At 66.7% G+C, this 111,635-nt stretch carries 111 protein-coding genes and 2 pseudogenes (1 of these 113 running past the window's edge); 57 read left to right on the top strand and 56 right to left on the bottom strand.

Annotated features, from left to right (window positions below):
- The 6 genes and pseudogenes from ABFX56_RS14615 to ABFX56_RS14590 form a co-directional block, all read right to left on the bottom strand.
- Window positions 1–330: the 5' portion of an SRPBCC family protein gene (locus tag ABFX56_RS14615; RefSeq protein WP_346234091.1), read on the bottom strand. Its footprint begins 132 nt before the window's first position; 330 of the gene's 462 nt are visible here — the first part of the coding sequence; it begins with the start codon at window positions 328–330; its stop codon lies off the left edge, out of view.
- Between the two features lie 192 nt (window positions 331–522).
- Window positions 523–987 carry a methyltransferase family protein gene (locus ABFX56_RS14610; protein WP_346234090.1) on the bottom strand — a complete coding sequence of 155 codons (465 nt, stop codon included), beginning with the start codon at window positions 985–987 and terminating at the stop codon, window positions 523–525.
- 71 nt (window positions 988–1,058) lie between these two features.
- Window positions 1,059–1,706, bottom strand: coding sequence for a response regulator (locus ABFX56_RS14605; RefSeq protein ID WP_346234089.1), 648 nt, complete (start codon window positions 1,704–1,706; stop codon window positions 1,059–1,061).
- Window positions 1,703–3,670: an ATP-binding protein gene (locus ABFX56_RS14600; RefSeq protein ID WP_346234088.1), complete on the bottom strand. Its 1,968-nt coding sequence runs from the start codon at window positions 3,668–3,670 to the stop codon at window positions 1,703–1,705. Before ABFX56_RS14600 ends, ABFX56_RS14605 begins: the two co-directional genes overlap by 4 nt.
- Before the next feature lie 16 nt (window positions 3,671–3,686).
- A complete protein-coding gene (locus ABFX56_RS14595) occupies window positions 3,687–4,478 on the bottom strand; it encodes a hypothetical protein (RefSeq protein WP_346234087.1) in 792 nt (263 codons plus the stop codon).
- A gap of 142 nt (window positions 4,479–4,620) precedes the next feature.
- Window positions 4,621–5,265: pseudogene (locus ABFX56_RS14590) on the bottom strand (NADPH-dependent F420 reductase); the annotation flags it as partial.
- A gap of 90 nt (window positions 5,266–5,355) precedes the next feature.
- Here ABFX56_RS14590 and ABFX56_RS14585 point away from each other — a divergent pair.
- Window positions 5,356–5,835 carry a MarR family winged helix-turn-helix transcriptional regulator gene (locus ABFX56_RS14585; RefSeq protein ID WP_346234086.1) on the top strand — a complete coding sequence of 160 codons (480 nt, stop codon included), beginning with the start codon at window positions 5,356–5,358 and terminating at the stop codon, window positions 5,833–5,835.
- A 62-nt stretch (window positions 5,836–5,897) separates the two neighbouring features.
- Here the strand turns inward: ABFX56_RS14585 and ABFX56_RS14580 are convergent, their stop codons facing one another.
- Complete coding sequence (locus ABFX56_RS14580) at window positions 5,898–6,374, bottom strand: RNA polymerase sigma factor sigma-70 region 4 domain-containing protein (protein WP_346234085.1); 477 nt, start codon at window positions 6,372–6,374, stop codon at window positions 5,898–5,900.
- Window positions 6,375–6,379: 5 nt separating this feature from the next.
- Complete coding sequence (locus ABFX56_RS14575; protein WP_346234084.1) at window positions 6,380–6,973, bottom strand: YdeI/OmpD-associated family protein; 594 nt, start codon at window positions 6,971–6,973, stop codon at window positions 6,380–6,382.
- A 347-nt stretch (window positions 6,974–7,320) separates the two neighbouring features.
- On the opposite strand from ABFX56_RS14575, the gene ABFX56_RS14570 reads away from it, so the two are divergent.
- The 7 genes from ABFX56_RS14570 to ABFX56_RS14540 all read left to right on the top strand — a co-directional run bounded on the left by ABFX56_RS14570 (window position 7,321) and on the right by ABFX56_RS14540 (window position 14,785).
- The gene (locus ABFX56_RS14570; RefSeq protein WP_346234083.1) at window positions 7,321–7,923 is read left to right on the top strand and encodes a nucleotidyltransferase family protein; all 603 of its coding nucleotides are present in this window, start codon (window positions 7,321–7,323) and stop codon (window positions 7,921–7,923) included.
- Window positions 7,920–8,798 (top strand): AAA family ATPase, encoded by an 879-nt coding sequence (locus ABFX56_RS14565; protein WP_346234082.1) that lies wholly within the window; start codon window positions 7,920–7,922, stop codon window positions 8,796–8,798. Before ABFX56_RS14570 ends, ABFX56_RS14565 begins: the two co-directional genes overlap by 4 nt.
- 2 nt (window positions 8,799–8,800) lie before the next feature.
- Entirely contained in the window at window positions 8,801–9,925 is a 1,125-nt protein-coding gene (locus ABFX56_RS14560; RefSeq protein WP_346234081.1) for a vWA domain-containing protein, read from the top strand.
- 321 nt (window positions 9,926–10,246) lie between these two features.
- Entirely contained in the window at window positions 10,247–10,750 is a 504-nt protein-coding gene (locus tag ABFX56_RS14555) for a (2Fe-2S)-binding protein (RefSeq protein WP_346234080.1), read from the top strand.
- Window positions 10,747–13,137: a xanthine dehydrogenase family protein molybdopterin-binding subunit gene (locus ABFX56_RS14550; protein WP_346234079.1), complete on the top strand. Its 2,391-nt coding sequence runs from the start codon at window positions 10,747–10,749 to the stop codon at window positions 13,135–13,137. Before ABFX56_RS14555 ends, ABFX56_RS14550 begins: the two co-directional genes overlap by 4 nt.
- Window positions 13,134–14,003 (top strand): FAD binding domain-containing protein, encoded by an 870-nt coding sequence (locus ABFX56_RS14545; RefSeq protein ID WP_346234078.1) that lies wholly within the window; start codon window positions 13,134–13,136, stop codon window positions 14,001–14,003. The genes ABFX56_RS14550 and ABFX56_RS14545 overlap by 4 nt, the downstream gene beginning before the upstream one ends.
- Window positions 14,003–14,785, top strand: coding sequence for an SRPBCC family protein (locus ABFX56_RS14540; protein ID WP_346234077.1), 783 nt, complete (start codon window positions 14,003–14,005; stop codon window positions 14,783–14,785). The genes ABFX56_RS14545 and ABFX56_RS14540 overlap by 1 nt, the downstream gene beginning before the upstream one ends.
- Window positions 14,786–14,952: 167 nt before the next feature.
- Here the strand turns inward: ABFX56_RS14540 and ABFX56_RS14535 are convergent, their stop codons facing one another.
- The gene (locus tag ABFX56_RS14535) at window positions 14,953–15,441 is read right to left on the bottom strand and encodes a MarR family winged helix-turn-helix transcriptional regulator (RefSeq protein ID WP_346234076.1); all 489 of its coding nucleotides are present in this window, start codon (window positions 15,439–15,441) and stop codon (window positions 14,953–14,955) included.
- A 90-nt stretch (window positions 15,442–15,531) separates the two neighbouring features.
- Between ABFX56_RS14535 and ABFX56_RS14530 the strand changes: the two genes are divergently transcribed.
- The gene (locus tag ABFX56_RS14530; protein ID WP_346234075.1) at window positions 15,532–17,688 is read left to right on the top strand and encodes an MMPL family transporter; all 2,157 of its coding nucleotides are present in this window, start codon (window positions 15,532–15,534) and stop codon (window positions 17,686–17,688) included.
- Between the two features lie 250 nt (window positions 17,689–17,938).
- Here the strand turns inward: ABFX56_RS14530 and ABFX56_RS14525 are convergent, their stop codons facing one another.
- From ABFX56_RS14525 to ABFX56_RS14495, 7 genes are all read right to left on the bottom strand, one after another.
- Complete coding sequence (locus ABFX56_RS14525) at window positions 17,939–18,385, bottom strand: nitroreductase family deazaflavin-dependent oxidoreductase (RefSeq protein ID WP_346234074.1); 447 nt, start codon at window positions 18,383–18,385, stop codon at window positions 17,939–17,941.
- Between the two features lie 127 nt (window positions 18,386–18,512).
- Window positions 18,513–19,922 carry an HNH endonuclease signature motif containing protein gene (locus tag ABFX56_RS14520; protein WP_346234073.1) on the bottom strand — a complete coding sequence of 470 codons (1,410 nt, stop codon included), beginning with the start codon at window positions 19,920–19,922 and terminating at the stop codon, window positions 18,513–18,515.
- Between the two features lie 183 nt (window positions 19,923–20,105).
- The gene (locus ABFX56_RS14515) at window positions 20,106–20,567 is read right to left on the bottom strand and encodes a hypothetical protein (RefSeq protein ID WP_346234072.1); all 462 of its coding nucleotides are present in this window, start codon (window positions 20,565–20,567) and stop codon (window positions 20,106–20,108) included.
- Window positions 20,564–23,071, bottom strand: coding sequence for a molybdopterin oxidoreductase family protein (locus ABFX56_RS14510; protein ID WP_346234071.1), 2,508 nt, complete (start codon window positions 23,069–23,071; stop codon window positions 20,564–20,566). The genes ABFX56_RS14515 and ABFX56_RS14510 overlap by 4 nt, the downstream gene beginning before the upstream one ends.
- Before the next feature lie 131 nt (window positions 23,072–23,202).
- On the bottom strand, window positions 23,203–23,802 hold the full coding sequence (locus ABFX56_RS14505) for a DUF7255 family protein (RefSeq protein WP_346234070.1): 600 nt from the start codon (window positions 23,800–23,802) through the stop codon (window positions 23,203–23,205).
- Window positions 23,803–24,040: 238 nt separating this feature from the next.
- Window positions 24,041–24,325: a DUF3892 domain-containing protein gene (locus ABFX56_RS14500; RefSeq protein ID WP_346234069.1), complete on the bottom strand. Its 285-nt coding sequence runs from the start codon at window positions 24,323–24,325 to the stop codon at window positions 24,041–24,043.
- A 116-nt stretch (window positions 24,326–24,441) separates the two neighbouring features.
- Window positions 24,442–25,107, bottom strand: coding sequence for a hypothetical protein (locus ABFX56_RS14495; protein ID WP_346234068.1), 666 nt, complete (start codon window positions 25,105–25,107; stop codon window positions 24,442–24,444).
- A 138-nt stretch (window positions 25,108–25,245) separates the two neighbouring features.
- Between ABFX56_RS14495 and ABFX56_RS14490 the strand changes: the two genes are divergently transcribed.
- Window positions 25,246–26,496 carry an exonuclease domain-containing protein gene (locus tag ABFX56_RS14490; protein ID WP_346234067.1) on the top strand — a complete coding sequence of 417 codons (1,251 nt, stop codon included), beginning with the start codon at window positions 25,246–25,248 and terminating at the stop codon, window positions 26,494–26,496.
- Between the two features lie 261 nt (window positions 26,497–26,757).
- On the opposite strand, the gene ABFX56_RS14485 is transcribed toward ABFX56_RS14490, so the two are convergent.
- Window positions 26,758–27,156, bottom strand: a complete 399-nt coding sequence (locus ABFX56_RS14485; protein ID WP_346234066.1) for a hypothetical protein — start codon at window positions 27,154–27,156, stop codon at window positions 26,758–26,760.
- A 136-nt stretch (window positions 27,157–27,292) separates the two neighbouring features.
- On the opposite strand from ABFX56_RS14485, the gene ABFX56_RS14480 reads away from it, so the two are divergent.
- The gene (locus tag ABFX56_RS14480) at window positions 27,293–28,432 is read left to right on the top strand and encodes an HNH endonuclease family protein (RefSeq protein ID WP_346234065.1); all 1,140 of its coding nucleotides are present in this window, start codon (window positions 27,293–27,295) and stop codon (window positions 28,430–28,432) included.
- Between the two features lie 420 nt (window positions 28,433–28,852).
- On the opposite strand, the gene ABFX56_RS14475 is transcribed toward ABFX56_RS14480, so the two are convergent.
- On the bottom strand, window positions 28,853–31,000 hold the full coding sequence (locus ABFX56_RS14475; RefSeq protein WP_346234064.1) for a metallophosphoesterase: 2,148 nt from the start codon (window positions 30,998–31,000) through the stop codon (window positions 28,853–28,855).
- Window positions 31,001–31,136: 136 nt separating this feature from the next.
- On the opposite strand from ABFX56_RS14475, the gene ABFX56_RS14470 reads away from it, so the two are divergent.
- The 7 genes from ABFX56_RS14470 (at window position 31,137) to ABFX56_RS14440 (ending at window position 36,900) form a co-directional block, all read left to right on the top strand.
- Window positions 31,137–32,678, top strand: a complete 1,542-nt coding sequence (locus ABFX56_RS14470; protein WP_346234063.1) for a thymidylate synthase — start codon at window positions 31,137–31,139, stop codon at window positions 32,676–32,678.
- An 82-nt stretch (window positions 32,679–32,760) separates the two neighbouring features.
- On the top strand, window positions 32,761–33,762 hold the full coding sequence (locus ABFX56_RS14465) for a nucleotide kinase domain-containing protein (RefSeq protein WP_346234062.1): 1,002 nt from the start codon (window positions 32,761–32,763) through the stop codon (window positions 33,760–33,762).
- Window positions 33,763–33,822: 60 nt separating this feature from the next.
- The gene (locus ABFX56_RS14460) at window positions 33,823–34,185 is read left to right on the top strand and encodes a hypothetical protein (protein WP_346234061.1); all 363 of its coding nucleotides are present in this window, start codon (window positions 33,823–33,825) and stop codon (window positions 34,183–34,185) included.
- The gene (locus ABFX56_RS14455) at window positions 34,182–35,051 is read left to right on the top strand and encodes a thymidylate synthase family protein (protein WP_346234060.1); all 870 of its coding nucleotides are present in this window, start codon (window positions 34,182–34,184) and stop codon (window positions 35,049–35,051) included. Before ABFX56_RS14460 ends, ABFX56_RS14455 begins: the two co-directional genes overlap by 4 nt.
- Entirely contained in the window at window positions 35,048–35,422 is a 375-nt protein-coding gene (locus ABFX56_RS14450) for a holo-ACP synthase (protein ID WP_346234059.1), read from the top strand. Before ABFX56_RS14455 ends, ABFX56_RS14450 begins: the two co-directional genes overlap by 4 nt.
- Entirely contained in the window at window positions 35,419–35,808 is a 390-nt protein-coding gene (locus tag ABFX56_RS14445) for a helix-turn-helix domain-containing protein (protein ID WP_346234058.1), read from the top strand. The genes ABFX56_RS14450 and ABFX56_RS14445 overlap by 4 nt, the downstream gene beginning before the upstream one ends.
- A 36-nt stretch (window positions 35,809–35,844) precedes the next feature.
- Entirely contained in the window at window positions 35,845–36,900 is a 1,056-nt protein-coding gene (locus ABFX56_RS14440) for an ImmA/IrrE family metallo-endopeptidase (RefSeq protein WP_346234057.1), read from the top strand.
- Here ABFX56_RS14440 and ABFX56_RS14435 read toward each other — a convergent pair.
- Window positions 36,819–37,076, bottom strand: coding sequence for a DUF4031 domain-containing protein (locus ABFX56_RS14435; protein WP_346234128.1), 258 nt, complete (start codon window positions 37,074–37,076; stop codon window positions 36,819–36,821). The two genes, ABFX56_RS14440 and ABFX56_RS14435, sit on opposite strands and share 82 nt — an antisense overlap.
- A gap of 756 nt (window positions 37,077–37,832) precedes the next feature.
- Window positions 37,833–38,720: an HNH endonuclease gene (locus ABFX56_RS14430; protein ID WP_346234056.1), complete on the bottom strand. Its 888-nt coding sequence runs from the start codon at window positions 38,718–38,720 to the stop codon at window positions 37,833–37,835.
- A gap of 160 nt (window positions 38,721–38,880) precedes the next feature.
- Between ABFX56_RS14430 and ABFX56_RS14425 the strand changes: the two genes are divergently transcribed.
- The 3 genes from ABFX56_RS14425 (at window position 38,881) to ABFX56_RS14415 (ending at window position 40,544) form a co-directional block, all read left to right on the top strand.
- Entirely contained in the window at window positions 38,881–39,219 is a 339-nt protein-coding gene (locus ABFX56_RS14425) for a hypothetical protein (RefSeq protein WP_346234055.1), read from the top strand.
- A gap of 42 nt (window positions 39,220–39,261) precedes the next feature.
- Entirely contained in the window at window positions 39,262–40,098 is an 837-nt protein-coding gene (locus ABFX56_RS14420; protein WP_346234054.1) for a nuclease-related domain-containing protein, read from the top strand.
- 194 nt (window positions 40,099–40,292) lie between these two features.
- Window positions 40,293–40,544, top strand: coding sequence for a hypothetical protein (locus ABFX56_RS14415; RefSeq protein WP_346234053.1), 252 nt, complete (start codon window positions 40,293–40,295; stop codon window positions 40,542–40,544).
- A gap of 37 nt (window positions 40,545–40,581) precedes the next feature.
- Here the strand turns inward: ABFX56_RS14415 and ABFX56_RS14410 are convergent, their stop codons facing one another.
- The 6 genes from ABFX56_RS14410 to ABFX56_RS14385 form a co-directional block, all read right to left on the bottom strand.
- Window positions 40,582–41,160, bottom strand: a complete 579-nt coding sequence (locus ABFX56_RS14410) for a hypothetical protein (RefSeq protein ID WP_346234052.1) — start codon at window positions 41,158–41,160, stop codon at window positions 40,582–40,584.
- Between the two features lie 20 nt (window positions 41,161–41,180).
- Window positions 41,181–41,636 carry an excisionase family DNA-binding protein gene (locus ABFX56_RS14405; RefSeq protein ID WP_346234051.1) on the bottom strand — a complete coding sequence of 152 codons (456 nt, stop codon included), beginning with the start codon at window positions 41,634–41,636 and terminating at the stop codon, window positions 41,181–41,183.
- 119 nt (window positions 41,637–41,755) lie between these two features.
- Entirely contained in the window at window positions 41,756–42,427 is a 672-nt protein-coding gene (locus tag ABFX56_RS14400) for a DUF1294 domain-containing protein (RefSeq protein WP_346234050.1), read from the bottom strand.
- Entirely contained in the window at window positions 42,424–42,768 is a 345-nt protein-coding gene (locus ABFX56_RS14395) for an MmcQ/YjbR family DNA-binding protein (RefSeq protein WP_346234049.1), read from the bottom strand. Before ABFX56_RS14395 ends, ABFX56_RS14400 begins: the two co-directional genes overlap by 4 nt.
- Before the next feature lie 49 nt (window positions 42,769–42,817).
- Window positions 42,818–43,297, bottom strand: coding sequence for a Clp protease N-terminal domain-containing protein (locus ABFX56_RS14390; RefSeq protein ID WP_346234048.1), 480 nt, complete (start codon window positions 43,295–43,297; stop codon window positions 42,818–42,820).
- Complete coding sequence (locus tag ABFX56_RS14385) at window positions 43,290–43,526, bottom strand: helix-turn-helix domain-containing protein (RefSeq protein WP_346234047.1); 237 nt, start codon at window positions 43,524–43,526, stop codon at window positions 43,290–43,292. The genes ABFX56_RS14390 and ABFX56_RS14385 overlap by 8 nt, the downstream gene beginning before the upstream one ends.
- A 155-nt stretch (window positions 43,527–43,681) precedes the next feature.
- Here ABFX56_RS14385 and ABFX56_RS14380 point away from each other — a divergent pair, with 155 nt between their 5' ends.
- Window positions 43,682–44,134 (top strand): hypothetical protein, encoded by a 453-nt coding sequence (locus tag ABFX56_RS14380; protein WP_346234046.1) that lies wholly within the window; start codon window positions 43,682–43,684, stop codon window positions 44,132–44,134.
- A gap of 90 nt (window positions 44,135–44,224) precedes the next feature.
- Here ABFX56_RS14380 and ABFX56_RS14375 read toward each other — a convergent pair whose 3' ends face one another.
- The gene (locus ABFX56_RS14375; RefSeq protein ID WP_346234045.1) at window positions 44,225–45,085 is read right to left on the bottom strand and encodes an MOSC domain-containing protein; all 861 of its coding nucleotides are present in this window, start codon (window positions 45,083–45,085) and stop codon (window positions 44,225–44,227) included.
- A gap of 123 nt (window positions 45,086–45,208) precedes the next feature.
- On the opposite strand from ABFX56_RS14375, the gene ABFX56_RS14370 reads away from it, so the two are divergent.
- Entirely contained in the window at window positions 45,209–45,841 is a 633-nt protein-coding gene (locus ABFX56_RS14370; protein WP_346234044.1) for a class I SAM-dependent methyltransferase, read from the top strand.
- Between the two features lie 191 nt (window positions 45,842–46,032).
- Here ABFX56_RS14370 and ABFX56_RS14365 read toward each other — a convergent pair whose 3' ends face one another.
- Complete coding sequence (locus ABFX56_RS14365; protein WP_346234043.1) at window positions 46,033–46,707, bottom strand: NUDIX hydrolase; 675 nt, start codon at window positions 46,705–46,707, stop codon at window positions 46,033–46,035.
- 294 nt (window positions 46,708–47,001) lie between these two features.
- Here ABFX56_RS14365 and ABFX56_RS14360 point away from each other — a divergent pair, with 294 nt between their 5' ends.
- On the top strand, window positions 47,002–47,400 hold the full coding sequence (locus tag ABFX56_RS14360) for a VOC family protein (RefSeq protein WP_346234042.1): 399 nt from the start codon (window positions 47,002–47,004) through the stop codon (window positions 47,398–47,400).
- 18 nt (window positions 47,401–47,418) lie between these two features.
- Here the strand turns inward: ABFX56_RS14360 and ABFX56_RS14355 are convergent, their stop codons facing one another.
- The 3 genes from ABFX56_RS14355 to ABFX56_RS14345 all read right to left on the bottom strand — a co-directional run bounded on the left by ABFX56_RS14355 (window position 47,419) and on the right by ABFX56_RS14345 (window position 50,176).
- Window positions 47,419–47,736, bottom strand: coding sequence for a hypothetical protein (locus ABFX56_RS14355; protein ID WP_346234041.1), 318 nt, complete (start codon window positions 47,734–47,736; stop codon window positions 47,419–47,421).
- Between the two features lie 158 nt (window positions 47,737–47,894).
- Window positions 47,895–48,659, bottom strand: a complete 765-nt coding sequence (locus tag ABFX56_RS14350; protein ID WP_346234040.1) for an MBL fold metallo-hydrolase — start codon at window positions 48,657–48,659, stop codon at window positions 47,895–47,897.
- Window positions 48,660–48,808: 149 nt separating this feature from the next.
- On the bottom strand, window positions 48,809–50,176 hold the full coding sequence (locus tag ABFX56_RS14345) for an NAD-dependent succinate-semialdehyde dehydrogenase (protein ID WP_346234039.1): 1,368 nt from the start codon (window positions 50,174–50,176) through the stop codon (window positions 48,809–48,811).
- A 281-nt stretch (window positions 50,177–50,457) separates the two neighbouring features.
- Between ABFX56_RS14345 and ABFX56_RS14340 the strand changes: the two genes are divergently transcribed.
- Window positions 50,458–51,351 carry an ABC transporter substrate-binding protein gene (locus tag ABFX56_RS14340; RefSeq protein WP_346234038.1) on the top strand — a complete coding sequence of 298 codons (894 nt, stop codon included), beginning with the start codon at window positions 50,458–50,460 and terminating at the stop codon, window positions 51,349–51,351.
- 24 nt (window positions 51,352–51,375) lie between these two features.
- Here the strand turns inward: ABFX56_RS14340 and ABFX56_RS14335 are convergent, their stop codons facing one another.
- Window positions 51,376–53,082 (bottom strand): PucR family transcriptional regulator, encoded by a 1,707-nt coding sequence (locus ABFX56_RS14335; protein ID WP_346234037.1) that lies wholly within the window; start codon window positions 53,080–53,082, stop codon window positions 51,376–51,378.
- A 61-nt stretch (window positions 53,083–53,143) separates the two neighbouring features.
- Here ABFX56_RS14335 and ABFX56_RS14330 point away from each other — a divergent pair, with 61 nt between their 5' ends.
- On the top strand, window positions 53,144–54,418 hold the full coding sequence (locus ABFX56_RS14330; protein ID WP_346234036.1) for an alpha-hydroxy acid oxidase: 1,275 nt from the start codon (window positions 53,144–53,146) through the stop codon (window positions 54,416–54,418).
- Between the two features lie 52 nt (window positions 54,419–54,470).
- Here ABFX56_RS14330 and ABFX56_RS14325 read toward each other — a convergent pair whose 3' ends face one another.
- Window positions 54,471–54,851: a VOC family protein gene (locus tag ABFX56_RS14325; RefSeq protein ID WP_346234035.1), complete on the bottom strand. Its 381-nt coding sequence runs from the start codon at window positions 54,849–54,851 to the stop codon at window positions 54,471–54,473.
- Between the two features lie 153 nt (window positions 54,852–55,004).
- Between ABFX56_RS14325 and ABFX56_RS14320 the strand changes: the two genes are divergently transcribed.
- The 4 genes and pseudogenes from ABFX56_RS14320 (at window position 55,005) to ABFX56_RS14305 (ending at window position 58,457) form a co-directional block, all read left to right on the top strand.
- Entirely contained in the window at window positions 55,005–55,514 is a 510-nt protein-coding gene (locus tag ABFX56_RS14320) for a MaoC family dehydratase (protein WP_346234034.1), read from the top strand.
- Window positions 55,511–55,696, top strand: a pseudogene (locus ABFX56_RS14315) (DUF2255 family protein); the annotation flags it as partial. The gene ABFX56_RS14320 and the pseudogene ABFX56_RS14315, both read left to right, overlap by 4 nt.
- A 221-nt stretch (window positions 55,697–55,917) precedes the next feature.
- The gene (locus ABFX56_RS14310) at window positions 55,918–56,538 is read left to right on the top strand and encodes a GNAT family N-acetyltransferase (RefSeq protein WP_346234033.1); all 621 of its coding nucleotides are present in this window, start codon (window positions 55,918–55,920) and stop codon (window positions 56,536–56,538) included.
- An 83-nt stretch (window positions 56,539–56,621) separates the two neighbouring features.
- Complete coding sequence (locus ABFX56_RS14305) at window positions 56,622–58,457, top strand: DEAD/DEAH box helicase (RefSeq protein WP_428834457.1); 1,836 nt, start codon at window positions 56,622–56,624, stop codon at window positions 58,455–58,457.
- A 126-nt stretch (window positions 58,458–58,583) separates the two neighbouring features.
- Here the strand turns inward: ABFX56_RS14305 and ABFX56_RS14300 are convergent, their stop codons facing one another.
- Window positions 58,584–59,483, bottom strand: coding sequence for an alpha/beta fold hydrolase (locus ABFX56_RS14300; protein WP_346234031.1), 900 nt, complete (start codon window positions 59,481–59,483; stop codon window positions 58,584–58,586).
- Here ABFX56_RS14300 and ABFX56_RS14295 point away from each other — a divergent pair, their 5' ends adjacent.
- The gene (locus tag ABFX56_RS14295) at window positions 59,484–60,038 is read left to right on the top strand and encodes a MarR family winged helix-turn-helix transcriptional regulator (RefSeq protein ID WP_346234030.1); all 555 of its coding nucleotides are present in this window, start codon (window positions 59,484–59,486) and stop codon (window positions 60,036–60,038) included. It begins immediately after the preceding gene.
- Window positions 60,039–60,062: 24 nt separating this feature from the next.
- Window positions 60,063–61,694 carry a cytochrome bc1 complex cytochrome b subunit gene (qcrB, locus tag ABFX56_RS14290; protein WP_346234029.1) on the top strand — a complete coding sequence of 544 codons (1,632 nt, stop codon included), beginning with the start codon at window positions 60,063–60,065 and terminating at the stop codon, window positions 61,692–61,694.
- Here the strand turns inward: qcrB and ABFX56_RS14285 are convergent.
- The 3 genes from ABFX56_RS14285 to ABFX56_RS14275 all read right to left on the bottom strand — a co-directional run bounded on the left by ABFX56_RS14285 (window position 61,680) and on the right by ABFX56_RS14275 (window position 64,845).
- Window positions 61,680–62,309: a TetR/AcrR family transcriptional regulator gene (locus ABFX56_RS14285; RefSeq protein WP_346234028.1), complete on the bottom strand. Its 630-nt coding sequence runs from the start codon at window positions 62,307–62,309 to the stop codon at window positions 61,680–61,682. The genes qcrB and ABFX56_RS14285 overlap by 15 nt on opposite strands.
- Window positions 62,310–62,334: 25 nt before the next feature.
- Window positions 62,335–63,288: an NAD-dependent epimerase/dehydratase family protein gene (locus ABFX56_RS14280; protein WP_346234027.1), complete on the bottom strand. Its 954-nt coding sequence runs from the start codon at window positions 63,286–63,288 to the stop codon at window positions 62,335–62,337.
- 120 nt (window positions 63,289–63,408) lie between these two features.
- Window positions 63,409–64,845 carry an HNH endonuclease signature motif containing protein gene (locus tag ABFX56_RS14275; RefSeq protein WP_346234026.1) on the bottom strand — a complete coding sequence of 479 codons (1,437 nt, stop codon included), beginning with the start codon at window positions 64,843–64,845 and terminating at the stop codon, window positions 63,409–63,411.
- Window positions 64,846–65,042: 197 nt separating this feature from the next.
- On the opposite strand from ABFX56_RS14275, the gene ABFX56_RS14270 reads away from it, so the two are divergent.
- The 3 genes from ABFX56_RS14270 to ABFX56_RS14260 all read left to right on the top strand — a co-directional run bounded on the left by ABFX56_RS14270 (window position 65,043) and on the right by ABFX56_RS14260 (window position 67,358).
- Complete coding sequence (locus ABFX56_RS14270; protein ID WP_346234025.1) at window positions 65,043–65,654, top strand: dihydrofolate reductase family protein; 612 nt, start codon at window positions 65,043–65,045, stop codon at window positions 65,652–65,654.
- Window positions 65,655–65,715: 61 nt separating this feature from the next.
- Window positions 65,716–66,546: an HAD family hydrolase gene (locus ABFX56_RS14265; RefSeq protein WP_346234024.1), complete on the top strand. Its 831-nt coding sequence runs from the start codon at window positions 65,716–65,718 to the stop codon at window positions 66,544–66,546.
- Between the two features lie 59 nt (window positions 66,547–66,605).
- The gene (locus tag ABFX56_RS14260) at window positions 66,606–67,358 is read left to right on the top strand and encodes a class I SAM-dependent methyltransferase (protein WP_346234023.1); all 753 of its coding nucleotides are present in this window, start codon (window positions 66,606–66,608) and stop codon (window positions 67,356–67,358) included.
- A 65-nt stretch (window positions 67,359–67,423) separates the two neighbouring features.
- On the opposite strand, the gene msrA is transcribed toward ABFX56_RS14260, so the two are convergent.
- Together msrA and ABFX56_RS14250 are read right to left on the bottom strand one after the other, a co-directional pair.
- On the bottom strand, window positions 67,424–67,945 hold the full coding sequence (gene msrA, locus ABFX56_RS14255; RefSeq protein ID WP_346234022.1) for a peptide-methionine (S)-S-oxide reductase MsrA: 522 nt from the start codon (window positions 67,943–67,945) through the stop codon (window positions 67,424–67,426).
- Between the two features lie 104 nt (window positions 67,946–68,049).
- Window positions 68,050–69,051: an SLAC1 family transporter gene (locus ABFX56_RS14250; protein ID WP_346234021.1), complete on the bottom strand. Its 1,002-nt coding sequence runs from the start codon at window positions 69,049–69,051 to the stop codon at window positions 68,050–68,052.
- 239 nt (window positions 69,052–69,290) lie between these two features.
- Here ABFX56_RS14250 and ABFX56_RS14245 point away from each other — a divergent pair, with 239 nt between their 5' ends.
- From ABFX56_RS14245 to ABFX56_RS14235, 3 genes are read left to right on the top strand one after another with little or no spacing between them, the layout of a single operon-like run.
- Window positions 69,291–69,593, top strand: a complete 303-nt coding sequence (locus tag ABFX56_RS14245) for a cysteine hydrolase family protein (protein WP_346234020.1) — start codon at window positions 69,291–69,293, stop codon at window positions 69,591–69,593.
- Window positions 69,594–69,606: 13 nt separating this feature from the next.
- A complete protein-coding gene (locus ABFX56_RS14240) occupies window positions 69,607–71,007 on the top strand; it encodes a sigma 54-interacting transcriptional regulator (RefSeq protein WP_346234019.1) in 1,401 nt (466 codons plus the stop codon).
- Window positions 71,000–73,021: a VWA domain-containing protein gene (locus ABFX56_RS14235; protein ID WP_346234018.1), complete on the top strand. Its 2,022-nt coding sequence runs from the start codon at window positions 71,000–71,002 to the stop codon at window positions 73,019–73,021. The genes ABFX56_RS14240 and ABFX56_RS14235 overlap by 8 nt, the downstream gene beginning before the upstream one ends.
- A 60-nt stretch (window positions 73,022–73,081) precedes the next feature.
- Here the strand turns inward: ABFX56_RS14235 and ABFX56_RS14230 are convergent, their stop codons facing one another.
- Complete coding sequence (locus ABFX56_RS14230; RefSeq protein WP_346234017.1) at window positions 73,082–73,519, bottom strand: hypothetical protein; 438 nt, start codon at window positions 73,517–73,519, stop codon at window positions 73,082–73,084.
- 371 nt (window positions 73,520–73,890) lie between these two features.
- Here ABFX56_RS14230 and ABFX56_RS14225 point away from each other — a divergent pair, with 371 nt between their 5' ends.
- Window positions 73,891–74,367, top strand: coding sequence for an SRPBCC domain-containing protein (locus ABFX56_RS14225; RefSeq protein WP_346234016.1), 477 nt, complete (start codon window positions 73,891–73,893; stop codon window positions 74,365–74,367).
- Window positions 74,368–74,386: 19 nt separating this feature from the next.
- A complete protein-coding gene (locus ABFX56_RS14220; protein WP_346234015.1) occupies window positions 74,387–75,202 on the top strand; it encodes an SDR family oxidoreductase in 816 nt (271 codons plus the stop codon).
- Window positions 75,203–75,220: 18 nt separating this feature from the next.
- Here the strand turns inward: ABFX56_RS14220 and ABFX56_RS14215 are convergent, their stop codons facing one another.
- From ABFX56_RS14215 to ABFX56_RS14165, 11 genes are all read right to left on the bottom strand, one after another.
- The gene (locus tag ABFX56_RS14215; RefSeq protein ID WP_346234127.1) at window positions 75,221–76,123 is read right to left on the bottom strand and encodes a cytochrome b/b6 domain-containing protein; all 903 of its coding nucleotides are present in this window, start codon (window positions 76,121–76,123) and stop codon (window positions 75,221–75,223) included.
- Window positions 76,124–76,162: 39 nt separating this feature from the next.
- Complete coding sequence (locus ABFX56_RS14210; RefSeq protein ID WP_346234014.1) at window positions 76,163–77,134, bottom strand: electron transfer flavoprotein subunit alpha/FixB family protein; 972 nt, start codon at window positions 77,132–77,134, stop codon at window positions 76,163–76,165.
- A gap of 12 nt (window positions 77,135–77,146) precedes the next feature.
- Window positions 77,147–77,926, bottom strand: coding sequence for an electron transfer flavoprotein subunit beta/FixA family protein (locus ABFX56_RS14205; RefSeq protein WP_346234013.1), 780 nt, complete (start codon window positions 77,924–77,926; stop codon window positions 77,147–77,149).
- 33 nt (window positions 77,927–77,959) lie between these two features.
- Entirely contained in the window at window positions 77,960–78,391 is a 432-nt protein-coding gene (locus ABFX56_RS14200; RefSeq protein WP_346234012.1) for a Zn-ribbon domain-containing OB-fold protein, read from the bottom strand.
- Window position 78,392: 1 nt separating this feature from the next.
- On the bottom strand, window positions 78,393–79,553 hold the full coding sequence (locus tag ABFX56_RS14195) for an acetyl-CoA acetyltransferase (RefSeq protein ID WP_346234011.1): 1,161 nt from the start codon (window positions 79,551–79,553) through the stop codon (window positions 78,393–78,395).
- A complete protein-coding gene (locus ABFX56_RS14190) occupies window positions 79,550–80,704 on the bottom strand; it encodes a mandelate racemase/muconate lactonizing enzyme family protein (RefSeq protein ID WP_346234010.1) in 1,155 nt (384 codons plus the stop codon). The genes ABFX56_RS14195 and ABFX56_RS14190 overlap by 4 nt, the downstream gene beginning before the upstream one ends.
- 74 nt (window positions 80,705–80,778) lie before the next feature.
- Complete coding sequence (locus ABFX56_RS14185; protein ID WP_346234009.1) at window positions 80,779–82,263, bottom strand: aldehyde dehydrogenase family protein; 1,485 nt, start codon at window positions 82,261–82,263, stop codon at window positions 80,779–80,781.
- Window positions 82,260–83,114, bottom strand: coding sequence for a FadR/GntR family transcriptional regulator (locus tag ABFX56_RS14180; protein ID WP_346234008.1), 855 nt, complete (start codon window positions 83,112–83,114; stop codon window positions 82,260–82,262). Before ABFX56_RS14180 ends, ABFX56_RS14185 begins: the two co-directional genes overlap by 4 nt.
- Before the next feature lie 67 nt (window positions 83,115–83,181).
- Window positions 83,182–84,237 carry an ABC transporter permease gene (locus ABFX56_RS14175; RefSeq protein ID WP_346234007.1) on the bottom strand — a complete coding sequence of 352 codons (1,056 nt, stop codon included), beginning with the start codon at window positions 84,235–84,237 and terminating at the stop codon, window positions 83,182–83,184.
- Window positions 84,237–85,757, bottom strand: a complete 1,521-nt coding sequence (locus ABFX56_RS14170) for a sugar ABC transporter ATP-binding protein (RefSeq protein ID WP_346234006.1) — start codon at window positions 85,755–85,757, stop codon at window positions 84,237–84,239. Before ABFX56_RS14170 ends, ABFX56_RS14175 begins: the two co-directional genes overlap by 1 nt.
- A 121-nt stretch (window positions 85,758–85,878) precedes the next feature.
- Entirely contained in the window at window positions 85,879–86,865 is a 987-nt protein-coding gene (locus ABFX56_RS14165; protein ID WP_346234005.1) for a sugar ABC transporter substrate-binding protein, read from the bottom strand.
- Window positions 86,866–87,326: 461 nt separating this feature from the next.
- Here ABFX56_RS14165 and ABFX56_RS14160 point away from each other — a divergent pair, with 461 nt between their 5' ends.
- From ABFX56_RS14160 to ABFX56_RS14125, 8 genes are read left to right on the top strand one after another with little or no spacing between them, the layout of a single operon-like run.
- Window positions 87,327–88,031, top strand: coding sequence for an enoyl-CoA hydratase/isomerase family protein (locus ABFX56_RS14160; protein WP_346234004.1), 705 nt, complete (start codon window positions 87,327–87,329; stop codon window positions 88,029–88,031).
- Entirely contained in the window at window positions 88,028–89,188 is a 1,161-nt protein-coding gene (locus ABFX56_RS14155) for an acyl-CoA dehydrogenase family protein (RefSeq protein ID WP_346234003.1), read from the top strand. The genes ABFX56_RS14160 and ABFX56_RS14155 overlap by 4 nt, the downstream gene beginning before the upstream one ends.
- Before the next feature lie 9 nt (window positions 89,189–89,197).
- Window positions 89,198–90,376: a CaiB/BaiF CoA transferase family protein gene (locus ABFX56_RS14150; protein ID WP_346234002.1), complete on the top strand. Its 1,179-nt coding sequence runs from the start codon at window positions 89,198–89,200 to the stop codon at window positions 90,374–90,376.
- The gene (locus ABFX56_RS14145) at window positions 90,373–92,010 is read left to right on the top strand and encodes an acetate--CoA ligase (protein ID WP_346234001.1); all 1,638 of its coding nucleotides are present in this window, start codon (window positions 90,373–90,375) and stop codon (window positions 92,008–92,010) included. Before ABFX56_RS14150 ends, ABFX56_RS14145 begins: the two co-directional genes overlap by 4 nt.
- Window positions 92,007–92,882: a 3-hydroxyacyl-CoA dehydrogenase family protein gene (locus tag ABFX56_RS14140; RefSeq protein WP_346234000.1), complete on the top strand. Its 876-nt coding sequence runs from the start codon at window positions 92,007–92,009 to the stop codon at window positions 92,880–92,882. The genes ABFX56_RS14145 and ABFX56_RS14140 overlap by 4 nt, the downstream gene beginning before the upstream one ends.
- Entirely contained in the window at window positions 92,879–93,658 is a 780-nt protein-coding gene (locus ABFX56_RS14135; protein WP_346233999.1) for an enoyl-CoA hydratase-related protein, read from the top strand. Before ABFX56_RS14140 ends, ABFX56_RS14135 begins: the two co-directional genes overlap by 4 nt.
- Window positions 93,655–94,161 (top strand): nuclear transport factor 2 family protein, encoded by a 507-nt coding sequence (locus ABFX56_RS14130; protein ID WP_346233998.1) that lies wholly within the window; start codon window positions 93,655–93,657, stop codon window positions 94,159–94,161. The genes ABFX56_RS14135 and ABFX56_RS14130 overlap by 4 nt, the downstream gene beginning before the upstream one ends.
- On the top strand, window positions 94,158–95,219 hold the full coding sequence (locus ABFX56_RS14125; RefSeq protein ID WP_346233997.1) for a tartrate dehydrogenase: 1,062 nt from the start codon (window positions 94,158–94,160) through the stop codon (window positions 95,217–95,219). The genes ABFX56_RS14130 and ABFX56_RS14125 overlap by 4 nt, the downstream gene beginning before the upstream one ends.
- On the opposite strand, the gene ABFX56_RS14120 is transcribed toward ABFX56_RS14125, so the two are convergent.
- Window positions 95,216–95,569: an iron chaperone gene (locus ABFX56_RS14120; RefSeq protein WP_346233996.1), complete on the bottom strand. Its 354-nt coding sequence runs from the start codon at window positions 95,567–95,569 to the stop codon at window positions 95,216–95,218. The two genes, ABFX56_RS14125 and ABFX56_RS14120, sit on opposite strands and share 4 nt — an antisense overlap.
- A gap of 86 nt (window positions 95,570–95,655) precedes the next feature.
- Between ABFX56_RS14120 and ABFX56_RS14115 the strand changes: the two genes are divergently transcribed.
- The 4 genes from ABFX56_RS14115 to ABFX56_RS14100 all read left to right on the top strand — a co-directional run bounded on the left by ABFX56_RS14115 (window position 95,656) and on the right by ABFX56_RS14100 (window position 99,673).
- Window positions 95,656–96,237: a dihydrofolate reductase family protein gene (locus ABFX56_RS14115; RefSeq protein ID WP_346233995.1), complete on the top strand. Its 582-nt coding sequence runs from the start codon at window positions 95,656–95,658 to the stop codon at window positions 96,235–96,237.
- Window positions 96,238–96,407: 170 nt separating this feature from the next.
- Window positions 96,408–98,132: a formate--tetrahydrofolate ligase gene (locus ABFX56_RS14110; protein ID WP_346234126.1), complete on the top strand. Its 1,725-nt coding sequence runs from the start codon at window positions 96,408–96,410 to the stop codon at window positions 98,130–98,132.
- Window positions 98,132–98,692 (top strand): cyclodeaminase/cyclohydrolase family protein, encoded by a 561-nt coding sequence (locus tag ABFX56_RS14105; RefSeq protein WP_346233994.1) that lies wholly within the window; start codon window positions 98,132–98,134, stop codon window positions 98,690–98,692. The genes ABFX56_RS14110 and ABFX56_RS14105 overlap by 1 nt, the downstream gene beginning before the upstream one ends.
- A gap of 90 nt (window positions 98,693–98,782) precedes the next feature.
- Complete coding sequence (locus ABFX56_RS14100; protein ID WP_346233993.1) at window positions 98,783–99,673, top strand: TIGR03560 family F420-dependent LLM class oxidoreductase; 891 nt, start codon at window positions 98,783–98,785, stop codon at window positions 99,671–99,673.
- Between the two features lie 22 nt (window positions 99,674–99,695).
- Here the strand turns inward: ABFX56_RS14100 and ABFX56_RS14095 are convergent, their stop codons facing one another.
- Window positions 99,696–100,973 (bottom strand): MFS transporter, encoded by a 1,278-nt coding sequence (locus ABFX56_RS14095; RefSeq protein ID WP_346233992.1) that lies wholly within the window; start codon window positions 100,971–100,973, stop codon window positions 99,696–99,698.
- Between the two features lie 85 nt (window positions 100,974–101,058).
- Here ABFX56_RS14095 and ABFX56_RS14090 point away from each other — a divergent pair, with 85 nt between their 5' ends.
- Window positions 101,059–102,030, top strand: a complete 972-nt coding sequence (locus ABFX56_RS14090; RefSeq protein ID WP_346233991.1) for an NAD(P)-dependent alcohol dehydrogenase — start codon at window positions 101,059–101,061, stop codon at window positions 102,028–102,030.
- Between the two features lie 346 nt (window positions 102,031–102,376).
- Window positions 102,377–103,099, top strand: a complete 723-nt coding sequence (locus ABFX56_RS14085; RefSeq protein ID WP_346233990.1) for a hypothetical protein — start codon at window positions 102,377–102,379, stop codon at window positions 103,097–103,099.
- A 73-nt stretch (window positions 103,100–103,172) separates the two neighbouring features.
- Here the strand turns inward: ABFX56_RS14085 and ABFX56_RS14080 are convergent, their stop codons facing one another.
- Window positions 103,173–103,946, bottom strand: coding sequence for a hypothetical protein (locus tag ABFX56_RS14080; RefSeq protein ID WP_346233989.1), 774 nt, complete (start codon window positions 103,944–103,946; stop codon window positions 103,173–103,175).
- A 124-nt stretch (window positions 103,947–104,070) separates the two neighbouring features.
- On the opposite strand from ABFX56_RS14080, the gene ABFX56_RS14075 reads away from it, so the two are divergent.
- Together ABFX56_RS14075 and ABFX56_RS14070 are read left to right on the top strand one after the other, a co-directional pair.
- Window positions 104,071–106,077, top strand: coding sequence for a DUF262 domain-containing protein (locus ABFX56_RS14075; protein WP_346233988.1), 2,007 nt, complete (start codon window positions 104,071–104,073; stop codon window positions 106,075–106,077).
- A gap of 1,034 nt (window positions 106,078–107,111) precedes the next feature.
- The gene (locus ABFX56_RS14070) at window positions 107,112–108,092 is read left to right on the top strand and encodes a VOC family protein (RefSeq protein WP_346233987.1); all 981 of its coding nucleotides are present in this window, start codon (window positions 107,112–107,114) and stop codon (window positions 108,090–108,092) included.
- Between the two features lie 60 nt (window positions 108,093–108,152).
- On the opposite strand, the gene ABFX56_RS14065 is transcribed toward ABFX56_RS14070, so the two are convergent.
- On the bottom strand, window positions 108,153–109,670 hold the full coding sequence (locus ABFX56_RS14065; protein WP_346233986.1) for an SDR family oxidoreductase: 1,518 nt from the start codon (window positions 109,668–109,670) through the stop codon (window positions 108,153–108,155).
- A gap of 340 nt (window positions 109,671–110,010) precedes the next feature.
- Here ABFX56_RS14065 and ABFX56_RS14060 point away from each other — a divergent pair, with 340 nt between their 5' ends.
- Window positions 110,011–111,237 carry an amidohydrolase gene (locus tag ABFX56_RS14060; RefSeq protein WP_346233985.1) on the top strand — a complete coding sequence of 409 codons (1,227 nt, stop codon included), beginning with the start codon at window positions 110,011–110,013 and terminating at the stop codon, window positions 111,235–111,237.
- 85 nt (window positions 111,238–111,322) lie between these two features.
- On the opposite strand, the gene ABFX56_RS14055 is transcribed toward ABFX56_RS14060, so the two are convergent.
- Complete coding sequence (locus ABFX56_RS14055) at window positions 111,323–111,547, bottom strand: HNH endonuclease signature motif containing protein (RefSeq protein WP_346233984.1); 225 nt, start codon at window positions 111,545–111,547, stop codon at window positions 111,323–111,325.
- Between the last annotated feature and the right edge of the window lie 88 nt (window positions 111,548–111,635).

Below are 111,635 nucleotides of genomic sequence, written 5' to 3'. Positions count from 1 at the left end.
CGGCAGGATCGCCCACGACTCGGTCAGCTCGGTACCGCCGGCGGCCGGGCTGAACGTGTAGCCCCAGCGGGTGCGGTCGCCGCCGACGACGAAGGCGAACTCACGTCCTGGCTCGTCGGCCACCACTTGGGAGCGGGTTTCCCAGGTCTTGGTGGGTGTCTCGTTGTGGCCGGTGAACCAGGCGCCGACGCCGCGACTGTCGTCGTCCCACCAGCCACCGGTGCACACCGGGCTCCACTGGCCCATCCGGGTCACATCCGAGACCATGGCGTACAGCTCCTCCGCCGGTCGGGACACGATGATCGACTCAGAAAAGTTCCAGTTACCCATGCCGGAAGTCTAGCGATCCCGCGCCAGCACACCCCGTCCCCTTCCATCATTCAGGAGCCGATGGGGCGGTTGAGGCTGGTGGTGACCGTGAGCACCGCACCCGTCGCATCCGGCCCACCGGTCACACGATGTCCTGAATGATGAAAGCCGGATGCTGGGCAGGTGCGCGGCCAGTCCGATGCGGTCAGCGGGTCAGTCCGGTCGACGCAGCCGGCCGACACCCGGTATGAAGCGCCCCACCCGCGCGGCGTACTGATCGAATTCCGGATGCTTGGCGCGCAGCATCCGTTCCTCCCATCGCGCCTTCCCGGCCAGCAACGACAGCAGTGCCAGCCAGGTGACGATGTGCCAGATGGAGGCGCCGAACACGACCAGGCCGAGCCCGGCGACCAGCAGCCCGGTGTAGATCGGGTTACGGACCACGCCGTAGATGCCGGTCGTGACCAGACCGGCGTGCTCCCGTGGAATCGGACTGGCGGTCAGGGCCGAGCCGAGCCCGGCCGCGCCGAGGACGGCCAGGGCCGCACCGGCCAGGACCAGCACCATGACGATGACCAACGCGGCGGCGGCCACCGGCCACAGCGTGCCGTGCGGAATCACCACCAGCGCCGCCAGAAGCAGCAGCTGAGCGGCGACCAGAGTGAACGCCCGATTCATGAATCGAGACTACGGCCGCTTCTGTCCGGCGAGAACAGATTCCCGTGCCGCACCCCGATGGTCGGGCCGGTTCAGCTCCCGAGTCCGGCGTCCCGCGCCCGGGCCACCGCCTCGGCCCGGCTGCCGACCTCCAACTTCGCGAAGACACCCGAGGCGTGGTTGCGCACCGTCTTCTCGGAAAGGAACAGCGTTCGGGCGATCCTGGCGTTGTCGTATCCGCGCGCGATCAGGTCGAGCACCTCCCGCTCCCGCGCGGTGAGCGCGGGGAACGCTCCGATGTGCACGGGCAGGCTCGACAGCGTCGTGGCGACCCGGTGCGCGACCTCCGCGCCGACCACGAGCTCGCCGGCGGCGACCGACCGGATGGCCGAGACGATCCGGTCCTGGTCGGCGCCCTTCACGAGGTAGCCGCGGGCGCCGACGCGCAGCGCCGCGTCGACGGTCTCATCGGCCGCGGACATCGTGAGCACGAGCACGGCGCACTCCGGGTGGCGCTCACGCAGCGCGCCGGTCGCGGCGATTCCGCCGATGCCGTCCATGTGCAGATCCATGAGTACGACGTCCACCCGGTCCAGGCGGTCCACCAGCGCGCACGCCTCCTCACCGCTGCCGGCCTCGCCGATCAGCCGGATGCCGGCATCGTCTGCAAGCGCGGCCGCGAGGCCCCTGCGATACACCGGATGGTCGTCGGCGATGATGACCCGGATCGGCTCGTTCATGCCCGCACCGGAATATGTGCGTGCACGCGGGTGCCGCCCCCGGGGACCGACTGGACACTGCAGTGCCCGCCGAGTTCCCGGGCGCGTTCGGCCATCGATCCGAGTCCGACGCCCGACCGAGTCGCCTCCCCGATGCCGCAGCCGTCGTCGGTGACCCGCACATCGAGCCCGTCCGCGAACCGCAGGCTCACCTGGCAGCGGCGGCCCTGCGAGTGGCGGGCCGCGTTGTTCATCGCCTCCCGCGCGACGAAGTACGCGGCCAGTTCGACCGCCGCCGGCAGCGCGGGGAGCTCGTCGACGCAGTCCACGGACACCAGGATGCGACCGGATGCCGTCAGCGAGGCCCCGTAGTCGCGCAGCGAGGCGACCAGGCCGATGTCATCCAGGGCCGCCGGTCGCAGTTCGGCCACGATCCGTTTGAGGTCGTCCAGTCCGTGGTGCACGTCGGCGTGGATCGCGTCCAGTCCCAGGCTCTCGCCCAGCCCGGCCCGTCCGGCGGCGCGGTGCGCGGCATCCAGCCCGAGGGCGACGCCGGCCAGCGTGGGCCCCAGTCCGTCGTGCAGGTCGCGACGGATGCGCCGCCGCTCCTCTTCCCGCGCGACGACGAGCCGTTCCCGCGAGCGCACCAGGTCGCGGTTCAGCAGCACGGCGCGCACCGAGGCCGCCGCCTGCGCGGCGACATCGCGCAGCAGCACCTCGTCGCCGGCATCGAGCACGCGTTGACCGGGGCGCACGCCGACCTCGAGGGTGCCCACCCGATCACCACCGTGCAGGAGCGGCAGCGCCTCGACGTGCTCGCCGCGTTCGCCGACCTGAGCGGCGGGCTCCGCATCCCCGGTGAGGGTGACCGCGGCGTAGGGCAGATGCAGAGAGCGGCTGACCGTGGTGACCAGGGCCGGCAGCACCTCCTCCGGCGACAGGGCGTCCTCCAGTCGCTGGCCGAGCCGGGACAGCGCGGCGTAGGGCTGCATCCGGTCGCCGTAGAACAGCCGATCGATGCCGCGGCGCGCCCACTGTTGCGCCGGGGCGAAACCGACCCCGACCACCACGGCGGCCAGCACCGCACCGGCCGGGCCGCCGGCGATCTGTGCGGCCAGGATGCCGACCGGCACCGCGACCACCGCCACCACGACGACGGCAGCGATGCCGTGGATGGCGGTGCGTCCCCGCCAGCGGTCGCCGTCGTACAGGCCGTACCGTAGCGTGGCCACGCCCAGGCCGATCGGGACGGCGAGGGAGCCGATCAGGTTCGGGATCGGGCCGAGCAGTCCGCCGACCAGGGTTACGGCGAACGCGCCGATCATCCACCACAGCGGCGCCCGGCGCTGCCGCGAGCCGCGCACGGTGCGGACGATGACGCCGACGAGCCCGGCGGCGAAGCAGGCCACGGCCAGTCCGATCAGCGTCGCGAAGATGGACAGCGACAGTGCCGGGTCGATGCCGGAGATGGTCAACGGATTGTGCAGCCCGGCATCCACCTCTTCCAGCGGCGGCCCGATCAGGATGTTGCCGAGGCTGCCCACCCCCACCACCGACCAGGCGACCCAGGCCACCGGGCGCCAGCGCCGGGACGGCAGCCGGCCGTCCGGGAAGTAGAGGGTGAGCGTGGCCGTTTCCAGCAGCAGTGCCGGCACCCACAGGTAGGCCGCGAGGACGACCGCGAGGGTGTGCGGCGCCAGCCCGCGTTCGGCCCAGATGCCGGACAGGGTGGCCGCGGCGGTGAGCTGGCCGAGGGCCACGAAGATCCAGCCCAGCACGTGTCGCGGGGCGCGCCGGATGATCAGGGCTCCGACGGCGGCGAACGGCACGGCGATGGCGGCGGTGGTGAGGCCGTTCTCGGTGGCCAGGGCGAGCCATTCGCCGGCATCCGCCCCGACCAGCACGACGAAGAACGCGACCTCGGTCGCTGCCAGAACGGACAGTGCCGTCGCGACAGCGGCCGGGGTGCCGCGCGAAATCTTCATCGGGCGGTCCCGAGCGTCATGGCTTGATGCTAGTGGCAGGGTCGCCGTCGCGGAATGGTGCCGTCGCGGTGAACAGCGAAACCGACATCAGCACTGCGGCGGCCAGGCCGAGGTAGTGGGCGTCGAACGGCAGGAGTCCGGCGATGTCGCCGGCGATGAACAGCACGAGCAGGATGACGCTGGCCCGCGAGACGGCGTGCGAGCGCCACAGCGCCCAGGCCGCGGCGAGGATGGTGAGCATCGACGCGTTGTTGTAGACGGTGAACAGCACGGCGGCGGGTGGACCGGCGTATCCGGACAGGGCGGCGGCGGCTGCGGTGGTGCCCAGGTGTGCGTCGGCCAGGGCGAACGCCGACACCGAGAAGCCCATCATCAGCGGCAGGCAGGTGAAGGCGAGCACTCCGCTGATCAGGGTGATCCAGGATGCGATGCGGCTGCGGGTGCGAGCCAGCCGGAACCAGATCAGCACGGAGCCCACCAGCAGTGCCGGTGCGAAGATGCCGGCGATGGCCGCTGTGTTGGCGGGGCCAGGATCGGTCGCTAGTTGGTGGAACAGGCTGGCATAGCCGTGGCTCATGTCGAGCAGCGACCGATTGACCAGCTGGGCGACGAACGCTCCGATCAGCACGGCGCTCGCGGCGACCTTCACGCCGATCGGCCAGCTTCCGGCGACCGACTCGAGGCGGCGGTGTCCGTGTCGTCGTTCAGTGGCGGTCTGAACGGGTTGGGCGGTGGTGACCATGATGTTCTCCTTCACGAGCTGCGGGTCTTCTGACCTCACAACCGTGCCGCCGGCGTTGTCCCGCACAAAAGGGAACCCGGTCCCGACTTTCGCCGGGACCGGGTGGTTTCTCCCACCGGTGGTTGGGGAGCGACCGAGGAACGAGGCCGTCCCTAGTGCACACCCGGTGGTTGAGGAGCGACCGAGGAACGAGGCCGCGTCTCGAAACCTACTTCTCGACCGCAAACCCCCCGGCCCAGCTGATCTTCTCGGATGCTGCCAGGGTGAGCTGCAGGAACCCGAGCGCCTCGAGCTCGCGGGCCCGCTTGAGCGCACCGGCATCCACCGCGGAGATGCCACCGGCTTCGAGCACGCCGGCCAGCGCCGCCTTGGCGTCGCCGTCGTCTCCGGCGATCAGTACGGTGGTCGGCTGTCCGCCGACCTGCCCGGAGGTGAGCGTGGCGGCCAGAGTGGTGTTGAACGCCTTGAGCACGGAGGCGCCGGGCACCCGGCTGGCGACCTCCTGCGCGGCGGAGGAATCGGCCGGCACGGTGAGGCTGTCGAAGGTGGCGAAGTCCAGCGGGTTGGTGATGTCGACGACGGTCTTGCCGTCCAGTTGTGCCGCGTACTGTCCCAGCACGTCGCTGAGCGCCGGGTAGGGAACGGCCAGCACGACGATGTCGCCGCTGGGGGCGTCGCCCACTGCGCCGGAGGTGACCGATGCGCCGGCCGCCTTCGCCGCCTCCGCGGCCTTCTCGGCATCCCGGGCCAGAACCTGCACGGGCGCTCCGCCCTTGGCCGCGATCCCGGCGATGGCCGATCCCATCTTGCCCGCTCCGATGATGGTGACGCTCGTCATGTCGTGCTCCTTTTCTCGCCTCTCGGCGACCGCTCAATTAGTTGTTGCTACAAATAAGTTACCTCGCTTCAGTTGTAGCGTCAAGTAATTTGCTAGACTGATTTCATGACCGAGGAGAAATGGCTGACCGCACCGCAACTGCACGCCTGGTTGCGCTTCGTCGCGGTCCTGGAACTGCTGCCCGGCGTGCTGGATTCACAGTTGCAACGCGACGCCGAGCTGAGCCACTTCGAGTACTTCGTGCTCGCCATGCTCTCCGAGGCGCCGGATCGCACGCTACGCATGACGGCGCTGTCCGATCACACCAACGCCACGCTCCCCCGGCTGTCCCACGTGGTGGCCCGGCTGGAGCGCCGCGGCTACGTGCAACGCACCCCCTGCCCAGAGGACCGCCGCGCCACCAACGCCAGCCTCACCGAGGCCGGCTGGCAGAAGGTCGTCGCCTCGGCGCCCGGGCACGTGCGCACGGTGCGCGAAAACGTGGTCGACCTGCTCACCGACGAGCAGATCGGGCAGCTGGAGGCCATCTCAGACACACTGCTGCGCAACCTGGACCCGGAACACCGGATGCTGTCCCGCGAGTAGATCTAACCTCACTTGCACATTGGTGTCCTTCCCGAGCACTCGGAAGCACACCTAGGCGCAACTCAGCGCATCCCGTCCGGGAACACCCGCTTGTAACTGCGCCCATCCGGCAAGTGCACCGTGGTGGCATCCAGGGAGCCGCGGCTGATGCGCAGGTAAATGGCCTGAACGCTCACGCCCAGGCGGCGGGCCGCCTCCGCCACCGACAGTCCAGGCAGGTCCGTCGGCACGTTGCTCGGCCGCGCCGACCGTTTGCGGCCGGCCTCGTGCCGGGACGCGATCTCGGCGTCGCTGCCCTGCCAGCGCCACTTCGCCGCCGCCGGCTTGAGGCCGGATGCCTCGGCCACCTGATCCCAACTCGCGCCGCTCGCCAGGGCGTCGCGCACCGCATCCAGGGTGGCGGCATCCTGCTCCAGCGCCGTGATCAGCGATCGGATGTCGCGCAGCCGGTCCAGCGGGCCCGGCATCACCTGCGCCCGGTCACCCTCAGCGAGGCGGGCCAGGGCGGCACGCGCGGAATCGGCGAGAAACGGCGGCATGGCCTCTAGTCTGGCAGCCGCTTCTGCGGGTACGGTGCCTCGTGCCGGGCCAGCATCTCGACGAAGCCGGCGATCTTGCGCCGGCGCGCGGCATCCGTCTTCAGCTGGCTGAGCCGGAACATCAGCGCGTACCGGTTCTGCGCAGTCAGCACGTCGTACATGGCCTGCGCGCTCGGATCGGCGGCGATCGCCGCCAGCAGGTCGGCCGGCGGCTCGGCGCGGGCCGGGCCGGCGTAGGCCAGTTCCCAGCGTCCGTCCGCCTTCGCCGCCTCGACTGCGGCGCGGCCGGCCGGGCGCATCCGGCCCTCGTTCTCGAGCCGAGCGATGTGGCCGACGTTGCGCAGCGACCAACTGCTGCGTGGACGGCGCGGGGTGAACCGCTGGAAGAAGCTCTCGTCGTCGCGGCTGAGGGACCGGCCGTCGATCCAACCGAAGCACAGCGCCTCGTCCAGGGCTCCGGCGTAGTCCAGCGCGGTGATGGTGCCGCCCTTACGGCCGAGGATCAGCCGCACCCCGGGCGAGTCCGCGTGGTGTTCTTCGAGCCAGGCCCGCCAGGCGGCGGCATCCGGCAGCAGCAGGTCGGGGTACTCGGTGGCCATCCGTCGAGTCTGGCCGCCCGCGCCTGGTCGCGCAACGCCCGCCCTACCAGGCCCGAGCGATACCTTTCCGGACAAGAAACCTCCTTGCTCCCACCGAGCGATACCTTTTCGGACGAGACGCCTGTCCGCGGACGCATCAGTGGTCCGGAATGCCATCTCTGAGCCGCCGATGCTGCCGCTCATCCCTGGGCGGGTCGATGCTAGCCGTGCCACCGCCGGGCGACCGATGCGGGGTGACGGAAGCGCAGGGCGAGCCGGTAAGGTACGAAAACGGGTATCGACCCGCCCGACCGCGGACGAGCAGGAGTCCACGGTGACGGTGCGGCCCGGTCGAGGAGTGCGCCGGAATGGCCGAGACGATCGGATTGCTGCTGGCCGCGGGTGCCGGCCGACGGATGGGGCGTCCCAAGGCGTTGCTGGAAGGCCGCGACGGTGTGCCCTGGGTGGTGTCCACGGCACGCACTCTGGCCGCCGGCGGATGCGTCGAGACGGTCGTGGTGGTCGGCGCGGCGGCGGAGACGGTCCGCGGCCTGCTCGCCGGCGAGCCGGTGACCATCATCGAGGCCGCCGACTGGGAGGCCGGCATGGGTGCCTCGCTGCGCGCGGGGCTGGATGCGATCGGCGCGGGGCTGGATGCGACCGGCATCGGACCGGAGGCCATCCTGGTGCAGCTCGTCGACCTGCCGGACGTCGGCCCGGCGGTGATCCGGCGGTTGCTCGCCCATTCGGCGCCGGATGCCCTGGCCCGCGCCGACTACGGCCACGGCCCGGGGCATCCGGTGCTCTTCGGCCGCGATCACTGGGCGCCGATCGCCGCCGAGTGCGCCGGCGATCGCGGTGCCCGCGCCTACCTGGCCCGCCATCCGGTGCTCGAGGTGGACTGCTCCGATCTGGCCACCGGCGCCGACATTGACGATTCCGAGCATTATGTTTCTATGCTGAGTAAATGATCACCGTCGATTCTGCCCAGGATGTGCGCGACCGACTGGGCTCGGTCGGTTATCTGGCGGACGACGGGCTGGCCATGGTGACCTATCTCGCCCTGGCGATGCAGCGTCCGCTGCTGCTGGAGGGCGAGCCGGGCACCGGCAAGACCGCACTGGCCGAGGCGCTGGCGCAGTGCCTGCAGATTCCGCTGATCCGGCTGCAGTGCTACGAGGGCATCGACGCCACGCAGGCGCTGTACGACTGGGACTTCACCCGGCAGATCCTGCACCTGCGCACCGTGGAGGCGGCCGGCGCGACCGGCGACACCGATGGGCTCGAGCAGTCCCTGTTCGACGAGCGGTTCCTGTTGGCGCGGCCCATCCTGCGCGCGCTGCGGGAGAGTCCGGCGGTGTTGCTGGTGGACGAGATCGACCGCGCCGATGACGAGTTCGAGGCGTTCCTGCTCGAGGTGCTCTCCACCAATCAGGTCACCATTCCGGAGTTGGGTACGATCACGGCCAGCACGCCGCCGATCGTGGTGCTCACCTCGAACCGCACCCGCGAGCTGCACGACGCGCTGAAGCGCCGCTGCCTCTACCACTGGATCGAGCATCCCGGCCTCGCCAGGGAGATCGAGATCCTGCGCACCCGCCTCCCCCAGGTGAGCCAGCTGCTCGCCGAACAGGTGGCCGCGGTTGTGCAGAACCTGCGCCTGGGCGGCGAGATGCTCAAGCCGCCCGGTGTCGCGGAAACCCTGGATTGGGCGCACGCGCTCAGTCAGCTCGGCCGCCTGGAACTCGACCTGGAATCCGCCGCCGCGACCATCGGCGCGGTGTGCAAATACCGCGAAGACACCGAGCGGGTGCGCCTGGCGCTCGACCGCATCCTGACGGCCTGACCGTGCCAACCCCGCTCGCACCGACGGATGCTCCGCTCGAGTCGACCGGGACGTTCGTCGGCTTCGCCCAGGCGCTGCGCAGCGCGGGACTGCCGGTCGGACCGGACCGCACCCAGGTGTTCCTGGATGCGGCGGTGCGGCTCGGCGTGGGCGACCGCCGCCACGTGTACTGGGCCGGGCGCGCCACGCTGTGCACCAGCCCGGAAGACATCGTCACCTTCGACAAGACCTTCGAGCGCTGGTTTTCCGCCGAACCGGCCGGCGTCGCGGCGCCGCGTTCGGCCCCGCAGTCGGTCGCGCAGGCCGACATCACCGGCGATGGCGCGGCCGATCAGCTCGGCGAGGAGCACCGCATCGCGGTCCTGGCCAGCGAGGAGGAGGCGCTGCGGCACCGGGATGTCGCCAGCCTGTCCGCGGTGGACCGGACACGACTGGCGCGGCTGTTCGCCGGCCTGAGCGTCACCGTGCCGCAGCGGCGCAGCCTGCGCCGGCATCCGCATCGCCGCGGCGACATCGACGCCGCCCGCACGGTGCGCGAACAGCTGCGGCGCGCGGGTGAGCCGGGTCCGCTGAGACACCGCCGGGCGCGGCCGAGGGCGCGGCGCATCGTGTTCCTGGTGGACGTGTCCGGCTCCATGCAGGCCTACGCCGACAGTCTGCTGCGCCTGGCGCACCGGGTCGTCATGGCCGCGCCCTACAGCACAGAGGTGTTCACGTTGGGCACCCGGCTCACACGGGTGACCACGGCACTGCGGTTGCGCGACCCGGAGCAAGCTCTGCAGGTCGCCGGCGCGGCCGTGCCGGACTGGTCCGGTGGGACTCGGCTCGGCGAGGTGCTGCGCGCCTTCGCCGACCGGTGGGGGCAGCGTTCGGTGGTGCGCGGCGCCGTCATCGTGATCGCCAGCGACGGCTGGGAGCGCGGCGACCCGACGCTGCTGGGCAGCCAGGTGTGCCGGCTGCAGCGGCTGGGCCGGGTGGTGCTGTGGTCGAACCCGCACCTGGGCAAGGCGGGCTACGCGCCCATCCAGGGCGGGATCGTCGCCGCGTTGCCGTACCTGGATGCGCTGGTCGCCGGCCATTCGCTGGCGGCGTTCGAGGAACTGTTGCAGCGGATCGCCGACGCGTGAGGCTCGGGCCGACCTTGCCGGCATCCGCCCGCCGCACCTGCCCCCTATCCGCCAGACATCCGCCCTCCCATCCCGTTTCAAGGACATTCTGTCTGCATGCCCGGTTTAGCCCGATGTTCCGGCAGCCGGAGGACAAAATCTCCGTGAAACGGGATGTAGACGGGCGGCGGGAGGGGGAAGGCAGAGCGGCCGGGAGGGCGACGGCGAAGGGGGCTGCGGGATGCCGCGGAGCGGCTGGCGCCACGCCGGGCGCTCTATCGTGAGCCGCTCTCGCGGGTGTATACAGAGAGGACACAATGACGTGAGCGAACGGAGCAAGACATGACGCGCAGCACCATCACCGTGACAGTCGACGGGGTGTCCTACACGGATGAAGTGGAACCTCGGATGCTGCTCGTAAGGTACTTACGAGAGACACTCGGCAAGACTGGCACACTGATCGGCTGCGACACCAGCAACTGCGGCGCCTGTACCGTGCACCTGGATGGGGTGAGCGTGAAGTCCTGCACCATGTTCGCGGTGCAGGCCGACGGCCACGAGGTGACCACCATCGAGGGGATCTCCCAGAACGGCGAGCTGCACCCGATGCAGGCCGCGTTCCACGAAAACCACGCCCTGCAGTGCGGCTTCTGCACCCCGGGCATGATCATGGAATCCATCGACCTGCTGCGCGAGCATCCGGATCCGGACGAGCAGACCATCCGCGAAGGACTGGAGGGCAACCTCTGCCGCTGCACCGGATACCACAACATCGTCAAGGCGGTGCAGGCCGCCTCCAAGGTCAATCTCGGCGCGACGATCCCGGTGGGGGTGCCGGCAGCATGACCACCACCGAAATCGGTGCCCCGCGCACCCGGAAGGAAGACCAGCGCCTCATCACCGGGCACTCCCGGTACACCGACAACATGGTGCTGCCCGGGATGCTGCACATCGCCCTGGTGCGCAGCCCGTTCGCGCACGCGAAGATCACCTCGATCAACGTGGAGGCCGCCAAGAAGGCGACCGGCGTGGTGATGGTGCTCACCGGCGCGGACGTCGCCGACGAGCAGGGCAGCCTGCCCTGCGTCTGGCCGGTGACCCCGGAGCAGAAGGCGCCGTCGTATCCGGCCATCGCCATCGACCGGGTCGCCTTCGCCGGCGAGATCGTGGCCTGCATCATCGGCAGGAGCGCCGCCGCGGCCCAGGATGCCCTCGACCTCGTCGACGTCGAATACGAAGAACTGCCCGTGGTCCTGGACCTCGAGGAGGCATACAACGACACCGTGCTCGCCCATCCCGACCTCGGCACCAACCTGTCCGCCAAGTGGATTCTGGATTCCGCCGCGGCCGGCACCGGCAAGGACGTCGCGGAGGCGCTGGCCACCAGCGACGTCGTGATCGAGCGCACCTACCGCCAGCAGCGGCTGATCCCGGCCTTCATGGAGCCGCGCTCCACCGTGGTCGACCCGACCAGCGAGCAGATCACCATGTGGTCGGCCACCCAGGTGCCGCACATCGTGCGCCTCGTGCTGGCGCTGACCCTGGGAGTGCCGGAGTCGAAGGTGCGCGTCGTCGCCCCGGATGTCGGCGGCGGCTTCGGCGGCAAGCTCGCGGTGACCCCGGAAGAGATCATCACCATGATCGCGGCGCACCGCACCGGCAAGCCGTGCAAGTACACCGAGACCCGCAGCGAGTCGCTGATCGCCGGCCACCACGGTCGCGCCCAGGTGCAGCGCCTCAAGCTGTCGGCCACCAAGGACGGCATCGTCACCGGACTGAGCGTGAACCTGCTCGCGGACATGGGCGCCTACCTGGGCATCATCACCTCCGGCATCCCGATCCTGGGCGCGTTCATGTACAACGCGATCTACAAGTTCCCCGCCTACAGGTTCGAATGCAACAACCTGTTCACCAACACCACTACGACCGGCGCATACCGCGGGGCCGGGCGGCCGGAGGCGACGTTCGCGATCGAGCGGCTGATGGACGACCTGGCCGCGGAGCTGAAGATGGATCCCATCGAGCTGCGTCGCAAGAACTGGATCAAGCACGAGGAGTTCCCGTTCACGACCGTCGCCGGGCTGGAGTACGACTCGGGCAACTACGAGGCCGCCACCGACAAGGCGCTGGAGTTGTTCGGCTACGACAAGCTGCGCGCCGAGCAGCAGGCCCGTCGCGCATCCGGCGACCGGGTGCAACTGGGCATCGGAGTCTCCACGTTCACCGAGATGTGCGGACTGGCCCCCTCGCGGGTGCTCGCCTCACTGGACTATGCCGCAGGCGGTTGGGAGCACGCGCAAGTGCGGGTGCTGGCCACCGGCGGCGTCGAGGTGGTCACCGGCATCAGCCCGCACGGTCAGGGCCACGAGACCTCGTTCAGCCAGATCGTGGCGGACCGACTCGGGGTGCCGTTCGACAACGTGGAAATTCTGCACGGCGACACCCAGGTGGCGCAGAAGGGCATGGACACCTACGGTTCGCGGTCTCTGGTGGTCGGCGGCATGGCCGTCGTCGCGGCGGCCGACAAGGTGATCGAGAAGGCCAAGACCGTCGCGGCGCACCTGCTGGAGGCGGACCGGGATGACATCGAGTTCACCGCGGGCCGGTTCGGGGTGAAGGGCACCGACCAGGGCATGACCTTGGCCGAGATCGCCTTCGCCGTGTTCTCCGGCCACAACATGCCCGACGGCTTCGAGCCCAGCCTGGACTCCGATGCCACCTTCGACCCGGTGAACTTCAACTTCCCGCACGGCACTCACCTGGCCGCGATGGAGGTGGACACCGAAACCGGTGAGGTCAGCCTACGCAGCTACGTCTGCGTGGACGACATCGGAAACGTGATCAACCCGCTGCTGGTCGACGGTCAGGTGCACGGCGGTCTGGCACAGGGCATCGCGCAGGCCCTCTACGAGGAAGCGGTCTACAACGAGTCCGGCACCCTGGTGACCGGGTCCTTTGTGGACTACCTCATCCCCTCCGCCGCCGACCTGCCGTCGTTCACCACGGCCAGGACGACGACCCCGGCCACCACCAATGCGCTGGGGGTCAAGGGCGTCGGCGAGGCCGGCACCATCGCATCCACGCCCGCGATCGTCAACGGCGTGCTGGATGCGATCCGCCAGTTCGGCGTCAGCGACATCGCGATGCCGTGCACGCCCAGCCGGGTGTGGACCGCGCTGCAGGAGGTGGCGCTGAACGATACCAGCAGCGAAACGACAGGAGCAGTGCGATGATCCCGGTGGCATTCGACTACGCGGCCCCGACCAGCGTCCAGGAAGCGCTTGAGCTGCTGGCGAAGGCCGGCGACGAGGGCAAGATCCTCGCCGGCGGGCAGAGCCTGATCCCGGTGCTCAAACTGCGGATGGCGGCGCCGGGCATCCTGATCGATCTGGGCAAGATCGACGAGCTGCGCGGCATCCGGGAGGAGGGCGACGCGCTCGTGATCGGGGCGATGACCCGGCACCACAAGGTGGCGAACGACCCGCTGGTCGCGCAGCACGCCTCGCTGCTGGCCAAGGCGACCCAGACCGTCGCCGACCGGCAGGTGCGGCATCGCGGCACCCTCGGCGGCGCGCTCAGCCACGCCGACCCGGCCGCGGACCTGCCGGCGCCGGCGCTCGCACTGGATGCCGAGTTCGTCATCGCCGGACCGCGCGGCACCCGCACCGTGCCGGCATCGGAGTTCTTCGTCGACCTGTTCACCACCGCGCTGCACGAGGATGAGATCCTCACCGCGGTGCGGATCCCCAAGCGCACCGGATGGTTCAGCAACTACCAGAAGTTCGTGCGGGTCGCCCAGCAATGGTCGATCGTGGGGGTGGCGGCGACCGTGCGGATGGACGGCGACACCATCGCCGAAGCACGGGTGGCACTGACCAACATGGGCTCGGTGCCGGTGCGGGTGCCGAGCGTGGAGCAGGCGCTGGTCGGCTGCCCGATCGAGGAAGAAGCGATCGCCCGGGCGACGGCCGGAGCCGGCGAGGGCACCACGCCGCCGAGCGACATCAACGGCGACGCGGACTACCGGCGGCACCTGGCGTCAGTGCTCACCAAACGCGCCATCCTCGGTGCGGTACCGCTGTCGCAGGCGGCGGCCTGATGCAGCTCGAGCACAAGTTCAGTCTGCCCGTCCCGTACGACACGGTCTGGGCGTCGTTCGACGACCTGGCCGGGCTGGTGCCCTGCGTTCCGGGTGCGACGCTGACGTCCCAGGACGGCGAGTCGTTCACCGGGTCGGTGAAGGTCAAGCTCGGACCAATCTCGATGACGTACAACGGCACCGGCACCTTCGTCGAACGCGACAAGGCGGCCGGGCGGATCGTCGTGGAGGCCAAGGGCAAGGACAAACGCGGCAACGGTACGGCCGGCGCGACGGTGCAGGCGCAGATCACCGCGGTCGGCGACAGCACGGCCGTCGAGGTCAACACCGACCTTGCGGTGACCGGTAAGCCGGCCCAGTTCGGCCGCGGCGTGATCCAGGAGGTGAGCGACAAGCTGCTCGGCCAGTTCGTCGACGCCTTCATTGCAAAGTTGAGTCCGGATGCCGCGGGCGTGGGCTCCGCAGAAGGCGGCCCGGAGGGCGGCAGCGGTGTCGGTGCTGCACGCGGTGCCGACATTGCGGGAGGCAACACGTCCGCGGCGTCGACTCCAGCCACCGCATCCACGCCAGCCGCATCCACGCCAGCCACGATATCGACACAGGCGTCGGCATCCATACCGCTTCCGGCGCCGTGGCTGCGGCTCAAACCCGCCCCCGGCTCGGAGCCGGCGGAACTCGATCTGCTGTCGACGGTGTTGCCGGTGCTGGTGCGCCGCTACGCGGTGCCGGCCGGGATCGCGCTGGTCGTGATGCTCGCCATCCGTCGCTGGCTGAAGCGGTAATCCACCGACCCCGAGCGAGCTTCTCCCGCCGAGCGACTTACTGCCCCCGCCTTACTGCCCCGCCGGCGATACCTTTTCGGACGAGCGATACGTCCGCGGACGCGTCTTTCGTCCGAAAAGGTACCCTTCGACGCGCAGGGGGCGCGTCGCGGATGCGGCGGGCGTAACTATTCGCCCGGCACCTCGCCCTGCAGCCCGCCGTGCACGGCGTCCTCCAGGATGCCGACGGTGCGGGCCAGGTAGTCGGTGATCGCCGCGCTTTCGTTCTCGTCGTAGCGGCCCATGAGGTCGTTGGTGTGCAGGATCATGGGCGCCAGGCTGGCCATCGCCCGCCGCACCGACGCCTCGCTGGGCACCACCAGCTGCCGGCGCCGGTCGGTCGGATGCGGCTCGCGCCGCACATGCCCGGCGCGCACCAGCCGGTCCACGGCGACGGTGGCCGCCGCCGTACTGATCCCCAGCCGCTGCGCCAGCGCACCGGGGCTGAGCGGTCCGCTCGCCATCAGGTGCTGCATGGCATCCAGGTCGGTCGGGTTGATGCCCAGGAGCTCGCCCAACTGCCGCTCCACCTCGCGATTAAGCGTGAGAATTCGGCGCAGCAGCACGGATGCCTCGTGCATCGCGGGCGCCCCCGCCGGCGTGATGATCTCGGCCACGGTCCCATCCTAGCCACTCGCTATACACCTTGATAGCTAAACAGTTTAGCTATACTATGGTGCGATTGATCGGCGACCAGAAAGAAGCCCGTGACCCCAGACATCCGTTCCCCCCGGCGGTGGCTGCGCATCGCCATTCCCGCCGTGCTCATCCTGCTCTGGCTGGGTGTGGCCAGTGTCGGCGGCCCGTACTTCGGCAAGGTCGACGAGGTCTCCAGCAACGACCGGACCAGTTACCTGCCGGCCAGCGCCGACGCGACCCGGGTGCAGTCCGTGCTGGCCGACTTCGCCGGCAGCGACGCCATCCCGGCCGTCGTGCTGTACGTGCGGGCCGGCGGGCTGACCCCCGCCGACCTGAGCGCGATCACGGATGCGACGGCGACCTTCGCCGACGTCGAGGGCGTCACCGGCGAGGTCTCCCCGCCGATCCCGTCCGCGGACGGCGCGGCCGCCGAGGTGTTCGTGCCGATCGCCTCGGATGGCGAGGTGGTCAACACGGTGCAGCACCTGCGACAGGACGTGGCGCGTAGCGCACCGTCTGGCGTGACCAGCTACGTCACCGGCCCGGCCGGGTACACCGCCGACCTCGTGGACGCGTTCGGCGGCATCGACGGCATCCTGCTCCTGGTGGCGCTGCTGGCGGTGTTCCTGATCCTCATCGTGGTCTACCGGTCGCCGCTGCTGCCGCTGATCGTGCTGGGCACCGCGATGTTCGCGCTGTGCGCCAGCATCCTCACCGTGTGGTGGTTGGCCAAGGCCGGGCTGGTGCAGCTGAACGGGCAGGTGCAGGGCATCCTGTTCATCCTGGTGATCGGCGCTGCGACCGACTATTCGCTGCTCTACGTGTCGCGCTACCGGGAGGCGCTGCGCGACAACGAGCGGCGTTGGACGGCGACCTGGACCGCGCTGAAGGGCGCGTGGGAGCCGATCCTGGCCTCCGGCGGCACGGTGATCGTTGGACTGCTCTGCCTGCTGCTCAGCGACCTGAACTCGAACAAGGCGCTCGGCCCGGTTGCCGCGATCGGCATCGGTTTCAGCCTGCTGGCGGCCCTGACGTTCCTGCCGTCGCTGCTGATGGCTGCCGGTCGGGTGGCGTTCTGGCCGGTCCGTCCGCGGTTCGGCTCCGCGCATCCGGTGCTCACCGGCGCGGAGGCCACCGGACTGTGGCCGCGCCTGGCCCGCGGCATCTCGAAGCGGCCCCGGCTGATCTGGGTGGTCTGCACGCTGGCGTTGCTGGCCGCCTCCGTCGGGGTGCTGCAGTTCCAGGCCAGCGGGGTGCCGCAGAGCGACCTGATCCTGTCCGCCTCGCAGGCGCGGGACGGGCAGGCGGCGCTTGGCGAGCACTACGCCGGCGGCTCCGGCAGCCCGGCGGTCATCCTGGGCCCGCAGTCGCGGCTGGACGACATCGCCCAGGTGGCGCTGGACAGCGACGGCATCAACTCACTGACGGTGCTGTCGAAGGATTCGCCGAGCGGCAGCCTGCCGGTGACGGATGCCGGCATCCAGCCGGTCGGCCCGCCCGGCACGCCGGCCGGCTCCCCCACGGTGGTGGACGGTGAGGTGATGCTGCAGGCGACGCTGACGGATGCCGCCGACTCGATGGCCGCCGAGCACACCGTGCGGAGCCTCCGCACCGCCCTGCACCAGGTCTCCGATTCGGTGCGGGTCGGCGGGGTGACCGCGACGGCGATCGACTCCAACGACGCGTCCATCCACGACCGCAACCTGATCATCCCGATCGTGCTGGCGGTGATCCTCGTGATCCTGATGCTGCTGCTGCGCTCGGTGCTCGCGCCGGTGCTGCTGGTGCTGTCGGTGGTGGTGTCGTTCGCCGCGTCGCTGGGGGTGGCCGCGTTCGTGTTCAACGGCATCTTCGACTTCCCCGGTGCCGACCCGGCGGTGCCGCTGTACGGCTTCGTGTTCCTGGTGGCCCTCGGCATCGACTACAACATCTTTTTGATGACTCGGGTGCGGGAGGAATCGCTGTTGCACGGCACCCGGCAGGGCATTCTGCGCGGGCTGGCGGTCACCGGCGGGGTGATCACCTCGGCCGGCCTGGTGCTGGCGGCCACGTTCGCGGCGCTGTCGGTGATCCCGATTCTGTTCCTGGTGCAGATCGCGTTCATCGTCGCGTTCGGCGTGCTGCTGGACACCCTGCTGGTGCGCTCGCTGTTGATCCCTGCGCTCAGCTACGACATCGGGCGCGCCATCTGGTGGCCGAGCCGCCTCTCCCGCTCCGGTGGTTGAGTAGCGAGCGCTCTCGCGCGAGCGTATCGAAACCGCGTCAGCGGGTTGAGTAGCGACCGAGGAACGAGGCCGCGTATCGAAACCGCGTCAGCCCGCGCTCCCCTACCCCGCCTCCACCGGCCCGCACTCCGGGCAGGACCACTCGCTCCCCGACCGGCACAGTGGTGTTCCGCAATCCGGGCACGTGCGCAGCTCATCCATGGCTCCATCCTGGCACCGGCGAGCCCACTCCAGCCAGTGGCCGCCGACGCTACCGCTCCCGCGCCGGCTGCAGCCGGAACAGCCACTGTGCCTCGATGCGGTGCCAGGCCTCCTCGCGGTCGTCGCCGGCGAGCGGCGTGGCGTGCACCGGCAGGTGGTGTCCGCGCACGGTGATGGCGGCATCCGGATGCGCCAGCAGGTTGTAGCTCCAGGCCGGATGCGCCGCGCGGCCGAAGCTCGTGCCGGCCACGATGGCGCGGCCGTGCCCGTCAGCGGTGTACATCAGCTCGGTGTCGCGGGTCTGCCCGGATTTGGCTCCGGTGCTGTGCAGCACCAGCGACGGTACGAGCAGGCCGCTCAGTTGCGTCCGGCCGCCGCTGGCCCGGTGTACCAGACGCTCCAGCGGCGGCATCCACACCGGGGCGCTGCGCCGGAACAACCGCGTTCGCGTGAGCGGCGCAATCGCCGAACGAACGAGACGAACGACGGATGTCATGCGCCCATTGTGGCTCATCGCCTATCGACGAAGCGAGTATCGATGAACCTCGCATCGACGCGTCACATCATGTGATATCTATCCGACGTTCGGTCTCGACACGCTCGACTCTCGCGAATTAGGTGATCTATATCAGCTGGTTTTGTCGTTGTCGTTTTCGGTTGGCTTTGGCTTGCCTGAGAGTGGCGGACCGCCCGGTCGGGTACCACTTCCCAGTGTTATCCAACCAGGGTGGGTACTTCACTTCGGGTAGTCCATTGACCATGCGAAACTCCCAGCCTGAGGTGTCCAGGGTGCGGTGGTGGAACCAGCACAGGATCATGCCGTTGTCGGTGTGGGTGGGTCCACCGTCGGCGGCTGCTTCCACGTGGTGGATTTCGGATAGGGCGCCGGGCATGTGGCAGCCGGGGGTGCAGCATTCCCCATCCCGCAGGATGATGGCCCGGCGTTGCTGGGCGGTGAAGATGCGTTCCGGGGAGCCCAGTTCCAGGATGCGGCCGTTGTGATCGAAAACGATCTTCTGTACTCCGCCGGTGCAGGTGAACTGGTTCACCGCCCGCATCGAGATGGGTACCTCGCCGATGTAACCACAGCCGGTACCGGTTTGGAGGTTGTCCAGGGTGACCGCCACCGCCACCACGGGGGCGGCACCACCCAGCTGCGGCATCTGAAGGGATCGGGCGGCAACATCCACTACTGCGGCGAACACGTCGTGACGTTGCTGGTCCCGGGTGCGGGGGTCGGCGTCGCGTCCGGCGGCCATGGCTTCCTCCACGGACAAGAACGCGGGGGCGGTTTTCGGGGACAGGCAGGCGTCCATGATGGTGGTGAGTTTCGCTGCGACATCCGGGAGCAGGGCGCCACGGATGCCGACCAGACCGTCGCGTTCCCGGGAGAGGTGCAGGAACCGTTGCCGCATCGCCTGCTCCTCCAGGGGCTGGGATCCGTCTTGGTCCAGGAACATCCGCCACACACCGGCTTGGCTACGGATGTCATCGGCGGTGCACGGTACCGGGGACAGTTCGGTGGCCCCGCAGGCGGCGGCCACCAGTTCGGTTTCCGCCGCCTGCAGCACGTCTTTACCCACCGGGTGGGTAAAGGCGGTCAGTCCCTGGATGATGGCGTGGGCACTGTCCACCCCGATCGTCCCGGCGACCAGGGCGCCGGCGACCACGGAGAACTCGGCAGGCAGCCGCTCCCCGGCAAGGGACAAGCGCCCGCGGATGGCTCGACCGGTCTTCATCCGTTTCCTGGCGGTGTCGCTGGAAACATGGGTGACCCGCTCCAACAGTTCGGTAGTATTACGGCACCCTTTTCTAGCGGCCAAGCCACTCTTACCTAGTTCGTTACGGGAGGCCTCCGCCACCTCTCCCGCGGCCAGCACCCGCAACGCGTCCACCCGCCGGCCGAGCCGCTCGGCCGCCGCGGTGAAAGCTAAAAGGTCGTCCTCGGACATACCGGCCAGCTCGCGCGGGTCCAGCACGGCGGCCACCTGCTCGGTGATCGTCTCCAACTCTGCGGTGGTGGGGTTACCCATATCAGTATTATGCCACAAGATCCACTGCGTGTCGAATCTTTTTACTATTCTATTCCAGTCCCTTTTGCCGTAGTTGCCCTACAGGTACTGCGAATAATGCTTCTTGAACGTCTTACGGTAGTTGTTGTCTTAGGGGCTACTACACTCGCACTTATTTTCGTACCTATTTTCGTACCTATCGGGTTACCCGTTCGCCATGATCAGTGCCTGCGGGGCGGCCTGCTTCATCCGGGTTTGCAGCCAGCCCAACTGCACCTTGGTCTGCCCCTCGCAGCGCTCGATCACGGCGAGCAGTTCGGTGTCGCGCAGCCCTTGCGCGGCCTGTTTGACCATGCTCCAGGTGATGTCGACCAGGCTCGCGAGTAGGTACAGGTCTTGCAGATCCCGCAGCATGCCCACCGGGCCGGTGCGGGTCGAGGTCAGCTCCTGGGTGTGCAGCCGCTCCGGCTCGTCGTCCGGCTGTTCGCCGTAACGCTCAATCACCGGGGCCAGGGCCGCCCGGTGGGCGTCACACTGGGTGGCCAGGGTATGGCAGAGGTGCAGGATGTCCGGTTCATCCCCGTGCCCGACTGCGACCTGTCGTAACGACGTGGCCAGAATCTCCTCGGAGCGCTCCAGCAATCCGAGATACACCGCCAGCATCATGACCGCACCTTCCCTGTCGAGCCCGTCGACCCTGACGCACCGGCCGAACCCGTTGCCCCGCCGACTGCGCCCAGGTGCTCCTGTGCCTCCGCATCCGCCCCGCCGACGGTGGGCGGCACCGTCTGCGGATCGGTGGGCCGGGACGCGGCGGTGGTGGGCGCCGGAGCGGGTTCGGCGGCGTCGGCGATCTTCTCCAGCCGCACCGCGGCGTTCTTGAACAGCGGCTGCTTGGACACCGGGTCCCATTCGGTGATGGTGAGCTCGTTGGCCGCGGTGGGCACCCCGCCAGGATCGGCGCCGCTGGAGTCCCAGTAGCCGTAGTGGAACGGGGCGAACACCGTGCCGTCCCGCACGTTCGAGACCCGGGCCGGGGCTACCAGTTCGCCACGCCGGGACCGCACCCGCACCAGGTCGCCCTCCGCGATGCCGAGCCCGGCGGCGACCCTCGGGGAGATCTCGACCCAGGCCGCCGGCGCCGCCCGGTTCAGCTGTCGGGCCCGCGCCGTCTTGGTGCGGGTGTGGAACTGGTAGACCGTGCGCCCGGTGGTGAACTGCAGCGGGTAGTCAAAGCTCGGCTCCTCGGCCGGCGGCGTGTACTCGGCGCTCTTGAACACCGCCCGGCCGTGGGTCTCCAGCGCCCGGAACGCCTGCTCCCCCACCGTGGCCCCGGTGAGCAGGTCGTGCCCGAAGGTCTCGCAGTAGTCCGGTTCTGTGGAGAAGGTGCCGTCGGTGTACAGCCGCACCGTGCCATCCGGATGCTCCTCGTTGCAGGGCCATTGGATGCCGGTGCCGGCGCGCAGCTTCGCGTAGCTGAGCCCGGAGTAGTCGCACGGCCGGCCCCGGCTGCACTCCTGCCAGGCCCGGAACGCGTCCTCCGGTCCGGTCCACTGCAGAAGCGGGGCGCCGGAGTTGGTGCGGAAGTCCATCCGCTTCGAGTAGTCCAGGAAGATGTCCAGGTCGCTGCGTGCCTGCCCGGGCGGGTCCACGGCCTTGTCGGAGAGGTGCACGGTGCGATCCGCGTTGGTGAAGGTGCCGGTCTTCTCGCCCCAGCCGGCCGCGGGCAGCACCACGTCGGCGAACCGGGCCGTCTCGGTGAGGTAGAGGTCCTGCACCACCAGGAACAGGCCCTCGGTGTCCAGGATGCGGCGGATCCGGCCGAGCTCGGGCAGCGAGACCGCCGGGTTCGTCGCCGAGATCCAGAGGAACTGGATGCTGCCCTGCTCCACGTAGCGGAAGATCTGCATGGCGTGCGTTGGCGGTGCCCAGTGCGGGATCACCGCCGGGTCCACGTCCCACAGCCGGGCCAGCTCGGCCACGTGCGCCGGGTTCTCCCAGTTGCGGAAACCCGGCAGGTCGCCGTCCGCGCCGCACTCGCGGTTGTTCTGCGCGGTGGGCTGCCCGTTCATCTGCAGGATGCCGCAGCCGGGCCGGCCGATCATGCCGCGCAGCAGGTGCAGGTTGTTCACCTGGCAGGACGCGGCGGTGGCCTGGGCGGACTGGTAGAAGCCCTGCAGCACGGTGGACAGGACCCGCTCGCTGGTGCCGAAGATCCGGGCGGCCTCCCGCACGTCGGCGGCGGATACCCCGCAGGTCTCGGCCACCGCCTCCGGGGTCCAGGGCTCCACGGTCGCCCGCAGTTGCTCGACGCCGACGGTGTGCGCGGCGATGTAGTCGGAGTCGATCCAGCCGCCGGCGAACAGTTCCCGGATCAGGCCGTTCATCAGCGCCTGGTTGGTGCCGGGGCGCACCGCCAGGTGCACGTCGGCGTGCCGGGCCACCTCGGTCTCGCGGGAGTCGACGCAGACGATCGCGGGCCGATCCGCGCCGGCGACCCGGTCCAGCACCCGCGCCCAGAGCACCGTCTGGGTCTCCGCCATGTTGTGCCCGTACAGGAAGATGGCGTCGCACTCGTCGATGTCGGCGTAGCCGGCGGGCTGACCGTCCGCGCCAAAGCTCTCCTTCAGGGCGGCCGCGGCGGTGGCCGTGCACAGCCGGGTGTTGCCGTCCATGTGCGGGGTGCCGATGCCGGCCTTGCCGATGATCGCCTGCGCGTAGTACTCCTCGAGGAAGAGCTGGCCGCTGGTGTAGAACGCGTGGCTGAGCGGTCCCTTGGTGTCCAGTAGCTCACGGCTGCGCGCCACGATGCGGGACATCGCGGTGTCCCAGTCGGTTTCCACGAGCTGGCCGTCCTCGCGCACCATGGGCTGGGTGAGGCGGCCCTTGTTGGCCATGCCCTGCCAGCTGCCGAACAGTCCCTTCGGGCCGAGCCGGCCGTGGTTGACGATGTCGGTGGCGCGGCCGCGCACGCCGACCATCCGGCCGTCCTTGACCGCGATGTCGCACGCGCATCCGTTGCTGCACAGCGTGCAGGCGGACTGCACCCATCGGTCGATGTCCGCCTCGGTGATGCCATCGGCCAGTTTCTGACCGACCCGGACGGGCCACTGCTCCCCGCGTGAGAACGCGGTTCTCGTGCCCCAGATGTTGCCGATGCGGTCCACCATGATGCGCCTGCTTTCGCCTTGTGCTCCACGCGCGTACCTCGCTCAGCTTGCGCCGGGTGGCCGGCGCGGACAAGGTGCTTTGCCTTCTGCTGACCCCACAACTCGACTCGGAAGGGGCAATTGACGACGTTCTATAAACCAGGTGCGACTCTGTCAATGATGAGGTGGTGGAGTCCCTCAAGGTCAACCCGGGCCTTGAGATTTAATGCCGCACCCAAGAGCACCCCATTCACCGCGTCGTAAATAGACAGCCTCGCTAGCCTTACTACACCGACAGCAGCTAAGGCGTCCTTCATTGCGTCATACAAAGCTCTCTGCTTCCAGCGCGGGGCGCCACTCGTGAGGAAGGTGCCGGGAGTGTCGGCCGTGCCGAACAAAGATTCCGATGACGATGTCGTCCAGCGCTGGCCCCATTTTCCCGCTGACAGACAATCGACTTCCCGGTCCACGGAGTAGGCCGAATACTTCGATCTCCACGGTAAGTTCGCAGCCCATTCAGGCTCAAGTGTGAGGTGGCGATAACGGTTGAAGTGCAACTCCTCATCCAACTCAACGAGCAACTCTCCCTCGAATGCCAAATCCCAAGAACCTGGCCTTAACGGAGGCGTGTCGAGCCTGCCGCCGAGACGCCGATACGTATCACCCATCCACTGGGCAGTACCGTCGCGCAAGTCGGATACGCGAATTGGGGCGGGTTTCACCACCTCCTCGCGATAGCCAAGATTCGTCATCAGGTCTCGAAGCACACCAGCTCTTGCACCTGTCCCGACCATAGGTAGAGCCTCCCACTAGCTAGCAACTGTCGATGGAGGCCTATCCCAAAACATCGAAGCGAACTATTCGGCTCCACCTTCAGAGGGTTGGAAGTCGGGAGCCGGAGAAGCCTGGCCACGCCACGAAACAGTTTTCAGAGACCTCGCGCTGAGTCGTGGTGCGGCTCCTGAAAATCAGCCGCACCACGGATGGAGATCAGTACCTCGTCAACTGAAGCAGGTTGTTTGTTTCCGTCTTGTCCGCAACGGTGGCAATGTACTTCGTGCCGCGCACGCTTGTGCGCGTATCGACACTGGCTTCCGATCCTGTTCTGTCATTGTGGGAACGGTAGCTCATGCCGTATGCGTCGATATTGTGGACGGCCGTCTCACGCGACTCCTCGTTGAGAACACCATTCGGTGTCGACGAGACTCGGATCTTGGAGATGTGCTCGTTTGTTATGCCATTGCCATCAAGGTGTATTTGACGGACGTAGTTCATTGTGTCGTTTTCCAATCTTTCGGGTTTCATGAGCGGGGTAAGCGCTCGGCATGACGCTACTCGGAACCACCGACATCGGAGTCATAGAGACCGTCAAAGAAGCGTCCTGCCAATCTCTAGCTGAGTAAACCTAACAGCCATTGCGACGCGAAGACGATGGCAAACACAGCACACAGCCCCGCTACAAGACTCTGTAATGGAGTAGCTGCGTCTGCCGCAAATTCGGCGAGAATTTCCGATGCTTTTGGGTTGCGACGAAGGAGCTTCTGTATTGCTTCCCTTCGTCCCACAGCCCCGAGACGTGCCATATCAATAGACGTCAGACACAAGATCAAGAGTGTTCCAAGTACCATCGCGGCACCGACGACGATGACACTGAGGGCCGCGATGGAACGCAGGTTCCCACGTGCGATGTGGTCCAAGCCGAGATCAGAGCCAAGAAGTCCTCCGACAACGGCACCAAGGACCAATAAGAAGGCACCATTCACCCAGCGGATGAGGGCATGAAATCGCACTGCGAAGATCGAGCCCGTCGGGACCAACGGGCGATGCTCCGCTTCGAGTGTCACCGCCACAACCGACAATGCGATGACGATCACGTATGGTCCCGCGACCGGCAATAGGATCCACAGCCCAAGAGCCGTCTTGCCGCTGAGAAGGAACGATTCTGCGACAACGACCGACGCAACCACAATTGCCGCTACGAGAAAGCCCCACCTATCGGTCCGGGACGTCGAAGCCAACCGCGCGCGAAACGTCACCCACACCTTAGACACGTCCATCGCTCGTCTCTGCAATCCATTCGCAAACGCACTCAATAAAGCGAGTCGGGCGGGCGCGAGGTTGTGCCCCATTCTCGGGATACGGCACCGAGGTCTCGGCGCGATAGCCTCGCCGTACATCCTATTAGGAGCGCAACGATGCCCGGACCCGGCTTTGCCGTCATTGATTTCGAGACGACCGGGCTCTTTCCCGGCGGGCACGATCGGGTGGTCGAGGTCGCCGTCGTGCACGCCGACCCGCACGGCACCATCACCGGACGCTGGGAAACCCTGGTCAATCCGGGGCGGGATCTCGGCCCGCAAAGCATCCACCAAATCCGCGCGGCAGACGTGCTGGAAGCGCCGACCTTCGACCAGATCGCCGACCAACTGGTCGAGTTGCTCCGGGGCCGCGTCGTGGTGGCGCACAACGCGAGCTTCGACCTGCGGTTCCTGATGACCGAATTCGACCACGCGCACTGCTGGCCGGGCACCACGTTCCCGTCGCTGTGCACCATGCAACTCGCTCGGCAGTTCCTACCCGGCGCTGGACGCTCGCTCGCCGACTGCTGCGCCGCCTACGACATCGACCTCACCGACGCCCACCGTGCCTCAGTGGACGCGTTCGCGACGGCTCGGCTCCTGGAGGCATACATCCTCAGCACGCCGATGTGGAAGGGCTGGAATGAGTCGCTGACCGCGGCGGCGGATACGTCGTGGCCGCCCGGCCGGTTCGACCCGGCCGCGATTGAGCAACTCTGGTGCCCGCGACCCGCCGCAGCGACTGTGGACATCACCGCGAATGACTTCCTGCGTCGCATCAGCATCAAGCTCCCCGAGCATTCGGGGCCGGCCGAGCACAGTGACTACCTGGCGCTCCTCGATCGATGCCTGCTCGACCGCAACCTGTCGGCGCACGAGGCGCGCGGACTGGTGCAGCTCGCGAACGAGCTCGACATCAGCCGGGACACATGCGAGGCCCTGCATCTCGAGTACTTCGACGAACTCACCCGCATCGCCTGGGCCGACGGCGAACTGACCGATGCCGAGATGGTGGATCTCGTGGCCGTCGCGGACCTGCTCGACCTCTCGTCCGCCACGATCACCGCTGCCCTCGAGGCACCGCGCCGATCAGTGCCTCCGCCGACGACCGGGCTCCCAGCGGAGCTGTTCACGCTGGCGCGCGGCGACCTTATCGTGCTCACCGGCGAGATGGCGCGAACCCGCGAGGACTGGATGGCGGAACTCTCCGGCCGCGGTTTCGTGCCATGGCAAGCTGTGACGAAGAAGGTCAAGCTGGTTGCCGCGGCCGATCCCGACTCGCTCTCCGGCAAGGCGCGCAAGGCGCGGGACTACGGCATCCCGATCGTGGACGAGCCGGGTCTGGTGCGACTCCTCGCCACCGTATGACCCGTGCACGGAAGACCAGTTGGTCGACTGGCTTGATATTGGCATCCTGCCCCGACCTCTGCCTCTAGCCCTTGCCGGGCCGGCTACCGCCACTGCCGTGCTCAGAAACCGTCGTGGACGGATTCCGCTTGGCACGGCCTTTTGTAGCGAACTTGCCGGTCTCTGCTGACCGAGTCACAAACTTGCCCGATCGTTCGAGGTTCCGCGTCGCCTTCACACGCAACTGCTCAGCGAGCTCCTGAGAGCGTTCGCTGTAACCGCTCATCGTTGCCACCGCCTTCTTGCCGGAGCACTGTGGGTCTTGATTAAGTCCGCGACTGCCAGTGCCATCTCATTATCTTCGTCCTTCGCCCAGGGGACATCAATGAGCGCGATCAAAACCGAAAGCCCCAGTTCCGATTCGCGTGGGTTGAGGCTGATCGCCTTTTCAATCGCCCACGAGAAGCGCGTCCACCACTGGTCGCGACCAACCCACTGCCGGGACTTACTCGCATTGACACCACTGATGATGGCAGCAGTGATAGCAGCGACGGCCGCGATAGCTGCTGCAATCAGGGTAGCCAAGCTCTGCGTCGATCCTGCCAGTAATGTCGGATCGGCCGCTGCCTCGATCACGGGACGAAACGCGTTCGTGAAGCAACCCAACTGATTTTCATGCACTCTCCTTAGCGAGCCGCTATCTGGATGAAATCAGGGTGAGCGTAACGCCGACCTACGACACCATCGCGGGTGCTGTATGTCGCCGCGCTGTATGCCGCCGCGCTGTAACCTACGTGCTGGTCACCGGATGACGCCTATGGCAGCGCCGAGGCCGAAGAATCTCCTCTTCCTTAGAGGGGAGCTAGCGGCCGACGACGTTGAGACTCTCTACGACAAGTATTGGGCGCACTTCGACGATGCTTGGTGGAAAGAAGAAGTCGGCAGGGGCCACGCGGTACGCGGTCGCCGTGACGTTCTCCTTTCTGTGTGGCTCACCGCTGAGACGGGAAAAGAAGCGAGCGTGGGCCACCTATACGCAGAAGCCCGCGCGTACCTCAACGATGGACCAAGCACGGAAGAAGTACTCAAGAAGCTGGCGGCGTACTCCGCCGCTTACGAAGCGATCTACTCCCATGTCGGTGTCCCAGAAGTCCATCTCAAGACCGCATACGAGAGGATTCAAAGGCTCGAACTAGCGACCGCTGTCCCGTTGCTGGCTTGGCTGCGCACGCTCCCCGCAACTTCGCTGAATACTTCTGATCATGTTCGCGCTGTGCGTGCGGTCGAGTCATGGGCGGTTCGACGAGCCGTTCTCGGGCTGCAGACCCGCGGGTACGGCACGCACTTGACACGCGTGCTCAGTGCAGCCAAGTCTGCTCTCAACGCGGGCGCGGATGTCGCGGACGCCGTGGTTGATTCTCTTCAGCGAGGCGCACTTGCGTGGCCCACTAACAGGGAAGTCACGGACGGATTCATTCGCAACCGCTACTACGGCGTTCTCGGCCAGCCACGAATCGCCATGCTGTTGTCAGCGATCGACGCTCACCTCCGCACCAAAGACCCTCATCAACCGGCAGCGAGTATCGACTACTCCAACCTCCAGATCGAGCATGTGATGCCGCAAGCTTGGGAGCAAAACTGGCCTCTCCAAGTCGACGGGCGGCTCGTCGCGAACGACGAAAACGACTCTGTCTGGCTTACCGCCAGCGATGAGCGCAGCCACGCAGTCAACCATCTCGGCAATCTGACTCTCGTCACTGGATCGTTCAACGGCCACCTGTCGAACGCATCGTGGTTGTCGAAGAGTGCCGAGTTCGCCAAGCAAAACACCCTCGTGATCAACTTCCCAATCGCGAATGCCGAGGCGTGGGACGAACGCCACATCGACGATCGAGCAGCTAACCTTGCACGGGTCGCGATCGAAATCTGGCCATCCGCGGACGTCCTGAACTCCTGACTGAGCGCTGCACATTCGTACGCGCCTCACGCGAGCGTAGACGTGACTAGGCGTCGGTCGAAGTGCGTCAGTCGGATTGCTCCTGCCCCGATGCTGCTGTCGAGGTACGGACAGCGATCGAGACGTGCCCGATGTTGGTGCCCTCGCGATTCGGGAAATGCGGCCGCGGATTCGCTGAGCTCTGGAGGGAACACAGGGTGCGCTTCGAGCGGCCGGCTGCGACGACGACGTCCTCGGGACTGCCCGTTGTGGCGAAGCTCGCGATTGTGCTTTCGAGCAGGAACACGGTGCGACTCGTCAACATTAGTCGAGGGCGTGGCTGGCACGACCAGCGAAGTTTCATAATGCTGGCGATAGCGAGTGGGGCAACGCGGTGGGAAGGGGCTGTTGTGGCACGGGAGAGTCCGCCAAGATTCCCGCCTAGTCGTTTGTAAGAAGGGCTGCGACCGTGGCATCGATTGCGCTAGATGCGCGGCTCACCTTCTTCATCCATGACTTGCGGGCGCCCAGCTTCTTCCGGTCCTGAAGATACACCTGGTTCGCATCCGACAGGTTCACCAGAAGATCGCTCAATGACTTGATTGATGGCCGATGATCCTTGCCGATGTCCGCAGCGCTCTCCAAAACTACCGCCAGGCGCTTCAGGCCCAGCAACGGCACCGGGTCGCCATCTGTAGGCTCGGTGGCGCCCGGTACCCAGTCCGACATGACCGACTTCCAGAGCATCGCGGTCCCTGCCCGTGACGCAGGTGCGCTGGTCGCCAGCAGCGGCAACACGAGCGGAAGTAGGCGTTCGTCGGAATCGGCCATCCGGTCGATCCAAGGCACTGCCACACGGGGGATACCCACCCCGTTCACCGGCATCGCAGTTACGGTCGTAATAGAGCCAGGCTCGACAACAATTTGCGCCGCGCTCAGGCGATGTACGACCTTTCCTTGAAGCTCCGCGAGTTCGCCGACGTTGATCGGCCACCAGTGCGGCATTTCTTGCTTCCTGTAGTACGCAACCAGGTTCAACCTCGCGGCCTCGATCACAAACTGAACCGAGATGAAAGCGGGATAGTCTTCTCCCCTGTGGTCGAGGTCGCGACGGCCGTCGACAAGGAGTGCGATAGCTCGGCTGGTTCTCGTTTTATTCCTGAACTCTTCGACTATGCGGTCGAGTCGATCCTTGTCGTCGGCGTCCGTGTGGAACAGCCGCTCGCCGTGATTGAACTTCGCAGCGTGCCCACGGGGACGGCGCTGCCACCACTCGACCGTGGTGTCGAACCACTCCTGCGGCTCCCTGCGTTCCGGGATATCTGGGTAGCTGTCGGGGACGACCAAAGCAGAAGGTCCGTCTTCAATTCGGCACACGAAGGGACTCGGGAGGGTCCTGAGACGATCGCGCTGTGCGAGCACTCTCCGGTAGACCTCGGCAGCGGTCTTCCCGGCGATCAGTCCCGACTCTGCCGAGCGGTCAAGTGCCAGATAACGGCGGCGCATCTTGCCGAACGCGTATCCAACGCCGGCATCGTGGGCAGGAACATCCGTAATGTGGATACCGCCGACGCCGAGGGACACGGGAGGTATGTCGAGGAGGCGTCCGAAGTCCGCTCCGTTGCCGGGTTGTTGTATGGACGGCGCGCTGAGCACGAGCAAGACGTGGGGTTGCTCGTCGTCGGCTTGCGTCGGCGTGAAGCTCTCGACCAGCGCTGCGCTCTGGTGCTTATGCCCATGGAGCACGACACCAATGGACGATCCAGCCAGCCATTGGCGGAAGGAACCGAGGTTGGTTATCGACTCGAATGCCTTGACCTCTTCCGCCGAACTCACCGGCGCAATCTGATGATGCAGCGCCACGATCCGCAAAGGGGCACCTTTGCCGGTGCTCTCAGTGTCCCGCAAGAGCCTTGTCGCGGCAGTGAGCTGCGCTTGGTCGACACGAGCCACGTCGGCGGATCCGCCGGCGTCGATCAAACTCAGCAACTCCTTCACAGCAGCGCCTGGCTTCGTCTTCCGGACGATGTCCGCCTGTCCTGCGAGGGCGGCGTAGCGGTTGTCCGGCACCCAGCAGTTGTTTGCAGAATTGAGGCCGACGAGAACGAAGCTGCCGTCACCTGCGGAGATGATCGGCGGCATCCCGGCCCCGGGCCGCAGTGCCCCGTTCACGTCGATGTCTACGCCCTCGAGATAGGCAGTGCGGTATCCCGATGCGCGGACTTTGAGGAACAGCTCGTAGCGCTCCGGGGACCCAGCGGGAGCTCCTCTGAGGACATCATGGTTTCCCGGCACTACAAGGATGCGGTCCGCCGGCGGAAGACTGTCTCCGAGGCCAGCGAGGATATCGGGCAGGATTCGGAACCCCTCCTCTGAGCCGTGGCTAGTTATGTCGCCGGTAATCACGATCGAATCGAGCTCGCGGCCGCCGGCACGGAGCGCATTGCCTAGTTCCCCGAGGCTGTCACGCATCCGCTTCTGGCGAGATGGCAACTGTCCGGCCTGCAATATCTTTGCCTTGTCGTCGCCGAGGACATCGCCAGGGCCGGAAACGAGATGCAGGTCCGAGAGATGAAGTAGGAGCGCCATAGTCACCGATTTCTTTGGTTGCAGTCAAGAGATTCGATTTCTTAACAAATATCACGTTCACAGTGCGGCTCTTAGTGGCAGCCCTGTCAAGACGGCTAGTATCCAGATCGTGCGACATTCTCAAAGGTAAGGCGATATGAAGTACAAGAACGCCGCCGCGGCCATGGTCGCGAAGCTCACGCAGTTGCTCCTCACGGGAGAGGAAGTGAGCGTGCGAGGCAAATTAACCCGGGAGTCGATGCACCAGCTGGTGTCCCTGTCGAGCCCGTTGGAACGCTGCATCGTCGTGCCCGGTCGAAACAACAATGTGTTCGCCTCGATCGCTGAGACGATGTGGGTGATCACGGGTCGGAACGACGTCGCGTTTCTCGTCAACTACCTGCCGAGGGCTGTCAACTTCTCCGACGATGGCGAGACATGGCGAGCAGGTTACGGCCCGCGTCTTCGGCAGTGGAACGGTGTCGACCAGTTCGACTCCGTGTTGCACACTCTCACCGCCTCGTCGTCCAGCCGACGCGCGGTCATGTCGATCTTCGACCCGTCGGTTGATTATCAGGACAGTCTCGACGTGCCATGCACCAACTGGCTCCACTTCGTCCTCCGTGACGGCGAGCTCGACCTGAACATCGCACTGCGGAGCAACGACATCATGTGGGGCTTCTCCGGCATCAACACGTTCGAGTGGAGCGTGGTGCAGGAGATGATGGCGCACTGGCTCGGGGTAACGGTGGGCGAGGTGAACTACTTCATCTCGTCGCTACACATTTACAAGCAGCATTTCGATCGGGCGGCCCGGATTATGTCCGCCCCGCCGGCTGAGTCACCGTACGTGAAGCATCCTGCCAACGCACGCTTCGCAACACCGTTCGCAGAGTTTGGGCAGGTCGCCGACGACTGGTTTGAAATTGAAGACTCCATTCGGAGCGGGGTCGACGCCGCGGAACGTATCAACAGCTTCCCGGATCCGCTGTTACGCGACTTCCTCCGCATGCTCGACGCATACTGGTCATTCACCCGTGGCGCGCGCGCGCGTGCGACGTCGATTCTGGACACGGTCGACGACCGGGCTCTCGCAGCTGCGGGCGGCGACTACATTCGCTGGAATGAAGCAGGGCCCGCGACGGTCGCGGCGACCCTCTCGGCTCCGCGCATCGGCAAGGCGGAGATCGACGGATGGCTAAGCGAGCTGCATCGCACGAAGTCGCTCGCCTACGGCGACAGCTGGAAGCGACGGGGAGAACAGATGGCGATCATGGCCAACATTGCGAGGAAGATCGACAGGCTCGCACTCCACAAACCCGAGACACCTGTGCCTGGAGAAAACATCATCGACACCGCCGCAGACCTCTTGGTGTACTCGCTCAAGTACGAGACTTACCTCAACGAAGCTGTGGGCAAACCGGCCCCCGGCACCGATGCTTGGAGCGACGGAACCGCGGGATTCGAGCTGCTGATGGAAAAGGTGAGCCCCGAGAGGGAAGCAGTCGGCCACGGCGAGGCGACGGCCGAAGTGCTCGCCGTATTCGCGGAGCTCGAACGCACGTTCACCCCTGATACCGGGCCAGCGTCGCGCCGACAGCTCGCAACGACCTTGTCGACCAGGGCTCTCGAATTGCTGCAATTCCACCTCGACAGCGACCCCGCCGCGGCATACCGCGCGATGGCCGAAAGGGACTGAGAACAGGGCAATCGATCTCGCCCGTCGTGGCGCGGAATCGCGCCCTCCACAGCTAACATTGGTAAACGGCAAAGGATCCCTAATGACACGCCCAACTCCGCGACCACAGGTATTCGACATCTACTGGAAGTTCGCCCACGAGCGACACCGAGTCTTCGAACAGCGCCTCACCGGGGAAGCCGGTCCGTGGACTGATGACCGGATCCTGCAGACCTACAAGTTCTGCAACGTATACCGGGCGGCCGACCGGGTCAGTCAGTACATGATCCGCAACGTTTGCTACAACAACGACGACGACATCACCGACGCAGACCGCGTCTTCCAGGTCGTCGCGTTCCGCACGTTCAGCAACATCGCGACGTGGGACTCGTTGACTATGCTGCTCGGTCACGCACCCGTCATCGACGACATCCGGAGCGGGCGACTGGAAGCCGCGCTGACAAGCATCCGCGAAAGTAGCAAGCGGCTGTATACGGGGGCCTTCATCCTCTGCGCGACGAACGCGTACGGACGCGGACTCAAGCACCTCAACCACGTGGAGCTCTTCCGACACATGTTCGTGCTCTCGACGCTCGCCGAGGACATCCTTGCCGCCCCGTCGCTCGCCCAGGTCTATGCCCTCCTGCACGAATACCCACTGATGGGCGACTTCATGTCCTACCAGGTGGCAATCGACCTTAACTACTCGGAGCTCATCGATTTCTCCGAGAACGACTTCACTCAGCCGGGCCCCGGGGCGCTCAGAGGGATAAAGAAGGTGTTCGCTGACACCTGCGGCATGACGCCCAGCGACATCGTCATGTGGATGGTGGACCACCAAGAAGCGGAGTTCGAACGGCTCGGGCTCGACTTCGCAGGCCTCTGGGGCCGTCCCATCCAGGCGATCGACGCACAGAACCTCTTCTGCGAGACCGACAAGTACTGCAGAGAAGCACTGCCGGAACTCGCGAGCGCGCGCAAGCGGATCAAGGCAAAGTTCACCGAGACAGCCGAGCCCGTGTCACTGTTCTTCCCGCCAAAGTGGGGGATCAACGACCTACTTCCGGCCCCCGCACCGCAGATGCGAGAACTGGTGCTCTTCTAGATATTTCCGCGTTTCTTACTTGCCCTTGACATTCATGTCGGAATATCCGACACTTATGTCATGAATAACGACGACGAAACGACGGCCATATCCGCAGACATTGACAGGCGGGGGGTGCCGCTGACTGTGTCGGCTGCACTCCAAATGACCCGCGCAGACATCGAGGCCGCCCTGACCGCCGTTCTGGTCGACATCGAGACCGATTCGCCGGACGAGCTTGACGACTGGCCCTGCGACGAAGACGGCTCGCTTGCGTTTGGCAGCCACCTCGGCTACAGCATTTACATCGAATTCGTGCAGCATCTCTCGAGGCTGCCCGTCGACGTGACCAAGGTCGATCGGAAGAAGTGGACGACCATCGCCGGCCTCGCCGAGGTCATTGAGCAGATCTATTCCGACCTGAATTGGGAGGCGACGAAATGAGCGAGATGATCCCGGCGCAAACCACCATCGGAGAAGCCTGGCTCGCCGTACTCAACAACGTCAGTTCCTCCGGCGGCCACAAAATCCACGTCCTGTCCACCGTCACAGATCCGTCCGGGCCCGACAACGCCGGCATCCGCTCCGTCGCTGACGCCTTCTTAGTGGAGCAGATGCGCGGCGACATACATATCCAGCCCGTCGACACCGTAGCCGGGACGATTTTCTCGGATCTCTACCGCGACCCTGGCGTGTGCTGGTCGGTCGACATGCCCGAAGAAGACCTTCGGAAACTTGACCACGCCGCCGCCGAGCTCTATCGGAAATACCTGCATCTGCTCCCCGAGCTCAAAGTGTTCCCAGCTAATAACCGTGGAACCTACTTCGGACGGATGATCTCCTTCCCGGGCAAGAAGGGCACGAACGTCAACCAGCTCGAAGCCCGCATCAAATCGCTCCGGTCAACTCGAAAGCGTGGCTGGTCCCGCACCAACATCAACGACCTCGTCCTCGGCGGCGAGGGACAGATTCTCGACGACGGAGCGGCTGGCGTCCAGGTCTACGCTGCCGACGACAACCGCCCGCGCGGATTCCCCTGCCTCGTGCACATCGACATCTCCGTGTTCGAGAACAAACTCAACATCATCGCCACCTACCGTCACCAGTACCTGATCACTAAGGGCTACGGGAACATGATCGGGCTCGCGAAACTCCAGAAATTCCTGTCCCAGCAGACCGGCTACCCGGTCGGCGAGCTGTCGATCATGGCCACGATGGCCGACGCAGAACACGGTGTTTGGAGTGGACGGCACGGAGTGAAGGACATCGTCAGGCAGGCAGCCGATGCCGCGGGGATCGTCCTCCCGTGACAATACGTACTGGCGTCGACATCGTCGACCACGGGAGCTTCAATCGCCGCGCGGAACGCACGAAGAACGACTGGAAGGCCGCCTTCCTCACTGAGACGGAGTTCCGGGATGTTGGTGACAGCATCCCGCGCTCCGCTGGACGCTGGGCGGCGAAGGAGGCGGTAATGAAAGCACTCGGGCGTGGCATCGGCGCCGTCGACCCGCGCGACATCGAAGTGAATGTCGTCGACGAAATACCCACAGTGGTCCTTCACCGCGGCGCGACCGCACGGGCATCGGAGCTCGGGCTCACCGAGTGGAGCCTCTCAGTCAGTCACACGGATAATTACACAGTGGCATTCGTTGTAGCCACGGGAGGAGCCAGCCTGTGACAGAGAAGAACGCGGCCGACGCCAGCCGCGACGAGCAGCAGAAATCGATCGGCTCGCGCCTTCGGGAAGCCCGCGAAACACTGGGCATCACCCAGGTGGACGCCGCCGCGGCGCTCCGGATGCCACGCACCAGCGTCACCGCGATAGAGAAAGGCACACGCAACGTCACCGCCACGGAACTCACCGAGCTGTCGACGTTGTACCGACGAAGCGTCGAGTGGATCCTCGGTGCCGAGCCCAACGAGAGCGAGTCCACGACGGCGTTGTACCGGGCAGCGTCCGGTCTCTCGGAAGACGACAGAGCACAGGTCCTGAAATTCGCGCAGTTCCTGGCCTCCGCCGGTCCTGCGCCCACCGGCTCGTATCCCGCCGACGACGAGGAGTAGGCCCACTCCCCGATGTACGCGTCTGCGAACCAGCTCATGGAATCCATGCAGGCCGCCAGCCGCGCCCTCCATGAGCTCGCTGTCGACCAGACGAAGCCCATCGACGTGTTCGCCGCCATCGCGAAGTCCGGCGCGTGGTTGACCTTCGTCGACGGCGGCCTGATGCTCGGGGCGACATCGCGTGAGGGAGTCGGAGGAATCAGGATTAACTCCGCGCGCCCCGTGGAGATGCAGCGGTTCACTGCCGCCCACGAACTAGGGCACCTGTACTTGCACAACGGCGTCCTCGACTGGGACGGGTTCGACCAAGTGGCGGGCTCCGCCCAAACCCCTCGCGAGCACACCGCCCAGTTCTTCGCGTCGCACTTCCTTATGCCGAGAAAGCTCGTCAACTCAGTTCTCCATCGGAACGGCCATGTGCGGAACACGCCGGTGTCTCCGCAGCTGGCCTACCTCGCGTCCCGCGACCTGCGCGTTAGTTACGAGGCATTGGTCGTCCAGCTCGACAACCTTGACATCATCACCAGCGCCCAGTGCCGACGGCTCCGCGACTTGGAGCTGAAATCGATCAAAAAGAACTTCGCCGACGGATGGAGCGCCGAAGACAGTCGCGCACACATCTGGATACCGGATGTCGCGGGCCTCGGGACGATCAGTGTCGCGCTCCACGACGAGATCATCATCACAGTGACCGAAGACCGGGGTTCCGGACACAAGTTCAGGATCACCGAAGCCGAGCGCCCGGCGACTAGCCGGCTGGCCGACGAAGGACCGCCGGTGATCCTTGTGCACGACGACTATGACGAAATGACGGGACGCAGGCGAATTATCCTCCGCGCCACAGCTATCGGGCGGTGGAGCCAGCAACTGATCCTTAACGGCTCGGACAAGCACCTCGACATCGCGGGCATCGTGAGGAAGTCGCCGGCAGAAGTGCACTCCTCGTTCCTCGCCCGCATGCCCAGCCCAACTGATCGCCAACAGCGCGCCTCGTTAGAGGCTGGTCGCTCCTACCAGAGTGCCGGCGTTGCGGACGGAGACACGGCAATCTCCCGCGGCGCCCCAGTCTGGACAGCGTGTAGCTCGAAGTAGCTGATGGGTTCGGCGCCCAGCGCAATCGCCTTGCGTCGCATGCCGTCCGTGACATCGAAATGTTCGCCGCGAGTCCCACGCTTTTGGATCCACGAGGCGCGGAGACCCAAAAGCCGGGCGAAGTCCGCCAGCTCGTCAGGTGAATCCGCGACCAGATGCGACCAGCGTCGGTTCATCCCATTGACGACAGCCTGAAGCTGAAAGTCATCTACATACACTGCCATGTGGGCCTTCCCGCCTGCTTGGAACAGACGCTACCGGTACCGCTACAGCTTAATGCCGTGAAACAGCGATACGCTCAGCGCGTCGAGCGCAGATCCCGGATCAGGCGCGTCTATTTGGGTATGTGCGGCGGACGGCGCGGCTGGGCGGCTTCGGCCAACGCAGCTGTTAGTCCTCAACCGACCTAGCGCCGGCGGTTGGCACCTCAGTCCCGCTATTGGTCTGTTCAAGCTCGGCCGCCTCGAATCCAGTGCAAACTTCCATGAGAAACGAAATTAGTCGCGCACTACGTGAATCGGGTGCCAACTGCCATGAGTTGAGGCGTCAGCGGTTAGTGAGAAGTCATACGAAGTCCAAACTCCCGTGAGGCGAGTCCGGGTTTGCAACGATCTCACACGCTAAATATCTCCACACACCACCCAATGGAATTGACCGACAGTGGAGGCGGCTTGGGAAGCCCGAGCGTCATGCACCTACAGCGTCGCGAATGCAAAAACGGCTATCCGAGCGACATTCCCATGATCCGTGGGGGTTGTCCCCGAGATGTAGTCCCGCGTGGAGGCGCGCATTACTTCGTGTCCGTAGATGTCCCGTCGCATCTGTGGTCCGCAACCCAGTTTGCACTTGAGACCGGTCCCTGATACTTTCCATCCGCGTAGCCTTCATTTGGCCCGGGGGAGGATGTGTATTCGCAGTTCAGTAGAGCTGTTTCATGCCGCAACGAACTCCGCGAACCGCTCCGCCAGCCGATCCGCTGACGGCCACTCGGCCTTTCGGTGCGGGAGGACGAGCATCCGCCCATGCATGTCCTGCAGGCCGTGCCGCAGCATCGGGCCGTCGACCTCGTCGAGCAGCTCGCGGTTGATCCGCACCTGGAAGTCAGGCGTGATGCCGAGCAGGTTGCGGTCGTAGGACGCATGGTGGATCTTGCAGAGGGCTAGACCGTTCGTCACCTGAGGCACACCGCGCAGCTGGGTGTCCCCGATGATGTGCGCGGCATCCAGCAGTTCCGGATGCTTCAGGCTGCACACCGCGCAGGTGCTTGAGTAGGCGCGCAGCACCCGCGCCCGAAACATCGGCTGGTGCAGGCGCTCCTTTACGATCCGCTCCGCGTACCGACGCTGGTCGGCCGTCATGTGCAGCGGATCCCCGAACAGCCGCAGCGATTCATCCAGCGCCACGTACACGATCCGCGTCACCGGGTCATCCTGCACGATGTAGACAGGATAGTAGGCGACGTAATATCCGGGCCGCATCCCGTGGAAGTACACCAGCGGGTCGCCGTTCTCGTAGGCGCGGCGCAGCTTGACGTTGTCGCCACCCTCCCTCGACTGGTACGAGTACTTCACCAGGCCGTCAGGGCGGATCTCGTCCTCGTAGCTGTTCCCCTTGGTCCCGGTCATGATGCTCAACGTCGCGTCGAAGTCGGCCGGGTTGCGGATGCCGCGGCTGCGATCAAGCAGCGGGATGCGGTCGCCGAGGTAGGTGTAGCTCTCCAGTTCGGCGCGGCTGAGTTCGTAGCTGCCGGCGGCGAGGCGCTCGTCGAGCCAGCGGAAGATGTCCTCGCGGATGCTTCGTTGCTCGGCCTCGGTGCGCACAGTTGAGTTCTACCACTAACGGGAGCCGTTGCGCGCCGATGCCACAGTCCAGCGTGATCAAGCGGCATCAGGCAATAGTCACCGGCCGTTGCCCGCGCTCGAGCTCTTCTGGGGGTCTAGTCTTCGTACTGAGAGATTCTCGCAGAGCAAGGTGAGCCCGATGATCGATACTTTCCAACCAATTCTGAGCGCCCTCGCCGGCACGTACGTGTTGGTCTGGCTGCTGCCGACCGCCTGCGTCCTCGGGATTGGGTTGATCGTTGTCGGCTTCGCTCAGGGCAGGGCGCTGTTGATTGTCGGAGGGATCGCCTCTCCGCTCGCCGCGTTGATCTTGGGGCTGTCGCTCCAGACATCCGGCCTCTCTAACGAGAATGCACCCGCCAACCTCGGGGAATCGGTGGCTTCGGTGGCCAACTTCCTGCCGTTCGCACTCGGAGTCGCGGCGCTCATCTTCTTATCCGCAGTGCTGCCGGCCATCGTGAGGGTGGCCCGAAGGTAGCGATGCACTGCTGCAGCCGGCAAAGAGCGGAGAATCACTACGGTGTCTGACGAGACCAAGATGGCAACGCTGGCCGACCGCATCCCGGGCCACTCGGTGATGGAGGAGCTGCTGCGCTCCCAGGCGGTGACCGGGCCGCGCGGGACGCTAGTCCGCGTGTTCGGGGTGTCCCCGCTCAGCGCCGACGAACAGAGTTGGTACAGCGGCGCCCTAGGCGAACGCACGGTGGGGCGGATGCTCACCGGTCTCGATGAGAACTGGACGGTGCTGCACGCGATTCCGGTCGGCAACGGCACCTCGGACATCGACCACGTCATCATCGGGCCCGGCGGCGTCTTCACCGTCAACACGAAGCACCACCCCGGCCAGCGAGTGTGGGTCGCCCCGCACACGTTCATGGTCTCCGGCCAGCAGCAGCCCTACCTCCGCAACTCGGAGCACGAGGCCGAGCGCGCCACCAAGAAGCTGTACTCCGTGCTGCCGGCCGGGCTCGCGGCGGTGCCGGTAATCGCCGTCGTCGACGCCAAAGCGATCACCATCAAGGAGCGCCCGGCCACGGTGGTGGTCTTGAACGCTCGGTCGCTCGTCCGCTGGCTACGCAAACGTCCGGTTGTGCTGGATGCCGGGCAGGTCGCATCCATCCTCGCGCTGGCCAAACTTCCGTCCACGTGGCACAGCTCCCCCGCCGAGCCGACGGATGCGGTGACCCTGGCCCGCGGCTTCGACGCGCTACATCGCGAGGTACTGCAGGCGCGGACGCGGAGGCTCATTTGGGCGGGAGCGTTCGTAGCGGTGCTGGTGGCGGCCATGCTTGCACTCGCCCCGCAGATCGGGCACTTGGTCACAGGGCTCCTGAGCTCCCTCACCCTTGGCGGCTGACCGTTGCCGCATCTAAGCAGATAGTTGTCGAAAGAGCGACAACTCGGAGGACTTCGAATAGAGCTTTCGCTCCCGCGTGGTATTGTCAACATCCTGATGACAGGATAATGAAATTCTCGTACAGTGCTGGGAAGCATGGCATCCGTGAGGAGGACATCCTCAGGCCAAAGTTCTACAACCGGTGAGGTGACGACATGGCGCGAACTAACAACAAGGCGGACGTCGAACGGTGGCTCGATGGCATCGATCCCAACACCGACCCAGGCCGCGATGGCCATCACCTGCGCGCCATCGGTGCCGCACTCACCGCGCTCGAAGAGGCCGAGGATGCTCTACGGAAAGCTATCGCCGACGCCCACGCCGAGGGCGACTCCTGGCATGCCATCGGCGCCGTGCTTGGCACGTCCCGTCAAGCCGCGCATCGAAAGTTCGCGCGGAAGACATAGCCGCGATGCAGTTCGCGGAGTTCGCCGCGTAGGGCAACTACAACCGATGCGCCACTTGCTCCACAATGCCCGCCGCCGCGCGCCAGCCCCCACGGTCCATCCAGCTAGACAACCGCGCGAGAACAGCGGCATCTGGAAGGTCAGTCAGCCCCGGCATCCACCGATCACGAACCATGCTTACCAATGCCTCCGTTGCAGCCTTCACATCAACATCTATCGCATATGCCACGAATTCTGCCGAGGCCTGAGGATCGATGAGACCAGAGCGTTCAACTTCGGCGCGCAGTGCAGCGTCGTTGGTGACCAAGACATCCGCATGTCCCCAGAGGGCGCTAGCAACGATGTGGTGATCCTTGCTATTGATGAACTGTTGCACCTCGACGACCACACCGTGATCCCATCGGACGTCGGCCTCCGGAAAAGCACGATTCATGGAGTCGAGAAGGGCCGACCGCGCTGCGACATCCATAGAAGTTGGCAGATGCCGAAGCATTTCCTCAATGGCACCCCCGCTCCAGAGCGGGTCGAACAGGTCCGCCTCGCCGAGGGTCAGAAGCACATCGCGCTCCCGAGCGCCAACGAGAACGTTGGCATCGAGGAACGCACGGAATTGCATGCTCGAATGATACTCAGCGACTAGAAGTCGTTGGTGTACTGGCCCGCCTCGCGCGAGATTCGAGCCAGGTCGTTCAGCGCTTCCCGGCGACCCGTGCGACGTTGTTGAAGATAGGCGTTCAACTCCCCCAGCCGCACCTTACGATGCGTGCCGACGTACTCCGCCCGCAGAGCGCCATTGTCGATCAGCTGACATAGGTAGGGACGAGAGACTCCTGCCAACTCGGCGGCACGAGATGTTGTCAGCATTGAGTCCGTCGAACCGACGATCACGGCGTCCTGATTGGCGAACCGAGCCAGAACATCCACGACCGCGTTCAGCACGCTGCCGGACACGGTGATCTCAGTCCCGCCGATGGTGATGGTCTGGTCACTGTCTGGCTCGACATCGGACGACAGTTTCTTGATCGCCCTGCCGATTGCCTCAGCAGAAGTGGCGGGTTCAACGGCACTAATGCGCGGTTTCGTAAGGGTCATTGTCTCGACCTCCCTCGAGCCGTCCCTGGTTGAGTATCCAGTGTAACCGAAACATTTGTAATAAACGCAATAACTGTAACGACTCTCTGACGCCCTCGTCGAAGACTAGTCCGCAGAGATTAGGGAGCCGCCAGGAACGCGGTAACCCATCCAACAAGGACGTGGATGGAGCCGGGCCAGGCCAGCAGCACGAACGCGACCACATTCAGGAGCACGGTTCCCCAGAACGCCCGTTGAAACGTCGCCTTCTTCGTCTTGTGGCGCAAGACCTGCTGGGCGATGATCGCCCCCGGCCAGCCGCCGATGAGCCCCAGGCTGAGCAAGCTGCTCTCCGACATCCGCCACCGTCCGGAACGGGCCGCCGACTTGTCGAACGCGTAGCTGACGAAGCACAACACACTGACCCCGAGGTACAGCGCCGCGACCCACGGCGGTGGCATCCACCGCACGCTGACGAGGACAAAGAGCGCCAGGAATGCCGCCAGCGCCAGGTAGCCGACGAGGTCCTGGCGCGCCGACCGGTATCGGACGCCCTGGCCCGGCCGGTGTTCCATACCGCGCCGCTCGACGCGGGCGGCCCGCTGCCGTCCATCCGGGGACAACTCGACCTCGAAGGTCAGCGGCTCGCCGACCTCGGGCCGCACCACACCGAGCGGAAACGCCTTGATGTGCACAAACACATTACGGCCGCCCGAGTTGGCCGGATCGGCGGGCCTGATGAAGCCGAACCCACGCTCGTCGTTCCACGACGCGAGGGTGCCCGTCAGGCGCGTCGCGTGACCCGCCGTCACCGCGGTACCCGCGGCAGTTTCGGCCGCACCAGCGCGTGGCTGGCCGTGACCAGCTGCTCGACCAGGGCATCCGGAACGCCGCCGTCCAGCACGACTGTGATCCAGTGCCGCTTGTTGAGGTGATAGCCCGGGGTGATCTGCGGGTATTCCGCCTGCAGCGCCAGGCTCTCCTCCGGGTCACACTTCACCGAGACCGTCAGCGGGGTCGCATCCAGGGCCGAGATCGCGAAGATCTTGCCGTTGCCGGAGGTCTTGAACACCGAGGTCTCCTCGCCGAACGGGAACGTCTCGATCGCCTGCGGCAGCGAGGAGCACAGGGCGAGCAGGCCATCCGGAGTCATGGAACCGAGGATACAACCGGGTTCCACGGCCCCGAGGCCCGCAAGGCGCTTACCGGGCACCCACCGTTCGCGCGGCGCGCTCCAGCAGCGCCGCCCGATCGACGCCGGCGAACTCGAGCGCCCGCGGCACGGTGCCGAGATCCGCGCGCAGGATGCCGACCAGCACATCGGTGCCGCCCATCTGGGAGCGGTGCCGCCGGGTGGCCACATCCTTGCCGCGCAGCAGCGCCTCCTTCGCCGAGGTGGCCCAGACGGGCGTGCCGTCCGTCGGCCTCGGGGCGCTCCCCTCCCCCGGCTGGATGCCGGCGTGGGCGAGACTCTGCCTGCGCTCGGTGCGCAGCGCATCCGTGAGGCGGTCGTAGTCCAGTCCGGCGGCAGCCAGCAGCCGGGCCGGCTCGCCGTCGGCCTCCGCGGCCAGAGCGAGCAGGAGGTGCTCGGCGTCCAGTGTGCGGGAGCCGGCCTGCTTTGCCTCAACCCGTGCCTGCGCGAGAGACGCGCGCAGCGCGCGGCCCCAGTTGGTGTCATCCATTGCGTCTCCTCAGTTCGATCCCGGCCGCTGCCAGCCGACGGGCGTGCTTCTTGTGCACGGCCTGGCGCGTGACGCCCAGCGCCTGGGCGACCTGGGGCCACGACCAGCCGTCGCGCACGGCGCGCTCGACCTCGGCGTCCTCCAGCTGGTCGGCCAGCGCACGCAGCGCCACCACGGAGGCCAGGCCATCCGCGGGGCCGCCGGTGGCGGGTGGGATGTTCGGTGTCATATAGACAACTTAGGTTGACTAATCACGTTTGTCAACCTCGGTTGTCAATTCTCTGGAACTAGTTCTGGCTTTCGCGCCTCGCTGGCAGCGCTGGACGCCATCCGCATCTCAGCCACCGCTGGCCAGGGCGCGCCGAGTGGCACTAGCCTCAACGGATGGATCCTCAAACATGGGGCGGCGGCGGCGCCTGGTTCGCCCTGGCCCTGGCCAACGCCGGCCTGGCCGAGCAGAAGAACCGCTCCCGGCTGCGCTGGTTCGCGGTCTCGCTGCTGTTGGGGCCACTGGCCACGCTGTTCATCGTGGTCTGGCCGCGAGTCGAGGGCGACTGGCGCACTGAACCGGTGACGACGCTGAACATCGTTCGCAGCGTACGGGACCGCTGGATCCTCGCGCTCGGCGTCACCCTGCTCACGGCGCTCGTGGTCGCCCTGATCGGCGTCTTCGCCGGTAACTGGATGCTCGCCCTCGTCGGCGTCGGATGCCTGCTCGCCAGCGCCGTAGCGCTGAGCTGGCTGCTGCGGGCCAAGAAGACGCACGAGCGGGGCACTGGTGAAGAGCACAGTCCCGGTCAAGAGCCCAGCGCCAGTGAGGAGCTCCCGCGGCACTGAGTTGCGAGAAAAGCACCCTCCGGAGGCTCCGGAAGGTGCCTTTCTCGCAACTCAACGTCTCGCACGGGCTGGCACGAGCATCCGTGGCGGCTATCGCGGCTCGACTGCGTCCCCCACCGAAAGCGTGCCGGTGCCCAGCGGCGCGAGCCGGATGCCGAACCAGGTCTTGCGGTCCCAGTGCCGGTGCCGGGCGAGTGTGCGGGTGGGCTCCTTGCCGCCGGCGAGGGTGACCGGGTCGATGGTCGGCATCACGCAGCGGTCGCAGATCATGGTCTTGCGGAAGGTGACCTCGCCGATCCGCACGGTGAACCAGCGATCCTCCTCGAACGGTTCGCCGCCGTCGACGACCACGTTGGGGCGGAACCGCACCACGTTGAGCGGCTCCGGATGCGCGTTGCCGCCGCCGCTCACGTGCCTCGGATCGAGGTCGGCGACATCCGGGACATCGGCCTCGGCGGCGATCCAGCGGTCCAACTGGGTGAGCGAGGCCTCGCTGACCAGCAGCAGCGGTCCGGCATCCGCCAGCGAGAGGTGCTCCCCCGGCAGGCCGCCACGGTTCTCGGCGATCGGTCGGGTGGTCGGGTCGGGTTGCCAGACCAGCGTGGTGGCCCGGCCGACCCGCGCGGTGAGCCAGGCGCTGGCCTCGGCCGCCGCGCACCGCACCACGCCGAGGCGCTCGTGCTCGATCGGCTCCGCGCCGGTGTGCGGCGGGGCCATGACCTGGATGCTCGCGCCATGCTGGTCCGTGATGCGGATCGTGCCCTGGCCAACCGGTTCGGCGCGCAGGCCAAGCAGGTCATGCACCTCGCGGGCGGTGATCCGGTTGCCGGCCACGTCGAGCAGGCACCAGCGCCGGTCGCCGGCCAGGCCCCACGGCTCCACGGCGGCGCGCGCCACGGGCATCCCACCCAGCGACTTGACCGGGTAGACCCGCAGAGCAGTGACACGCATCCCCCCATCCTCGCAGCCGGTCGGGTTCGGCGGGGACGGGGCATCCGACGCCGGCGTTTCGGGAAGATGTGCAAGAGTGGCTGAATCGAGCCGAACGGCATGCGGGCGAGGAACGGAAGTGCGATGAACGCGGATGGCTGGGACGAGCGATACCGTACTGCCACGACCCATCGGCATGGCAGGGTCTGGTCCAACGACCCGCAGCAGGTGGTGCAGGATCTGGTGCGGGGCCTGACCCCGGGAAGCGTCCTCGACGTCGGCGCCGGCGATGGGCGCAACAGCGTGTTCCTCGCGCTGGCTGGCTGGGAGGTGACGGCACTGGATTTCTCGGCCGAGGGCATCCGTCTAGCCAGGGCGCGCGCAGAGAAGGAAGGCGCCGTAGCGACTTGGGTGGTGGCGGATGCGCGCGGCTACGCCCCGGGCCGGCAGTTCGACCTGGTGATCGCCACCTACCTGCACCTGACCCAGGCGGACACCCGCGAGGTGTTGTCCGCGGCCGCGACCTGGGTGGCGCCGGGCGGCCACCTGTTGGTGCTCGGCCACGACCGGGCCAACCTGGAGACCGGCGCGCCGGGGCCGAGCGATCCGGACATCCTCTACACGCCCGAGCTGCTCTCCTCCTGCGCGGTCGGGTTGTCCATCGAGCGTTGTGAGCGGGTGTTCCGGGACGGCGGGTCGGATCCCGAGAGCCCGGACGACAGCGCGGTGACCGCGGTCGACACGCTGCTGTTCGCCGCGCGGCCGGCAGCCGGCTGAGCGCCGTCGACATCCGCTGAGCCCGGCGGATGCGCCTGGCCGGTCGACACGCACTAAGCCCGGCGGATGCGCCCGGCGGTCACACCTGCGGCCGGTCGCCGGGGGCGCAAATGTGTCGCACGGGCGCATTCACCGCCGATCGACCGGTGTCGCCCCGCCTGCCGCGGTGTCGCATCCGTCGCGCGCTGCGGCTAGGGCTGCACGGTGCGGCTGTGGTCCCAGGGCACGGTCCAGCCGAGTTCGTCGAACAGCCGGGCGAGCACGATGCCGGTGAAGCCCCAGACCAGCACGCCGTGCACCGTGAACGCCGGGGTGCGGATGGTGCGGCCGTCACGCCGGTGCTCCACGGCGGCCCGGTTGGCGGGATCCAGAAGGTCGGCCACGGGCACGCGGAACACGTCCACGGACTCGCGTCGGTCGACCGCGGCGACCTCGGAGACCCGGGTCCACCAGGCGAGCACCGGTGTGACCAGGTTGTTGCTCACCGGCACCGGTAGTTGCGGCAGGGTGCCCAGGATTTCGACGCCGGACGGGTCGAGCCCGGTCTCCTCGACGGCTTCGCGCAGCGCCGTGGCGGTGATGTCGCCGTGGTCGGATGCCTCGACGCCGCCGCCCGGGAACGAGATCTGCCCGGGATGGTGCCCGAGCGTCTCGGAGCGGCGTTGTAACAGCACGTCCAGGTCGCGGCCGACCGGCCCGGTCGCGTGCGATGGCGCGGAGTCCAGAACCCCGAACAGCACCAGCACCGCGGACCGGCGCGCCCTCGAGGGGTCGGTGAGGAACCGGGACGGGTCCAGCGCCCAGTCCAGTCCCTGCGTGCAGAGCGCATCCAGCTCGGCGCGGGCATCCCTCGTGATGATCGACATAGCGGCCAGCCTAATTTACCTTTCCGGCGGCGCGCCCGGTGTCGGTCCTGTGCGTCGTGTCCGCCGTGTGCACCCGTGCCCACCCCCGGCCGTCCAGGTCCCATCTCACGGAGATTTTGCATCCGTAGGCCCTAGTTCTCGATAACCCGGCCCCATCCGGACAGTTATTCCTTGAAACGGGATGGATGGCGGGGGGTGGGCGTGGGGGCTGGGGCTGGTGGGCGTGGGGGCTGGGGCTGGTGGGCGTGGGGGCTGGGGCTGGTAGGGCAGCGGAGTGCGGAGAAGAATGGCGCGATGATCGGGCGGATGCACCACGTGGTGATCGACGCACCGGACCCACACGCGCTGGCACAGTTCTACTCCGCCATCCTCGGGCTTCCGGTGACGTACCGGGACGAGGACTGGGTCGTGGTCGCCCGGAACGACACCAGCTCAGGGATCGCGTTCCAACGCGCCCCGGACCATCAGCCGCCGCGCTGGCCGGACCCGAACTTCCCTCAGCAGTTTCACCTGGACATCATGGTCGACGACGTGACGCGGGCCGAACCCGAGGTGCTCGCGCTGGGGGCCCGGCGGTTGCCCGGCCCCAAGCCGACGTCACACATGTACGCGGACCCGGCCGGGCATCCGTTCTGCCTGATCACGCGCCCCGGCTGGGCGGCGCCGCTTCACCCGGCGCCAGCGCCGGAGTAGAGACTGCCGGAGTAGAGACTAGGGGCGGGTCAGGCCCGCGCCGGTCAGTTCCTTCTCGGTCCAGCCGGCCTTGATGGCGGCGGCCCAGGCGGCGACGGCGGCGCGCTGGTTGCGCGAGGTGACGATGCTGCGCACCCGGTCCCAGCGCGACTCGAAGGTCTCGCCGTGCAGGCCGGTCGGCCGGAACATGACGCCGTAACGTACGTCCGAGAGCCGGATGTCCTTCAGCGCGCTCGCGAGCACCCGGTACGTCACTCCGCGGGGCGACTCATCGCGTGGGGGGTGCACGGGGTTGGACGGTGCTGTGGATTCCGGGGTCGTGGTTGCATCACTCATACATTTCAGATTAGCGGCCACCCCGCTCGTGAAATGACACTTGCTGCGAGTGTGACGGATGCGACTATCGTGCACCCGACCGACGAAGCGCCGGATGCTGCCGCTCTAGCCCGCCTTGCTCCCCACCGCCGTGGCGAGCCAGCCCGTCAGGAATGAGCTCAGCTCGATGCCAAGGGCACCCGAACGCCGCGCGGGATGTCCACCAGCAGGTCGACGAGGTCGGCAGCCGCGAACGCCGCCACGAACTGCTCACGCGTCTCGGACAGGTGCCCCCAGTCCTCGGTGTGGATGCCGACCACCTGTTTCGGGTCGAGAATGCGGGCCGCCTCCGCCGCATCCGGCGACGTCATGGTCAGTGCCGCGTCGATCGCCGGGATCCTCGCGGCGCCGGCGTGCAGCAGCGCCACGTCGACGGCGTCGATGCGGTCGGCGATCTGGTCGACCAGTTCCAGCGACGCGTTGTCGCCGCTGATGTAGACGGTCGGCTCCCCCGCTGCCTGCAGCACGAAGCCGATCACCGGCCCGCTCATCGCCTCGAACTGCGCCGGCCCGTGCAGCGCCGGGGTCGCCGTCACGGTCACCGCACCGACCGTGCGCGAGGCCCACGGCGCGAGCCCGGACACCGGGCCGCCCACCTCCTCGGCCGCCTTCGCCGTGCTGAGGACCAGCGGCAGGCGCAGCAGCACCTCGCGTCCCAGGTGGTCCAGGTTGTCCAGGTGCTGGTGGTGCGAGAGCAGCCCGAGGTCGACTTCGCCCAGCTGGTCCACGGCGATGGCCGGACCGACCGTCTTCACCAGGGTCAGCCCGGACGGCTCAACATAGCTGCCCGGTGCATCGAAGGTGGGATCGGTCAGGATTCTCAGCCCGGCGTACTCCAACAGCACCGTTGGCCCGCCGATGTAGGTGACGAAAGTATCAGACATGGCGGCAGTCTATTGCGACCGTGAGAATCTCTCTAGTGCGGCATCCGCGTCTGACGCCTGACAGGCGAATGCACCCCGGGTCACAATTGCACCCGGTCGCCCGAGGGCAATAGTGACGGCAGGGCGCGATACTCGCCGCGGCACCGGCCTCACCCGATGCGGATCATCTTCTTGTTGACGAATTCGTCCGCGCCGAACCGGCCGAGCTCGCGACCGAACCCGGACCCTTTCACTCCGCCGAACGGCAACTCGGCGCCGTCGGCGCCGACCACGTTGACGAACACCATGCCCGCCTCGATCCGATCGGCGACCCGCGACGCCTGCGCGGCATCCGTGGTGAACACGTAGGAACCCAGGCCGAACGGGGTGTCGTTCGCCAGCTTTATGGCCTCGTCCTCCGATGCCGCCCGGTAGACCGTGGCGACCGGGCCGAAGAACTCCTCGTGGTATGCGTCGTTGTCGGCGGTGACATCGGTGAGCACGGTGGAGGAGAAGTAGTTCCCGTCTCGCTCACCACCGCCCACGATGCGCGCACCGCCGGCGACGGCACGGTCGAGTTGCTCCTGCAGCCGGTCGGTTGCGGCGTCGGAGGAGAGTGGCCCGAGCACGGTGTCCTGGGACATCGGGTCACCCGGCTTGGTGCCGGTGATCGCGGCGGTGAACTTCTCCAAGAAGGGCTCATACAACTTGTCGATCACGATGAACCGCTTGGCGGCGTTGCAGGACTGGCCGCTGTTGTCCAGCCGCGCCGCCACCGCCGAGTCGACCACGGCATCCAGGTCGTCGGTGTCCAGCAGGATGAATGGGTCGGATCCGCCCAGCTCCAACACCACCTTCTTGAGGTTGCGGCCGGCGACCTCGGCCACCGCAGCGCCGGCGCGCGCCGAACCGGTCAGCGAGACGCCCTGCACCCGCGGATCGGCGATCACCGAGGCGACCTGCTCGTTGGTGGCGTAGATGTTGACGTAGGCGCCCTCCGGGAACCCGGCGTCGCGGAAGATCTGCTCGATCGCCGCCGCTGATTCCGGGCACTGCGAGGCGTGCTTGAGCAGGATGGTGTTGCCCACCACGAGATTCGGGCCGACGAAACGCGCCACCTGGTAATAGGGGAAGTTCCACGGCATGATCCCCAGCAGCACGCCGAGCGAGCTGCGCCGGATCAGTGCGGAGCCCGCGCCGGCGAGCAGCCTGATCGGCTCGTCCTGCATCAGTGATTCGGCGTTGTCGGCGTAGAACGCGTAGATGTCGGCGCTGAAGTCGACCTCGGCGAGCGCCTGCTCGATGGGTTTGCCCATCTCGCGAACGATGATCTCGGCCAGCTGCTCGCGCCGCTCGGTGTGCAGATCGCCGACCCGTCGGATCAGCGCCGATCGCTGGGCGACCGTACTGGACCGTGACCATTCGCGGTGCGCCCGGTCGGCGGATGCGATGGCGTCGTCCAGCGCCGCATCCGAGATCGTCGGATAGCTCTGGACGGTCTGTCCTGTGGCGGGATTGACAACTGCGTAGTCACTCATGGTGCTCCTTCTGCCTACACGGTCAGTACTCCGCGCCGGGTGGGCAACGGTGCACATGACAGTGCCAGCCTAAGCGGGATGCGCCGCGATCCTCCACAACTCGAACCAATGGAGTGCCTCGCGCAGTTAGCAGATAATCACAAGGCGGCACCCGTGGCTTCGTCCGCCTGTCCATAGAGCATCGCCGCATCTGCCTTTACTCTCAAAGTGTTCCGCCTTTCATACCTCAGTGACGAGTCATCGCGGTGGCTCACCGAAGCACGAACGATCAAGGATGCTCAATGCGCGCTCGATACACCTGGCTGGCACTTGGTGCCGTCGCGGCTCTCACGCTCTCTGGTTGCGTCAGCAACGATGCCGCTGAGGCTAACCACTCGTCCAGTCCCGCCAGTTCGAATTCGACGAACCAGGACATCGCGGCGCTGCTCCCGGCCGACATCAAGAAAGCGGGCGTGCTCGAGGTGGGCATGGCCAATAACTATCCGCCCAACGAGTACAAGGGGCCTGATGGCAGCCCCGTGGGGTGGTCGGTGGATCTGACCAACGCACTCGGAGCGGTGCTTGGCCTCAAGGTCGACTTCAAAATCGAAACCTTCGACAACATCCTGCCAAAGCTGCGCGGCGGCACGCTGGACATGGGCATGTCCTCGTTCACAGACACGCTCGAGCGGGAGAAGCAGGTCGACTTCGTCAACTACTTCACCGCCGGCATCCAGTGGGCGTCCGCGAAGGGCAAAACCGTCGATCCAGATAACGCGTGCGGCCTGAAGGTAGCAGTGCAGGCCACGACGTACGAGGACTCCACCGAAGTGCCGGCGAAGTCCAAGGCGTGCACGGATGCCGGCAAGGCCGCCATCCAGATCCTCAAGTACGATGCGCAGGACTCGGCCACCACGGCACTCGTGCTCGGCCAAGTCGATGCGATGAGCGCCGACTCCCCGGTCACCCTGTACGCCATCAAGCAGACCGACGGCAAGCTGCAACCCGCTGGGGAGGCGTTTGAAGCAGCGCCGTATGGCATCCCGGTCGCTCTGGGCAGCAAACTGGGTCCCGTGCTGCAGAAGGCACTCCAGTCGATGGTTGACGACGGAAGCTACACGAAGATCCTCACGAAGTGGGGCGTCGAAAGCGGCGGCATCGACAAGATCACCATCAACGCAGCTTCACACCAGTAGCAGCCGAGCGGCCAGTCCAGTGCGTTAGTAGAGACTCGCCCGCAACTGTAGCCAGAGCAGGAGTCTGGTTTCCGGGTCCTCGAGCCGGATCCCGAAGAGTTCCTCCACCCGGGACAACCGGTAGCGGACCGTGTTGGCGTGCAGGCCGAGCGCCGTTGCGGTTTCGATCGCGTTGCCTTTGCAGTCCAGGTACGTGCGGAGGGTCTGTCCGAATGCTGTGTTCCGGCGCGAATCGTAGTCATTGATCTGCAGCGCGAATTCGCCGGGCAGATGGCCGGAGGCCCGCAACTCCGTGACGATCTGCCGCAGTTGGAGGCGTGGTCCGAGCGAGTGCAAGTCCGCGACGATGTCGTCGGAATCCAGGCGGAGCCGCTGGTCGTCGGCATCCTTGAGCAGCACGGCGAGCACCGACTCCGCGTCGACTCGCGAACTGGCCAGTGCGGCGATCGGCTTCACGCTGCCGAGACCGGCCAACACCGCCCTCGACATCAACCGGCGGGTGTGGTGCACGATCCGCAGCACCGCCTCGCGCTGGAAGGCCTGCGAACTGCTCGACGACTGTGGGAGCACGATGTAGACGACGTTGTCGGCCAGCCCGCACACCGCATCCGGAAGCCAGACGGTGCACGCGATGCGCACCGTGTCGAACAGCAGCAGACTCGACTGCAGCGTGTCTGCTGCCGTTCCCTCTGTGGCGCACACCGCGACGGCGACAACTCGAGCGTGCTCGGCGGCGATTCCCAACTGCACAGCCACGAGTTCCGCGCCGCCGGACTGAAACAGCAGTGGGGTCACCAGTTCGATCTGGCGGGCGCGGCTGGAGTCCTGAGTGGTGCGTCGGTGCAGCAGGTGCAGCGCTGCCACCTTCGCCGCTTCGTCCAGTACGCGCGCGACGTCCGGGGTGATGCCGCCATCGGGCTCGATGATCCACAGCGACCCCAGCACGACCAGACCAGCGCGGATCGCCACGACCGACCGAGTCAGCGAGTGCTCCTGAGGGGCAACGGTGACGACCTCGTGCGAGGCGTGCACGCGCCGGTAGTCCTGATCATTCTGCTCGGTATGCGGAACATGAAGCTGCAGGATCGACCGCCGCCGGGTGTCGTCGATCGGTTGCCCCGGCAGAGTGGAATACGCGAGCACGTTCTGGTCCGGATCGACCACCGCCACGGCGCCGCCCGCCAGGGACGCGACAGCGTCCGCGAGTTCGAAGAGGTCACCGGGCCGGATGTCCGCCAGCGGCAATCGGGAGTTCCCCCGTGGCACCGTGGCGGCACCGATGATTTGCGCGAGTTGGCCCCACGGAACCACATCGACAGCCCGGAACAGCGCGATGCCGGCCGATCGCGCCGCTTGCCGCAACTGCGCATCCGGCGCTCCGTGAGTTTTGTACACTAGTGCGGCATATCCTGCCTGCTTCAATTCCTCCAACCGGGTGGACAGGCTCTCACCGGTGAGCGGGAGTCCGATGGCGAGCGCGATCGCTCCGGGCGCCGAGGCCAGCGGCGCGGACCGATCGTAGAACACGACGCTCGACACGGTCTGCCGATCCCCGCCAGAGACCTCGACCAGGCTCGCGATACCCGGTCCAAGAGCGTCGGCCAGTTCCGTCAGGGTGGACAACCGATACCCGTCGTTGGATGAGGGGGACGCGCCCGGTATTACCGCGTCGTCGTCGTGCACTTGGTAGTTCTTCACGGTTTCGACAGCGTCCTTCGTCTGATTCTCCATAGAGTACCGGCGCTACCGATCCTAGGCTGACCAGCAGGTACTCGACGCAGAAGGAACCCGGATGAAGCTCCGCGATGTGAAGCAGCTTGTGCAACCCCAGATGCCGGTATTCTCGCGACGCCGACGCGTGCTGCACAACGCGTTCAGCGTTGACGAGTACCGCACCGCGGCGAAGCGGGCACTGCCGCCGGGAATCTTCGACTACTTGGACGGGGGCGCCGAAGACGAGGCCACCCTGCGCCACAACCGCGCGGCCTTCGACAATTGGGGACTGATGCCGTCATGGGGCCCGGTTACCGGCCCAGACCTGACCACCAGCATCCTCGGCCGTCCTTCGGCACTTCCGTTCACCCTCACCCCCACGGGGGCGACGCGGCTGTTCCATCCAGAAGGTGAACTCGCTGTCGCAAGGGCCGCCAGCGCCGCCAAGGTGCCGTACGGGCTGGCCGGTCTCAGCACAGTGTCGCTGGAGGGCATCGCCCGACAATCCCCCGGGCTCGACCGGTGGTTCAACATGGGGCTGTCCTCCGACGCCGGCTTTCTGCAGGCGCGGCTGGATCGGTGCACCGCCGCCGGCTTTCACACCCTTCTGATCAACGTGGACACGCGCGCGCTCGGATCACGGGAGCGGGACCAACGCAACGGCTTCACCGCGCCGCCGGCGCTCACTCTGACCTCACTGTTCGGCATCGCCAGACGGCCGGGCTGGTGGGTGAACTTCTTGCTCGCCGACGGCATCCGGTTCCCCAACCTGGCCCCGCAGCAAGGCGACGATCCGATGGTGACCCCGTCCATGTGGCAGCAGATTCTCGAGCATTCGGATGCGAGTCGCGGCTGGCCAGATCTGGAGGCGCTGCGCTCCGCGTGGCCGGGCAAGATCGTTCTCAAGGGCTGCGTGAATCCCGACGACGTGGCGCGCGCGGCGGAAGTCGGAGTGGACGCCGTGCAGTTGAGCAACCACGGCGGGAGGCAGCTCGACCACATGCTCAGTCCGATGGACGTCCTTCAGGAGGCACGCCAACGCGTGGGTGACGGCATCGAACTTTACGTGGATTCCGGCATCCGCCGGGGCAGCGATATCGTCGTAGCTCTGGCCCTCGGGGCCGACGCCTGCTCGATCGGGCGCCCTTACCTTTACGGGCTTGCGGCGGCGGGCGCTCCCGGCGTCAGTCGAGTCATCGGAATCCTCGCGGACGAACTGCGACGGACGATGACCTTGGTCGGAGTCTCTTCGATTGAGGAGCTGAAGCGGCGCGGCGGCACGCTGGTGCGCGACCTGCGGGAACACGGCTCGTCGACATCCCGACCAGTGACTGCACTCACCCGTCACATATAAGGCGGGTCGCGGTGGTGCATTAATGACGGGTGGGGCAATCGCGCAGCGGAGTTCACCCGGCGTTCTGCCACAGTCCCATCACGTTGCCTTCGCTGTCGACGAAGTACGCGGTGTAACCCATGCCCATCACTTCTTGCTTGGGCAACACCGTGACGCCGCCCAGTTCCTCGATCCGTCCAAGCACAGCATCAATGTCGTCGACGTCGATGGTGATGACCGGGCCGGTTCGCGTCTCATCGCGCGGCAGCATGCCGCCGTTGATGGCACCGGGGTCCTCGGGCATCCCGCTGGCATCCGAGGGCGTGGTGCCCAGCATGGCGTAGTCCATTCCAGCGACCGAGCTGATGTCCCAGTCGAACACCCCTCGATAGAACTCGCTGGCCCGGCTGAGGTCGTCGGCTGGTATCTCGAAATGTACAACCCGTCCGCTCATGGCGGCCTCCTCGGTTCCCATTACCTCAGTTATCGAGAGTAGATCGAGTGGGCGGCGCCGACAATGGGGTCCCCCTCCCCCGGAACGCGCGCGTCGGTAGGCTTCAGATCGAGGCGGATGCGACCTGCCCGCCCAGTGAGGACGCTGATTCAGATGGACAAAGCTCGGGATACCGACGGCGGCTTCGCCGTTCCGGTGCAGGACCGGTACTTCGAGGACTACCAACCGGGCATCAGTTGCGTCTGCGGGAACACCCTGGTCACCGAGGAGGAAATCCTGCGGTTCGCGCGGGAATTCGACCCGCAAACCATGCACGTCGACCCGGCCGCGGCGGAGACCGGGCCATTCCACGGGCTGATCGCCAGCGGCTGGCACACCGCCGCCATGGTGATGCGGATCACCGTAGAGCATTTCCTCAACAGTGCCGCGAGCCTCGCCTCCCCCGGCGTGAACGACCTGCGCTGGCTGAAGCCGGTCCGACCCGGCGACACCCTTCGGGTGCGATTCACCATCCTCGACTCCCGGCCATCACAATCCAAACCGGACCGCGGCCTGGTGCGCACCAACACCGAAGTGCTCAACCAGTCCGACGAGGTGGTCATGTCCATGACGGCCCTGAACATGATCCGCCGCCGGGGCGCCGCACCGGGGACCACCGAGTGACCCAGTGGACCTCCGCTGACCTGCAGGCGATCGGGGACGCCGAGGAGTTGCAGATCGCGTCGGTGCGCCCCGACGGCACGCTGGGGCCGTTCGTGATCATCTGGGTCGTGCGGGTCGGCGACAGCATCTACGTCCGCTCGGCCTTCGGCCCCGACAGTCGCTGGTACCGGGCCGCCCGCGCCAGCGGTACCGGTCGCATCCGGGCCGGAGGCGTCGACCGCGACGTCGCCGTTCGCCGAGCCGGAACCGGACGTGCACGACGCCATCGATGCGGCCTACCATGCCAAATACGACAGCTTTGGGCCGGTGCTGGTCGGCAATGTGATCGACGACCAGGCACGCGGCCTCACGATCCGGCTGATCCCGCGGTGACCACGCCGGAGCCGACAGTGATGGGAGCCCCATGATGGCAACGACGACGACCACGGATGCCGCACTGTCGGTGGTGCCGGCGAACCAGGCCTCCGCGGACGATCTGCAGGCGGTGTTCGGCGCGCGCGGCTGGCCGTCGACCTGCCAGTGTCAGTGGTTCAAGATCCGGGATTCGCAGTGGGATTCGGTCCCGGTCGCCGAACGTCAGCAGCGGCTGCAGGATCAGACCGGATGCGATCATCCGTCGGCGCAGACCACCAGCGGCCTGATCGCCTATCTCGACGGCGAGCCGGTCGGCTGGTGCGCAGTCGAGCCGCGCACGGCCTACCCGCGGTTGGCCCGAACGCGCGTACCTTGGAGCGGCCGCAGCGAGGACAAGACCGATGCGAGCGTCTGGGCGGTGACCTGCTTCGTGATCCGGATCGGTTATCGGCGCCGCGGCATCAGTCGGGCGCTCGCCCGGGCCACCGTGGACTTCGCCAGGCAACGCGGTGCCCGCGCCCTGGAGGGCTACCCGATCGTCGTTCAGCCGGGGCGGGAGTTCACCTGGGGTGAGCTGTTCGTGGGCAGCCAGAGCATCTTCGGGGATGCCGGCTTCACCGAGGTGAGCCGGCCCACCCTGCGGCGTGCCGTGATGCGGATCGACTTCTAACGGCGCGACGGCGGGGCGCTGCGGCGGCGGGAGGCGCCACGGCGCGACAGCCGTGCCCGCCGCCAAGGTCTACCGTTTGTACTATGACGCCTCCTGATATGACCGCACAGACCGAGGCAGACGCTGCCCACGAACACCGCGCCCGTGAACGCCGCGCCGATGAACACCACACCGACGAACCCGACACCGCGGTAGCGACCTTCGCCGATCTCGGCCTCAGCGATGCGGTGCTCAAGGCCGTGCACGATGTCGGCTACGAAACTCCCTCCGCCATCCAGGCCGCCACCATTCCGCCGCTGCTGGCCGGCCGCGACGTGGTCGGACTCGCCCAGACCGGCACCGGCAAGACCGCGGCGTTCGCGCTGCCGATCCTGTCGCGGCTGGACCTGTCGCAGAAGAACCCGCAAGCGCTGGTGCTCTCCCCCACGCGCGAGCTGGCGTTGCAGGTCTGTGAGGCGTTCGAGCAGTACGCCACCCACCTGCGCGGCGTGCACGTGCTGCCGGTCTACGGCGGTCAGGCCTACGGCGTGCAGTTGTCCGCGCTGCGGCGCGGTGTGCACGTGGTCGTGGGCACACCCGGCCGCATCATGGACCACCTGGCCAAGGGCACCCTGAACCTGTCCGAGCTGAAGTACCTGGTGCTCGACGAGGCCGACGAGATGCTCAACATGGGCTTCGCCGAGGATGTCGAAACCATTCTCGCCGACACCCCGGACGACAAGCAGGTCGCCCTGTTCTCGGCGACCATCCCGGCTCAGATCCGGCGCATTTCCAAGAAGTACCTCAGGGATGCGCTCGAGGTCACCATCAAGCACAAGACCACGACCTCGGCGAACACCACCCAGCGCTACCTGATGGTGTCGTATCCGCAGAAGGTCGACGCGCTGACCCGAATCCTCGAGGTCGAGAACTTCGAGGGCATGATCGTGTTCGTCCGCACCAAGAACGAGACGGAGACCCTGGCCGAGAAGCTGCGCGCCCGCGGCTACTCGGCGGCGGCGATCAGCGGCGACGTCGCCCAGGCGCAGCGCGAGCGCACGGTTGGGCAGTTGAAATCCGGCAAGCTCGACATTCTGGTGGCCACGGATGTCGCCGCACGCGGCCTGGACGTGGACCGCATCAGTCACGTGGTCAACTTCGACATCCCCGTGGACACCGAGTCCTACGTGCACCGCATCGGCCGCACCGGGCGGGCGGGACGCAGCGGCGCAGCCATCAGCTTCGTCACCCCGCGCGAGCGCCGGTTGCTCGGCGCGATCGAGAAGGCGACTCGGCAGCCGCTCACGCAGATGCAGCTGCCCTCCGTCGAGGCGGTGAACGTCACCCGACTGGCCCGGTTCGACGACGCGATCACCGAGGCGCTGGGCCAGGAGGCCAGAATTTCGGCATTCCGCGACATCGTCGGACACTATGTGGCGCACCACGACGTGCCGGAGGCGGATGTCGCGGCGGCCCTCGCGGTGGTGGCCCAGGGCGACACACCGCTGCTGCTGTCCGCCGATGACGAACGGTTCCAGCGGCACGAGCGCGACGAGCGGAGCGGGCGTGGCGAGCGTGGTGAGCGGGGCGATCGGGGCGATCGGCCAGCTCGGGGCGAGCGACCAGAGCGGCGGATGCGGTCGACCAAGCCGATGGCGGCATACCGGATCGAGGTGGGCAAGCGGCAGCGGGTGGAGCCTCGTCAGATCGTCGGCGCCCTGGCCAACGAGGGTGGCCTCAGCCGAGAGGATTTCGGCGCAATCCAGATCCGTCCGGACTTCTCGATCGTCGAGCTGCCCGCCGATCTGCCCGGTCACGTGCTCACCAAACTCAAGGACACCCGAATCAGCGGCAAGCTGATCGAGATCCGGCCGGACCGGCGCGGCCCCGCCCGCTCCACCGACCGTGGCGCCCGGCCACCGCGCAAGCCCCGCCGCTAGCCACACGACATACCGCGCGCTTGCGCACGCAACCGAGGGCGGATTGCAAAACGCCGCGCAAAACCGGCACAAATCGCGGCGTTTCGCCATCGACCCTCGGTTGCGTGCGCGGGATGCGACCGCGCGTCAGCGCAGGTGTTCCGCCACGAGAGTGAGCACCTGATCGGGGTTCTCGTCCACGAGGAAGTGTCCGCCGGGAATCGTCCTGACGGTGATGCGGTCGGCGAACCGGCGCGGCGCGGTCAGCACATCCGGCGGAAGCAGGGCGTCGTGCTCGCCGCCGATGATGAGGGTCGGTGCCCCCAGGGCGCGCCGCCGGTCCCGACCCAGCAGCAGCCGGGGGACATCGCGGACGATGAGTTGGCCGTGCAGCCGCCGGCCCGCCGCTGCCCGGGCCGGTTCGGCCGCTCGCGAGGTGTACATCTGCCGAAGCCGGGGCGTCCACACGGCCGGGTTGGCGGCATCCCGGGCCAGCAGCCAGCCGGTGACCCGCGGTCGAGCCCGCTGCATCCACTCCCCCAGCCCGGGCAGCTCGAACAGCACCGTCACCCACCACCGCCACACGTTGGGAATCAGATGGCGTTGCATCACCCAGGGGTGCACCATCGAGATCGCCACCAGGCGTCGCACCCGGTCCGGTCGGTCCAGCGCGAGCCGAAAACCTAGCCACGCACCCCAGTCGTGACCGACCACGTCGGCCCGGTCGATGCCCAGAGCATCCAGGACCGCGAGCACGTCGGCAACCCGCTGCTCCGTCGAGTAGCCGTGTTCGGGCGCATCGCTCCAGCCGAACCCCCGCAAGTCGAGCGCGATGACCCTCCGGGACCGGGCCAGCGGCACCATCAACTCCCGCCAGAGGTACCAGTGCTGCGGAAACCCATGGAGCAGGATGACCGGAGCCGCGCCGGGGTCGCCGGCGGTGGCCACGTGCAGCCGGCATCCGCCGACCGACACCGAGCGGTGATGCACGCCGGCAACCTCCGGAATGCCCACACTCCAGTTCTCATCCACGGTATAGTCAGGCACATGACTAAATTGCCACCGGCGGCGCGCGAAGTCAAGCGCCTGACCAACTTCGCCTCCGGTCGGCCGACTCCCCTCGGCGATCTGATGCGGCAGGCACACCAGCGGCTGGTGGCCTACCTGGACCGGGCACTCACCGATTCCGGATACTCCAACGTGCGGTCAGCCCACGTGTCCGTTCTGGCCACGATCGACGCGGACGGCTCCCGGCTCGCCACACTCGTCCAGCGCGGTGGCCGTACCAAGCAGGCAACCGCCCAGCTCGCCGGCCATCTGCTTGACGAGGGTTACGTGACCCTGGGTCCGGATGCCACGGATGGCCGGGCGAAACTGTATGTGCCCACCGAGGCCGGGTGGGCGCTGCTGGCGATCGCGGAACAGGTGGTGATCGGCTATGAGAAGTGGCTCGACCAGATGCTGGGCCAGGATGCCATCGACCAGCTTCGTCGCATCCTCACCACCATCGTCGACGAGCCCGCGCGCGACGACGCGCCCCGGAGCGCTGCCGAAGCCACCAGGCCTGGATCAATAGATCCAAGCGAAGTATCGTCCGAATAGTCACTTTCCGGGAGATGATCCGCCGTGTCGACCAGGCCCCAAGACTCCGTGCTCACCGATCGGTTCGCCGACTACGTCATCCGGCGAACCGCAATCGGCCGCGCGTTGAGTTCGGTCATCGGCCAGTTGCGTCACCACGTCGTGCCCAACCACTGGTCGAACCTCTTCGGCATCGTGTCGGCGGCGTGCTTCCTCGTTGTGCTCATCACCGGCATCTACCTGTTGTTCTTTTACACACCGGCGAGCACGGTCGTGCCCTACACCGGCCATTACCTTCCCCTGCGCGGCGTTGAGGTGTCCAGTGCGTATAACTCAACGATGACCATCTCGTTCGAGGTACGGGCGGGCTTGCTGATCCGGCAAGCGCACCACTGGGCCGGCCTGCTCCTGCCGGCCTCGCTCATCATGCAACTGCTGACGACGTTCTTCACCGGCGGCTTCCGCAATCCGCGGCGCGGAAATTGGGTGCTGCTGTTTCTCATCTTCGGCCTCGCACTCGTCGACGGCTGGAGCGGTTATGCCCTGCCCGACGACATGCTCTCGGGCACCGGCCTGCGGATCGTGGAGGGAATCGTCCTCGGGATTCCGGTGGTGGGAACCTGGGCGTCCAGCCTGTTGTTCGGTGGTGAATTTCCCGGCGAGATCATCGCCCACCTCTACCCGATCCACGTGGCCGTCGTGCCGGTGCTCCTCATCCTGCTGTTCGCCGTGCACAGTTGGATCGGACACCGGCAGCGGCCGCCGCAATTCCCCGGTCCGGGGCGGTCCGAGTTCAATCTGGTGGGCTCGCGCATCTTGCCCACGGCCGCGACCCGATCGGTCGGTTTACTGCTGATCGTGGCCGGCGTGCTCTTTCTGATCGCGGCGACGGTGACGGTGGCCCCGATCTGGCTGTACGGACCGGCCGACCCGGGGAACGCGTCCGCCGGCAGCCAGCCGGACTGGTACACCGGCTTTCTCGACGGAGCGCTGCGGTTGGTGCCGCCGGGCTGGGAATTCGTCTGGCTCGGCAGAACGTGGACGCTCGCGGTTCTCGTGCCGCTTGCCGTGGTCACCGCGTTCCTGCTGCTGGTGCTGCTCTACCCGTTCATCGAGGGCTGGGTCACCGGCGATCACGCCGAGCACCACCTCCTCGATCATCCCCGGAATGCGCCGACGAGAACGGCGATCGGGGTGGCCGGCATCGTGTTTTACGGCGTGTTGTGGGGCTCCGCGAGTGCCGACCTGATCAGCGTGCAGTTTCACGTGGGGGTGGAGACCGTGGTCGGCTTCCTACAGGCCGCCGTTCTCGTCGCTCCGGCCATCGCGTTCATCCTCACCCGCCGGATCTGCTTCGCACTGCAGGAGAAGGACCGCGAACTGGTGCTCCACGGTTACGAGACCGGCCGGGTGGTCAGGCTGCCGGGCGGAGAGTTCATCGAGGTGCAGACCCCGCTGGACAGCTACGAACAATGGCGATTGGCCGACGGGCAACACCCTGCATCGCTGATCGTGCGGCCGGATGCGGACGGGAAGCTGAGCTGGACGCGCCGGCTGCGATTACGCCTGGCCGGCTTCTTCTTCGAGAACCGGATGAGCGATCCTCTGATGCGAACGGACGATGCGGAAATCTCACGCCCGGCCGGTGACTCGGCCGGTGACTCAAACGGCCGGTAGCTCAATGGCCGGTGAGGCGCACAGCATCCGCGTGACAACCAGGTCGACCAAGGTATCCAGATACCGGCTTTCGTCCAGGCCAGACGGATGCGCACCGAGCGAATCGCGGAGCACCCAGAAATGCGAGACGCCGTTCATCAGAACCGCGGCGAGCGCATCCCAATCGAGGTCGGGCGCTGGGTCGACTTGCCGCCGCAGCCATGCCGCCAGGGCCTTTTGGATGCCCTCGATCTCGTCGGCACGCACCAGTTGGGCCAATTCGGGGAAGAACCTGAGGTCGCGGAGCAGGATGCGGTTGAGGTCGCGCTCGGCCTGTAATCGCGCGAGCCCTGCCCGCGCCATCGCCATCATCCGGTCGCGCAGCGATAGCTCACCGTGCTGTGCCGGGCTCTCGACGAAGTGCATCAACTCCTGTTTGGAGGCGAGCTGGGCGCGTAGGCCCTGTTCCAGCACGTCCCGTTTGGAGCCGAAGTGGCGGTAGAGGCCGCCGGAGCCGGCGCGCAGCCCGGCGGCCGATTCGATCTGCGCGACCGTCGTCGCCGAGTACCCCTGCTCGCCGAATAGGCGCATCGCCTCCATCAACACACGCTGCCGAGTCGGAACCGATGGCGCCATACCCGCCTCCCCTGTTCGCATTCTTTCAGGGCCGGCCGGTTCGGGCGCGGAAGCTGGGTAACTCCGGCGCTGACGCTACGCCGTCGCGGTAGGTGGGGTATTCGGGCATCCAGCCCAGCTCGGATCGTGCCTTCGCGTTGGACACCGTCATGGAGACGCCATCGAGCACGACACCGCCGTAGGGTGCGACGGCACGCAGCAGCCACGACGGCAGGGTGAGCGGCCGCGGGGCGTGGCGGGCCTCGGCGATGGCGGTGACCAGTTGCCGGAACGTGGCCGGATGGTCGTCCACGATGTTGTACGCGCTGTCCGCCACCCCGCGGGTGAGCGCGGCCACCGTGGCGTTGGCGGCATCCCGGTGGTGGATGAACGGCAGCAGCCCTCCGGTCTTCGGCATCGGCAGCGAGCGCTTGCGCAGCATCGCGGCCACCTTGTCGATGTCCTCGCCATAGAGCAGCCCGTAGCGCAGAGAAATCCCGTCGATCCGCTCCGCGTCGAAGACTTGCTGTTCCGTCGAGAGCATGGCTTCCAGGTGCGGATCGAAGGCATCGCCCCGCGGCTGGCCGAACGGTGAGTCCTCGGTCAGTACGGTGTCGCCGTGGTCGTAGTAGCCATAGCCGAACGCGATCGACTGGGTCAGGAACCGGGTGGCACCGACGGAACGGGCCGCCTCGAGCAGGTGGGTCGTCCCCCGCGTCCGCAGTGCGTTGGTGGCCGTCATGTCGGAGTGTTTGAGGGGCGTCTTCCTCAGCGCGGTGAGCTCGTTGATCACGGCGTCGGCGTGCAGCCGCTCGACAGCCCGCAACAGGGAGTCTCGGTGCATCACATCCGCGAAGACGGCTTCGGCACCCAGCTCGCGGACACGAGCCTCCCCATTGCTGCCGCGGACGATCGCCAGAACCTCGTGGTCATGCGCGCGCAGCGACTTGATCAACGGCACGCCGAGTGTTCCGGTACCGCCGGCTAGTAGGACTCTCATAGTGCGCTCCCTTCACGATGCGGGTATCTGTCCATCGCTCCATGCTAAAAGTAACTACTTACTTTTGTCTAGGCTGATGTCCGAATCTTTACGCGGGCGGAGCGGACTTTGTTTTGGCTTTCAGCGCGGCTTTGGCTCGTCGGATTTGCTTGATCCGGTGGCCGGTGTTGGGTCGGTACTGGCCACTCGGATCCAGCCAGAGCGGTGCCCTGATGTGCGGCACGCCATTGACCATGCGGATCTTCCAGCCGGAGCTGTCGATGGTGGCGTGATGCCACCAGCACAGCAGCACGCCCTGGTCGACGTCGGTGTTGTGATCCTCGCGCCAGGGATGAGGTGGTGGACCTCGGTCCCGTAGCTGGGACAGTTGCAGCCGGGGATGGCGCAGCCGCCGTCGCGGGCGGCGATCGCCTTGCGCACCGCGGGGGTGAAGAAGCGTTCCTTGTCCCCCAGATGCAACACCTGTCCGTCGGGAGCCAGAACGATTTTCTGGTAGCCACCGGCGCATACCATCCGATCCACGGTGCTGATCGACACCGGCTCGTCGACCCCGTCGATCCAGCCGACCCCGGTTTTATCGATCAGATCGACGGCATCCACATGTACCAGCACCGTGGGGGCGGCACCGCCCATGCGGGGGCCTTTCGGGTCACGGGCCGCGGCACAGAAGATGCCCATCAGGATGTCGGCCCGCTTCTGTCCCGCCGTTCGATCGTCACCGGCGACCCCTGCACCAGGAACCAGCTCCCCCGCGTCGATGCGGGCTTGTTCCTCCTCGCTCGGGAAGGCAGGAGCGGCGTGCGCGGCCAGGAACGCATCCATGACCGTGCTGATGACTCCCTTCAACTCCGGGGTGGCGCCGCCGCGGAAGGGATAGAGGCCGTTCTTGAATGGTCCGAATCCGAACTGGCTGCGAGCGGCGCCCGGGGTGCCCTCGGCCGGGGCGGCGCCGTCCGGATCCAGCGCCACCACCCACTGGCGCGCCTGTCCGCGGATGTGGTCGCTGGCGAAGGCGAAGCCGGCGCCCGGCAGTCCCTCGTTCTCCTCGGTGATCTCGCCGGTCGCGGACGCAACCCGGCTGCGTTCCGCCGTCCCGAGAGCATCCGGAGCGATCCGCACGGCCGCCGGTTGCAACACCGAAACGATCACGTCCGCCGCATCCACGCCCAGATCGCCGGATGCGAGTGCCGCGGCAACGGCGGGGAACAGCGGCGGCAAAATCTCGGTCAACCCGGTGCGGGGAGACACCATCGCGCCGATCTGCAGGCGACGATGCGCCTCCCGGGAGGAGATCCGTGTCGCCTGGGTGATCAGGTCCGTTCCGCTTCGGCATCCGTAACGCCAGGCCAGGCTGTCGTGACCGAGTGCCGGATCTGACCGGCGCGCGATGTCACTGGCACTGGCGAGTCGCAGGCTGTCCACCTTGCGGCCCAGGGCCTCGGCGGCGCCCAGCAGCGCCAGCGCATCGGCATCCGCTGCCAATCCCGGGGACACGCCGTGCAGCGCCGAGGCGATCAACGCCCCAGCCTGTTCCAACGCTTCAATCAGGTGCTCCATAGTTACGATTGTGACAGGAGCCACTGACATCGATACTAGAATCTGTGTTTCGGTGGATACCTTCCGGGATCGGCGTTCTGTGGACGGCAGGTCCGTTCTCTGGACTCCCCTAGCTGCGGATGCCGGTGGCCTGGCACACTGACGGGTAGCGGTTGGATCGCGCTTGCGACGGGAGCACGAGAGAAGGGAGCACCCAGATGAGAGAGCTGCTGGTCACCACCTTTTTGACTCTGGACGGGGTGATGCAGGCGCCGGGCGGGCCCGGCGAGGACGACAGTGGCGGTTTCAGGCACGGCGGCTGGTCGGTGAACTACTGGGACGAAACCATGGGCCAGGTCATGGCCCAGGCGACGAGCACGCCGTTCGCGATGGTGCTCGGGCGGCGGACCTACGACGTGATGGCCGCGCATTGGCCGCACGCCTCCGAGGACGAGGGTGCCAGCGTCTTCAACAACGCGACCAAGTACGTCGCCTCGCGCACCTCGCCGAAGCTGGAGTGGGCCAACTCGGTGCTGATCCCCGGCGACGCGGCCGACGGCATCGCGGCGCTGAAGCAGGAGGACGGCCCGCAGTTGCAGGTGCACGGCAGCGGCAACTTGATCCAGACCCTGCTGCGGCGCAGCCTGGTGGACCGGTTCCGCCTGTGGATCTTCCCCGTCGTTCTGGGCACCGGCAAGCGCCTGTTTGCCGAAGGCACCATCCCCGCCGGTCTGACGCTTGTGGACAGCACCGTCTCGAGCACCGGAGTGCTGATCGGCACGTATGAGCCGGCCGGAGAGCTGGTCACCGGGTCATTCGCACTGGAGTGACCGGCGCGAAGTGACCGGCGCGAAGTGACCGGCGCGAAGTGGGCAATTGTAGGCTGGCGTCGTGAGTAATGCTGCCGCGTCTGTGGAGGCCACGGATGTCACCTGGCTCGTCGCCCTGGACATCGACGGCACCACGCTCCTCGAGGACGGCTCGATCAGCGACGCGGTGATCGCGGAGGTTCGGCGCCTGGATGCGGCCGGCCACGAGGTGATGCTGGCCACCGGCCGCTCCGCAGCGGCCACCATTCCCGTGCTGGAGCGCCTCGGTATCGCGCCACGGTTCCTGGTCTGTTCGAACGGCGCGATCACCCTTCACCTCGATGCGGACGCGCCGAGCGGCTACCGGCGCGAATGGGTGGAGACCTTTGATCCCACCGATGTGCTCACGACCATCCGCCGAAACATCGGAACCGCACGCTTCGCCGTCGAAGACGAGCACGGCCATTACCGATACACCGAGCCGTTCCCCGATACGACGGTCGGACTCGATAGCGAACAGGTCGACTTCGACGATCTGCTGAACCAGCCGGCCACCCGGGTCGTGGTCATCTCCCCCGACCACGAGATGAAGGACTTCCTCGCCGTGGTCGAACGAATGGGGCTGCACCAGGTGACCTATGCGATCGGCTGGACCGCGTGGCTCGACATCGCGCCGCGCGGGGTGAACAAAGCCACCGCGATGGAACGGGTGCGCACGCAACTGGATATTCCCCGGGAGCGGGTGATGGCCGTCGCCGACGGCCGAAACGACATCGACCTGCTCCGTTGGGCCTCGGAAAGCGGTCGCGGCGTGGCCATGGGGCATGCTCCGGCCGACGTGATCGACGCGGCCAGCGAACTGACCGGAACCGTGCACGACGACGGCCTCGCCCAGGTGTTGGCCACGCTGTAGCCGCGTCGGCGCCCTGTCAGAGTGAGGGACTACGGATAAGGGAACACGGATGAGGGACCATGGCTGAGGACGATGTGGCGGCCTGGTCCGCCGTCGCCGAACGGTGGTCGGAGGTCTGGGGCACCTTTCCGGAACCGGTCTGGCGGGCGATCATCGCGGCATCCGGAATCGGCCGCGGCACGCGAGTATTGGACATCGGCTGCGGCAGCGGCGAATTCCTCCACCTGCTTGAGGAGGTTGGAGCCGTGGCGGCGGGTGTCGACCCTGCACCGGGCATGGTCGCCGTCGCCCGCTCGCATTCCCCGGGCGCCGACCTACGTCGGGGATTTTCCGAACAGCTGCCCTGGCCGGATGCCTCCTTCGACGTCGTCACCGCAATTAATTCGTTGCACTTCTCCGACGATGTCGTCGGGTCGATGAACGAAGCTCGTCGCGTGACCACGCGCGGCGGTTTGTTCGTTGTCGCCAACTGGGCGGAGGGCGAGCGAAACGACTTGAACGTGATCGAAGAAGCCGTCAGGGTTTCCGTAGGGGAAGACCTCATGCCGGACGCCGCCATCCGTCTGCCCGGTGGACTCGAGCGGTTGCTCGCTGCCGGCGGGTTCGATCTCGTCACGGCCGGAATCGTCGAGGCACCGTGGCAGGCGCCCGACGACAATGCCCTGGCCGCAGGGGTGCTCCTCGGCGAGAGCGCGGCCGCCATCGCGACAGCGACACCGCTGGTCGTCGAGGCGGCCCGGCCGTTTCGCACGAGCGACGGCTACCGCCTCGTCAACGCCTTCCGATTCGCAGTCGGCCGCGCCCCAGCCTGACGCGGGTCTGGTCCGGCATCAACCAGGCCGAACCCGGGACCGGGAACGTTAATCGTCGGTTCCGATCAGCGGGCGGGCTGCTCCTGGCGGTGCGGCAGCTTCCATCCGGGCCGCACGTAGTGGCAGTTGTATCCGTTCGGGTACTTCTCCAGGTAGTCCTGGTGCTCGTCTTCGGCCTCCCAGAACGGACCGGCCGCAGTGACCTCGGTCACGACCTTGCCTGGCCAGAGCCCCGAGGCATCCACATCGGCAATCGTCTCCTCGGCCACGTGCTTCTGCTCGTCGTTGGTGTAGAAGATCGCGGAGCGGTAGCTGGGGCCGAGGTCGTTGCCCTGCCGGTTCATGGTGGACGGGTCGTGGATCTGGAAGAAGAACTCGAGCACGTCCCGGTACGAGATCTGGTCGGGGTCGAAGACGATCTCCACGGACTCGGCATGGTTGCCGTGGTTGCGGTAGGTGGCGTTGGGGGTTTCGCCGCCGGAATAGCCGACGCGCGTGGAGATCACTCCGGGACGTTGGCGGAGCAGGTGCTGGGCCCCCCAGAAGCAACCTCCGGCCAGGATCGCCGTCTCAGTTCTGTCAGTCATGGTGCCTCTCCTTCGTCAATAACAGCCTACGAGTTGTCGGATGCGACGGATAGAACGCGGCGGTCATGAAATCTGTTCCGCGGCCGCGCCAGTCGCCCCGCACCTCAGTCGGCTGATGCCAGGCGGCGCCGTGGCATGGACACCGCGCGGGCGGCGGACCGCACGGCGATCCCGCCAATCCACAGCGTGGCCACCGCGAGGATGAGCCAGCACCATACCTGCCACCCGACCGGTTGCGTGAGCCACAGCCAATGAATCCCATACGTGGCGGGAGCCGCGACCGTGAAGGTGAACGCCCAGTAGGCGATTCCGAACGGGATCCGCGCGTAGCGACGCACCAGGAACAGCTGGCTGAGCAGCAGAAACAGCATGAGCCCCATGAGCGTCTGGTGGATCACATCGATCGTCTCGCCGTTGATGGCGAACCAGGCGATGCCCGCCACGCTCGGCGGCACCGAAAAGATCGCCAACGTGGGGATCAGCGCATCCGGAAGCGCGTCGATGGCGACGAAGCGCGCGAGGATGACGGCCGCGAGCACCGCCCAGAAGAAGATGCCGATCCAGAACGCCACGAGGGCCAAGCTGGTGGCGCCCGCCTGGGCCAATCCGATCGCACCGATCAGTCCGCCCGCGAGGATCGAAAGGAAGTTGCCGGGGTGGAAGATGTGCGCGTCGATAGTTCCGATCATCCAGCCGGCGAGCATCCAGGCGCTGAGGATGCCGATCAGAACGGTACCCACGGCGACGAGCAGCGCACCCACGAACAACCAGTGCCGCGCCAGTTCCCCACCGAGCAGGATGACGACAACCGGCCCGAGCGCGCCGAACGGTCCGAGAAACGGATGCCGCAGGTCGGCCAGAAGCGAGCCGCCGGCTCGCGCGCCGCGCCGAAAATACGCCGCCACGACGCCCAGCCACGATGCCGCGGCCACGCTCCACAAGGCCAGTCCGATCCAGTCCGGAACGCCCAGCGCAGGCACGGCGATCGTCCAGGTGCCGGCGATCCCACTCAGGCCGAATGGAATGGCCAGAAAGTTCAGCGGCAGTCTGGTGTTCTCAGAATCTTCCGTGCCCAGCAGCCCGCTCAAGCGATCCCCAGCTGACACACGAATCCTCCAGGTTCCGATCTACCGATCTCGCACGACTCCTATCATTCTCCTGCCGCGCCCGATGACGCCGCGCCCACCGGCGCAAGCCCATCGGGCGCAATAATGCGGACGCTCGACACGGGCCAGTGATCGGCGTACCGTTGCCGGAATCCCCGAGCAAACGGGAGGCGTCATGACCACCCTGGATCACCGGCCGAACACCGCCCTGATGATCCTCGACACGCAGAACCGCGTCGTTGAGGGCGCGTACCTTCGCGCCGCCGTGGTGGCGAACATTCGGAGCCGTCGCCGGAGCGCAGGCCGACGAGTGCATCCGGTGCACGCTTCACGGCGCGGTGGTCCGCGGCTACGATGCCGTCCTGGTCAGCGACGCCCACACGACCGAGGACTTGACGGAGTGGGGCGCCCCGCCGCCGGACCAGGTGATAGCTCACACCAACCTCTACTGGTCCAACCACACGGCCCCCGGACGAGAGGCGGGGAACGTGGAAACCAAGGATGTCGACTTCGGCGTCCTGCAGCCGCAAGCATCGATCTGAATGGATGAGCACCATGGGCCAAATCCCCAGCATCAGCACCGTCGGTGAGCTTCGCGCCTCCGGCCACCTGCAGAAGCCGCTGCGCCTCGAGATCCGCGACAATCTCCTGGAGAAGTTACGGGCCGGCGAGGATCCCTGGCCTGGTCTGTACGGCTTCGAAAACACCGTGATTCCGCAGCTCGAGCGGGCACTGATCGCCGGGCACGACGTGGTGCTGCTCGGCGAGCGCGGCCAGGGCAAGACCCGGCTACTGCGCACCCTGGTTGGTCTGCTCGATGAATGGACTCCGGTGATCGACGGCTCCGAACTGGGTGAGCATCCGTTCGACCCGATCACCCACGCGTCCCGGCGCCGCGCGCTCGAGCTGGGCGATGCTCTGCCGGTGACCTGGCGGCATCGCGACGAGCGGTACGTCGAGAAGCTCGCCACCCCGGACACCTCCGTCGCGGACCTGATCGGCGATGTCGACCCGATGAAGGTGGCGGAGGGTCGCTCGCTCGGCGACCCGGAGACCATCCATTTCGGCCTGGTTCCGCGCAGCCACCGCGGCATCGTCGCGATCAACGAACTGCCCGACCTGGCCGAACGCATCCAGGTCGCACTGCTGAACGTGATGGAGGAGCGCGACATCCAGATCCGCGGCTACGTGCTGCGGCTGCCGCTGGACGTGCTGATCGTCGCCAGCGCCAACCCGGAGGACTACACCAACCGCGGCCGGATCATCACCCCGCTCAAGGACCGGTTCGGCGCCGAAATCCATACCCACTACCCGATCGAACTCGACGCCGAGGTCGCGGTAATCCGTCAGGAGGCGGGTCTGGTGGCGGACGTGCCCAACCACCTGATCGAGATCCTGGCCCGGTTCGCCCGCAATCTGCGCGAATCCACCGCGGTCGACCAGCGCAGCGGCGTGAGCGCCCGGTTCGCCATCGCCGCGGCCGAGACGCTGGCGGCGGCCGCCCTGCACCGCGCCGCGATGCAGGAGGAGGACGAGGCCGTGGCCGAGGCCGTGGCCCGCCCGGTCGACCTGGACTCCGCCGTGGACGTGCTCGGCGGCAAGGTGGAATTCGAGACCGGCGAGGAGGGCCGGGAGAGCGAGGTGCTCAGCCACCTGCTGCGCACCGCCACCGCGGACACCGTGCGCGAGCACTTCCGCGGCCTGGATTTCGGGCCGCTGGTGGAGGCGATCGAACACGGCGTGACCGTGGCCACCGGCGTGCAGGTCACCGCGCGGGACTTCCTGGCCGAACTGCCGCTGCTGGGCGAGTCCGAGCTGTACGAGGATGTCTGGGATCGGCTTAACGCGCAGACCCCAGGGCAGCGGGCCGCCGCGCTGGAGCTCGCGCTGGAGGGCCTCTACCTGGCACGCAAGATCGGCAAGGAGACGGACGGGAGCGATACGGTTTATGGCTAAGCCACAGATCCGATTCCACCGCTACGAGGGCGGCGACCCGCTCGCTCCCCCGGTGGACATCGCCGAGGCACTGGATGCGATCGGTGAGAACGTCATGGCCGGCTACTCCCCCGAGCGGTCGATGCAGGAGTTCCTCCGCCGGGGCGGCCGCAATCAGGCCGGCCTCGACGACCTCTCCCGCCGGGTGGCCGAGCGGCGGCGGCAGCTGCTGCAGCGGCACAACCTGTCCGGCACGCTGCAGGAGGTGAAGGAGCTTCTCGACAAGGCGGTGCTCGAGGAGCGCAAGCAGCTGGCCCGCGACGTGAACATGGATGACGCCGAGCGAGCCTTCGCACAGATGCGGCTGGAGAACCTGCCGTCCTCCACCGCCGCCGCGGTGAGCGAACTCAGCGATTACGAGTGGAAATCCGCTCAGGCCCGTGAGGACTACGAAAAGATCAAGGATCTCCTCGGCCGGGAGGTGCTCGATCAGCGGTTCGCCGGCATGAAGCAGGCGCTCGAAAACGCCACCGACGAGGATCGCGCCGCGGTCAGCGAGATGCTGGACGACCTCAACGAACTGCTGGACAAGCATCGGCGCGGCGAGGACAGCCCCGAGGACTTCAACGACTTCATGGCCAAGCACGGGGACTTCTTCCCCGAGAACCCGCAGAACATCGACGAGCTCATCGACACCCTGGCGCAGCGCTCGGCGGCGGCGCAGCGGATGCTCAACTCAATGAGCCCCGAGCAGCGTGAGGAACTGCTGCAGCTGTCGGCGCAGGCGTTCGGGTCACCGCAGCTGACGCAGTCGCTGGCGCAACTCGACGCGAACCTGCAGGCGCTGCGACCGGGCGAGAGTTGGGGCGATTCGGAGCGGTTCCAAGGCGAACAGGGTCTCGGACTGGGCGATGCCACCGGAGTGATGCAGGATCTCGCCGACCTGGACGACCTCACCGAGCAACTCTCGCAGTCCTACGGCGGCGCCAGGATGGATGACATTGATCTCGACAAACTGGCCCGCCAGCTGGGCGACCAGGCCGTCGTCGACGCGCGCACCCTGCGGGAGCTCGAGAAGGCGCTGCGCGAGTCCGGTACGCTGCGCCGGGACTCGGCCGGGCAGCTCAAGCTCACGCCAAAGGCGATGCGGCAGCTGGGCAAGGCGCTGCTGCGCGACATCGCGAAGCGGATGTCCGGGCGCCAGGGCCAGCGCGACCTGCACCAGGCCGGAGCCGCGGGCGAGGCATCCGGCGCCACTCGCGCCTGGGAGTTCGGCGACACCGAGCCGTGGGACATCCCGCGCACGGTGTTGGGCGGTGTGCTGCGTCGGGCCGCCGGCGGTAGCGGTCCGCTGATCGCGATCGATGACATCGAGATCGCCGAAACGGAGGCGCGCACTCAGGCGGCGGTCGCGCTGCTGGTGGACACGTCGTTCTCGATGGCGCTGGATGGACGCTGGGTTCCGATGAAGCGGACCGCGCTTGCGCTGCACACCTTGATCCGCTCCCGGTTCCGCGGCGACTTCCTGCAGCTGATCGGCTTCGGGCGGTACGCCGAGGTGATGGACATCGAGCGGCTCACGGCGATGGACACCGGATGGCACAAGGGCACCAACCTGCACCACGCGCTATTGCTGGCCAACCGGCACTTCCGCAAGCATCCGAACGCGCAGCCAGTGCTGCTCATCGTCACCGACGGTGAGCCGACCTCCCATCTCGAGGCGGACGGCGAGGTCACCTTCTCGTACCCGCCGCATCCGGTCACCATCGCGCACACCTTCGCCGAGTTGGACAACTCGATGCGGCTGGGGGCCCAGACCACTTTCTTCAGGCTCGGCAACGATCCCGGCCTGGCACGGTTCGTGGATCGCATGGCCAACCGGGTCTCGGGCCGGGTCGTCGCCCCGGAGCTCGGAGACCTCGGGGCCGCGGTGTTGGGCTCCTATCTCGGTTCGCGCAGCCCCTCGTCGATGAGCGACTTCCGCAGCGGTTACGACACCTGGCTGGGGGGACGCGGGTTCTGGGTCGACGATTGAGGCGGTGGACGATTGAGGCGGTGGACGATTTGACGCGATGGACGGTTGACGCGGTGCCAGCTACGCATCCCGGCTTGTGATGGCCACCGGTCTCCACCACTCCTCGCCGCCATCCTCGCGTTGGTGCGTTCTCAAGAACTCGTCACGCTCGCGATCGGGCACGACGTGGTAGTGAATCGAACCGGGAACGCAACCGATGGCGAGCACCTGCCAGAGGGCGCGCGCATACGCCTCGGCCCGGGCAGGGCCGTCCCATTGATAGATGCCGCGGTAGAAGCCGTCCGAGTCGTGTCTCAACCAGAGCTTCGACACGAATCCGGGAAAGCCGATGAACAACGGGGTGTTGAGCAGGCTTTCCCAACGGAACAGTGTGTGTCCGAGGCCGCGCACCAGTCGTAGCCGGAACTCCACGCAGAGCACGGCCGGTCGTGCCGGAGGCCTCCGGTCCACGACGCTCTCCCGGTAGACGGATGCGGTGGTTCCGTCGGCGAATCGCACCTGCTCCCCCACGTGGTTGCGGGGAAGGTGAATATGGCCTGCTCGGAGGAGGGCAGCAGTTCGTAGAACGGAGTGGCGGACGCCATTCATCGATACCCAGAACGGCAGCGGGCGTTGCCGGTTCAGAACCGGGGGACTGTATTTCATCCTTACCTGCCGATCCTCACCACTCCCACTGGTCGACGGGGGTCACGGTGGACCTTGACCTTACTCTTCCGAGTTTCAGGGTCAAGGCCATGGTTCGTCGAATGCCGCCTCCCAACGTCCAGCGATTCCTCGCCGCAGGTGAATCCAGCGCACGATTGTGCGGCATGCCGCGGATGTCGGCACAGAGCGCTGCACGTGCACCGCAATCGCGTCAGAATTGCCATATGGACACCGACGAGTCACTCACGGAACTGACCTTCACCGTCTCCGGGCGCATCGCGCGGCCGAGCGCCGAAGTGTACGAAGCGGTGGCCGATCCGGGGCAGCTGTCGAAGTATTTCACCACTGGCGGCGCGCACGGTCGCCTGGAGGCCGGCTCCGAGGTCACCTGGGACTTCCACGACTTCCCCGGGGCCTTTCCCGTCACCGTGCTCGACGCCTCCGCGCCACGACGGATCGTCATCCAATGGGCCGGCAAGGCGACCACCAGCCAGGACGGCACAACCACAACCACCTTCGAGTTCGAACCCGTCGATGACGACACCCGAACCCTCGTGTCCATCACCGAATCATCGTGGAAGCCAACGGCCGAGGGGGCAACCAACGCGTTCGGCAACTGCCAGGGCTGGACCGGCATGCTGGCCGCCATGAAGGTCTGGCTGGAACACGGCATCAACCTGCGTGAAGGCTTCTACAAGTAAGCACTACCTCGGAGGAATCATGACCTCACCCATCCTGCTCACCGGCGGTACCGGCACGCTCGGACGGCACGTGCTACGCCGCCTGCGGAACGCCGGCCACGACGTCCGTGTCCTCAGCCGGCACAGCCATGCGCCGAGCGACGGCGTCGAATTCGTGACCGGCGATCTGGACACCGGCGACGGAATCGACGCCGCGGTCGCCGGCGTCGCGACGATCATCCACTGTGCGGGTAGCGCCAAGGGCGACGAGGACAAGGCCAGGAACCTGGTGCGGGCCGCGTCCAAGGCTGGTGTGGGCCACCTCGTCTACATCTCCGTGGTCGGCGCGGAACGGATCCCGGTGTCCGGCCCGCTCGATAATGCCATGTTCGGTTACTTCGCCGCGAAGCGCGCCGCGGAACTGGTGGTGGCCGGCTCCGGCCTGCCGTACACGACGCTGCGTGCCACCCAGTTCTACGACCTGATTCTGACCGTGGTGCGGGCGCTGGCCAAATTGCCGGTGATGCCGGCCGTGATCGGCTTCCGGTTCGAGCCGATCGACGCTGACGAGGTAGCGGCGCGACTGGTCGAACTCGCCCTGGGCGAACCGGCCGGCCTGGTCCCGGACTTGGCCGGGCCGAAGGTGTATCCGATGGCTGACCTGATCCGTGAGTACCTGCACGTCACGAACCGGCACCGGCTGATCATCCCGCTGTGGATGCCCGGTACGGCCGCGCGGGCACTGCGCGCCGGCGCCAACCTGGCACCAGAGCATGGCACGGGGCACCGCACCTGGGAGGAGTTTCTCGCTGCGCGCCGGCGCACCACCCGCGATCGAGCGGGCCAGAGCCGGTAGGCGTCCACGCTCAAGCGCTCAGCGAGAGACCTTACCCATCAGCGAGGCCACCGGGCGCAACAGGACCGGCCTGGCGGCAACCCACGCGCCCACGACCACCACGAGCGACGCCGCGAAGTACCAGAAACCAGCCCAACCATCGTCGTCGCGCGCCGCATACATGTGATTCAAATTACGCAAAGCGCCGGTGGCCAGCACCAGAGTGACGTGCACGATGATGAACAGTACGAAATAGAGCATGACCGGAAAGTGGATGGCCCGCGCCACTTCGATCGGATAGGCCTTGTTGAGCCTGGCCAGGTCCCTCGGCCAGGCTCCCGACATCCGCAGCCCGGTGACGATCGCCAGCGGAGCCGCCACGAACACCGTCACACCATAGGCCAGCACCTGAAGGCTGTTGTAGTTGACCCACCCGTCGTCGGTCGGCCAGTTCAACGAGGCGTACTGGATGCCGGTGGAGATCGCATTGGGAAACACGTCCCACCGGGTCGGCACCAGGCGCAGCCACTGACCGGTGGCGAAGATCAGGACGTAGAAGACCACACCGTTCGCCATCCAGAACGCATCGAGTGTGAGGTGAAACCACAGGTCGAGGCTGATCTTCTTCGGCGGATTCCTGGTACGGATCCGGCGCGAATTGCTCCGCGTCCAGTGCGCACTCGGCCGGGCGGTCGAGCGCACCAGCCAGCCCGATCGGATGATCAGCACCAGGAAGAACATGTTGAGGAAGTGCTGCCAGCCCAGCCAGCTCGGAATCCCGACCGGAGCCTCCGGCGGCAGCGGCGAGTGCCCAGGGTAGTCGGCCATGAACGACTGCACGGCGGGAAGGCCCCGCATCCACTTCGCAACCAGCACCACCAGCAGCAAGACCACCAAGGCCAGCGCTGCGGCCCCCGCGATCTTCACCCACTTGTTCGCCAACGCCCGCGCGGGCCACGAGTCCGGTGTCGTCGGCACCGCTTACCTGCCGCGGGCGGCGATCGCCGTGATCAGCTGCGGCACCACCGTGAACAGGTCACCCACCACCCCGAAGTCCGCGACGTCGAAGATCGGCGCGCTCTCGTCCTTGTTGATCGCGACAATCGTCTTCGCCGTCTGCATTCCGGCTCGATGCTGGATGGCGCCGGAGATGCCCAGCGCAATGTAGAGCTGCGGCGACACCGTCGTTCCGGTCTGCCCCACCTGAGCGGTCTGCGGAACATAGCCCGCATCCACTGCCGCGCGGGAAGCACCGATTGCCGCACCGAGAGCATCGGCCAATTGCTCCACCAGCGCGAAATTCTCCTTGGATGCCAGTCCCCGGCCACCGGCGACCACCTTGGCCGCGCCGCGCAACTCGGGCCGGCCCGACACTACCGACGCGTCATCGACAGAGTCGATCACCGCAGAACCGGTGGTGCCGACCGTGATCGGCGCCGTGGTGACGACCGCTGTCGCCGCGGGCGCCCGGCCCTCGAACGCCCCCTGACGGACAACGACGACCGGCAACCCCGCAGCGATCACGGACTCCACGAGGTAACTCCCGCCGAACACCGAGTGCGTCGCGACGATCCGGCCGTCGTCGGAACGGACATCCACGACATCGACCGCGAGTCCGCCCCCGACACGCACGGCAAGACCCGCGGCGACGGCACGGCCCTCCACCGAGCTGGGAATGACGACCGCGACGGGCTCGAATTCCCGCACCGCCGCCTCCAGAGCAGCAAGCTGAGGTGCGGTCAGCAGCACGCCCACCTGCTCCGACTCTGCGACGTGGACCCGGGCCGCGCCGAGCGCGCCGAGCTCGTCGACCAGCCCGGCGCCGCCGCCGGGGGCCACCGCGACCACGGCGACCGGAGTGCCAAGCCGCTCAGCCGCGGCGAGCGACCCCCTGGCGGTCTCCCTGAGCACCCCAGCGGCTGAAACTTCGATGAAAACCAGAACGTTCGACAACGCAGAGCTCCTCTAAATCAATCGGCGCGAGGCGAGGAACTCGGCGAGCTCCACCCCCGCCTCGCCGGCATCAATGATCTTCGTGCCCGCAACACGAGCTGGTCGTTCCTGGGTGGACAACACGCTGGAGCGGCCCACCTGATCGAACGCCGCCGGATCGATGCCCAGCTCGGACAGCGGCACCTTCGTCAGCGGCTTCTTCTTCGCGGTCATGATCCCCTTGAAACTGGGAAACCGTCCCTCGGCAAAACCCTCGGTGACCGAGATGATCGCGGGCAAGCTCGCGCGAAGGCTCGCCGAACCGTATTCCGTTCCCTGTTCTCCGCTCACCTGGCTCGCGTCGATGTCGACCGAACTGAGAGAGCCGAGCATCGGCACGCCAAGGTGTGCCGCGACCATCGCCGGAACCACTCCGCCTCGGCCATCCGTCGACTCGTTCCCCGCGATGACGAGATCGAAGTCGAGACGCGTCACCGCAGCGGCCAGCACCACCGACGTGCGCACGAGGTCCGCACCGGCCAGGCCGTCGTCGACGACGTGGACGGCCGCGTCGGCGCCCATGGCCAAGCAGGTGCGCAGGGCCCCATTCGCGCCTTCTGGCCCCATCGACAGCACCGTCACACTGGTGTCTTTATGGGAATCCTTGTAGCTCAGCGCCGCCTCGAGGGCACGTTCGTTGATCTCGTCAAGAACGACGGTGCCGGCGCTGCGATCGAGCCTCCCGGATGCCGGATCGAGTCTTCGCTCGTCCCCGGTGTCCGGAACCTGTTTCACGAGGACAACAATCTTCATTCCACACTCCTTAAACCCCACGACAAATTCACGCTAAGAACTACGCGCTGGCCGAAAAACCGGAAGACTGTGCCCGCCGTGAAGGTCGAGGAAGTCCAGCTCCACCGGCATGTCGCACACGATGGCCTTCGGATCCGGCTCGATTCCGATCAGGAAGGTCATAAGCCGAGGGCCCTCGTCCAGTTGCACCATCGCGGTCACGAACGGCACAGCCTTTTCCAGCCCCGGCACCGAATTGCGGTACTGGATGCAGAAGGTATAGAGCCGGCCGCGTCCCGAGGCAGGACGCCATTGCACGTCTCTGGAGCCGCAGACCGGACACAGCGTCCGCGGGTAAAAGAAGAATTGCTCACACGTGCCGCAGAAGGGCAGCAGCAGTTCATGGCGGTCCGCTGCCTCCCAGAACGGTGCGGCTTCGGGGGCTGGTGAGATCGACGGTGCGAGCAAGCTCTGGATGTCGGCCATGTCAGACCCTCCCGAGAATCGCCGTGGCGGCACTGGACAGATAGCCCCCCATGGCGTTCACCAGCGCTATCTCCGGGTTGTGCACCTGACGCTCTCCGCATTCCTGGCGCAATTGCCGCACCGCCTCGATCATCAGGAACATGCCGAACATGCCCGGATGGTTGTAGGAGAGTCCGCCGCCGCTGGTGTTGAGCGGAAATTCGCCGCCCGGCGCGGTCCGCTGCCCGCTGACGAAGTCGCCCCCCTCGCCCTTGGCGCAGAAGCCGAGGTCTTCCAGGGTGACCAGCACGGTATAGGTGAACGAGTCGTAAAGCTGCGCGACATCGACATCCGCCGGCGTCACCCCGGCCTGCCGGAACGCTTCTGCGCCGGTCTGCGCCGCCGGAGTGACGCAGAGGTCGGGCATCTGCGAGATTCCGTAATGGGTGTGGGCCACGGAGGAACCGAGGATTTCCACCACCGGCACTCCCAGCGTGCGCGCGCGCGAGGTCGACGTCAGCACCACCGCACCGCCGGCGTCGGTGACCAGGCAGCAATCCAGCGGATGAAACGGATAGACCAGCCACGGCGACGACATCACGTCGTCGATGCTGAGCGGATCGCGTTTGAACGCCATCGGGTTGAGCCTGGCCCACGCCCGGGTCGCCACCGCGATCTCGGCGAGGTTTTCGCTCGTGGTGCCGTATTGGTGCATGTGCCGGGTCGCGGCGAGCGCGTAGGCGGCGGGCGGCGACTGCACACCGTAGATGCGCTCCCACTGCCAGTCCGGCAGCCACGGGTCATCGTGCGCCGGTCGCACCGACACGCCGCGCCTGCGGTTCGAGCGCCTGGTCTCACCGTGGGTGATCAGCGCCACCTCGCAATACCCGGCGGTGATCGCCCGTGCCGCCTCGTGCAGGTGGGCGACGAAGGAGGAACCGCCAATCGAATTGCTGCTGGAATACTTGGGCTTCAGCCCCAAATATTCCGCAACCATGAGCGTCGGCATGAAGTCGACGCCGCAGGTGAACAGCGCATCAACATCGGTCAGAGCCAGATTGGCGTTCTCCAACGCGTTCGCGGCAGCCTCGGCGTGCATCTGCATCGCCGACTTGTCACGCACGTCGCCGATCCGATCCGACTCCCCCGTCCCGACGACGGCGATCCCGTTTCCGATGGTCATTCGGAGCGTTCCGAGCGGTACCGGTTCACGTAGTCCCAATCCAGCTCGAGTCCGAAGCCGGCACCCTGCGGAACGGCGTAGTCGCCGTTCTTGAATTCCTGGCGGTTGGCGATGATGTTCCAGAACAGCGGGTCGCGGTCCGGAGAGAACGTTTCCAGGTAGGTGCCGTGCGCGATCGAGGCGAGCAGGTGAGCGGAGATCTGGGGCTCTTCGTGGTGGGCCATTTCCACTTCGTACATGGACGCCACAGCCGCCACTCTGCGCCATTCGCTCGGGCCGCCGATCCAACTGGCATCGGCGTTGCAGGCGTCCACCGCTCCGGAGGCGATCAGGTCGCGAAGCCCGGCGCGCGAGTCTTCGCTCTGGCCGGCGGTGACCTGCATGCCCGAGGTGAGTCGGACGTCCCGCATCGACAGGTGGTCGTTCAGCCACTGCACCGGCTCTTCGAACCACCGGATGTCCAGGTGTTCGGTGAGCCGCGCGTACCGGATGGCCTCCCGCCGGGTGAAGCCTTGATTGGCATCGACCATGAGAACGAAATCGTCTCCGGCGGCCTGGCGGGCCAGCTCGGTGCGGTGTGCGTCATCCTCCGGCGACAGCCGTCCGATCTTGAATTTGCAGCCGGCGAAACCGAGCTCCTTGTACTGTTCGATCTGCCGGGCGACGTCATCGAGGTCGTCGCTGTAGTACCCGCCGATGCAGATCGCGGGCAGAGAGTCCCGGTAGCCGCCCCACAACTGGTACAGCGGCGTGTTGACGGCCTTGCCGACGACGTCCCACAGGGCCGAGTCCACACAGGCGATCGCCTGCAGCGCCAGCGACCGGTCGCGCAGAATGTCGTAGGTCGGCGGCAGCATCGCCTCCCAGCAACCCTCGATGTTGAACGCGTTGCGTCCGATCAGCTGCGGCACGATCTCGTTCCGGATGATCCCCACGATCACGTCCTGCTCGGCATCCGTGTCCCCGTTGTACACCTCGCTGACCAGTCCGTCGTCGGTGTACAAGCGCGTCACGATCGTGCACCGGTTGGTCATCGAGTAGTGGCTGCCCTGGAATCTCTTGACCAGTGGCACTCGGATCGGAATGACCTCGATGCGTTCGATGGTCGAGGTCTTGGACGCTAGTTGCGCTTGTTGTTCAATGGTCTGCATTTGGTTCTCCAACGGATTAGTGACGTGCTGATGATGTGCGGCTGGTGTGCGGAATAAAGCGACTGTCCTCTTTGTCAGTCCTTCCCGAGCCGGATGTGAACCGCTTTGGTCTCGTAGTACTGATCGAGTCCCTCCCGGCCCAGTTCACGGCCTATTCCGCTGCCCTTGTATCCGCCCATCGGCATCACGAACGGCAATCCGGCATCGTGGTACGCGTTGATCCACACTGTGCCGGATTGGATCCGCTTCGCGGTGTTGATCGCGGTGTCGATGTTCGAGCTCCAGATCGAGGCGGCCAGGCCGAACGACGAATCGTTGGCGAGCCGCACCGCGTCGTCGATGGTGTCGAACGTCGTAATCGACAGGACCGGGCCGAAGATCTCCTCCTGGAAGATCGAGGCACCTCGATCCACGTCGTCGAAGATGGTCGGCTCCACGAACAGCCCCTTCTCGAGGTCGCCAGCGAGCCGCTTGCCGCCGGCGACCAGAACCGCGCCGCTCTCAAGCCCCTGGTCGATGTAGCCCATCACGGTGTTGAGCTGGCCCTGGTCGACGAGCGGGCCGATCATGGTTTGCTCGTCGAGGGGGTCGCCGACTCTGCTCTTCTTCGTCATCTCCACCAGCGCGGCCACGAATTCGTCGTGGATCTCACGCTGAACCAGCACTCTGCTGCCGGCCTGGCATGCCTGGCCGGTGTTGAGGAAGATGCCCCAGTAGGCGTTACGGACCGCGAGCTTGAGGTTGGCGTCGGCGAAGATGATGTTCGGGGACTTGCCGCCGAGTTCCAGGCTGATCTTCTTCATCGTGCCGGCGGCCGAGGTCATCACGGTGCGGCCCACCTCCGTCGAGCCGGTGAAGGCCACCTTGTCGACACCCTCGTGCTCGACGAGGGCGATACCGATCTCGGCACCGCTGCCGGTGAGCACGTTGTACACGCCGTCCGGCACGCCGGCGTCGCGGATGACCGCGGCCAGGTCCAGTGCGCTTCCCGGCGTCGAACTGGCGGGCTTGGCCACCATGGTGCATCCGGCGGCCAGGGCGGGGGCCACCTTCCAGGACAGCAGCAGGAGTGGGAAGTTCCACGGGGTGATCATCGCCACCACGCCCACCGGCTCCTTGAGCACCAGACCGAGGGCGCTCGGAGTGTGCCGGGACACGAGGTCACTGCGCTGGTCCAGCGTGAGTGCCGCGTAATACTCGAACACCTCGGCGGTGAGCACGACCTCATTGCGCGCCAGGGCGATCGGTTTGCCGAGCTCCAGGCTGATGCGCCGACCGATGTCGTCGGCACGCTCGATGAGCAGTTCGGAAATCTTCCTGAGGAGCCCCGCCCGTTTCGGTGCGGCCAGGGTGGCCCACGCCCGGTCGTCGAAGGCCCGACGAGCTGCGGCGACGGCACGGTCGACGTCCTGGAGGGTGGCTCGTGCGTAGCTTCCGATCAGCCGTCCGTCGCTGGGGCTGGTGCGTTCGATTCTCCGGCCATCGCTCGAGGGTTCCCACGAACCGTCGATGAACAGCTCGTAGCTTGCGAAGTCCTGCCGTTCATCCACCGTGCTCATGAGACCTTTCCTGCTTCCTTGGACTTGCGCTTGGCGCGCTTGGCGGACTTCTTCAAGCGATTCGCCCGCCGTTCCATGTCTTCCTCGAACCGCTCGAGGCTGAGATGGGCGATGACGAGCCGCTGCGCCTGGGTCACGTTGCGGGACCGCATGGACGCGAGGATCGCGTGGTGTTCCGCCTGCCACTCGTGGTGCCGGCCGACACTGGTGCGCAGACCGCTCGACAGTCCGATCCATGCCTCTCGAAGCATCGACTCGACGTCGTACAGCCAGCTGTTCGCGGTCAACTCGACGATGGCCATTTCGAATCCGAGCGGTTCCCAGCTGAAGTTCGGATTCTCGGCCAGTTCGCGTTCCTGATCGTCGAGGAACTGCGCAAGCCCCTCGAGGTCTTCGTCGGACGCGCGCTCCGTGGCGGCGGTGACCGCGGCAAGTTCGATCCCCATGCGGGTCTCGATCAGGTTCCGCAGGGCGTATTGCTCCGTGGCGTCGAAGATCGCCGCCGAGTTGGCGGTGACTGTTTCGCTCGTGGACGCCACGTACATTCCGTCGCCGTGCCGCACGTCGACCATCCCGATTGTCGAGAGGATGCGGAGGGCTTCCCGCAGCGAGGACCGGCTCACGTTCAGTTGCTCGATGAACACCCGTTCCGGGGGCAGCTTGGCGCCGGGTTTCAGGTCGTTGGACTCGATGTATGACTTCAGTTCGTCCACGACTCGTTCCGTGACGCCCTGGGAGCGGCCGTTGGTCCTCTGGGCGAACACCGGAGGCGCCGCGGTGGTGCTTGATGCGGGGTCATCGATGCGCTCACCCGACCGGGTGTTCGCGTGCGTGCCGAGAGAATTAGTCATGAGTTGCTCCAACGTCGATTGATAATCAAATAATCGCGCGGATCACACCGCGCCTCCAGCAGTCACATCACCGGGACCGCCGCATGAAACGTCCGCGGATCTGGTCAAAGCTGATCGCCGCGATGAGCAGCGTGCCTCTGGCCACGTCCTGATAGAAGGAACTGATGCCCAGCAGCACCAGTCCGTTGTTGAGCACGGCGATGACGAGCAGACCGACCAGCGTGCCCAGGATCGTTCCTCGACCACCGTGCAGGCTGGCGCCGCCGAGAATGATCGCGGTGATCACGGACAGTTCCAGGCCGCTGGCCGCGTTCGGTGATCCGCCGCCGAGTTGGGAACTGAGGATCATCCCGGCGAGCGCCGCGGCAAGGCCCGAGCCGACGAAGGCGACGATCAGCACCCAGCGTGACCGGATGCCGGTCAGTCGCGCCGCGATCGGGTTGGAGCCGACGGCGTAGAGCGAGCGGCCGAAGACCGTGAAGCGCATGATCAGCGCCGCCAGGATCAGCAGGATGATGAACAGCAGGGCCGGCAGCGGAATGCCCAGCAGCGGCCGGCTCATGCCGAGTTCTTCGAAGCCGCTGAACGACACGGTCTGACCGCCGGCCAGAACCAACGCCAGGCCGCGCAGCACGGCGAGCATTCCGAGCGTTGTGATCAGCGCGTTGACCCCGACGATGGTGACCAGGAACCCGTTGAACAGGCCGATGAGCAGACCGGCGGCCAGCGCGACCAGCACGGCGATCAAGGCGCCGTGGTCGCCGATCAAGGAGGCCATGATGACGCCGCAGAACGCCGTGGCGGAACCGACGGACAGGTCGAACTGACCGGCGATCAAGAGCATCGTTCCCGGGATCGCGATGATGCCGGTAATCGCGCTGGCCTCGAGGATGCTGATCAGGTTTCCGCCGGCGAAGAAGTACGGCGACGTCACCGAGAAGTAGACACAGAGTGCGATCAGCACCAGGACCAGAACGCCTACCTCCGGGAACTTCCAGCGGGTTCTTCGGGCGGCCGTGGCCCCGCTGGTCCGGGTGCCGCCGGGAAGTGAGAGGTCGGGAGAAGTTGTCTTGCCCGTGTTGGAGAAGTTGGCCATGTTGTTCAAATCTTTCGTAGTGTTCATCAGCCGGCGGCTTCGTCAATGAGTCGTTCAGTGGTGATGTCGGAAGGAGCGAGTTCGTTCGTGACGCGGCCGGAAACCATGACGACCGCACGGTCGGCCACCTGGACGACTTCCTCGTGGTCGCTGGTGACGATCAGCACCGCCGCACCGGCGGCTGCCTGCTCCCGGATCACCCGGTAAATGTCCTGGCGGGATCCGACATCGACGCCCCTGGTCGGCTCCACGAGTACGAGCACCTTGGAGCCCCGTTCCAGCCAGCGAGCGAGCAGCACCTTCTGCTGGTTGCCGCCGGAAAGGGTGGCAATGGGCTGGCCGGCGTCGCTCAGCGCGATTCGCAGGCGGTCCTGCCATCGCTGGAAGACGCCGCGTTCCCGGCGCTCGGTCAGCACACCGCCGGTAGCCAATCGCGACCAGGACGCGGCAGCGAGGTTCTCGGTCACCGGTCGGTTCATGAATGCGCCCTGCCGCTGCCGGTCACCCGGCAGATATGCGATTCCGGCCTCGATCGCGGCCCGCGGATGAGCGAACCTCGCCGGAGAGTCGGCGATCGCGAGTTCTCCGCCATCCATCGCCCGCATGCCGAACACGGCATCGGCCAGTTCCGCGATGCCGCTGCCGATCTTTCCGTACAGCGCCACCACCTCGCCTGGTCTCACATCCAGGTGCACGCCGTCGAAAGCCGGCGAGCTGGAAGCGTTTCGGAGCGCCAACGCCGGCCCGCTTTCGACCAGTTCCCCCGCGTTGTCCGGCCTTCTGACGTCGTCGAGCTGCCGCCCGACCATCGCGGTGACGATCTCACGGCGAGATGTGCCGGCCACGGCCCCGCTGAGGGTCACCTCGCCGTTACGAAGAACGACCAGGTCGTCGGCGATTTTCGCCACCTCGTCCAGGCGGTGGGTGATGTAGATGATCGCGACGCCCTTGGCCTGCAGCCGCCGGATGTTGCCGAACAGCTGTTCCGACTCGCTGGAGGACAGCGCCGCCGTGGGTTCGTCGAGGATCAGGCATTTGCCGTTGTCCGCGAGGGCGCGGGCGATCTCACAGATCTGCCGCTCCCCCACCCGCAGGGTGCCGACCAGGGCGTCCGGATCCAGGTCCACCTCCAGGTCGTCGAGGATCTCGACCGCGCGCCTGCGCAGTTTCGGCCAGCTGACCACGCCGTGCCGGGCGGGCCAGCGCCCCAGACTGATGTTTTCGGCCACGCTGAGCATCGGTGCGTCGGTGAATTCCTGGAACACCATCCGCACGCCTGCCGCCTTGGCAGTGATCGGGTCGAACCCCCGGTTGGTCTCGCCGTTGACCTCCAGGGTGCCGGCATCCGGACGATGATCTCCTGCGATCACCCGCACGAGCGTGGATTTTCCGGCGCCGTTCTCCCCGAGCAGGGCCAGCGTGCGCCCCCCGACGATGTCGAGGTCCACGCCGTGCAGCACTTCGACGCCGTTGAACGATTTGTGGATATTGCGGGCGTGCAACACGAATGGTGCGATGTCGCCATCAACGGCGGTGTCGATGCTCATCTGACCAATCCCTTCTCTTGCAGTCTCACGAGGTGTTTCCGGGGTGTGGGCGGGATGCCGGTGGCGTCCCGCCCATACCCCGTGTTGTCCGGCTAGCGCTCAGCCGGGGTTCCCAGATCCGTCAGCACTTGACGTCGGCGTAGTACTTGTCGACCGTGGCGGGGGTGACGAATTCCGCCTTTGCGGGCAGCACCTCGGGGAGCTTGTCGCCCTTGATCGCCTTCATGATCGCCGGAATGACGACGTTGCCGTAGTTCTCGGGGAAGTAGGCGGTGTCGCCGATCCAGGAGTCCGGGTACTTCCTCATCGCGCAGACCCCGCTTGCGTCCAGGCCCTGGGCGGATGCGTAGACCTGGTCGAGGCGGTTCGCTGAGGCAGCCGCGGAGATCGCACCGAGCACCAGGCCGTCGGCCATGCCGACGATGATGATTCGCTTGGCGTTCGGCAGCGACGTGAGAATGTCCGTCATGTTGGAGCGGGCGATCTGGGCATCGGCCTTGGAATCGAAGGCCTTGAGGTTCTTGATGTCGCCGCACACCGAGGAGAATCCATCCTTGTATCCGCCGATGCGATCGATTCCGGCCTTGCCGGTAGCGGTCACCTCGACGGCCACGAAGGCGTCGTATTCGCAGTTGAACTTGGACTTGAAGTACTCGCCGAGCGCCTTGCCTGCGATGTTTCCGGCCACGGCGTTGTCGGCCCCGGTCCACGACGTCTCGCAGGGCTTCTGGTGCACCGTGATGGCGATGACGGGCACGTCCGGCCCCTGAGCGCAGATTCGCTCGGCGGCGGTGGCATCACCCTGGTAGTTGATGATCCCCTGCACGTTCTGCTGCTTGAACCGGATGGCGCACTGCAGTGCCTTCTCCGCGTCTTGCGCCGAGTCGCAGACGATGACGTCCACGTTGTTCTTCTTGGCAGCATCCTCGATGCCCTTGGTGATCGTGTGCACGTAGGTCGTGCTTTCGCCATAGGAGATGTATCCGACCCGCACTGGGTCATCGTTGCCGGCTGGTGTTTTCTGCGGCGTGGCGGTGGTGCTACAACCGGCGATGGTCACGCTCAGGGCGAGGACGACCAGCCCGGTCAGTGTCTTTCGAAATGTCATGCTTTTCACCTTTACTCGTGTGGGCAATACGGCGCCGTAACGGGCGCCATCAGTGTTCAGGGCATTCAGAATGAGCGAAGAGAAAGACACTGTGAACCCGGATCACGGGCTTGGAGGACGTGGAGACAACCGAGTGAAATCTCTTGTTCATGCGCCGACGCTATTACGAGTTGTCTGATGAGTCAAGGGTTGACAGCAGAAAACTTTCACGGTTATATGATGTCTGACCGATATGCCAAACGAGAAAGAAGCTGTGTTGTGCGCATTCTTGACGCTGGCGGGCTCGCTCTCGGAGGCCACAAAACAATGCCGCGCTCACCTTTAGTTCTCGGCGTTCGGCGCGGAGCGGTGCGGCCGGACTCCGCGGTCAGAGGTCGTGGGAAGTCATCAGACAACCTCATCCTGTTCGCCCTGCTCCACTGTGGTGTCGTGTCTGATTCGGCGAGCGGGGTTGTGCACGCATGACGGTTCTCACCAGAGTCAACCGCGACGGCGTCGCCTGGCTCGAACTGGCACGACCCGAAAGCCGTAATGCGCTGTCGATGGAACTCCTGCTGGCTCTGGACCGCGAGTTGGCGTCCATCCACAACGAGCCCGCCATCCACGCGGTCGTGCTCTCCGGGAGTGGCACGGTGTTCTGCGCCGGCGCCGACCTGAAGGAGTTCGGCCCGAAGCCGGCCGCGGAGCGAAGCCTGGCCAGGGTCGAGCTCATCGTGGCCGTCCTCGGCCAACTGCGCACGCTCGCCAAGCCCACGATCGCTGCGGTCAACGGCGCCGCGATTGGCGCCGGCTGGGGACTGGCCATGGCGTGCGACCTGTGCTTCACCACCGAACAAGCCGTCTACAGCATCCCTGAGCTCACCAAAGGCCTGCGCCTTCCCGAGCCGATTCTGCACCGTCTGATCGACATCGTCGGGCCCATGCGGGCCACTGAAATCGTGTTCGGTGGTGGTCTGTTCACGGCGCAGCAGGCACTCGAATGGGGCTGGGCGACTCGTTCCTTTGCCGATCGCGACTTGTTGACAGAACACACCTGGCGCTTTGCCGCCGACCTAGCAACCAGGCCGCGCCACTCGCTGGCAGCCGTCTCACACTCGCTTCGGCGGCGCTCGGACTCCGGGCAATCATCGCCGTATTCGCACACCAGAAAGAGGACCAACCCGTGACCGCACTATCATCCGAAGCCGAAGAGACACGCGAATTCATTCGTGAGTCGGTACGCAGCCTGGTGCAGAAGGAATGCGACGAATGGCGCTGCCTGCAATGGGACAGGGAAGGCTCCTACCCCAAGCATGTCTTCGACAGCATCGCCGCCCTGGGCTGGTACGGGATCGGCATTCCCGAGGCCGACGGCGGCTCCGGGGGGTTGGAGAGTGACCTGCTCGTTGTCGCTGAGGAGCTGGGGCGGGGCAGCACCGACCTCGTGGCCTGCTTCAGCCTGACGGCCTCGGGGCTGAGAACCATCGTGGCGAACGGCTCGGCGCAGCAGAAGGAATCGCTGATTCCCGCCCTCATGGACGGCAGCAGGCGCCTGTCGATTGCCGTCACGGAGCCCGAAGCCGGCTCGGATGCCGCATCGCTGCTCACCAACGCGCGGCGCGAGGGCGACAAGTACATCGTCAACGGCCAGAAGACCTTCTGTGAGGCGGCGGGGCTTCCCGACACCACCATCCAGTTGTACGCGCGCACCAACAGCGACGTGAAGAAGCAGCACGGTATCAGCATGTTTCTGCTGGACCCGACCGCCCCCGGGGTGACTCTGCGCCGGCTTCCGACCATGGGCCGTAATATCACCGGCGTCTACGAGGTCTTCCTGGACGACGTAGAAATTCCCGCCGATGACCTCGTCGGAGAAGTGAACAGGGGCTGGCAACAGCTGGGTGCGGATCTGCCGATCGAGCGGCTCATCATCAGTGCCGGATTCGTCGGAGCAACCCTTCAGGTGCTGGACGACACGCTCCGGCACGTGAAGGAACGCGAACAGTTCGGACGCCAGATCGGCAGCTTTCAAGCCGTGGCTCACGTGCTGGTGGACCTGTTCACCCGGGCGGAGTCGACGCGGCTCTTGGTGCAACGCGGTGGTGAGTTGGCGGATGCCGGACTGCCGTACACGAAGGAGGCCTCGATGGCGAAGATCGCCTCCGCCGAACTGTACGCCGATGCCGCACGCTACTGCATGCAGTTGCACGGCGGCTACGGATACATCGACGAGCATCCGCTGACCATGCACTACACTGACTCGGTCATCGCCACCGTTGCCGGTGGTGCCTCCCAGGTGCAGCGCAACATCGTCGCCGGACAACTCGGCCTGAGAGTGATGTGAGAACCGGACATGACCGCACTCACCGGAATCCATGTCCTGGACGCCGCCTCGATGATGGCCGGCCCCTACTGCGCCACCCTCCTCGGCGACCTTGGGGCGGATGTCATCAAGCTGGAGCCGCCGAACGGCGATGAGACGCGGCGGATCGGCCCACGCAAGGGTACCGAGAGCGGAGTCTTCGTCGGCGTCAACCGCAACAAGCGCAGCATCGCCGTCGACCTCAGAACCGACGACGGCAAGGAGGTTCTGGCCAGACTCGTCCAATGGGCTGACGTAGTCGTCGACAACCTGCGCCCGACCGCCCGCAAACGTCTCGGCCTCGACTACGCCACTCTGGCCGCGCAGAATCCGCGGATCATCTCCGTGTCGCTGTCGTCGTTCGGGGCCGACGGCCCCTACGCCGGCCGGCCGGGCATCGACCCGGTGGCGCAGGCGCTCACCGGGATGATGGCGGTGACCGGCTTCGCGGACAGCGGACCGCTGAAGGCCGGCCCGCCCGTCGGCGATGCGGTGGCCTCCCTGCTCGCCGGCTTCGGGGCGATGTCCGCCCTGTGGGCACGGGAGCGCACCGGTCTTGGCCAGCAGGTCGACGTCTCGCTGATCGACGGGCTGATTCATATCCAAGCGCCGTACACCGGCCAGTACTTCCTGATGGGGACGCAACAGCCTCGCAGCGGCAACTCGATCGGTTGGTACGCGCCGTACAACGCGTTCGCCTGTTCCGACGGTCTCTACGTGCACCTGGCCTGCTACAACGATAAGTTCTTCCAGAACCTGTGCAACGCGCTGGGCCAGGCGGACCTCGCGGCGGACCCCCGCTTCGCCACGAACGACGACCGCGTGGCCAACCGCGACGAACTCGACACGATCATCGCGGGATTCCTGGCCACCATGCCGCGCCAGGAGGCCCTCGATCACCTCTGGCTGCACGACGTCATCGTCGGGCCGGTCAACGACTATGACGAGGTCTTCGCCGACCCCCAGGTCAACCACAACGGCATGGTCGTCGACGTGAACCACCACACCGGTCCGCTGAAGGTGACCGGCGTGCCCGTGCACCTCTCGCGCACTCCGGGCGCGGTACGGCTCCCACCTCCGGGGCTTGGCGAACACACCACCGAAGTGCTGGATGAACTCGGCTTCTCCGCCGACTTCATCGCGCGACTACAGGAAGGACAGAAGAAATGATCGGACTCGCTGATCTCGCCCACCCCGAAACCCGGTCCTGGACCGAGGCTGAGAGCGCGTTCGTCTGGCCGGCGATCTCGGAGTACAACATCGCCGCGGACTGTCTCAGAAGCAACCCGGCGAAGACGGCGGTGATCGCGATCGACGGGGACACCAAAAAGCAGGTGACCTACGGTGAGCTGAACGAGCGCTCGGCCCGGTTCGGTGCCGGCCTCGGCAGGCTCAAAGTGGCGCCGGGAGACCGCGTGGCGGTGAAGCTCCCGCAGAGCATCGACATGGCGGTCGCCGTGCTGGGCATCCTGCGGATCGGCGCCATCGTCGTGCCGATCTCCAACGTGCTCGGCGAGGACGCCCTGGTCCACCGGCTGGCCGACAGCGCCCCGAAAGTCTTGATCTCCTCCGGCTCACGGCCCGAGGTCGACTTCGCCCGCAAGGCGGGCGCCATCCCGATCACCACCGAGGCCCGGGACGACATCCAGTCGATGGAGGAGCTGATGGCCGGGCCGCAGCCGGCCGGCGGTTTCCTCCCGACCCGGCCGGACACCCCAGGGCTGTTGCTCTACACCTCCGGCACGACGGGCAAGTCCAAGGGCGTGCTTCACGGCCATCGCGTGCTCCTGGGCCACCACGCCACCGACCTCGCGCTGGACCATGTTCGGGAGGACGACGTGGCCTACAGCCCGGTCGACTGGGCCTGGGCCGGCGGTCTGCTGCTCGGTCTGCTCGTGCCGTTGGCGCGCGGCATGACGGTGGTGGCCTACCGCGGAACCCGCCTCGATCCGGAGCGCACGATCGAGATCATGCGGGAGTGCGGAGTCTCCGTCGGGCTGTTCCCGCCCACCGCCCTGCGGATGCTGTACCGCTCGGGGAAGCTGACCCCCGCGGTGGCGGCCACGCTGCGCCTGCGCAGCCTGATCCTGGGCGCTGAGGCGGTCGAGCCGGAACTGGCGGACTGGGCGCGGGGCGAACTCGGCATCAGCGTCAACAATGCGTTCGGGCAGACGGAGGCCAACGCCCTCATCGGTCATTCCGACGTGCTCGGCGCGCTGGACCGCGACTGCCTCGGCCGGGCCTACCCCGGGCACACGATCGCGATCCTCGACCCCGACCTCCACGAGTGCGCTCCCGGTGTGGCCGGCGAGATCGCGGTGAGCACCACCGATCCGGTGTGCATGTTGCGATATTGGAACAACCCGGAGGCGACCGAGAAGAAGATCCGGGGCGGATGGCTGCTCACCGGTGACGTCGGACACACCGACGACCGGCACCAGATCTACTTCCACGGTCGCGCCGACGACCTGATCAAAAGCGGCGGATACCGCATCGGGCCGGCCGAGGTCGAGGCTGCGATCCTGCTCAACCCGGTCGTCGCCGAATGCGCCGTGATCGGGATTCCCGATCCCGTGCGCGGTCAGGTGGTCACCGCCTATGCACAACTCGTCGACGGCGAAAACGGCTCAGATGCGCTGACCCAGGCGCTGCAGTATCAGGTCAGAAAGAAGGTCGGAGCCCACGCGTACCCGCGCACGGTGTTGTACGTGACCTCGCTGCCACGCACGACCACCGGAAAGGTGGACCGCAACGCGCTTCGCAAGGCGTTCAGCGAGCGCAGCGAGACGGAGGCCGCGCGATGAGCGGCGAGCTCGCCTTCACGGGGCCCATCACCGTCATCGGCGGCGGCACGATGGGGCAGGGAATCGCCACCGCAGCGTTGTCAGCCGGACTGGCCACCACCGTGGTCGACGTCGATCCGGGTTCACTGGAGCGCGCCCGAGCCGCGATCGCGCGGCGAGTCGGGCGCGCCTTCGGGGACGACACGGAGTCGGTCCTCGCCAGACTGACCCTGGCGACCGACCTCGAGGAGGCGGTGGCCACCTCGTCGGGCGTGATCGAGGCGGTTCCGGAGATCCTCCCGTTGAAGATCGACATCTTCCATCGTCTGGCCCGCGCGGCAGGCCAGGGAACCCTGCTGGCCACGAACACCTCCACGATCAGCATCGCGCGCCTCGCGGAGGCCTGCGACGGGTCGGACCGGGTGATCGGGATGCACTTCTTCAACCCCGCGCACAAGATGCAGCTCGTGGAGATCGTGACCGCCGAGTCCTCCAGCGAATCAACCCTGCACGACGCGCTTACGCTGGCGAGCACGCTGGGCAAGGATCCGGTCGTCGTCAACGACGTGCCGGGGTTCGTGACCAGCCGGCTGGGGCTGCTGCTGGGAACCGAGGCCATGCGGATGGTGGACGAGGGGGTGGCGTCGGCCGCCGACATCGACAAGGCGATGCGCCTCGGATACGGGCATCCGATGGGCCCGCTGGAACTGGCCGACCTGGTCGGCCTGGATGTTCGGCTGAACAACCTGCGCAGCATGTATGAACGCACCGGCTCGTCGCAGTACTCGCCGCCGAAGATCCTCGAGCAGTTCGTGCGCGACGGCCGGCTGGGCAAGAAGAGCGGCCACGGGTTCTTCGACTACGACTCGGCTCCGGCAAAGCAGCAGTCATGACCGAACTGCTTCGCACCGCGCAGGTCGGCGGGTTCGACGCGCTGATCCTGGATGTGCCGTCCAGCCGAAACGCCCTGTCGCTGCGGTTGATGGAGGAGCTACAGTCGCGGATCGCCGCGAGCGCCTCCGGCCCCGGGCGGGGCCTGTTCCTGACGCACACCGGAACGTCGTTCTGTTCCGGTGTCGACCTTCGGGAGCGTCGCGCGCACGGCCCGGAGGACGACTCGCACTCCCGGATGCTCGCGGACCTGTTCCTGACGCTGTGGGACTATCCGAAACCGGTTGTCATCGCCGTCGACGGCGCCGTCCGCGGCGGCGGGATGGGACTGCTGGCCTGCGGCGACGTCGTCATCGCCTCCCCGGCATCCACCTTCGCGTACTCCGAGACGAAAGTCGGCGTCGCTCCTGCGCTGGTGATGGCGTTGACGCTGCCCGGTATCCCGGTTCGTCGGCTCCTCCCCTGGCTGCTTTCCGGTGAGGCGTTCACCAGCACGGACGCGCTCAGCCTGGGGCTGGTCACCTCCGTTGCAGAGTCCCCCGGCGTGGTCGCCGCCGAGACCACCATCCCCACGCTGACCGCAGCCGCCCCGATGGCGCAGGTCACGACGAAACGGCTGTCCCGCGTCCTGCGGGCGGTGGACATGCCCCGGGCTATCGCCGACATGACCGCCGAGTCGGCCGCACTGTTCACCAGCGAGGAAGCGCGAGAGGGAATGCAGGCGTTTGCCGAGCGCCGGACGCCCGCCTGGGCCCGAACCCAAGGAGGCTCGAAGTGACCGAGTTGGAGCGGCTTCTGATCAAGCAGGCCTGCACAGAGCTGGTGACCCGCGCGCACATCTTCGTCGACCGGTTCCAGCACGACGAACTCGTGGCCTGTTTCGCGGACGACGCGGTGTTCGAGAATGCCGTCGTCGGCGGTGCGCTTCGAGGGCGCGACGAGATCAAGGCCTACTACGACCGCAAAAACACTCGCATCCTGGCCCAGCACATCACGACCAACATCGTGATCGAGGTGATCGACGAAACCCATGCCACCGGCATCTCCTACTTCACCTTCTACTTCGCCGGGGAAGGCTTCACGGTGCCGTCGACGTTCGCCGGCCCCACCGCTGTAGGACAATATGAGGACGTGTTCGTTCTGGTCGGCGACGCGTGGAAGTTCGCGTCTCGCACGATGACCAACCGGTTTCAGGTCGGCCTGCTGTCGGATCTTGCTCTCGTCGATTCTCCCGCCGACCCGCGCGACACGAGTCAGACTGGGCAAGAAGGAGAACAATGACCAACTCAACCGCAGATCGTCGCCATCGCGTGGCGGTACTCGCCGGCGACGGAATCGGACTCGAGGTCATCCCCGCCGCCATCGAGGTGATCGACCGGCTCAGCGACCGGGGCGAGTTCGCGATCGAGTGGGAGCACTACCCTTGGGGCTCGGAGTATTTCAAGCAGCATGGGCGCATGATGCCGACGGATGCCATCCAGACTCTGGCCGACTACGACGCGATCTTCCTCGGTGCGGTCGGCGACCCGGAGATCGCCGACACCGAAACCCTGTGGGGAATGCTGATCCCGATCCGGCGCGAATTCGATCAGTACGTGAACCTCCGACCGGTACGCACGCTGGCCGGCGTGAAGCACGTCGCGCAATCGCCGATCGACCTGATGATCGTGCGGGAGAACTCCGAGGGCGAGTACTCGGCGATCGGTGGCCGTTTCGGCGCCGGAACCGGCGCGACCGCCGTTCAGGAGGCCATCTTCACCCACAAGGGCATTTCTCGCATCGTGGAGTACGCCGCCCGCCTGGCCGAGAGCCGGCGCCACCAGATCACCTCAGCGACCAAGTCCAACGGGATCATCCACACCATGCCGTTCTGGGACGAGGTCGTCCGGGAGACGCTGGACCAGCATCCGGCCATCCGGCTCGAGAGCGTGCTCATCGACGCCCTCGCGGCGAAGATGGTGCTGCATCCCGACAGCATGGATGTCATCGTCGCCTCGAACCTGTTCGGCGACATCCTCTCTGACCTGGCGGCAGCCATGGCCGGGTCGATCGGCATCGCGCCGAGCGCCAATCTCAATCCGGAGCGGCTCCACCCGTCGATGTTCGAGCCGGTGCACGGTTCGGCCCCCGACATCGCCGGCCAAGGCATCGCCAATCCGGTCGGGGCGATGTGGGCCGGTGCGATGATGCTGGATCACCTCGAGGAGCACGCCGCGGCCGCGCAGCTGACGGCCGCGTTCGAAACCGCGATTGCCGCCGGCGTGAGCACCGCGGATCTGGGCGGAACAGCCACCACGAGTCAGTTCACCTCGGCAGTGCTCGGCAATCTGACGGACTAGCGGGCTTTCGCGTCGATCTCCGCGCGCCGCGCCTGAACGATGCGCCGCACGGCGGCATCCGGCAGCGGGTGGTCGGCCGAATAATGGATGCTGCCGCTGGTGGTTTCGAATCCGGCCAACGCGTCGCCCGCGGCCGTCACCACCGTGCCGCTGTACGGGTAGAGCGACAGGAAGTTCTTCGTGCGTAGCGTGGCGACGAGGCCCTTGCCCCGGTAGAGGAGTGCGGCCATGCCGTAGCTGGTTCCCTCCACCGCCTCGGGAACGATGGCGCGGGCGATCGAGTAGACGCGCTCAAGGGCATCCCGATCGACGCCGTCGATCGTCTCAAGGTACGCGGTGACTTCGCCCACGTTGCGAGATTACGCTCCTGCGCCAATACTCGTGTCTTCGACAGCCACCGAATCGGCGGTGGGGCGCGCAGAGGAAGGACAGCACCATGGCAACCATCAGCGCGACGGAGTCCATCACCCTCGACGGGGTGGTGCAGGCTCCGGGGCGCCCGGATGAGGACACCCGCGGCGGCTTTCGCCACGGTGGGTGGGGCTCCCCCTACAGCGACAAGGTCGCCATGGACTTCGTGGGCGAGGAGATGAGCAAACCGGGCGCCATGCTCTTCGGGCGGCGCACCTACGATGATGTACTCGACTACTGGAGCACGACTACCGAGCCGAACCCGTTCAGCGAGTTACTGATCAACGTGCCGAAGTTCGTCGTCTCCCACGCCGCCGACACGGTGCTGAGCTTCCCGAACTCGACCCTGCTTCCCGGGGACGCCACCGAGACCGTCCCACGGGTCTCCGCCGACGTCGACGGCAACCTCAGCATCATCGGCAGCGGCGAACTGGTGCGGTCGTTGCAGGCGGCCGGCCTCATCGACGAGTACATCCTGCAAATCCATCCCCTGATCTTGGGTTCTGGTACGAAGCTCTTCAGCGCCGGTAACCGCGCCGAGCTGACCCTCGGACGTTCGGTGACCACCTCGACCGGTGTCTTCATCGGGAAGTACTCGACCCGCTGAGTGAGCACGCGCTGGCCCGTCACTTGCGCCTTGTGCTCCTTCCCGGGCCTTGGGAACAACAACTATCTGCAAGTGAGCGTGACCAGAATGGTCTCGACCCGGATGACACAGTTGGGTACGCTCGGGAACACCCGGCCCGAAGTAGTACTGAGGAGAACGCAGGAGGCATCATCCTTAAGCCAGCCGAAACACGCACTGCTGCCCTACCGTCCGATCTCGCCATCTCCCGAGCCGCAATCCGTCGTCCTCTCGACGAGATCGCCGCCGAGATGGGCATCGGCCCCCACCTGCTCGAACCCTACGGAAGTGTGGCATCCAAAATCTCCCTGGATGCGATCGAAGAGCTGCAGGACCGCCCGCGGGCCAAGTACGTGGTGGTCAGCGCGATCACCCCAACGCCGCTGGGCTCCGGCAAGACCACCACCTCGGTCGGCCTCGGACAGGGCTTCCGGCACATCGACAAGCTCGGCATCGTCGCCATCCGGCAGCCATCGATGGGCCCGACGTTCGGCATCAAGGGCGGCGCGGCCGGCGGCGGCTACGCCCAGGTGGTCCCGATGGAGGCGCTCAACCTGCACCTCACCGGCGACATGCACGCCGTCACCGCAGCGCACAACCTGTTGTCGGCGATCATCGGAAACCACATTCACAAGGGAAATCGGCTCGACCTCGATCCGCACGAGATCACCTGGCGGCGCGTCCTCGACGTCAACGACCGCGACCTGCGCAACATCATCACCGGGCTCGGCGGTTCCGATGACGGCACCCCGCGGCAGACCGGCTTCGACATCTCCGCGGCCAGCGAGGTGATGGCGTTGTTGTCGCTGTGCAACTCGCTCTCGGATCTGCGCGAACGGATGGGACGGATCGTCGTCGGCTACAACCGCGGCGGCGAACCGGTGACGGCCGAGATGCTCAAGGTCGCCGGTGCGATGACGGTGCTGCTCAAGGATGCGATCAAGCCGAACCTGATGCAGACCGTGGAGCAGACTCCGGTGCTGGTGCACTGCGGCCCGTTCGGGAACATCGCCACCGGCAATTCCTCGGTGGTCGCCGACCTGATCGGCATCCACGCCGGCGACTACCTGATCACCGAGGCCGGGTTCGGCGCCGACATCGGCGCGGAGAAGTTCTTCAACATCAAGTGCCGTGCCTCGGGCCTGACGCCGGATGCCGCCGTCGTGGTCGCCACCGTGCGCGACCTGAAGACCCACTCGGGCAAGTACCGGGTCGTCGCCGGCCGCCCGCTGCCGCCGGAGATGCTGGCCGAGAACCCCGACGACGTGCTAGAGGGCGCGGCGAACCTGCGCCGGCAGATCGCCAACATCCGACGCCACGGAGTCGTGCCGGTCATCGCGGTGAACGCCTTCCCCACCGACCACGACAGCGAACACCGGGCGATCATGGAGGTCGCCGCGGAGGAAGGCGTGCGGGTGGCGATCAGCTATCACTTCACCGAGGGCGGCAAGGGCGCGGTGGAGCTGGCCGAGGCGGTCGCCGAGGCCTGCACCGAACCATCGGACTACCACCGGCTGTATGCCGACGACCTCCCCCTCGTGGACAAGATCGACACCATCGCTCGGGAGATGTACGGCGCGGACGGTCTGGACGTCTCGCCGCTGGCAGCCGGTCAGCTGGACAAGTACGAGCGAGCCGGTTTCGGCCACCTGCCGGTGTGCATCGCCAAGACGCATCTGTCGCTGTCGGCCGATCCGAAGGTGAAGGGCGCGCCCACCGGATGGCGGCTGCCGGTGCGTGAGGTGCGCGCGTCGGTCGGGGCCGGGTTCATCTACCCGATCTGCGGCGACATGCGCACGATGCCGGGTCTCTCGTCCGCGCCGGCGGCCGAACGCATCGACATCGACGAGCACGGCGAGATCGTCGGGTTGTCCTGATGGGCGCCTCCGGCTGGGCCGCCGGGGACTACCTGGACCGTCCCCTGCGTGAGTTGCTCGAGGATGTTGCGGGTGCGGATCCGGTCCCGGCCGCGGGATCACTCGTGGCGACGGTCGGTGCGCTCGCGGCCGGCCTGACCGCGAAGGTGGCGCGCCGGTCGACGACGCAGCGGCCGGATGCCGAGGCGATAGCCGCGCGGGCGGACCTGCTGCGCGCGCAACTCGAGCCGCTCATCACCGGTGACGCCGCCGGCTATGCAAAGGCGCTGGATGCGCCCAGCAACAGTACCGACCGCACCGAGGCGATGCGGGCGGCGTCGACGGGACCGGTATCGATGGCCGAGGTCACCGCGGAGATCGCCGAGATCGCCTCCGAGCTGGCCGCGCACTGCAACCCCAACCTGCGAGTCGATGCGGCGGCGGTGGCGTGGCTGGCGGCATCCGTCGCCGAGGTGGGCGCCGACCTTGCCTCGGCGAACGTCGGGGACTCCGCACTGTCTCAGCGGGCGCACGCGGCCGTCGCCCGGGCGCGCGCCGCGGCCGACCGCACCAGGGTCTGAGGGACGTGCCGTTCGCTCCGGCTACGGCTCACCACGCGGGGCGTTGCGCTCGAATTGATCGTGGGGTTACCTCTTACCGTTGGAGGAAGCATGCGCGTCAGCATCGATCTCAGCAACCACGCGCTGGATGCCGACCCGCGCCGTTTCGGCGACGTGCTCGCCACTATCGGCAAGGCGGCCGACGGGGTGGGCCTGCACACGGTGTGGCTCCCCGACCATGTGGTGCAGGCGGACCCCACCGCCGGCGCGGACCGGGACGTGTTCGAGGCGTACACCGCACTCGGATTCCTCGCCCGGGCCACCCGCCGGGTGCGACTGGGCACGATGGTATCCGCCGTCACCTACCGACCGATCGCGCTTCTGATCAAGGCGGTGACCACGCTGGACGTGCTCTCCGGCGGCCGCGCCTGGCTCGGCTTGGGTGCCGGCTACCTCGAACAGGAGGCGACCACCATGGGGATGCCGCTGCCGCCTACCGGCGAGCGCTTCGACGACCTCGAAGACTCGCTGGAGCTGGCCGGCCGGATGTGGTCCGGCGACGAGTCGAAGTTTCAAGGTCGGCACACCGCGCTGGACGCACCCGAACTGCACCCGCGGCCGCTGTCGTCGCCGCATCCGCCCATCCTCATCGGCGGCTCGGGTGAAAAGCGCACCCTGCGCTTGGTTGCCCGGTACGCTCAGGCGGCCAATCTGTTCGACATCCCCGATGGAGGGCAGACCATCGCCCGCAAGATCGCCGTGCTGGAGCAACACTGCCACGAGGTGGGCCGCGACCCGAACGAGATCGAGCGCACCCTCAGCACCCGACAGGGTCCGGACCAGAGCGTGGCCGACTTCGTCGAACACTGCCGCGACGTGGCCCAGCTCGGCATCGATCACGTCATCCTGCACTCCGGTCCGGCCTGGTCACCGGAGTCGGTGCGCGACTGCGCCGCCATCGTGGACGCGCTCGCCGACGTCACCCGTCGACCATCCGACTGACAGGGGCGCGACCCGACCGCCGTCACGGCACCTCCGGAGTTTCCGGCGCGGCGACCGCCCGTGTCGTGTTCCGGTCGGCCGGGTCGTCTTGCCGACGGCTGGCGAACAGCAGCGGGATCCCGATCAGCTCCACCGCGCCGCCGATCACCAGCGAGGTTCCGTAGCCCCAGAGATCGGCCGCCCGGCCCAGCGCCGGTTGGATGCCGACCCCGCCGAGGCTACCGAACAGCGAGTCGAACGACAGCACCGTCGCGCGCTGCGTGGACGGGATCATGTCGTTGAGGTAGGCACCCCGCACCGGCTCGGCGACGGCGACCACGAAGCCCCAGACCACCAGCGCCACGATCGCGAGCCAGAACAGGCTGTTCACGCCCAGGATCACCAGCGTGGCGACGCTGGCCAGGGAGGCCGCGATGACCGTGGTGGTCCGTTTGACGAACAGGCCCCGAATCCGGGGCGCGAGCACTCCCCCGATCACCTGGGATAGCGAGAGCACCGCCGCGGCCAGCCCAGCGATGGAGTACGCCGTCTTGTCCCCGTACAGCTCCAGCAGGTAGGGCTGCAAGGCGTAGAACGCGTAGATTCCCACCCCGGATGCGAAGGGCGCGGACAGAATCACGTACCGCACCGAGCGCTTCCGCAGCCCGTGCCGGATCGATTGTTGGAGCACGTTTCTAGTCGCCGCGAGCGGCCCCCGGGAGCGATCGGGCGTGAAGCCGAGGTCCTTCATCACCAGGAAGGCGAACAGGAACATCAGGGCGAGCACTCCGGCGCGGAGCAGGAAGGGAACCCCGAGGTTGGTGGCCTGGGCGATCACGCCGCCGAGTACGGAGCCGGCGAACATGGCGATGCCGGTCACCACCAGCCCGCGGCCGAACACCGTCTCCAGGCTGCCGGTGTAACCGTGGAAGGTCAGCGCGTCCACCAGCCAGGCCTCCACCGCGCCGGAGAAGAAGGTGAAACCCAGCCCGAGCAGTACCGACACGATGGCCCACCAGACGAACGGGGCATGCCAGACCCACAGCATCCAGTAGAGCAGTGTGGTGAGCGACAGCGTGATCGTGCCCAGCAGGTAGGACGCCTTCCTGCCCACCGTGTCGGCGACGACGCCGGTCGGGATCTCGAAGATGACCATCCCCGCGGTGAAGAAGGCGTTCGCGGCAAACGCTTCGAAATTCGACAGCCCGGCATCCAGCAAGAACAGGGTGTTGATGCCCCAGATGAACGAGGCCGCCAGCGTGTTGCCCAACAGCAGGGTCAGGTAGATGCGCTGGACGCGCCACGTCGCCGAGCGAGCCATATTCGACGGTAGACCGGTGCCGGCCGCGGGTGGCTGCGGATTTGCTGCGAACCCCGGTCCCGCGCCGGTCGGTACACTGGCTCGAATGTCCACCACGCCAATCAGGATGAGGGCGGTCGTCTACGACCGGTACGGACCGCCAGAGGTGCTGCGGGTCGAGGAGGTTCCGGTGCCCGCGCCCGCCCTGAAGCAGGTGCTGATCCAAGTGGCCGCGACCTCCGTGAATCTTTCGGACTGGGAGGGGCTGACCGGAACGCCGGCATACGCGCGCATCGGCGGACTGCGGGCCCCGGCGCGCCGAGTACTCGGCTCCGACATCGCCGAATGCGTCACGGCCGTCGGCTCCGGCGTCACCCGGTTCCGGGTCGGCGACGAGGTGTACGGCGACAATCTCAATCTCAAGGGAGGCTTCGCGGAGCACGTCGTGGCGCCCGAAGCCTCGCTATCCCGCAAACCCGAGGAACTGAGCTTCGTCGAAGCCTCGACGCTGCCCCAGGCGGGAGTGATCGCGTTACAGGGCACGGCGGGCGCGAGGCGCGGGCAGCGCGTGCTGATCAACGGGGCGGGCGGCGGGTCGGGCTCGTTCGCGATCCAGCTGGCCAAGCGGTCCGGGGCGCACGTAACCGGCGTGGACAACGCGGGCAAGCTCGACTTCATGCTGGGGCTCGGCGCCGACGAGGTGGTGGACTATCGCACCCAGGATTTCACCCAGCTCGAGCCGTTCGACCTGGTGCTCGACCTCGTCGCGCACCGCTCGGTGTTCGACTACCGGCGGGCGCTGGCCCGCGGTGGCCACTACCGCTGCGTCGGCGGCACAGTGCGCACCCTCCTCCGCGTCGTGACGGTGGGGGTGGCACTCGGCGTGCTCACCGGTCGCCGGCTGGGAATCCTGGTCGTCCGCCAGGGACCCGCGCACTTCAAGCCCGTCGCCGAAAGGTGCGTCGCCGGCGACCTTCGCATCTGCATCGATCGCACCTTCCCGCTCGACGAGACGGCTCAGGCGCTCGCCCACGTCGGCACGGGACGCGCGCTCGGCAAGGTGGTCGTCACTCCGTAATGCGCGTGCACCACGCGACCACGCGGTCGACCACGTCGGGTTCGATCGGCCGCCGCACGTCCTTCTTGTACGCCTGAAGGCAAGGTCGACGCGCGGATCGTAGGCCATGAACTCGCGGAAGTCCTCAGTCGCTTCGCCCCGCGACTCACGCCCTGGACTCGGTGTCTGCGCTCCGGTGCGCTCCTCGCAGAGGTTCCTGCCGCCGAGATCACGGACCGACTACGCGGCGTCAGCGCGGTACCGCCCAGACGGATGCTCCCTGCCAGTCGACGACAACGACGGTTTCGGCCAAGCGGTGTACCAACCTGGGCTTCCCGCAGCGCAACCGAAGGCCTACCTTCGCGGTATGAACCTGACGAGGGCACCTGGCTTTGCACTCGTCGGTGCGGCCCTCGCACTGGCCGCGGTCTCTGCGCTGGAACTGGCAGCGGGAAGCGCTCGTGGCGACGGAGACAATCCGACCGAGAGTCTTGGCTATCTTGCTTCACACGGCCAGTTCTATGCGTTGTCGGGTCTGGCCCTCGTCGCCGGTAGCGTAGCCATCATCGTCGCTGCGCTCGGGGTGCGCCGATTCGCTCGAGCCGCAGGCGTTTCGCTTGCGCTGGAGTCGATCACGGCGGTTGCGGCGCTTGCCGCAGGCTTCCTCGCGGTTGCCGGCGTGATGCGAATGCAGGCTGTCGGCACCGTGCCGTACATTCGGAGCCTCGATGAGCGGTGGGGCGAGTCCGCCTACCTGGTTGTGCAGATCGCGGGGACTCAGGGGCTGCTCTCCGCGGGACTGATCGGGCTGGCAGCGTGGCTCATCGGCTTCGCGTTCCTTGCGTGGCGCCGGAGCGTTCGATGGCCTGCCGTGGTGGGGGTGATCCCGGCTTTTGTGCTGTTCGTATTGCTGACAGATCTCGCGATCCCGTCACTCGCTGAGCTCGTCGGAGAGGGCCTTTTTCCCGCCTATGTCGGCGGCATCATCGTCGGGTTGCCGCTGTGCTGCCTCACCTTCGGCGTGGCTCTCTTGCTGCCCGGTACGCGGGCCCGGCTGTCGCGCGTGCCTAGTTTGCGTCTCTCCCGATAGCCCGGGGCTGGTCTTTCCCTGAACAGGCGGAGGCCCCGGTCGCCCGACCGGGGCCTCCCATATTGAGCAGGCGTTACGCCTCGCTCTTGGCTGCCACCTCGGCCCGGCCCTTGGCGGCGTAGTAGGCGGCGCGCGCGGCGAGGCGTCGGGTCTGCTCGGCCTGGCCGGCGTCGAGGATCTCCTGCGGCACCTCCACGCTGGGCACCCGGCTCTTGCCGTTGTACTTGGCGATGTAGGCATCCAGCTCGGGGCCGGACTCCCACGAGGTGATCAGGCAGTAGCGGGGCGTGGGGCTGTTCAAGGTGGTGGCGTGCCAGAGTCGCTGGGTGTCCACGATCAACTGGGCGCCGGCCGGCAGCGCGATCCGGTATTCGACGCTGGGATCGGTGCGGTTGTCGCGCAGCACGAAGTAGCTGGTGGCGTCGTCGGTGAGATTGAAGAAACCGCGTACGACCCAGCCGGTGCCGTCCGGGTTCAGCCGGTTGTTGTCGTCCTGGTGCAGGTTGTACAGGCAGTCCGCGTAGGTGTTGGGCTGCAGCTCGATGACCCGGCAGCGGCCGACGTTCGCGCCCGGCTCCTGGGCGCGGGCCACCAGGGTCGGCGCCTTCTCGACCTGCGAGGGGATCCACACGCCGTCCTTGTCGGTGTGCGGCGGCTTGTGGTTCCAGAATCCGTTCACCTCGATTTCGCCCTTCGCGCTGGCCAGCGGCGCAAAGCGGGTCTCCCCCGAGGATTTCCAGTCGACATATTCGATGTCGAGCCATTCTTTCGGGTCGATGTGCTTGTCGTACTGGTCCAGAACCACGTAGCCGGTCTCTTCCAGAGCGGCGGACTTGATGTAACCCATGAGGCGGATTATTCCCTTTCGTCAGAGGGCCAGCGCGTTTTAACAGGCCCAACTTAGGTCAGCCTAACAGCGGCATCCCGCATAAACTGGGAACGCCCGAGGCCCGAGGAGAGAACCACACAGTATGCACGCAGCCACGAATCTGGACGCCACCGCCGTCAACACGATTCGTTGGCTCTCAGCGACGCAGGCCTCGATCGTGGTGCCGGTTTATCAGCGGCAGTACCGCTGGGACATCGGCGGATGCGAGCAGTTGCTCGCCGACATCCGCGCCGTCGCCGACTCCGAGGGCAATCAGACGCACTTTCTCGGCTCAATCCTGTCCACCGCGAGCGCCGACAGTGACGCCGAGTTGGTGCTCATCGATGGGCAGCAGCGGATCACCACGCTGATGCTGCTGATCGCCGCGCTGCAGCACACGGTCGAGGACACCGACCCGGAGCTGGCCGCCGAGTTGCAGGCGGTGCTGGTGCGCGCCGGCGACCCGACCCGCACCAAGCTGCTGCCGCAGCGGGAGTGGGCGCGGGTGTTCGAGGCGGTCGTGCTGGAACGTCGGGCGGCCGGCGCCGAGCTGCGCGAGTCTCGGTTCGATGACAACTACGCCTTCTTCCGCAGCCAGATCCCGGTGGATGAGGCGCCGCGGATCTGGCGCGGCCTGCAGCGGCTGGAGCACGTGTCGATCACGCTGGGCACGGATGCGAACGCGCAGCAGATCTTCGAGAGCCTGAACTCCACCGGCGAGCCGCTGCGCAACCACGAGCTGATCCACAACTACATGCTGATGGGGCTGTCGCATCCCCAGCAGCGGGAGATCGAGGACGCGTTCTGGGTGCCGATCGAGGAGAGCACCGGCGAGTTGATCGGCAGCTTCTGGCGGCACTATCTGGTGATGACCACCGGCCGGGAGATCGACACCGGCGACGGGCGTGGGGTGTACGACACGTTCCGGCACGAGTTTCCGCGGTTCGACTTCGAGTTGCTGCGCCAGCACGCCACCGAGTGGCGGGAGTACGCGGAGGTGTACCGGATCCTGCTCGATCCGGCGCAGGCGGATGACCCGGAGCTGGCTCGCCAGCTGAGCTACGTGAACACGTTCGGCCGGGGCATGTATCCGCTAGTGATGCGGGCCTACCACGACTACACGCGGGGCGGCGCGGACAAGGCCACCCTGATCGGCACGCTGGAGCGCATCCAGTCGCTGCTGCTGCGCCGCACCGCGGTGGGCCTGAACAACGACCGGCTGGTGGCCCGGCTGTGCCGGGCGCGGCGCAAGGGCCCGGCCAAGCTGGTGAATGCGATCGCCCGGATCACCCCGTCGGACGAGCGGGTGCGGGTGGCGCTGAAGTACGGCGCGCTCCCCCACCCGGCCTACGTGCTCGGCCGGCTGGCAGGGGTCGACACTCTGGACGGGCTGGACGTGGAGCACGTCTTCCCGCTGGCGCCCGGCGCGGCCTGGACCGGTGACGGCGTGCGGGAGTGGGCCGACTACAGCGAGGACGAGCAGAACAGCCACCGAGCGCTGGCGCAGACGCTCGGCAACCTGGCGTTGCTCGAGCAGCCGCTGGCCGAGCGCGCCATGGATGCCTCGTTCCCGCTGAAGCGGACCTCAATCTATCCAAAGAGCACGATCGCGGCGACCCGCGACCTGGCCGGCACGGAGGCGTGGGGCACCGCGGCGATCGGCGAGCGCACCGCCCGCCTCACCGCGGAGTTCCTACAAATCTGGGCGCGCCCGGCAGCCGTGCCCATCGACGACGACGGCCTCACCCCGATCCTGGACGCGCAGCGCCGGCGCGGCTGGCCGCTCGGCTGGGACCGCGAGTTCGACTACGTGGAGTACCGCGGCGAGCACTGGGAAGTGCACGACGTGAGGTACCTGTTCAACCGGGTGTTCAAGCGGCTGTGGGCGGATGCGCGCGAGCACGTGGTCGCGTTCAGCGCCCGTCGCGGCGGCCCGATCTTCGAGGCGAAGGCCTGGAACGGGCACTGGGACGAACTGGACGGAACCCACTTCCTCTACATGGGCTGGGACTCCAAGTACATGCTCACCGCGGTGCAGGGGGTGCTGGAGGAGTCCGGTCTCGCCTCCGAGGTGTTCGTAAAGTACTCCTACATCGGCGAGGCGATGTAGGAGTACCAACTCACGGCCGGCCGAGGGGCGCCCAAAGTGGTGCCAGCGCCCCCCAATCACGACTTGAAAGGCTATTTTCCCTCGACGACGAGTACAAATCCTCTTCGCTTCGATTCTTCAAAGTTGTCGCGCAACTCGCGCTCCACTCTCTGCTGCCAGTCATCAGGTAGCTTGCAACCTCCGCCATTACTGGTGCCGCTGGATGCACCAAGAGCACACCGCAGTTCAGGCGGAACACCTCGATCGATTGCGACACAAATCGACTCATGCAAGTGCCCGGCCTTGCATTGGAACTTAACCTTGACTCGGTTAGTTTGTGTACTCATTTGATTGCTCCTTTGATCGCAAGAGGCAAGTTTGTCTCATGCAACGGAACTGTCCCACTAACGTCTGACATTGGCTCGCGTCCGGACAGGCTCGACATTGGAACGCCCCCGATGGGTGGGTCTACGGGACTTCTGTGGCCCAGGTACTCCCGGCAAGCTCGTGGAGGTCACTGGAAGCCGGGAGAATGCCTGCCCTAACTATTGACCGTGGCTATCGCTCGTCCCTGGCAATAGTCCAAAGAATCGCTCGAAAAAGTCACTGAAATCCCCGAGCACACGCTGCCTTATCTCGCCGTGGCCTCCATCCGCCGAAAACCGTGACACAGAAGGCAACACCTTCGTGACCGCGATTGCGGTCACCCGGATGGCACCGTCACGACAGGTTGAGTCCAGGAACGCTCGGGTGTTCTCCGGGCGTAGCCCCTCCGACTCGATGCTCGCCGCGAGGTCGGCCTCACGCCGCCACGAACACCCGCCCCTCATCGTCGATCTCACCGTTCACTGAGACAGAGTCGACGAAGGCTTCGAACAGCTGTGACGCGGAAGCGATCGCCGGCCGGGCGCCCGACGTTCTTTATCGACGACGAGCTCCACAACAGTCTTTGGCACGCCCAGAACACCATCGCCGAGATGGAAGCCTCTCGTCGGCGCTGACCGGTAGTCCAAGTGACCGGAATACGACGGATAGCGCGGCGGTTGGACCACACCATGTCGTCATTGGCCCGCAAACACCTCTGGACCTGGAGCATCACCGCTCTCGCCGCTCTCGCCGCTCTCGTCGCTGGCGTGGTGATCGCCATCGTGGCGCCCGCGGCCAATGCCCCTCGTGCGCAGGGCGAGGAGGTGCCACAAAGCGTCCTGCACGCCGAGACCCGCATGGGTGCGGTGGAGCTGAAGGTGCGTGACCTCCCATCCATGGCCGCGTTCTACGGGCAGGCCGGTGTAGGCCTCGGCATTCTGAGCGAGACCGACGACGCCGTCTCCCTCGGCGTCAACGACGAGGAACTGATCCGGCTCGTGCCGGCGGATGGCGAACACGCGTCGGCGCAGGATTCCGGGCTCTACCATTCGGCGATCGTGTTCCCGGATCGGCCCGCCCTCGCGCAGGCGATGGTGCGGATGGCCACGCAGTATCCGGAGCAGTTCCAGGGCGCGGCCGACCACCGGGTCAGCAAGGCGTTCTACTTCGGCGACCCGGAGAGCAACGGGGTCGAACTGTACATCGACACGCCCAGTAGCGAATGGGTGTGGGAAGGCGGGCAGGTCCAGATGGGCAGCGACCCGCTGGATCCGAACGCGTTCATCCAGGAGCACCTCGGCGACCGCCCCACCGGTGACGCGGCAATGGGTCACGTGCATCTCAAGGTGGGCGACGTCGACCAGGCACGCGAGTTCTACGCGGACACGCTCGGCTTCGCGGTGACCGCGGAGGCGAACGGCGCGCTCTTCATGTCGGCCGGCGGCTACCACCACCACCTCGCGGCCAACACCTGGGGCAGCGCCGGCGCCGGCGTTCGCCCGGCCGGACTGGGCCTGGGCGAGTTCGCGGTGGTGCTGCCGGAGGCATCCGAACTCGACGGCGTGGCCGAGCGCCTGCAACGCGCCGACGTAGCATTCGAGCAGGATGACACCGGACTGACTGTCGCCGACCCGTGGGGCAACCAGGTGCGCTTCACCGTCGCCGGCTGACTTCGTAGGGCGAGCGCACACCGACAACGCCACTGGACTTCGGCAACGGATGCGTAGACGCTAGGCGCGCGCATCCGCCCCGGCGCCGGCGCGTTCCGCGATCGCCACAATGCGGTTCAGCATCCCCGCGAACACGATGCCGTGAAACGGGACGATCGCCCACCAGTACAGCCGCCCGGTGAGCCCCTTCGGGAAGAACACCGCACGCTGCGTGTACCGCGCCCCCGAACCGTCCGGCTCGGACCGAAGCTCGAGCCAGGCATGCCCGGGCAGCTTCATCTCGGCGCGAAGCCGAAGCAGGCGCCCCTCCTCGCACGCCTCCACCCGCCAGAAATCGATGGCGTCCCCCACGGCCACCGTGGAGCGACTCCTCCTCCCCCGCCGTAGGCCGACACCACCCACCAGCCGGTCCGCCCATCCGCGGATCGCCCACAGGATAGGTGTCGAGTACCACCCGTTCTCTCCGCCGATTCCGGCGATCACCGACCACAGCGCCTCGACGCGCGCGGAGGAAGCCTTGGTGCGCTCATCGGTGAACACGGTGCGACCGGCCCAGTCCGGGTCACTCGGCAGCGGGTCGCTGGGCGCCTGTGGGAGTTTCGCGTCCAGCCAGCTGGTCTCCACCCGATCGGAATCGACCTGACCGAGGGCCAGCGAGACCGCTCGACGGTACGGCGTCAGACCACCCGGCGGCGGTGGGATCAGCGTGTCGATGTCGTGGTTCTGCATGACGCAGTCGTTCTGCAGCGACTCCACGAGCGGGCGCGCGAGCGCCCTGGGGATGGGGGTGACCAGGTTTACCCAGTGCGAGGCGAGGCGCGGGGTGAGCACCGGGAGCGCGGCGATGTGGCGTTGCGGGAGCCCAGCCTCGACGGCGTATCCGTTCATCATCTGCCCGTAGCGCAGAACATCCGGACCGCCGATGTCCACGGTGCGATTCAGGTCGGCCGGAAGGGTGGGTGCCGCGAGCAGATAGTGCAGGACGTCACGCACCGCGATCGGCTGGACGAGGTTGCGCACCCACCGCGGTGCCGGCATGTACGGCAGCACCTCGGTGAGGTGCCGGATCATCTCGAACGACGCTGAACCGGAGCCGATGACGACTCCGGCCTGGAAGACCACGGTGGGCACGCCGGACTCGAGCAGGATGTTCCCCACCTCCACCCGGGAGCCCAGGTGCGCGGAGAGCTCGGCATCCGGGGGGTTCAAACCGCCCAGGTAGACGATACGGCCCACGCCGGCGGCGGCCGAGGCGGTTGCCACCACCTGTGCGATGCGTCGGTCAACCGTGGCGAATCCCTTGCCGCTCGCCATGGAGTGGATGAGGTAGTACACGACATCGACACCCTCAACCGCACGCTCGACGTGGGCGGGCTCCCGGGCGTCGCCGACGACGATGTCCACCTCCGAACCCCAGTCCAGTGCGGCGAGCCGCTCCGGATTTCGCACCAGCACGCGCACCCGGTAGCCGGCCTCGACCAGGCGCGGCACCAGGCGTCCGCCCAGGTAACCGGTCGAACCGAGAACGAGCACCCTGCCGGGCGCCGATTCCTCGGGCCGCGAGGCGGAGGAGTCCATGGACGCTCCCTCGAAGGTGGTGGCGGTACTGCCGCTGCACTTCTGGTTCGCCGTCGAGCTTTCAAACCTCGGCGACCATCAAGCAGTTTATTGTCGGGTCGAGCGATTGCCCGAGGAGTTCGGCGAGCTCACAGTTGGGCCACCAGCAGGCTACCCGACAGGACGAAGAAGAACGTGCCGAACGGGTCGAACACGAGGGACCACACGGCGGGCACCATGCGTCAAACCTACGGTCAGAATGGCCCGCGCGACTGACGGCGACGGATGCCGGCGGGTACCGTCGAACTGGCGGCCCGCATGCTCAGAATCGAGGAACCGCGCCTGCTCGAAAGGAACGCACATGTCGACAGCGACGGACGTCCTCGGCCAGTTGGAGAACGAGCTGGCCTGGCAGCGTGACCTGTACCGCGAGCTGCACAGGCATCCCGAGCTCAGCGGCCAGGAGCACCGGACCGCCGAGCAGGTCGAACAGAAACTGACCGGGTTCGGATTCCAGGTGCAGCGGATCGGCGGCACCGGGGTCGTCGGCGTGCTGTCGAACGGCGCCGGCCCCACCGCGTTAGCCCGCGCCGACATCGACGCGCTGCCGGTCACCGAGGCCACCGGGCTCTCCTACTCCTCCACCGTCGACGGGGTCATGCACGCCTGTGGGCACGACCTGCACGTCGCGGCGCTGCTTGGCGCGGCGAAGCTCATGGCCGACGGCCGCGCCGCCTGGTCTGGCACCTACATCGCCCTGTTCCAGCCCGCTGAGGAGACCGGCGCCGGCGCGCAGGCGATGGTCGACGACGGGCTGGTCAGCAAGATCCCGAGGCCCGATGTCGCGCTCGCGCAGCACGTGATGCCGGCGGAGGCGGGCACCATCGGCACGACGCCGGGACCGATTCTTTCAGCGGGCGACTCGCTCAAGATCACCGTGCACGGCCGCGGCGCGCACGGCTCCATGCCGCATCTCGCCGTCGACCCGGTGGTGCTGGCGGCATCCATCGTGCTGCGGCTGCAGACCATCGTGTCGCGCGAGGTGCCGCCGGGCGAATTCGCGGTGGTCACCGTCGGCGCGTTGAACGCCGGGACGAAATCGAACATCATCCCGGACCGCGCCGAGCTGCTGCTCAACCTGCGCACCTACGATCCAGAGGTGCGCAGCCGGGTCATGGCGGCGATCGAGCGGATCGTGCGGGGCGAGTGCGCCGCGGCCGGCTCGCCCCGGGACCCGGAGTTCGAGTACTACGACCAGTTTCCGCTGACCAGCAACGACGCGGCCACCAACGAGCGCGTGGCGGCGGCCTTCACCGAGCACTTCGGCGAGGGTGTGGTGTTCCCGTCGAGCCCGCGGACCGCATCCGAGGACTTCAGCCGGATCCCGGATGCCTTCGGCGTGCCGTATCTGTACTGGACGGTCGGTTGCGTCCCCGCTGTACACTGGCGCGCGGCCGTAGATGCCGGCCGGGTCTCGGAGGACATCCCGGCCAACCACTCGCCGTCCTTCGCCCCGGCGATCGACCCGACGCTCGGGGTGGCGACGTCTGCCCAGGTGGTGGCGGCGCTGGTCTGGCTCGGCAGATAGCGATCTAAACGACGGCGACGCGGGGATGGAGGTGGTCGCCGCACCCCTCGGCCTCGCGGTCGCCGCCCTCGATGCCGACCGAGCCTCAGGCGGCGGTTGTTTGGGGTAGGGCGTAGCGGGCTTTGCCGCCTAGTCGTGGTGTCTGGGTGGGGTCGATGTGTGGGGGCGGGATGAACCAGACCTGTCCGTCATGGATCTGGATGATCCAGCCGTCGTCGTGGATGCGGCCGTGACAGGGTGGGCAGAGTAGGACTCCGTTGTCCAGGTCGGTGGGCCCGGTATCGCGTTTCCACCAATCGGAGCTTGTCAAGTTGTCTGTGTAAGTGTCGGTTTATAGGTAGCGGTTGATTCTTTCGGGGTAGGCCAGGCTGAGTTGGGCGAGGGCTTGTTTCCAGTTC

It is taken from the genome of Parafrigoribacterium mesophilum (genome assembly GCF_039652555.1).
GTDB lineage: Bacteria > Actinomycetota > Actinomycetes > Actinomycetales > Microbacteriaceae > Parafrigoribacterium > Parafrigoribacterium mesophilum.
Note: the sequence above shows the minus strand (reverse complement) of the source record. Positions and strands in the feature narration are given on the sequence as shown.

Bases quoted from the DNA above. Each gene is read 5' to 3' on its own strand.
- ABFX56_RS14280 (WP_346234027.1), bottom strand. From the start codon at position 63,288: ATGAGAGTCCTACTAGCCGGCGGTACCGGAACACTCGGCGTGCCGTTG.
- ABFX56_RS14125 (WP_346233997.1), top strand. From the start codon at position 94,158: ATGACCAACTCAACCGCAGATCGTCGCCATCGCGTGGCGGTACTCGCC.
- ABFX56_RS14100 (WP_346233993.1), top strand. From the start codon at position 98,783: ATGCGCGTCAGCATCGATCTCAGCAACCACGCGCTGGATGCCGACCCG.
- ABFX56_RS14115 (WP_346233995.1), top strand. From the start codon at position 95,656: ATGGCAACCATCAGCGCGACGGAGTCCATCACCCTCGACGGGGTGGTG.
- ABFX56_RS14175 (WP_346234007.1), bottom strand. From the start codon at position 84,237: ATGAACACTACGAAAGATTTGAACAACATGGCCAACTTCTCCAACACG.
- ABFX56_RS14460 (WP_346234061.1), top strand. From the start codon at position 33,823: ATGAATAACGACGACGAAACGACGGCCATATCCGCAGACATTGACAGG.
- ABFX56_RS14550 (WP_346234079.1), top strand. From the start codon at position 10,747: ATGACCACCACCGAAATCGGTGCCCCGCGCACCCGGAAGGAAGACCAG.
- ABFX56_RS14140 (WP_346234000.1), top strand. From the start codon at position 92,007: ATGAGCGGCGAGCTCGCCTTCACGGGGCCCATCACCGTCATCGGCGGC.
- ABFX56_RS14480 (WP_346234065.1), top strand. From the start codon at position 27,293: ATGGCAGCGCCGAGGCCGAAGAATCTCCTCTTCCTTAGAGGGGAGCTA.
- ABFX56_RS14365 (WP_346234043.1), bottom strand. From the start codon at position 46,707: ATGTCGATCATCACGAGGGATGCCCGCGCCGAGCTGGATGCGCTCTGC.
- ABFX56_RS14440 (WP_346234057.1), top strand. From the start codon at position 35,845: ATGGAATCCATGCAGGCCGCCAGCCGCGCCCTCCATGAGCTCGCTGTC.
- ABFX56_RS14270 (WP_346234025.1), top strand. From the start codon at position 65,043: ATGAGAGAGCTGCTGGTCACCACCTTTTTGACTCTGGACGGGGTGATG.
- ABFX56_RS14060 (WP_346233985.1), top strand. From the start codon at position 110,011: ATGTCGACAGCGACGGACGTCCTCGGCCAGTTGGAGAACGAGCTGGCC.
- ABFX56_RS14505 (WP_346234070.1), bottom strand. From the start codon at position 23,802: ATGACGAATCTTGGCTATCGCGAGGAGGTGGTGAAACCCGCCCCAATT.
- ABFX56_RS14605 (WP_346234089.1), bottom strand. From the start codon at position 1,706: ATGAACGAGCCGATCCGGGTCATCATCGCCGACGACCATCCGGTGTAT.
- ABFX56_RS14150 (WP_346234002.1), top strand. From the start codon at position 89,198: ATGACCGCACTCACCGGAATCCATGTCCTGGACGCCGCCTCGATGATG.
- ABFX56_RS14225 (WP_346234016.1), top strand. From the start codon at position 73,891: ATGGACACCGACGAGTCACTCACGGAACTGACCTTCACCGTCTCCGGG.
- ABFX56_RS14240 (WP_346234019.1), top strand. From the start codon at position 69,607: ATGGGCCAAATCCCCAGCATCAGCACCGTCGGTGAGCTTCGCGCCTCC.
- ABFX56_RS14075 (WP_346233988.1), top strand. From the start codon at position 104,071: ATGCACGCAGCCACGAATCTGGACGCCACCGCCGTCAACACGATTCGT.
- ABFX56_RS14385 (WP_346234047.1), bottom strand. From the start codon at position 43,526: ATGACACCGAACATCCCACCCGCCACCGGCGGCCCCGCGGATGGCCTG.
- ABFX56_RS14310 (WP_346234033.1), top strand. From the start codon at position 55,918: ATGATGGCAACGACGACGACCACGGATGCCGCACTGTCGGTGGTGCCG.
- ABFX56_RS14200 (WP_346234012.1), bottom strand. From the start codon at position 78,391: ATGGCCGACATCCAGAGCTTGCTCGCACCGTCGATCTCACCAGCCCCC.
- ABFX56_RS14490 (WP_346234067.1), top strand. From the start codon at position 25,246: ATGCCCGGACCCGGCTTTGCCGTCATTGATTTCGAGACGACCGGGCTC.
- ABFX56_RS14500 (WP_346234069.1), bottom strand. From the start codon at position 24,325: ATGAACTACGTCCGTCAAATACACCTTGATGGCAATGGCATAACAAAC.
- ABFX56_RS14275 (WP_346234026.1), bottom strand. From the start codon at position 64,845: ATGGAGCACCTGATTGAAGCGTTGGAACAGGCTGGGGCGTTGATCGCC.
- ABFX56_RS14520 (WP_346234073.1), bottom strand. From the start codon at position 19,922: ATGGGTAACCCCACCACCGCAGAGTTGGAGACGATCACCGAGCAGGTG.
- ABFX56_RS14160 (WP_346234004.1), top strand. From the start codon at position 87,327: ATGACGGTTCTCACCAGAGTCAACCGCGACGGCGTCGCCTGGCTCGAA.
- ABFX56_RS14390 (WP_346234048.1), bottom strand. From the start codon at position 43,297: ATGGATGACACCAACTGGGGCCGCGCGCTGCGCGCGTCTCTCGCGCAG.
- msrA (WP_346234022.1), bottom strand. From the start codon at position 67,945: ATGACTGACAGAACTGAGACGGCGATCCTGGCCGGAGGTTGCTTCTGG.
- ABFX56_RS14325 (WP_346234035.1), bottom strand. From the start codon at position 54,851: ATGAGCGGACGGGTTGTACATTTCGAGATACCAGCCGACGACCTCAGC.
- ABFX56_RS14545 (WP_346234078.1), top strand. From the start codon at position 13,134: ATGATCCCGGTGGCATTCGACTACGCGGCCCCGACCAGCGTCCAGGAA.
- ABFX56_RS14195 (WP_346234011.1), bottom strand. From the start codon at position 79,553: ATGACCATCGGAAACGGGATCGCCGTCGTCGGGACGGGGGAGTCGGAT.
- ABFX56_RS14185 (WP_346234009.1), bottom strand. From the start codon at position 82,263: ATGAGCACGGTGGATGAACGGCAGGACTTCGCAAGCTACGAGCTGTTC.
- ABFX56_RS14295 (WP_346234030.1), top strand. From the start codon at position 59,484: ATGACTAAATTGCCACCGGCGGCGCGCGAAGTCAAGCGCCTGACCAAC.
- ABFX56_RS14415 (WP_346234053.1), top strand. From the start codon at position 40,293: ATGGCGCGAACTAACAACAAGGCGGACGTCGAACGGTGGCTCGATGGC.
- ABFX56_RS14345 (WP_346234039.1), bottom strand. From the start codon at position 50,176: ATGAGTGACTACGCAGTTGTCAATCCCGCCACAGGACAGACCGTCCAG.
- ABFX56_RS14455 (WP_346234060.1), top strand. From the start codon at position 34,182: ATGAGCGAGATGATCCCGGCGCAAACCACCATCGGAGAAGCCTGGCTC.
- ABFX56_RS14475 (WP_346234064.1), bottom strand. From the start codon at position 31,000: ATGGCGCTCCTACTTCATCTCTCGGACCTGCATCTCGTTTCCGGCCCT.
- ABFX56_RS14370 (WP_346234044.1), top strand. From the start codon at position 45,209: ATGAACGCGGATGGCTGGGACGAGCGATACCGTACTGCCACGACCCAT.
- ABFX56_RS14190 (WP_346234010.1), bottom strand. From the start codon at position 80,704: ATGCAGACCATTGAACAACAAGCGCAACTAGCGTCCAAGACCTCGACC.
- ABFX56_RS14355 (WP_346234041.1), bottom strand. From the start codon at position 47,736: ATGAGTGATGCAACCACGACCCCGGAATCCACAGCACCGTCCAACCCC.
- ABFX56_RS14515 (WP_346234072.1), bottom strand. From the start codon at position 20,567: ATGATGCTGGCGGTGTATCTCGGATTGCTGGAGCGCTCCGAGGAGATT.
- ABFX56_RS14135 (WP_346233999.1), top strand. From the start codon at position 92,879: ATGACCGAACTGCTTCGCACCGCGCAGGTCGGCGGGTTCGACGCGCTG.
- ABFX56_RS14465 (WP_346234062.1), top strand. From the start codon at position 32,761: ATGACACGCCCAACTCCGCGACCACAGGTATTCGACATCTACTGGAAG.
- ABFX56_RS14170 (WP_346234006.1), bottom strand. From the start codon at position 85,757: ATGAGCATCGACACCGCCGTTGATGGCGACATCGCACCATTCGTGTTG.
- ABFX56_RS14165 (WP_346234005.1), bottom strand. From the start codon at position 86,865: ATGACATTTCGAAAGACACTGACCGGGCTGGTCGTCCTCGCCCTGAGC.
- ABFX56_RS14410 (WP_346234052.1), bottom strand. From the start codon at position 41,160: ATGCAATTCCGTGCGTTCCTCGATGCCAACGTTCTCGTTGGCGCTCGG.
- ABFX56_RS14380 (WP_346234046.1), top strand. From the start codon at position 43,682: ATGGATCCTCAAACATGGGGCGGCGGCGGCGCCTGGTTCGCCCTGGCC.
- ABFX56_RS14180 (WP_346234008.1), bottom strand. From the start codon at position 83,114: ATGACTAATTCTCTCGGCACGCACGCGAACACCCGGTCGGGTGAGCGC.
- ABFX56_RS14570 (WP_346234083.1), top strand. From the start codon at position 7,321: ATGGCCGAGACGATCGGATTGCTGCTGGCCGCGGGTGCCGGCCGACGG.
- ABFX56_RS14580 (WP_346234085.1), bottom strand. From the start codon at position 6,374: ATGCCGCCGTTTCTCGCCGATTCCGCGCGTGCCGCCCTGGCCCGCCTC.
- ABFX56_RS14375 (WP_346234045.1), bottom strand. From the start codon at position 45,085: ATGCGTGTCACTGCTCTGCGGGTCTACCCGGTCAAGTCGCTGGGTGGG.
- ABFX56_RS14470 (WP_346234063.1), top strand. From the start codon at position 31,137: ATGAAGTACAAGAACGCCGCCGCGGCCATGGTCGCGAAGCTCACGCAG.
- ABFX56_RS14220 (WP_346234015.1), top strand. From the start codon at position 74,387: ATGACCTCACCCATCCTGCTCACCGGCGGTACCGGCACGCTCGGACGG.
- ABFX56_RS14235 (WP_346234018.1), top strand. From the start codon at position 71,000: ATGGCTAAGCCACAGATCCGATTCCACCGCTACGAGGGCGGCGACCCG.
- ABFX56_RS14510 (WP_346234071.1), bottom strand. From the start codon at position 23,071: ATGGTGGACCGCATCGGCAACATCTGGGGCACGAGAACCGCGTTCTCA.
- ABFX56_RS14105 (WP_346233994.1), top strand. From the start codon at position 98,132: ATGGGCGCCTCCGGCTGGGCCGCCGGGGACTACCTGGACCGTCCCCTG.
- ABFX56_RS14095 (WP_346233992.1), bottom strand. From the start codon at position 100,973: ATGGCTCGCTCGGCGACGTGGCGCGTCCAGCGCATCTACCTGACCCTG.
- ABFX56_RS14330 (WP_346234036.1), top strand. From the start codon at position 53,144: ATGAAGCTCCGCGATGTGAAGCAGCTTGTGCAACCCCAGATGCCGGTA.
- ABFX56_RS14360 (WP_346234042.1), top strand. From the start codon at position 47,002: ATGATCGGGCGGATGCACCACGTGGTGATCGACGCACCGGACCCACAC.
- ABFX56_RS14575 (WP_346234084.1), bottom strand. From the start codon at position 6,973: ATGGCCACCGAGTACCCCGACCTGCTGCTGCCGGATGCCGCCGCCTGG.
- ABFX56_RS14205 (WP_346234013.1), bottom strand. From the start codon at position 77,926: ATGAAGATTGTTGTCCTCGTGAAACAGGTTCCGGACACCGGGGACGAG.
- ABFX56_RS14260 (WP_346234023.1), top strand. From the start codon at position 66,606: ATGGCTGAGGACGATGTGGCGGCCTGGTCCGCCGTCGCCGAACGGTGG.
- ABFX56_RS14565 (WP_346234082.1), top strand. From the start codon at position 7,920: ATGATCACCGTCGATTCTGCCCAGGATGTGCGCGACCGACTGGGCTCG.
- ABFX56_RS14555 (WP_346234080.1), top strand. From the start codon at position 10,247: ATGACGCGCAGCACCATCACCGTGACAGTCGACGGGGTGTCCTACACG.
- ABFX56_RS14425 (WP_346234055.1), top strand. From the start codon at position 38,881: ATGATCGATACTTTCCAACCAATTCTGAGCGCCCTCGCCGGCACGTAC.
- ABFX56_RS14405 (WP_346234051.1), bottom strand. From the start codon at position 41,636: ATGACCCTTACGAAACCGCGCATTAGTGCCGTTGAACCCGCCACTTCT.
- ABFX56_RS14065 (WP_346233986.1), bottom strand. From the start codon at position 109,670: ATGGACTCCTCCGCCTCGCGGCCCGAGGAATCGGCGCCCGGCAGGGTG.
- ABFX56_RS14585 (WP_346234086.1), top strand. From the start codon at position 5,356: ATGACCGAGGAGAAATGGCTGACCGCACCGCAACTGCACGCCTGGTTG.
- ABFX56_RS14340 (WP_346234038.1), top strand. From the start codon at position 50,458: ATGCGCGCTCGATACACCTGGCTGGCACTTGGTGCCGTCGCGGCTCTC.
- ABFX56_RS14350 (WP_346234040.1), bottom strand. From the start codon at position 48,659: ATGTCTGATACTTTCGTCACCTACATCGGCGGGCCAACGGTGCTGTTG.
- ABFX56_RS14540 (WP_346234077.1), top strand. From the start codon at position 14,003: ATGCAGCTCGAGCACAAGTTCAGTCTGCCCGTCCCGTACGACACGGTC.
- ABFX56_RS14600 (WP_346234088.1), bottom strand. From the start codon at position 3,670: ATGAAGATTTCGCGCGGCACCCCGGCCGCTGTCGCGACGGCACTGTCC.
- ABFX56_RS14435 (WP_346234128.1), bottom strand. From the start codon at position 37,076: ATGAACCGACGCTGGTCGCATCTGGTCGCGGATTCACCTGACGAGCTG.
- ABFX56_RS14610 (WP_346234090.1), bottom strand. From the start codon at position 987: ATGAATCGGGCGTTCACTCTGGTCGCCGCTCAGCTGCTGCTTCTGGCG.
- ABFX56_RS14285 (WP_346234028.1), bottom strand. From the start codon at position 62,309: ATGGCGCCATCGGTTCCGACTCGGCAGCGTGTGTTGATGGAGGCGATG.
- ABFX56_RS14305 (WP_428834457.1), top strand. From the start codon at position 56,622: ATGACGCCTCCTGATATGACCGCACAGACCGAGGCAGACGCTGCCCAC.
- ABFX56_RS14085 (WP_346233990.1), top strand. From the start codon at position 102,377: ATGAACCTGACGAGGGCACCTGGCTTTGCACTCGTCGGTGCGGCCCTC.
- ABFX56_RS14320 (WP_346234034.1), top strand. From the start codon at position 55,005: ATGGACAAAGCTCGGGATACCGACGGCGGCTTCGCCGTTCCGGTGCAG.
- ABFX56_RS14335 (WP_346234037.1), bottom strand. From the start codon at position 53,082: ATGGAGAATCAGACGAAGGACGCTGTCGAAACCGTGAAGAACTACCAA.
- ABFX56_RS14145 (WP_346234001.1), top strand. From the start codon at position 90,373: ATGATCGGACTCGCTGATCTCGCCCACCCCGAAACCCGGTCCTGGACC.
- ABFX56_RS14395 (WP_346234049.1), bottom strand. From the start codon at position 42,768: ATGACTCCGGATGGCCTGCTCGCCCTGTGCTCCTCGCTGCCGCAGGCG.
- ABFX56_RS14080 (WP_346233989.1), bottom strand. From the start codon at position 103,946: ATGGGTTACATCAAGTCCGCCGCTCTGGAAGAGACCGGCTACGTGGTT.
- ABFX56_RS14495 (WP_346234068.1), bottom strand. From the start codon at position 25,107: ATGGACGTGTCTAAGGTGTGGGTGACGTTTCGCGCGCGGTTGGCTTCG.
- ABFX56_RS14525 (WP_346234074.1), bottom strand. From the start codon at position 18,385: ATGACATCCGTCGTTCGTCTCGTTCGTTCGGCGATTGCGCCGCTCACG.
- ABFX56_RS14090 (WP_346233991.1), top strand. From the start codon at position 101,059: ATGTCCACCACGCCAATCAGGATGAGGGCGGTCGTCTACGACCGGTAC.
- ABFX56_RS14070 (WP_346233987.1), top strand. From the start codon at position 107,112: ATGTCGTCATTGGCCCGCAAACACCTCTGGACCTGGAGCATCACCGCT.